Origin of the sequence: Phreatobacter sp., assembly GCF_030691135.1 — a bacterium.
In the GTDB taxonomy this organism is placed as follows: domain Bacteria; phylum Pseudomonadota; class Alphaproteobacteria; order Rhizobiales; family Phreatobacteraceae; genus Phreatobacter.
The window spans coordinates 1-114,003 of sequence record NZ_JAUYFA010000039.1; the positions used below are offsets into that span (position 1 = coordinate 1).

The 114,003-nt window shown below is 67.9% G+C and carries 98 protein-coding genes and 2 tRNA genes (1 of these 100 only partly in view); 45 read left to right on the forward strand and 55 right to left on the reverse strand.

Annotation, left to right across the window (positions count from 1 at the left end):
* Positions 1 to 696: 696 nt before the first annotated feature.
* Positions 697 to 2,634 (forward strand): M23 family metallopeptidase, encoded by a 1,938-nt coding sequence (locus Q8O26_RS06535; protein WP_305574674.1) that lies wholly within the window; start codon positions 697 to 699, stop codon positions 2,632 to 2,634.
* A gap of 32 nt (positions 2,635 to 2,666) precedes the next feature.
* On the opposite strand, the gene trmFO is transcribed toward Q8O26_RS06535, so the two are convergent.
* From trmFO to clpB, 3 genes are all read right to left on the reverse strand, one after another.
* Positions 2,667 to 4,085: a methylenetetrahydrofolate--tRNA-(uracil(54)-C(5))-methyltransferase (FADH(2)-oxidizing) TrmFO gene (gene trmFO / locus Q8O26_RS06540; protein WP_305574676.1), complete on the reverse strand. Its 1,419-nt coding sequence runs from the start codon at positions 4,083 to 4,085 to the stop codon at positions 2,667 to 2,669.
* Positions 4,086 to 4,127: 42 nt separating this feature from the next.
* A complete protein-coding gene (locus Q8O26_RS06545; RefSeq protein ID WP_305574678.1) occupies positions 4,128 to 6,065 on the reverse strand; it encodes a hypothetical protein in 1,938 nt (645 codons plus the stop codon).
* A gap of 96 nt (positions 6,066 to 6,161) precedes the next feature.
* Positions 6,162 to 8,759 (reverse strand): ATP-dependent chaperone ClpB, encoded by a 2,598-nt coding sequence (clpB, locus tag Q8O26_RS06550; RefSeq protein ID WP_371134474.1) that lies wholly within the window; start codon positions 8,757 to 8,759, stop codon positions 6,162 to 6,164.
* Between the two features lie 340 nt (positions 8,760 to 9,099).
* Here clpB and Q8O26_RS06555 point away from each other — a divergent pair, with 340 nt between their 5' ends.
* Positions 9,100 to 9,900: an MOSC domain-containing protein gene (locus Q8O26_RS06555; protein ID WP_305574680.1), complete on the forward strand. Its 801-nt coding sequence runs from the start codon at positions 9,100 to 9,102 to the stop codon at positions 9,898 to 9,900.
* 16 nt (positions 9,901 to 9,916) lie between these two features.
* Here the strand turns inward: Q8O26_RS06555 and Q8O26_RS06560 are convergent, their stop codons facing one another.
* Positions 9,917 to 10,606, reverse strand: a complete 690-nt coding sequence (locus tag Q8O26_RS06560) for a nitroreductase (protein WP_305574682.1) — start codon at positions 10,604 to 10,606, stop codon at positions 9,917 to 9,919.
* Between the two features lie 187 nt (positions 10,607 to 10,793).
* Here Q8O26_RS06560 and Q8O26_RS06565 point away from each other — a divergent pair, with 187 nt between their 5' ends.
* From Q8O26_RS06565 to Q8O26_RS06575, 3 genes are all read left to right on the forward strand, one after another.
* Entirely contained in the window at positions 10,794 to 11,513 is a 720-nt protein-coding gene (locus tag Q8O26_RS06565; protein WP_305574684.1) for a sterol desaturase family protein, read from the forward strand.
* A complete protein-coding gene (locus tag Q8O26_RS06570) occupies positions 11,510 to 12,700 on the forward strand; it encodes an NAD(P)/FAD-dependent oxidoreductase (protein WP_305574686.1) in 1,191 nt (396 codons plus the stop codon). Before Q8O26_RS06565 ends, Q8O26_RS06570 begins: the two co-directional genes overlap by 4 nt.
* Before the next feature lie 112 nt (positions 12,701 to 12,812).
* Entirely contained in the window at positions 12,813 to 15,098 is a 2,286-nt protein-coding gene (locus tag Q8O26_RS06575; protein ID WP_305574688.1) for an NADP-dependent malic enzyme, read from the forward strand.
* Positions 15,099 to 15,107: 9 nt separating this feature from the next.
* On the opposite strand, the gene Q8O26_RS06580 is transcribed toward Q8O26_RS06575, so the two are convergent.
* A complete protein-coding gene (locus Q8O26_RS06580; protein WP_371134475.1) occupies positions 15,108 to 17,387 on the reverse strand; it encodes a putative bifunctional diguanylate cyclase/phosphodiesterase in 2,280 nt (759 codons plus the stop codon).
* Positions 17,388 to 17,931: 544 nt separating this feature from the next.
* Positions 17,932 to 20,343: an EAL domain-containing protein gene (locus Q8O26_RS06585; RefSeq protein ID WP_305574692.1), complete on the reverse strand. Its 2,412-nt coding sequence runs from the start codon at positions 20,341 to 20,343 to the stop codon at positions 17,932 to 17,934.
* Between the two features lie 64 nt (positions 20,344 to 20,407).
* On the opposite strand from Q8O26_RS06585, the gene Q8O26_RS06590 reads away from it, so the two are divergent.
* Entirely contained in the window at positions 20,408 to 21,250 is an 843-nt protein-coding gene (locus tag Q8O26_RS06590) for an HAD family phosphatase (protein WP_305574694.1), read from the forward strand.
* Here the strand turns inward: Q8O26_RS06590 and Q8O26_RS06595 are convergent.
* The 11 genes from Q8O26_RS06595 to rsmI form a co-directional block, all read right to left on the reverse strand.
* On the reverse strand, positions 21,195 to 23,276 hold the full coding sequence (locus Q8O26_RS06595; protein WP_305574696.1) for an ATP-binding protein: 2,082 nt from the start codon (positions 23,274 to 23,276) through the stop codon (positions 21,195 to 21,197). The genes Q8O26_RS06590 and Q8O26_RS06595 overlap by 56 nt on opposite strands.
* Positions 23,277 to 23,623: 347 nt before the next feature.
* A complete protein-coding gene (locus Q8O26_RS06600) occupies positions 23,624 to 25,159 on the reverse strand; it encodes a YifB family Mg chelatase-like AAA ATPase (protein ID WP_305574698.1) in 1,536 nt (511 codons plus the stop codon).
* Between the two features lie 168 nt (positions 25,160 to 25,327).
* Positions 25,328 to 25,711 (reverse strand): Na+/H+ antiporter subunit G, encoded by a 384-nt coding sequence (locus tag Q8O26_RS06605; protein WP_305574838.1) that lies wholly within the window; start codon positions 25,709 to 25,711, stop codon positions 25,328 to 25,330.
* Positions 25,712 to 25,721: 10 nt separating this feature from the next.
* Complete coding sequence (locus tag Q8O26_RS06610; protein ID WP_305574700.1) at positions 25,722 to 25,991, reverse strand: K+/H+ antiporter subunit F; 270 nt, start codon at positions 25,989 to 25,991, stop codon at positions 25,722 to 25,724.
* The gene (locus tag Q8O26_RS06615; RefSeq protein ID WP_305574702.1) at positions 25,988 to 26,479 is read right to left on the reverse strand and encodes a Na+/H+ antiporter subunit E; all 492 of its coding nucleotides are present in this window, start codon (positions 26,477 to 26,479) and stop codon (positions 25,988 to 25,990) included. Before Q8O26_RS06615 ends, Q8O26_RS06610 begins: the two co-directional genes overlap by 4 nt.
* On the reverse strand, positions 26,479 to 28,023 hold the full coding sequence (locus Q8O26_RS06620; protein WP_305574703.1) for a monovalent cation/H+ antiporter subunit D: 1,545 nt from the start codon (positions 28,021 to 28,023) through the stop codon (positions 26,479 to 26,481). Before Q8O26_RS06620 ends, Q8O26_RS06615 begins: the two co-directional genes overlap by 1 nt.
* A complete protein-coding gene (locus Q8O26_RS06625; RefSeq protein WP_305574704.1) occupies positions 28,023 to 28,400 on the reverse strand; it encodes a Na+/H+ antiporter subunit C in 378 nt (125 codons plus the stop codon). The genes Q8O26_RS06620 and Q8O26_RS06625 overlap by 1 nt, the downstream gene beginning before the upstream one ends.
* A 1-nt stretch (position 28,401) precedes the next feature.
* On the reverse strand, positions 28,402 to 31,269 hold the full coding sequence (locus tag Q8O26_RS06630; protein WP_305574706.1) for a monovalent cation/H+ antiporter subunit A: 2,868 nt from the start codon (positions 31,267 to 31,269) through the stop codon (positions 28,402 to 28,404).
* Between the two features lie 227 nt (positions 31,270 to 31,496).
* Complete coding sequence (gene gshB, locus Q8O26_RS06635; protein WP_305574708.1) at positions 31,497 to 32,435, reverse strand: glutathione synthase; 939 nt, start codon at positions 32,433 to 32,435, stop codon at positions 31,497 to 31,499.
* 12 nt (positions 32,436 to 32,447) lie between these two features.
* Complete coding sequence (locus Q8O26_RS06640) at positions 32,448 to 32,825, reverse strand: YraN family protein (protein WP_305574710.1); 378 nt, start codon at positions 32,823 to 32,825, stop codon at positions 32,448 to 32,450.
* Positions 32,822 to 33,733: a 16S rRNA (cytidine(1402)-2'-O)-methyltransferase gene (gene rsmI / locus Q8O26_RS06645; protein WP_305574712.1), complete on the reverse strand. Its 912-nt coding sequence runs from the start codon at positions 33,731 to 33,733 to the stop codon at positions 32,822 to 32,824. The genes Q8O26_RS06640 and rsmI overlap by 4 nt, the downstream gene beginning before the upstream one ends.
* Before the next feature lie 199 nt (positions 33,734 to 33,932).
* On the opposite strand from rsmI, the gene Q8O26_RS06650 reads away from it, so the two are divergent.
* The gene (locus Q8O26_RS06650) at positions 33,933 to 35,126 is read left to right on the forward strand and encodes a penicillin-binding protein activator (protein ID WP_305574714.1); all 1,194 of its coding nucleotides are present in this window, start codon (positions 33,933 to 33,935) and stop codon (positions 35,124 to 35,126) included.
* Between the two features lie 77 nt (positions 35,127 to 35,203).
* Here Q8O26_RS06650 and chrA read toward each other — a convergent pair whose 3' ends face one another.
* Both chrA and Q8O26_RS06660 read right to left on the reverse strand, forming a co-directional pair.
* Positions 35,204 to 36,517, reverse strand: a complete 1,314-nt coding sequence (chrA, locus tag Q8O26_RS06655; RefSeq protein ID WP_305574716.1) for a chromate efflux transporter — start codon at positions 36,515 to 36,517, stop codon at positions 35,204 to 35,206.
* Positions 36,517 to 36,963: a chromate resistance protein ChrB domain-containing protein gene (locus Q8O26_RS06660; RefSeq protein ID WP_305574718.1), complete on the reverse strand. Its 447-nt coding sequence runs from the start codon at positions 36,961 to 36,963 to the stop codon at positions 36,517 to 36,519. The genes chrA and Q8O26_RS06660 overlap by 1 nt, the downstream gene beginning before the upstream one ends.
* Positions 36,964 to 37,017: 54 nt before the next feature.
* Between Q8O26_RS06660 and Q8O26_RS06665 the strand changes: the two genes are divergently transcribed.
* The 9 genes from Q8O26_RS06665 (at position 37,018) to Q8O26_RS06705 (ending at position 45,686) form a co-directional block, all read left to right on the forward strand.
* On the forward strand, positions 37,018 to 37,320 hold the full coding sequence (locus Q8O26_RS06665) for a hypothetical protein (protein ID WP_305574720.1): 303 nt from the start codon (positions 37,018 to 37,020) through the stop codon (positions 37,318 to 37,320).
* Between the two features lie 197 nt (positions 37,321 to 37,517).
* Positions 37,518 to 38,462 (forward strand): DMT family transporter, encoded by a 945-nt coding sequence (locus tag Q8O26_RS06670; protein WP_305574722.1) that lies wholly within the window; start codon positions 37,518 to 37,520, stop codon positions 38,460 to 38,462.
* A gap of 119 nt (positions 38,463 to 38,581) precedes the next feature.
* Entirely contained in the window at positions 38,582 to 39,220 is a 639-nt protein-coding gene (locus Q8O26_RS06675) for a response regulator transcription factor (RefSeq protein WP_305574723.1), read from the forward strand.
* Positions 39,221 to 39,348: 128 nt separating this feature from the next.
* On the forward strand, positions 39,349 to 39,573 hold the full coding sequence (locus tag Q8O26_RS06680) for a hypothetical protein (protein WP_305574724.1): 225 nt from the start codon (positions 39,349 to 39,351) through the stop codon (positions 39,571 to 39,573).
* Between the two features lie 198 nt (positions 39,574 to 39,771).
* Positions 39,772 to 40,884, forward strand: a complete 1,113-nt coding sequence (locus tag Q8O26_RS06685; protein ID WP_305574725.1) for a DUF2336 domain-containing protein — start codon at positions 39,772 to 39,774, stop codon at positions 40,882 to 40,884.
* A 117-nt stretch (positions 40,885 to 41,001) separates the two neighbouring features.
* Positions 41,002 to 42,501 carry a phosphomannomutase/phosphoglucomutase gene (locus Q8O26_RS06690; RefSeq protein WP_305574726.1) on the forward strand — a complete coding sequence of 500 codons (1,500 nt, stop codon included), beginning with the start codon at positions 41,002 to 41,004 and terminating at the stop codon, positions 42,499 to 42,501.
* Positions 42,502 to 42,586: 85 nt separating this feature from the next.
* Positions 42,587 to 42,865 (forward strand): hypothetical protein, encoded by a 279-nt coding sequence (locus Q8O26_RS06695; RefSeq protein WP_305574727.1) that lies wholly within the window; start codon positions 42,587 to 42,589, stop codon positions 42,863 to 42,865.
* 220 nt (positions 42,866 to 43,085) lie between these two features.
* Positions 43,086 to 43,949 (forward strand): GNAT family N-acetyltransferase, encoded by an 864-nt coding sequence (locus Q8O26_RS06700; RefSeq protein ID WP_305574839.1) that lies wholly within the window; start codon positions 43,086 to 43,088, stop codon positions 43,947 to 43,949.
* A gap of 96 nt (positions 43,950 to 44,045) precedes the next feature.
* The gene (locus tag Q8O26_RS06705) at positions 44,046 to 45,686 is read left to right on the forward strand and encodes an acyl-CoA synthetase (protein WP_305574840.1); all 1,641 of its coding nucleotides are present in this window, start codon (positions 44,046 to 44,048) and stop codon (positions 45,684 to 45,686) included.
* A 337-nt stretch (positions 45,687 to 46,023) separates the two neighbouring features.
* Here the strand turns inward: Q8O26_RS06705 and Q8O26_RS06710 are convergent, their stop codons facing one another.
* Entirely contained in the window at positions 46,024 to 47,406 is a 1,383-nt protein-coding gene (locus Q8O26_RS06710; protein WP_305574728.1) for a M17 family metallopeptidase, read from the reverse strand.
* Positions 47,407 to 47,568: 162 nt separating this feature from the next.
* On the opposite strand from Q8O26_RS06710, the gene Q8O26_RS06715 reads away from it, so the two are divergent.
* The gene (locus tag Q8O26_RS06715) at positions 47,569 to 48,162 is read left to right on the forward strand and encodes a cysteine hydrolase family protein (protein WP_305574729.1); all 594 of its coding nucleotides are present in this window, start codon (positions 47,569 to 47,571) and stop codon (positions 48,160 to 48,162) included.
* 303 nt (positions 48,163 to 48,465) lie between these two features.
* Here the strand turns inward: Q8O26_RS06715 and pheT are convergent, their stop codons facing one another.
* The 5 genes from pheT to Q8O26_RS06740 form a co-directional block, all read right to left on the reverse strand.
* The gene (pheT, locus tag Q8O26_RS06720; RefSeq protein ID WP_305574730.1) at positions 48,466 to 50,883 is read right to left on the reverse strand and encodes a phenylalanine--tRNA ligase subunit beta; all 2,418 of its coding nucleotides are present in this window, start codon (positions 50,881 to 50,883) and stop codon (positions 48,466 to 48,468) included.
* Between the two features lie 13 nt (positions 50,884 to 50,896).
* Positions 50,897 to 51,979 carry a phenylalanine--tRNA ligase subunit alpha gene (gene pheS / locus Q8O26_RS06725; protein WP_305574731.1) on the reverse strand — a complete coding sequence of 361 codons (1,083 nt, stop codon included), beginning with the start codon at positions 51,977 to 51,979 and terminating at the stop codon, positions 50,897 to 50,899.
* 134 nt (positions 51,980 to 52,113) lie between these two features.
* Entirely contained in the window at positions 52,114 to 52,479 is a 366-nt protein-coding gene (gene rplT, locus Q8O26_RS06730; RefSeq protein ID WP_305574732.1) for a 50S ribosomal protein L20, read from the reverse strand.
* Positions 52,480 to 52,528: 49 nt separating this feature from the next.
* Positions 52,529 to 52,729: a 50S ribosomal protein L35 gene (rpmI, locus tag Q8O26_RS06735; RefSeq protein ID WP_305574733.1), complete on the reverse strand. Its 201-nt coding sequence runs from the start codon at positions 52,727 to 52,729 to the stop codon at positions 52,529 to 52,531.
* A 191-nt stretch (positions 52,730 to 52,920) separates the two neighbouring features.
* Complete coding sequence (locus Q8O26_RS06740; protein ID WP_305574734.1) at positions 52,921 to 53,223, reverse strand: hypothetical protein; 303 nt, start codon at positions 53,221 to 53,223, stop codon at positions 52,921 to 52,923.
* A 175-nt stretch (positions 53,224 to 53,398) separates the two neighbouring features.
* On the opposite strand from Q8O26_RS06740, the gene Q8O26_RS06745 reads away from it, so the two are divergent.
* Positions 53,399 to 53,704 carry a DUF1330 domain-containing protein gene (locus Q8O26_RS06745; RefSeq protein ID WP_305574735.1) on the forward strand — a complete coding sequence of 102 codons (306 nt, stop codon included), beginning with the start codon at positions 53,399 to 53,401 and terminating at the stop codon, positions 53,702 to 53,704.
* Positions 53,705 to 53,873: 169 nt separating this feature from the next.
* Here the strand turns inward: Q8O26_RS06745 and ccrA are convergent, their stop codons facing one another.
* The gene (gene ccrA / locus Q8O26_RS06750; protein WP_305574736.1) at positions 53,874 to 55,151 is read right to left on the reverse strand and encodes a crotonyl-CoA carboxylase/reductase; all 1,278 of its coding nucleotides are present in this window, start codon (positions 55,149 to 55,151) and stop codon (positions 53,874 to 53,876) included.
* Positions 55,152 to 55,469: 318 nt separating this feature from the next.
* Here ccrA and Q8O26_RS06755 point away from each other — a divergent pair, with 318 nt between their 5' ends.
* From Q8O26_RS06755 to Q8O26_RS06765, 3 genes are all read left to right on the forward strand, one after another.
* Entirely contained in the window at positions 55,470 to 55,724 is a 255-nt protein-coding gene (locus Q8O26_RS06755; RefSeq protein ID WP_305574737.1) for a GlsB/YeaQ/YmgE family stress response membrane protein, read from the forward strand.
* 112 nt (positions 55,725 to 55,836) lie between these two features.
* The gene (locus Q8O26_RS06760; RefSeq protein ID WP_305574738.1) at positions 55,837 to 57,813 is read left to right on the forward strand and encodes a protein meaA; all 1,977 of its coding nucleotides are present in this window, start codon (positions 55,837 to 55,839) and stop codon (positions 57,811 to 57,813) included.
* Between the two features lie 182 nt (positions 57,814 to 57,995).
* Positions 57,996 to 59,612, forward strand: a complete 1,617-nt coding sequence (locus Q8O26_RS06765; RefSeq protein ID WP_305574739.1) for an AMP-binding protein — start codon at positions 57,996 to 57,998, stop codon at positions 59,610 to 59,612.
* Positions 59,613 to 59,615: 3 nt separating this feature from the next.
* On the opposite strand, the gene Q8O26_RS06770 is transcribed toward Q8O26_RS06765, so the two are convergent.
* The 3 genes from Q8O26_RS06770 to Q8O26_RS06780 form a co-directional block, all read right to left on the reverse strand.
* Complete coding sequence (locus Q8O26_RS06770) at positions 59,616 to 60,758, reverse strand: GNAT family N-acetyltransferase (RefSeq protein ID WP_305574740.1); 1,143 nt, start codon at positions 60,756 to 60,758, stop codon at positions 59,616 to 59,618.
* Entirely contained in the window at positions 60,755 to 62,146 is a 1,392-nt protein-coding gene (locus Q8O26_RS06775; RefSeq protein WP_305574841.1) for a lipopolysaccharide biosynthesis protein, read from the reverse strand. Before Q8O26_RS06775 ends, Q8O26_RS06770 begins: the two co-directional genes overlap by 4 nt.
* 176 nt (positions 62,147 to 62,322) lie before the next feature.
* A complete protein-coding gene (locus tag Q8O26_RS06780; RefSeq protein ID WP_305574741.1) occupies positions 62,323 to 63,240 on the reverse strand; it encodes a peptidylprolyl isomerase in 918 nt (305 codons plus the stop codon).
* Between the two features lie 378 nt (positions 63,241 to 63,618).
* Here Q8O26_RS06780 and secA point away from each other — a divergent pair, with 378 nt between their 5' ends.
* From secA to Q8O26_RS06795, 3 genes are all read left to right on the forward strand, one after another.
* Positions 63,619 to 66,411, forward strand: a complete 2,793-nt coding sequence (gene secA, locus Q8O26_RS06785; RefSeq protein ID WP_305574742.1) for a preprotein translocase subunit SecA — start codon at positions 63,619 to 63,621, stop codon at positions 66,409 to 66,411.
* A gap of 119 nt (positions 66,412 to 66,530) precedes the next feature.
* Positions 66,531 to 66,606 (forward strand) — tRNA-Ala (locus Q8O26_RS06790).
* Positions 66,607 to 66,749: 143 nt separating this feature from the next.
* Positions 66,750 to 67,163 (forward strand): DUF2177 family protein, encoded by a 414-nt coding sequence (locus Q8O26_RS06795; protein WP_305574743.1) that lies wholly within the window; start codon positions 66,750 to 66,752, stop codon positions 67,161 to 67,163.
* 21 nt (positions 67,164 to 67,184) lie between these two features.
* Here the strand turns inward: Q8O26_RS06795 and Q8O26_RS06800 are convergent, their stop codons facing one another.
* Genes Q8O26_RS06800 through Q8O26_RS06815 form a run of 4 tightly spaced genes read right to left on the reverse strand, consistent with a single transcriptional unit; the run spans position 67,185 to position 70,189 of the window.
* Positions 67,185 to 68,210: a cyclopropane-fatty-acyl-phospholipid synthase family protein gene (locus Q8O26_RS06800; protein WP_305574744.1), complete on the reverse strand. Its 1,026-nt coding sequence runs from the start codon at positions 68,208 to 68,210 to the stop codon at positions 67,185 to 67,187.
* A 4-nt stretch (positions 68,211 to 68,214) separates the two neighbouring features.
* Complete coding sequence (locus tag Q8O26_RS06805) at positions 68,215 to 69,024, reverse strand: DUF1295 domain-containing protein (protein WP_305574745.1); 810 nt, start codon at positions 69,022 to 69,024, stop codon at positions 68,215 to 68,217.
* Positions 69,021 to 69,653 carry a ChrR family anti-sigma-E factor gene (locus tag Q8O26_RS06810; RefSeq protein WP_305574746.1) on the reverse strand — a complete coding sequence of 211 codons (633 nt, stop codon included), beginning with the start codon at positions 69,651 to 69,653 and terminating at the stop codon, positions 69,021 to 69,023. The genes Q8O26_RS06805 and Q8O26_RS06810 overlap by 4 nt, the downstream gene beginning before the upstream one ends.
* A complete protein-coding gene (locus Q8O26_RS06815) occupies positions 69,650 to 70,189 on the reverse strand; it encodes a sigma-70 family RNA polymerase sigma factor (RefSeq protein WP_305574747.1) in 540 nt (179 codons plus the stop codon). Before Q8O26_RS06815 ends, Q8O26_RS06810 begins: the two co-directional genes overlap by 4 nt.
* Positions 70,190 to 70,407: 218 nt before the next feature.
* Between Q8O26_RS06815 and Q8O26_RS06820 the strand changes: the two genes are divergently transcribed.
* Both Q8O26_RS06820 and Q8O26_RS06825 read left to right on the forward strand, forming a co-directional pair.
* Positions 70,408 to 71,760: an NAD(P)/FAD-dependent oxidoreductase gene (locus Q8O26_RS06820; protein WP_305574748.1), complete on the forward strand. Its 1,353-nt coding sequence runs from the start codon at positions 70,408 to 70,410 to the stop codon at positions 71,758 to 71,760.
* Positions 71,757 to 72,536 carry a DUF1365 domain-containing protein gene (locus Q8O26_RS06825; protein WP_305574749.1) on the forward strand — a complete coding sequence of 260 codons (780 nt, stop codon included), beginning with the start codon at positions 71,757 to 71,759 and terminating at the stop codon, positions 72,534 to 72,536. The genes Q8O26_RS06820 and Q8O26_RS06825 overlap by 4 nt, the downstream gene beginning before the upstream one ends.
* A 5-nt stretch (positions 72,537 to 72,541) precedes the next feature.
* Here the strand turns inward: Q8O26_RS06825 and Q8O26_RS06830 are convergent, their stop codons facing one another.
* The 7 genes from Q8O26_RS06830 to Q8O26_RS06860 all read right to left on the reverse strand — a co-directional run bounded on the left by Q8O26_RS06830 (position 72,542) and on the right by Q8O26_RS06860 (position 79,006).
* The gene (locus Q8O26_RS06830; RefSeq protein WP_305574750.1) at positions 72,542 to 73,405 is read right to left on the reverse strand and encodes an AraC family transcriptional regulator; all 864 of its coding nucleotides are present in this window, start codon (positions 73,403 to 73,405) and stop codon (positions 72,542 to 72,544) included.
* A 195-nt stretch (positions 73,406 to 73,600) separates the two neighbouring features.
* On the reverse strand, positions 73,601 to 74,203 hold the full coding sequence (locus Q8O26_RS06835; RefSeq protein WP_305574751.1) for a GbsR/MarR family transcriptional regulator: 603 nt from the start codon (positions 74,201 to 74,203) through the stop codon (positions 73,601 to 73,603).
* 199 nt (positions 74,204 to 74,402) lie between these two features.
* Positions 74,403 to 74,478 (reverse strand) — tRNA-Lys (locus Q8O26_RS06840).
* Between the two features lie 102 nt (positions 74,479 to 74,580).
* Positions 74,581 to 75,495, reverse strand: a complete 915-nt coding sequence (locus tag Q8O26_RS06845) for an ROK family protein (protein WP_305574752.1) — start codon at positions 75,493 to 75,495, stop codon at positions 74,581 to 74,583.
* A gap of 10 nt (positions 75,496 to 75,505) precedes the next feature.
* A complete protein-coding gene (locus Q8O26_RS06850) occupies positions 75,506 to 77,077 on the reverse strand; it encodes a 2-isopropylmalate synthase (protein WP_305574753.1) in 1,572 nt (523 codons plus the stop codon).
* A 298-nt stretch (positions 77,078 to 77,375) separates the two neighbouring features.
* Complete coding sequence (locus Q8O26_RS06855) at positions 77,376 to 78,035, reverse strand: ParA family protein (RefSeq protein ID WP_305574754.1); 660 nt, start codon at positions 78,033 to 78,035, stop codon at positions 77,376 to 77,378.
* Positions 78,036 to 78,112: 77 nt separating this feature from the next.
* Positions 78,113 to 79,006 (reverse strand): DMT family transporter, encoded by an 894-nt coding sequence (locus Q8O26_RS06860; protein ID WP_305574755.1) that lies wholly within the window; start codon positions 79,004 to 79,006, stop codon positions 78,113 to 78,115.
* 221 nt (positions 79,007 to 79,227) lie between these two features.
* On the opposite strand from Q8O26_RS06860, the gene rpsT reads away from it, so the two are divergent.
* The 3 genes from rpsT to dnaA all read left to right on the forward strand — a co-directional run bounded on the left by rpsT (position 79,228) and on the right by dnaA (position 82,241).
* On the forward strand, positions 79,228 to 79,494 hold the full coding sequence (rpsT, locus tag Q8O26_RS06865; protein WP_305574756.1) for a 30S ribosomal protein S20: 267 nt from the start codon (positions 79,228 to 79,230) through the stop codon (positions 79,492 to 79,494).
* A 767-nt stretch (positions 79,495 to 80,261) separates the two neighbouring features.
* Positions 80,262 to 80,672, forward strand: coding sequence for a rhodanese-like domain-containing protein (locus Q8O26_RS06870; protein WP_305574757.1), 411 nt, complete (start codon positions 80,262 to 80,264; stop codon positions 80,670 to 80,672).
* A 159-nt stretch (positions 80,673 to 80,831) separates the two neighbouring features.
* Complete coding sequence (gene dnaA, locus Q8O26_RS06875) at positions 80,832 to 82,241, forward strand: chromosomal replication initiator protein DnaA (protein ID WP_371134479.1); 1,410 nt, start codon at positions 80,832 to 80,834, stop codon at positions 82,239 to 82,241.
* 45 nt (positions 82,242 to 82,286) lie between these two features.
* Here the strand turns inward: dnaA and Q8O26_RS06880 are convergent, their stop codons facing one another.
* The gene (locus Q8O26_RS06880; protein ID WP_305574758.1) at positions 82,287 to 82,697 is read right to left on the reverse strand and encodes a hypothetical protein; all 411 of its coding nucleotides are present in this window, start codon (positions 82,695 to 82,697) and stop codon (positions 82,287 to 82,289) included.
* Positions 82,698 to 82,974: 277 nt separating this feature from the next.
* Between Q8O26_RS06880 and dnaN the strand changes: the two genes are divergently transcribed.
* From dnaN to Q8O26_RS06905, 5 genes are all read left to right on the forward strand, one after another.
* The gene (gene dnaN / locus Q8O26_RS06885) at positions 82,975 to 84,093 is read left to right on the forward strand and encodes a DNA polymerase III subunit beta (RefSeq protein ID WP_305574759.1); all 1,119 of its coding nucleotides are present in this window, start codon (positions 82,975 to 82,977) and stop codon (positions 84,091 to 84,093) included.
* 5 nt (positions 84,094 to 84,098) lie between these two features.
* On the forward strand, positions 84,099 to 85,007 hold the full coding sequence (gene folD, locus Q8O26_RS06890) for a bifunctional methylenetetrahydrofolate dehydrogenase/methenyltetrahydrofolate cyclohydrolase FolD (RefSeq protein ID WP_305574760.1): 909 nt from the start codon (positions 84,099 to 84,101) through the stop codon (positions 85,005 to 85,007).
* Positions 85,008 to 85,094: 87 nt separating this feature from the next.
* Entirely contained in the window at positions 85,095 to 85,703 is a 609-nt protein-coding gene (gene grpE / locus Q8O26_RS06895; RefSeq protein ID WP_305574761.1) for a nucleotide exchange factor GrpE, read from the forward strand.
* Positions 85,704 to 85,708: 5 nt separating this feature from the next.
* Positions 85,709 to 86,329, forward strand: coding sequence for a trimeric intracellular cation channel family protein (locus Q8O26_RS06900; protein WP_305574762.1), 621 nt, complete (start codon positions 85,709 to 85,711; stop codon positions 86,327 to 86,329).
* Between the two features lie 241 nt (positions 86,330 to 86,570).
* Positions 86,571 to 86,867, forward strand: a complete 297-nt coding sequence (locus Q8O26_RS06905; protein ID WP_305574763.1) for a GIY-YIG nuclease family protein — start codon at positions 86,571 to 86,573, stop codon at positions 86,865 to 86,867.
* Positions 86,868 to 87,017: 150 nt separating this feature from the next.
* Here the strand turns inward: Q8O26_RS06905 and hisS are convergent, their stop codons facing one another.
* From hisS to Q8O26_RS06920, 3 genes are read right to left on the reverse strand one after another with little or no spacing between them, the layout of a single operon-like run.
* A complete protein-coding gene (hisS, locus tag Q8O26_RS06910; RefSeq protein WP_305574764.1) occupies positions 87,018 to 88,625 on the reverse strand; it encodes a histidine--tRNA ligase in 1,608 nt (535 codons plus the stop codon).
* A 33-nt stretch (positions 88,626 to 88,658) separates the two neighbouring features.
* Positions 88,659 to 89,384, reverse strand: coding sequence for a hypothetical protein (locus Q8O26_RS06915; protein ID WP_305574765.1), 726 nt, complete (start codon positions 89,382 to 89,384; stop codon positions 88,659 to 88,661).
* Positions 89,381 to 90,037: a hypothetical protein gene (locus Q8O26_RS06920; protein WP_305574766.1), complete on the reverse strand. Its 657-nt coding sequence runs from the start codon at positions 90,035 to 90,037 to the stop codon at positions 89,381 to 89,383. Before Q8O26_RS06920 ends, Q8O26_RS06915 begins: the two co-directional genes overlap by 4 nt.
* Positions 90,038 to 90,324: 287 nt before the next feature.
* On the opposite strand from Q8O26_RS06920, the gene Q8O26_RS06925 reads away from it, so the two are divergent.
* On the forward strand, positions 90,325 to 91,695 hold the full coding sequence (locus Q8O26_RS06925) for a glutamate--cysteine ligase (protein ID WP_305574767.1): 1,371 nt from the start codon (positions 90,325 to 90,327) through the stop codon (positions 91,693 to 91,695).
* Positions 91,696 to 91,900: 205 nt separating this feature from the next.
* Here the strand turns inward: Q8O26_RS06925 and Q8O26_RS06930 are convergent, their stop codons facing one another.
* Positions 91,901 to 92,782 carry a LysR substrate-binding domain-containing protein gene (locus Q8O26_RS06930; RefSeq protein ID WP_305574768.1) on the reverse strand — a complete coding sequence of 294 codons (882 nt, stop codon included), beginning with the start codon at positions 92,780 to 92,782 and terminating at the stop codon, positions 91,901 to 91,903.
* A gap of 200 nt (positions 92,783 to 92,982) precedes the next feature.
* Here Q8O26_RS06930 and Q8O26_RS06935 point away from each other — a divergent pair, with 200 nt between their 5' ends.
* The 3 genes from Q8O26_RS06935 (at position 92,983) to Q8O26_RS06945 (ending at position 95,178) form a co-directional block, all read left to right on the forward strand.
* Positions 92,983 to 93,324: a DUF1127 domain-containing protein gene (locus Q8O26_RS06935; protein WP_305574769.1), complete on the forward strand. Its 342-nt coding sequence runs from the start codon at positions 92,983 to 92,985 to the stop codon at positions 93,322 to 93,324.
* A 205-nt stretch (positions 93,325 to 93,529) separates the two neighbouring features.
* Entirely contained in the window at positions 93,530 to 94,309 is a 780-nt protein-coding gene (locus Q8O26_RS06940; RefSeq protein ID WP_305574770.1) for a sulfite exporter TauE/SafE family protein, read from the forward strand.
* A complete protein-coding gene (locus Q8O26_RS06945; RefSeq protein WP_305574771.1) occupies positions 94,306 to 95,178 on the forward strand; it encodes a DMT family transporter in 873 nt (290 codons plus the stop codon). Before Q8O26_RS06940 ends, Q8O26_RS06945 begins: the two co-directional genes overlap by 4 nt.
* A 186-nt stretch (positions 95,179 to 95,364) precedes the next feature.
* Here the strand turns inward: Q8O26_RS06945 and Q8O26_RS06950 are convergent, their stop codons facing one another.
* A complete protein-coding gene (locus Q8O26_RS06950) occupies positions 95,365 to 95,871 on the reverse strand; it encodes a PaaI family thioesterase (RefSeq protein ID WP_305574772.1) in 507 nt (168 codons plus the stop codon).
* Positions 95,872 to 95,992: 121 nt separating this feature from the next.
* On the reverse strand, positions 95,993 to 96,511 hold the full coding sequence (locus Q8O26_RS06955; RefSeq protein ID WP_305574773.1) for a MarR family winged helix-turn-helix transcriptional regulator: 519 nt from the start codon (positions 96,509 to 96,511) through the stop codon (positions 95,993 to 95,995).
* Positions 96,512 to 96,729: 218 nt separating this feature from the next.
* Between Q8O26_RS06955 and groES the strand changes: the two genes are divergently transcribed.
* The 5 genes from groES to Q8O26_RS06980 all read left to right on the forward strand — a co-directional run bounded on the left by groES (position 96,730) and on the right by Q8O26_RS06980 (position 102,619).
* The gene (groES, locus tag Q8O26_RS06960) at positions 96,730 to 97,020 is read left to right on the forward strand and encodes a co-chaperone GroES (protein ID WP_106749553.1); all 291 of its coding nucleotides are present in this window, start codon (positions 96,730 to 96,732) and stop codon (positions 97,018 to 97,020) included.
* Between the two features lie 54 nt (positions 97,021 to 97,074).
* Positions 97,075 to 98,718 (forward strand): chaperonin GroEL, encoded by a 1,644-nt coding sequence (gene groL, locus Q8O26_RS06965; protein WP_305574774.1) that lies wholly within the window; start codon positions 97,075 to 97,077, stop codon positions 98,716 to 98,718.
* A 425-nt stretch (positions 98,719 to 99,143) separates the two neighbouring features.
* The gene (locus tag Q8O26_RS06970) at positions 99,144 to 100,268 is read left to right on the forward strand and encodes a TRAP transporter substrate-binding protein (protein WP_305574775.1); all 1,125 of its coding nucleotides are present in this window, start codon (positions 99,144 to 99,146) and stop codon (positions 100,266 to 100,268) included.
* Between the two features lie 93 nt (positions 100,269 to 100,361).
* Complete coding sequence (locus Q8O26_RS06975) at positions 100,362 to 101,048, forward strand: TRAP transporter small permease subunit (protein WP_371134478.1); 687 nt, start codon at positions 100,362 to 100,364, stop codon at positions 101,046 to 101,048.
* Complete coding sequence (locus Q8O26_RS06980; RefSeq protein ID WP_305574776.1) at positions 101,048 to 102,619, forward strand: TRAP transporter large permease subunit; 1,572 nt, start codon at positions 101,048 to 101,050, stop codon at positions 102,617 to 102,619. Before Q8O26_RS06975 ends, Q8O26_RS06980 begins: the two co-directional genes overlap by 1 nt.
* Before the next feature lie 4 nt (positions 102,620 to 102,623).
* Here Q8O26_RS06980 and Q8O26_RS06985 read toward each other — a convergent pair whose 3' ends face one another.
* The 4 genes from Q8O26_RS06985 to Q8O26_RS07000 form a co-directional block, all read right to left on the reverse strand.
* A complete protein-coding gene (locus Q8O26_RS06985; protein WP_305574777.1) occupies positions 102,624 to 103,340 on the reverse strand; it encodes an ABC transporter ATP-binding protein in 717 nt (238 codons plus the stop codon).
* Positions 103,337 to 104,572 (reverse strand): ABC transporter permease, encoded by a 1,236-nt coding sequence (locus Q8O26_RS06990; RefSeq protein ID WP_305574778.1) that lies wholly within the window; start codon positions 104,570 to 104,572, stop codon positions 103,337 to 103,339. Before Q8O26_RS06990 ends, Q8O26_RS06985 begins: the two co-directional genes overlap by 4 nt.
* Positions 104,569 to 105,567 carry an efflux RND transporter periplasmic adaptor subunit gene (locus tag Q8O26_RS06995; protein WP_305574779.1) on the reverse strand — a complete coding sequence of 333 codons (999 nt, stop codon included), beginning with the start codon at positions 105,565 to 105,567 and terminating at the stop codon, positions 104,569 to 104,571. The genes Q8O26_RS06990 and Q8O26_RS06995 overlap by 4 nt, the downstream gene beginning before the upstream one ends.
* 91 nt (positions 105,568 to 105,658) lie before the next feature.
* The gene (locus Q8O26_RS07000) at positions 105,659 to 106,819 is read right to left on the reverse strand and encodes a site-specific DNA-methyltransferase (RefSeq protein WP_305574780.1); all 1,161 of its coding nucleotides are present in this window, start codon (positions 106,817 to 106,819) and stop codon (positions 105,659 to 105,661) included.
* 229 nt (positions 106,820 to 107,048) lie between these two features.
* Here Q8O26_RS07000 and Q8O26_RS07005 point away from each other — a divergent pair, with 229 nt between their 5' ends.
* A complete protein-coding gene (locus Q8O26_RS07005) occupies positions 107,049 to 107,957 on the forward strand; it encodes a neutral zinc metallopeptidase (protein WP_305574781.1) in 909 nt (302 codons plus the stop codon).
* 23 nt (positions 107,958 to 107,980) lie between these two features.
* Here the strand turns inward: Q8O26_RS07005 and Q8O26_RS07010 are convergent, their stop codons facing one another.
* Entirely contained in the window at positions 107,981 to 108,658 is a 678-nt protein-coding gene (locus Q8O26_RS07010; RefSeq protein ID WP_305574782.1) for a response regulator transcription factor, read from the reverse strand.
* Between the two features lie 287 nt (positions 108,659 to 108,945).
* On the opposite strand from Q8O26_RS07010, the gene Q8O26_RS07015 reads away from it, so the two are divergent.
* Positions 108,946 to 109,770, forward strand: a complete 825-nt coding sequence (locus Q8O26_RS07015) for a trypsin-like serine protease (protein WP_305574783.1) — start codon at positions 108,946 to 108,948, stop codon at positions 109,768 to 109,770.
* Positions 109,771 to 109,776: 6 nt separating this feature from the next.
* On the opposite strand, the gene Q8O26_RS07020 is transcribed toward Q8O26_RS07015, so the two are convergent.
* From Q8O26_RS07020 to hydA, 3 genes are all read right to left on the reverse strand, one after another.
* Entirely contained in the window at positions 109,777 to 111,831 is a 2,055-nt protein-coding gene (locus Q8O26_RS07020; protein WP_305574784.1) for a M3 family metallopeptidase, read from the reverse strand.
* Positions 111,832 to 112,096: 265 nt separating this feature from the next.
* On the reverse strand, positions 112,097 to 112,519 hold the full coding sequence (locus Q8O26_RS07025) for an NUDIX hydrolase (RefSeq protein ID WP_305574785.1): 423 nt from the start codon (positions 112,517 to 112,519) through the stop codon (positions 112,097 to 112,099).
* 32 nt (positions 112,520 to 112,551) lie between these two features.
* Positions 112,552 to 114,003, reverse strand: the 3' portion of a protein-coding gene (gene hydA / locus Q8O26_RS07030; RefSeq protein WP_305574786.1) for a dihydropyrimidinase. 30 nt of this gene lie beyond the right edge of the window; 1,452 of the gene's 1,482 nt are visible here — the last part of the coding sequence; the start codon falls outside the window, past its right edge — the gene reads right to left on this strand; the stop codon is at positions 112,552 to 112,554.

Here is a 114,003-nt window from a genome sequence, read left to right on the forward strand (position 1 = left end):
GAACCACAAGGGCTCCCACCCATAAAAGGGCGACTGAAACGCAACCCCCAACCCTAAGGCCGGAAGCGTCATGCACCAGAAGGTGACTGAGAAGCTTCAGAGACGCGAAGCCGGGCCGTTCAAAGCGCGGCGCCGCGTCGATGGGCGGTTTATAGGCCAGCCCCGTTCGGACTGTCAACACGGATCTGGAAAAAAATGACGTCCCGACGACAGTGCCTGCCGCCGGGCCCAGAGCCGATTCACCGTGTACGCCCTCAGGGTATTGATTGAATGGTTCAATCGGCGATTCGACAAGGACTTTTCCACAGGCCGGGCCGACAGCGCGCCGCTGGCCCTACCAGGATTGCGCCGCCTCCCCACCGCCTGGCACGCTCCATCCTGCCCTGTCGGTCCTGTCGCGTGCCCGGTGACGCCGGCTGGTGAACGCCCGTGGCGGCTCAGGGTTCCGACCCGCCGGTGCCGCCGGCACGCCGGAAGCCCGAGCCGACCTGTCCTATTCCTTTCGCGCGCAGCGGTCCCCTCCATATGACCGGCCACCCGCAATGCCTCCCAGGTGCCGGATAGCCCTGAGCGCGCCACATTTTTCGCTCTTCTCTGGCGCTGGCCGTTGCTTGACGGATGCAGGCGGGGCGGGCAACGTCCGCGGCACATCGTCGGCCGGGCACCGCCCGACGCCACCGATCGGAGAATTCGCGTTTGCTTCTTTCTGGCCGATCGTCCTTTTCTCATCACGGCGGTCCCAGCGCGACGCTCGGGGACGAGGCGCCGCTGTCGAGCGACGGCCGCGAACGCCGCGGCATCGAGGCCCGGCGCGTCAACGTGCGCTGGCTGTCGGGGACGGTGCTCACCGGCCTGTGCGGCGCCGGCCTGATGGGCGGAGCGGTCTGGGCGGCACTGGAGAACCCCACCCGGCCCCCCGCACCCGCCGAGATCGTCCGGCCTCTCACCCGCGGCCCCGGATCGGCATCCGACCGTCCCACCAACACCGCCCGCAAGGGAGATCGCCTGACCCCGCTCGCCGATCTGTTCTCGTCGTCCAAACAGACCATCCGCGTGTCGCAGACGTCCCGGGTCGGTGACCGCGAGATCATCCGGGTCAGGCCGCATACCCGCGTGGTCGCCAATCTCGTCCAGACCTCCAGCGGCAATCACGACATTCCCGAGTTCAACCCGCTGCGCCTGCTCGCCGGTGACACGGCCGAACGCGCCGAGGAGCAGGCGCCCGATACCGATGGCGAGGTGACCCTCGTCATGCGCGACATCGCCTCCCTGCCTCCCCAGCAGCGCACCATGCTGACCCTTTCGACCGAGGAGATCCTCGGCCAGATTCGGGAGGCGGCGAACCAGACGGATCTCGCAATCCCCCTCGTGCTCCCGACGGGAGGCCCCCTCGCCCGCCTGTCGCCCGGCAACACGGCGCTCGATCCCGATGATCCCAACGTCGTGCGCGTCGCCAAACGCGCCGCCGAGGCCGCGACCGACGCCGCCCCGCCCGACCGCACAGTCATCGCCAAGACCGGCGACACCATCACCTCGATCCTGCTCGAGCTTGGCGCGGTGCGCGACGATGTCCGCCTCATCGCCGCCGCCTTCACCCGCGGCGGTCGCGAGATCACGCTGCGCGACGGCCAACGCATCCGCGTGCTCTTCGCCCAGGGCCCATCGGGCCGCAGCCAGCCGGTCCGCGTCATCCTGGTCGGCGAGCGCGGCACGCCGGAGGCTGCCGTGGCGCAGACGGACGAGGGTCGTTACGTCGCGGTGGAGGATCCTGCCGAGGCCGTCAACGTCACCGACGAATCGGAGGAAGACGACGAGGGCTCGGGCCTGCGCCTCTACGCGGCGATCTACGAGACCGCGCTGCGCCAGGAGATCCCGCGTCCCATCGTCGACGAACTCATCCGCGTCTTCGGCAACGACGTCGACTTCTCGCGCCGGGCCGGCACCAACGACCTGTTCGAGGTGCTCTATGCGTCCGACGACGAGGGCGAAGCGGGCCGCGGCGACATTCTCTATGCCTCGATCACCACCGCCGGGGAGACCCGCCGCTACTACCGCTTCCATTCGACGGCCGACGGCATCATCGACTATTACGACGAGCAGGGAAAATCGGCCCGCAAGTTCCTCATCCGCAAGCCGATCGCGGGGGGCCAGATGCGCTCCGGCTTCGGTATGCGCCGCCATCCCGTCATGGGCTATTACAAGATGCATTCCGGCGTCGACTGGTCCGACCGGATCGGCACGCCGATCGTCGCCGCCGGCAACGGCGTCATCGCCAAGGCCAGCTGGTCGGGCGGCTACGGACGCCGCATCGAGATCGAGCACCCCAACGGCTATACCTCGACCTATTCGCACCTGTCGGGCTTCGCCCGCGGCATCAGCGAGGGTGCGCGCGTCCGCCAGGGCCAGGTGATCGGCTATCTCGGCAATTCAGGCCTCTCGACCGGCCCCCACCTGCACTACGAAGTGTTGGTCAATGGGCGCTTCGTCGATCCGATGCGTGTCCGCGTGCCGCGCGGCCGCGAGCTCGCCGGCCCGATGCTCGCCGCCTTCCGTGCCGAGCGCGAGCGCATCGACAACCTGATGACGCGCGACCGGGCCGAGACGCGCGTCACCGCGGCGGCACCCTCGCGCTGAGACCTCCGGTCCCGGCGGCCTGGCAGGAGGCGCTATTCCGCCGCGAGGCGCGCCGCACCATCGAGCCAGGCGTCGAAATCAGCGAGCGCCCGCGCACTCAGCACCCTCTTGCGCGCCTGGGTCTTGGCATTGCCGCGCAACCGTTCGCCGTCGGGCCCCTTGTTCGGCGCCGGCTCGGCGAGCGGCGGGAACAGGCCGAAGTTGACGTTCATCGGCTGGAACGAGCGCGGCCCCTCGTCGATGGTCGACACATGGCCGCCCGTGATGTGGTTGATGAGAGCGCCATGCGCCGTCGTCACCGGCGGCAGCGACGGTGCCCGGCCGAGCCGCTCGGCCGCCGCGAACCGGCCGACCATGCCGCCGATGGCGGCGCTCTCCACATAGCCCTCGCATCCCGTGATCTGGCCGGCGAAGCGCAGCCGCGGCTCGACCTTCAGCCGCAGCGTCTCGTCGAGCACCTTCGGCGAGTTGAGATAGGTGTTGCGGTGGATGCCGCCGAGCCTGGCGAACTCGGCCTTCTCGAGCCCGGGGATCATGCGGAAGATTCCAGCCTGCTCGCCATATTTCAGCTTGGTCTGGAACCCCGTCATGTTGAAGAGCGTGCCGAGCTTGTTGTCCTGCCGGAGCTGGGCCACCGCATAGGCCTTCACGGTCGGATTGTGCCTGTTGGTGAGCCCGACCGGCTTCATCGGCCCCCAGCGCAGCGTCTCGCGCCCGCGCTCGGCCATCACCTCGATGGGCAGGCACCCGTCGAAATAGGGCGTGCCCTCCCACTCCTTGAACTCGGTCTTCTCGGCCGCCAGCAGCGCGTCGATGAAGGCCTCGTACTGGGCCTTGTCCATCGGGCAGTTGATGTAGTCGGCGCCCGTCCCGCCAGGACCCGCCTTGTCGTAGCGCGACTGGAACCACGCCTTGTCCATGTCGACGGATTCGAAATGGACGATCGGCGCGATGGCGTCGAAGAAGGCGAGCTCCTTCTCGCCCGTCAGCTGGCCGACAGCGTCGGCGAGCGCCGGCGAGGTCAGCGGTCCGGTGGCGACGATCACGCTGTCCCAGCCCGCCGGCGGCAGCCCCGCCACCTCCTCCCGAACGATCGTGATGCGCGGATGGGCCTCGAGCGCCGCCGTCACGGCCTGCGAGAAGCCGTCACGGTCGACGGCGAGCGCCCCGCCGGCCGGCACCTGATGGGCATCCGCCATGCGCATGATGATGGATCCCATGCGGCGCATCTCGGCATGGAGAAGACCGACCGCATTGGTCTCGGCATCGTCGGAGCGGAAGGAGTTGGAACAGACGAGTTCGGCGAGGCCTTCGGTCTTGTGGGCCTCGGTGCCGCGCGACGGCCGCATCTCGTGCAGCACGACCGGAATGCCGGCCTCGGCGACCTGCCAGGCGGCCTCGGAACCGGCGAGGCCGCCGCCGACGACGTGGATGGGGGAAATCTGTGTCATGCCGATCTTCTACGGCGGAGCGACACGGCCGGCAAGCAAGGCTCAAAGGGCGAGCGTTTCGTCGGTTGCGAGATTCCGCCGCGTCCTGTTCACCTCCCGGCAGGCGTCGACACCGAGGACGGCGAGTTTCAGCGCCCGCAGATGCGGCGTCCCGTCGCCCAGAGGCTCCTCGGCCAGCCAATAATGGGTATGGTTGAAGTAGCCGCCCGAGATCGACGTCTGCTGCGGAATGTTCAGCGTTCCGGGTGAATGCGCGGCGGGGATCGGGCCGCCGATGAAGTCGCCCTTCACCGCGGCACGCTGGGCGAAATAGAGATTGGTCCAGCAGGTCAGCGCGAACATGGCGGAGTGCTGCAGCCGCGGGCGCGCAGGGGCCATGCCCGGATTCGCACTTTTGGGGGCGAAGAGAACGCGGCCATCCTCCCCGGGCGTCAGCCCGGGAGGCGCGACCGGAAACTCGCGCAGCGACACCTTCTCGGCGAGACCCTTCTCCGTCCCCGCCTCGGTCATCAGCAGCGCCGCATGGGCGAGCGGGCTTCCCATCGTGACGAAATCGCTGATGCGCCAGGGCGAAGCGACGATCTCGTTTTTCACGACGGTGATCTGCTCCGTGGTGAAGATCGCGAAGGCCTGCCGGACCTTCTCCTGATACTCGACCGCCGAAGGCGTTTCGCCCGGATCGAGCCGCTGCCAGCCGAGCCCCCCGCCAACCTCCGCCACCGCATAGGTTCCTGTGTCGATCGCGTTCTTCGGCAGTCCGTCGATGTCCGCGAAGGCGGCGATGACCCTGTCGGTCAGCCGTGCCTTGGCCATCTGCTCGACAAAGAAGGCGCGCAGCACGTCATAGGCGATGATCGTGCCGAGGCTGTGCGCGACGACGACGATACGGTCGTAACGGGGCGCGCCGTCGCCGGTGCGCTGGTCATGCAGGTCCTGAAGCACCTGAAGGCCGAGTTTTCGGATGCGGTTGCGGGCCTCGATGTTGTCGGGCGCATCACGCAGGTAGCGGGCGCAGTCCCCGACATAGGGAACGAGGAACACCCAGGCGAGGAAGACGAAGAGCGTCAGGAAGACGAGGAGCCAGAGTGTCGTCGGCGGATGGCCGAGCGTCAGGAGCGCGATGTCGAGAAGCCGGGTGCCTTCGGGCCAGTCCGCATTGCCAATGCCGACAAGCGTCCAGACCGGCCCCCAGAGGGCGACGAAGAGCGACAGGCCAGCCGTGCCGGCGACCCCATAGGCCGTGGCCACGGGTCCGAGGAACATCAAAAGGCTGGCCAGCGCCGGCACCAGGGTCAGCAGTGCCAGCGGGTGCCACGACGCGATCGCGGCGAACACGACGAAGACAGCTGCGATGCCGAGGCCCTGCGCCCAGCCCTTCCGCAGCCCGAAGGTCACGAACCCGCCCACCAGGACGGCGAGGACGAGGAAGGACACCGTCGCCTGTGGCGCTGCAAGGCCGGCACGGGCGGCGACGTCGAGCCATGACAGCCCGATCAGGCCGGTTCCCACGACCCAGACCACGTGAACGGCCGCCAGCAGCGCAGCGGTCAGGATCGTGACCGCCGCATACCAGATCCAGCGCGCATCAGCCGGAAGGCTGGACCGGTCGCGCTTGGCCAGGTCGCACAGCCAAAGCAGCACGGCGACGAAGCGCGTGCCGCTCATCAGATGGGCCCAGTAGAGCTCGTAGAAATCGTAGCGCCGCTTTTCGGTCATGCCGAGCGCTGGTGTCGTCACCGATTTCAGGTCGAAGGAGCCGTCTTTTCCCACATAGGGCTTGATCCAGCGAGGAATTGCACCCTTGCGGCGCGCCGCCTCGCGGTCAATCTCGGGCTTGCCCAGAACGGCATCGACCACGCCAAGCATGGTCTCCATCGGCCGCTGGTCTCCGATACCGTGGAACACGAGGACGGCTGTCCGGGGGGCCGGGGGAGTGACTGTCTTGGCCGCCGCCTTGTCCTGACCTGCGCGTGCTGCCACCGATCCCTCCCCCACAACACCAAAGGCCGCCCGATCGGATACCCGAAAGGACGGCCTGGCAAGAGGGTTGTATTCCCGATGTGTTGCAGCTGAGAGTTATTCGGCCGCCATGGCCGGCGTCGAAGCCTCGAAGACCAGCCGGTCTCCTGCCGCCGCGGCGCTGACGCTGTCGCCGTCCTTGATGGTGCCGCCGAGGATCTTCTCGGCCAGCGGATCCTGGACATATTTCTGGATGACGCGCTTCAGCGGACGCGCGCCATAGGCGGGATCGTAGCCCTTGTCGGCGAGCCAGGCCTTGGCGGCCGGCTCGAGGTCGAGGACGATCTTGCGCTCGTCCAGCAGCTTCTGCAGGCGCCTCAGCTGGATGTCGACGATGGTCGTCATCTGCTCGCGCTTCAGGCGGCCGAACAGGATGATCTCGTCGATCCGGTTGAGGAATTCGGGGCGGAAATGCCCGCGCACGATGGAGAGGACGCCGTCACGCACCGCGTCGACCTCCTCGCCCTCGCCCTGCATGACCAGCAGCTCGGACCCGAGGTTCGAGGTCATGATGATCAGCACGTTGCGGAAATCGACCGTCCGGCCCTGCCCGTCCGTCAGCCGCCCGTCGTCGAGCACCTGGAGGAGGACATTGAACACGTCCGGATGGGCCTTCTCGATCTCGTCGAACAGGACCACCTGGTACGGCCGGCGGCGCACGGCCTCCGTCAGCGCCCCGCCCTCGTCGTAGCCGACATAGCCGGGAGGCGCGCCGATGAGACGCGAGACCGAGTGCTTTTCCATGTATTCGGACATGTCGAGGCGGACCATGGCCGTCTCGTCGTCGAACAGGAACTCCGCCAGCGCCTTGGTCAGCTCGGTCTTGCCGACGCCGGTGGGGCCGAGGAACATGAACGAGCCGATCGGCCGGTTCGGATCCTGCAGTCCTGCGCGGGCGCGCCGCACCGCGGTCGAGACGGCCTTGACAGCCTCGCCCTGGCCGACGACGCGGCGGGCGATCTCGTCCTCCATGCGCAGCAGCTTGTCCTTCTCGCCCTCCAGCATCCGGTCGACCGGCACGCCGGTCCAGCGCGAGACGACCTGGGCGACGTGGTCGGCGGTGACCGCCTCCTCGACCATGGCCTGCTCATTGTGCTCCTCGACGCCGACGAGCTCCTTCTCAAGTGCGGGAAGCGTGCCGTAGGACAGTTCGCCGGCCTTCGCCCAGTCGCCCTTGCGCTGGGCATTGGCCAGGGCGGTGCGCGCCTCGTCGAGCTGCTTCTTGATCTCGGCGGCGCGGCCGAGACTGTCCTTCTCCGCCTTCCAGCGCGCGGTCATCTCGGCGGACTGCGCCTCGAGCGCGGCGAGATCGGTCTCGAGCCGTTTCAGCCGGTCCCTCGACGCGATGTCGCTCTCCTTCTTCAGCGCCTCCTGCTCGATCTTGAGCTGGATGACACGTCGGTCGACCTCGTCGAGTTCCTCCGGCTTGGAATCGACCTGCATCCTCAGCCGCGCCGAGGCCTCGTCGATGAGGTCGATGGCCTTGTCGGGCAAGAAGCGGTCGGTGATGTAGCGGTTCGACAGCGTCGCCGCCGCGACGATCGCCGCATCGGTGATGCGCACCTGGTGATGCTGCTCGTACTTTTCCTTCAGGCCGCGCAGGATCGACACCGTGTCTTCCACCGTCGGCTCGCCGACGAAGATCGGCTGGAAGCGGCGGGCGAGCGCCGCGTCCTTCTCGACATGCTTGCGATACTCGTCGAGCGTCGTCGCGCCGATGCAGTGCAGTTCGCCGCGGGCAAGCGCCGGCTTCAACAGGTTCGAGGCGTCCATCGCCCCGTCCGCCTTGCCGGCACCGACCAGCGTGTGCATCTCGTCGATGAACAGCACGATGGCGCCGTCAGCGGAGGTCACCTCCGACAGCACGGCCTTCAGCCGCTCCTCGAACTCGCCGCGATATTTCGCCCCCGCGATCAGCGACCCCATGTCGAGCGACAGGATCGACTTGTCCTTGAGGCTTTCCGGCACGTCGCCGTCGATGACGCGCAGGGCGAGACCCTCGACGATGGCGGTCTTGCCGACGCCGGGCTCGCCGATGAGGACGGGATTGTTCTTGGTACGGCGCGACAGCACCTGGATGGTGCGGCGGATCTCCTCGTCGCGGCCGATGACCGGGTCGAGCTTGCCGTCACGGGCGGCCTGGGTCAGGTCGCGGGCATATTTCTTCAGCGCGTCATAGGCGTTCTCGGCCGAGGCGGAATCGGCGGTGCGCCCCTTGCGCAGCCCCTCGATGGCCTGGTTCAGTGCCTGCGGGCTGACGGAAGCGGCTGCCAGCGCCATGCCGGCCTCGGTCTCCTTCTCCAGAGCCAGGGCGAGCAACAGCCTCTCGGCGGCGACGAAGCTGTCGCCGGCCTTCTCGGCGGCCTTCTCGGCCGTGTCGAAGACGCGGGCGAGACCCTGGCCGAGATAGACCTGGCCGGCTCCCGAGCCCTGCACCTTCGGAATCTTCTTCAGCGCCTCTTCGGTCTTGGCCAGCGCCAGCTGCGGCTGGCCGCCCGCCTGCCGGATCAGGCCGGCGGCAAGGCCTTCGGTGTCGTCCAGCAGCACCTTCAGCAGGTGCTCGGGCTGGAACTGCTGATGGCCCTCGCGCAGGGCCAGAGACTGTGCCGACTGGATGAAGCCGCGTGAGCGTTCGGTGTATTTCTCGATGTTCATGAGGTCACTCCCTTGCCCGTTCCGCCCGTCTCTCCTGAGCCCGAGATGAAACGTCCGACCGATGGATTGCCGGCCCAGAAGGCACCGGCCCGAGGCGGATATGGGGGTGTCACGCGGCTGTGAGAAGAGACCGCGGCGGACTTTTTGAGGCGCGTCAAACCGGCCGGCGTGCGCCCCTGGTGGAAACACGATTGGACAAGACAACGGCGCCGCCCTTTCACCACTCCCCGGCGGGGAGAGGTCGGCCGAAGGCCGGGTGAGGGGGCGATGCCCTCGCCATCAGCCGCTCTCCCCCTCACCCGGGCTTGACCGTCCCCGCCGCGTCGGGCCACCTCAAGCAATGACCGACACAGCCCCCGCCCGCATCACCGCCCTCTACCGCTATCCCGTGAAGGGGCTCTCCGCCGAGCCGCTGACCGAGGCGCCCCTGAGCAGTGGCGCGCATTTCCCCGGCGACAGGCTCTTCGCCATCGAGAACGGTCCCTCCGGCTTCGACCCTGCCAATCCCGAGCACCAGCCGAAGCAGAAATTCCTCGTCCTCGCCCGCCAGGCGGCGCTGGCGAAGCTGAAGACCAGCTATGACGACGCCAGCCACAGCCTCGCCATCGTCGCCGACGAGGTCGAGGTCGCCCGCGGGGACCTGCGTACACCGGAAGGCCGCGCCGCGATCGAGGACTTCTTCCGCATGTTCCTCGCCAACGACCTCGCCGGCACGCCGAAGGTGCTGGAGGGCCCGCCCGGCTTCCACTTCATGGATTCGCGCTCCGGCTTCGTGTCCATCATCAATCTCGCCACGGTCCGGGCTCTGGAGAAGGAGACCGGCATCGCCATCGACCCGATCCGCTTCCGCGCCAATATCTATATCGACGGCGTACCGGCCTTCTCGGAGTTCGCCTGGGTGGGCAAGCGCATCACCACCGGCGGTGCCGCCCTGCGCGGCCTGAAGCGCACCGAGCGCTGCGCCGCCACGACCGTCAATCCGGCCACTGCCGTCCGCGACCTGATGATCCCCGCCGTGCTGATGCGCAGCTACGGCCACGCCGATTGCGGCATCTATGCCGCGGTGGCGCAGGGCGGGCGGATCGCCGTCGGCGACGCGCTCAGAGTGACCGAGGAGGACGCGTCCAGCGTGGCGTTCTGAGGGGGGCGCTCTGCCCTCAATCCTCCCAGCGCACGACCTCACCGAGCCCCGCGCGCACCGTGCGATAGCCGTTGACCGGCGCCGCCGCATCCGCTCGCCCGAAGGAGATGCCGCAGACGACGCGCTGGTCGTCGGCAATGCCGAAATGGGCGCGGATTGCCCCTGCATGGACGGCGAGGGCTGCCTGGGCGATGGTCGCGACGCCGTGGGCTGTCGCCGCCGTCATGAAATTGCTGACATAGGCGCCGCAATCCAGCGCCCCATAGGCGCCGAGCGCCTCATCCGTGGTGATGATCGCCACATGCGGCGCATCGAACAGCGCGAAGTTGCGCAGGGACTGGCGGGCATAGGCGGCCTTGTCGCCGCGCTGGACCCCCACCGCGTCATAGAGCTGGAAACCGCAGGCCCGCCGCCGCTCCAGAAGCGCCCCCCGATACTCGCGCGGGAAGGGAAAATCGCTCGACGGCTCCGCCCCAGCGGAGGCGAGTTGGAGCATCAGCGCACGGAAGCGCTCGACCGCGCCGCCGCTGGCGATCACCACCTGCCAGGGCTGGGTATTGTTCCAGGAGGCGGTCTTCTGCGCCGTCGTCAGGATCGCCGCGATCGTCGCCCGCGGGATCGGCTCGGGCCGGAAGGCGCGGCAGGAATGGCGCGCGGCCATCAGGCGGTCGAAGGCTTCGGCATCGGTCGGCAGGGGGCTGGTCATCGGTCTCGCCGGATCGTTCGAGGGGCCGCGCCATCGTCTCCGCTCGCCGGCCTTTTCGCCATCCGCCGTTCGGCACGGACGGAGCCTGGATCACGGCGGATTGCCTTCCCCTCGGGCCGGGCAATGGGGTAGATGGGGCCGTCGGGGGTCGCCGCCGCGGCTCCCTTCCCATCCGAGACGCACCCGCATGTCCCTTGCCAAGGAAGTCCGCGCGCTCGCCGGCGACACGCTCGCCGTGCTGCGCCACCCCGACGCCCGCGGCGCCGTCCTGCTCTATGCGGGACTGGCGGCGGTCTTCTTCGTCTATGCCGCGATCACCGCGGGTCTCATGTGGACGCTCGTCGCTGCGGTGATCGGCGTCTGCCTCCTGCCCGCCGTCGAATTCATCACCCACAAATATGTCCTGCACTGGCTCGAACTCGCCAAGACCTCGGCCACCGCGCAGTTCTGGAACCGCGTCCATTACGCCCACCACATGGACCCGAAGGACACCCGGGTGATCCTCGCCCATCCCGCCAGCGTCGTGCTGCTTGTGGCCGTGGTGGCGGGCATCGCCTGGCTCGTCGGTCTCAGGCCGATCGCCCCGGTCGTCGCCATCGCCTTCGCGCTCTTCGCCTTCTACGAGATCGTCCACTTCGCCTGCCACATGGATGGCGACATGCGCTCGCGCTATTTCACCGCGCGGCGGCAGGAACATGCCCTGCACCACTATGTCGACGAGAACCGCAATTTCGGCATCACCACGGCGATCGCCGACCGGCTGCTCGGCACCCGCATCGTCGACAAGAAGGCACTCGTCCGCTCCCCGACCGCCCGCAATCTCGGCTATACTGGCGAATTCGCCGACCGCTATCCCTATCTGAAGCGCGACGATGCGCCGCCGGCCGGGCGGACCCCCGCCGAGTGACCCGTCCGCGCGCCGTCGACGTCCTCGTCATCGGAGCCGGCGCCGCCGGCATGATGTGCGCCATCGAGGCCGGACGGCGCGGCCGCTCGGTGCTCGTCGTCGACCATGCCGAAGCGCCGGGCGAGAAGATCCGCATCTCCGGCGGCGGCCGCTGCAACTTCACCAATCTCGGCACATCGCCGAAGAACTTCCTGTCGCAGAACCCCCGCTTCGCCATTTCGGCGCTCGCCCGCTACACCCAGCGCGACTTCATCGCCCTGGTCGACAGCCACGGCATCGCCTGGCACGAGAAGACGCTGGGCCAGCTCTTCTGCGACGGCTCGGCGCGCCAGATCATCGCCATGCTGACCGATGAGATGGAACGGGCCGGGGTCGAACTCAGGCTCGCCACCGGCGTCGAGGACATCGCCCGGACCGAGGACGGTTTTGCCGTCCGGCTCTCCGACCGTGACATCCGCTGCACGTCGCTGGTCGTCGCCTCCGGCGGCAAGTCCATCCCGAAGATGGGCGCGACCGGTCTCGCCTACGACATCGCCGCCCGGTTCGGCCTCGCCGTCGTCCCGCCGCGTCCGGCCCTCGTGCCCCTGACCTTCTCGGCCGACATGCTGGCGACTCTCACGCCCCTCGCCGGCATCGCCGTGGAGGAGGCGGTGGTCGGCCACGGCAAGACGCGCTTCCCCGAGGCGGTTCTCTTCACCCATCGCGGCCTCTCCGGCCCGGCCGTGCTGCAGATCTCCAGCTACTGGCGCGAGGGCGACGACATCGTCGTCTCGCTCGCCCCCGGCGTGAACGTTCTCGAGGGCCTGAAGGCGGCGCGCGCCCGCAACGGCCGCCAGGCGGTGCAGACGGTTCTCGCCGAGATCCTGCCGCGGCGCCTCGCCCAGGCCGTCGTCACGAGCCAGGCGCCTACCGGCAATCTCGCCGACTGTTCCGACAAGGTGCTCGCCCGCATCGATGCGGCGGTCAACGCCTGGCGCATCCGCCCGAACGGCACCGAGGGCTGGCGCACGGCGGAGGTCACCCTCGGCGGGATCGACACCGCCGGCCTCGACCAGCAGACCATGGCGGCGAAGTCCGTGCCCGGCCTGTTTTTCATCGGCGAGGCCGTCGACGTCACCGGCTGGCTCGGCGGCTACAATTTCCAGTGGGCCTGGTCGTCTGGCTGGGCGGCCGGCAAGGCGGCCTGACAGTCGGCCTGACGGGCCGCAGTCCCTCTCCCTCTCACGGCCCGTTGCCGTCCGGGTGGGCAAACCCTATGGTCCCGGTCCCTTCCGAGGAACGCTGCAAGAAGAACCCGACATGGCGACCGACAACACGACCGGCCGACGCAACCGCCCGACCATCACGGACCAGGAGGCGCTGGCCTTCCACCAGGTCGGCAAGCCCGGCAAGCTTGAGATCGTGCCGACCAAGCCCATGGCGACGCAGCGCGACCTGTCGCTCGCCTATTCCCCGGGCGTTGCGGTTCCCGTCCTCGCCATCGCCGAGGATCCGGCGCGCGCCTTCGACTACACGACGCGCGGCAACATGGTCGCCGTCATCACCAACGGCACCGCCATCCTCGGCCTCGGCAATCTCGGCGCGCTCGCCTCCAAGCCGGTGATGGAAGGCAAGGCGGTGCTGTTCAAGCGCTTCGCCGACGTCGATTCCATCGACCTGGAGATCGATACCGAGGACGCCGACAAGTTCATCGACGCGGTGCGCTATCTCGGCCCCTCGTTCGGCGGCATCAATCTCGAGGACATCAAGGCGCCCGAGTGCTTCATCATCGAGCAGCGCCTGCAGGAGCTCATGGACATCCCGGTGTTCCATGACGACCAGCACGGTACCGCGATCATCGCCGCCGCCGGCCTGATCAACGCCATGGACATTACTGGCCGCGACATCAAGACGACACGGCTCGTCGTCAACGGCGCCGGCGCCGCCGGCATCGCCTGTGTCGAACTCCTGAAGGCGATGGGCTTCACGCCCGACAACGTCACGCTCTGCGACACCAAGGGCACGATCTGGCGCGGCCGCACCGAAGGCATGAACCAGTGGAAGTCCGGCCATGCCGTGGCGACCGATGCGCGCACCCTCGCCGAGGCGGTCAAGGGTGCCGACGTCTTCTTCGGCCTGTCGGTCAAGGGCGCGCTGACGCCCGAGATGGTCATGTCCATGGCGCCGAAGCCGATCATCTTCGCCATGGCCAATCCCGATCCGGAGATCACCCCGGAGGAGGTGCACGCGGTGCGCTCCGACGCCATCGTCGCCACCGGCCGCTCCGACTATCCGAACCAGGTCAACAACGTCCTCGGCTTCCCCTTCCTGTTCCGCGGCGCCCTCGACGTGCGTGCGACGCAGATCAACATGGAAATGAAAATCGCCGCCGCCAATGCGCTCGCCGCCCTCGCGCGCGAAGACGTGCCTGACGACGTCGCTGCGGCCTATGGCGGCGGAAGGCCGAAATACGGCCCCGACTACATCATTCCGGTGCCGTTCGACCCGCGTCTGATGATCGCCGTGCCGACCGCCGTCGCGCAGGCCGCGATGGAGACGGGTGTCGCCCGCCGCCCGATCGTCGACATGGCCGGCTACAAGGCGCAGCTCACCGCCCGCCTCAATCCCGTCGCCGGAGTCCTTGCCCGCATATTCGAGCGCGCACGCCGCACGCCGCGCCGCGTCGTCTTCGCCGAGGGCGAGGAGGAGCAGGTGATCCGCGCCGCCCAGAGCTTCGTCAACCAGGGCCTCGGCACGGCGATCCTCGTCGGCCGCGAGGACCGGGTACGGGCGACAGCCCTCGCTGCGGGCATCGACCTGAAGGACGGCATCGAGATCGCCAATGCGCGGCTTTCCACCCGCAATGCCGACTATGCCAGCCAGCTTTACGAGAGGCTGCAGCGCCACGGCTACCTGTACCGCGACTGCCAGCGCATGGTAAACCAGGACCGCAACATCTTCGGCGCCGCCATGGTGGAGGCCGGCGATGCCGACGGCATGGTTACCGGCGTCACCCGCAACTATTCCTCCGCCCTCGAGGAGGTCCGCCGCGTCATCGACGTGAAGCCGGGCCACCGGCTCATCGGCGTCTCCATCGTGCTCTCGCGCGGGCGCACCGTACTCGTCGCCGACACCGCCATCACCGAAATGCCATCGGCCGCCGATCTCGCCGAGATCGCCGTCGAGGCCGCCCATGCGGCGCGCCGCCTCGGCACCGAGCCGCGGGTCGCGCTCCTCGCCTTCTCCACCTTCGGCCAGCCCAAGGGCGAGCGCTCGGAAAAGGTCATCGAGGCCGTGAAGATCCTCGACGGCCGCCGCGTCGATTTCGAGTATGACGGCGAGATGTCGGCGGACGTCGCCCTCAATCCGGAACTGATGCAGGCCTATCCGTTCTGCCGTCTCACCGGGCCGGCCAACGTGCTGGTCATGCCGGCATTCCACTCGGCCTCGATCGCGACGAAGATGATGCAGGAACTCGGCGGCGCCACCGTCATCGGTCCGCTTCTGGTCGGTCTCGACAAGCCGGTTCAGATCGTCCCGCTCGGCGCCCGCGATTCCGACCTCGTCAACATGGCGGCGCTGGCGGCCTACAATATCGGCGGCTGAGGACCGGGGTCAGCCGAGGGCGGCGATCAACGCCGTCGTCTCGGCGGCGGGGACGAGCCATGGTGCGCGGTTGTCCGGGATCGGTTCGGCCTCGATGGAGGCCGCGACCGCCGTCGCCGCATCGGGCCCGACCGGGCGGGAATAGACGAAACCCTGGACGGTATCGCAGCCGAGTTCGCGCAGCACGTCAAGTTCGGCGCGCTTCTCGGCACCCTCCGCCACGGTGGCGAGTCCGAGGCCACGGGAGAGGGCGATGATGCCGGCGAGGAGCTTGCGCTTGGCCGGATCACCGGCGATGCCGTCGACGAAGGAGCGGTCGACCTTCAGCCGGTGGAAGGGCAGCCGCGTCAGATAGCCGAGCGACGAGTAGCCCGAACCGAAGTCGTCGAGGGCGAGCTTGACCCCGAGCCGCGACAGCGAGCAGAGCGTGCGGCTGACGCGCTCCTCGCTCTGGTCGACGAAGAGGCTCTCGGTCAGTTCGAGGCAGAGCAGCTCCGGTGGCAGGCCGGTCTCGGCCAGCACAGCGGCGACGGCCGTCTCGAAGTCCATGGCCCAGAACTGGGCCGGCGAGGCATTGACCGACATGGTGCGCTGCGGCAGGCCCTGGTCGAGCCAGGCCTTCGCCTGGCGGCAGGCCTCACGGAGGATCCACAGGCCGAGGTCGACGATGATGCCGGAGTTCTCCGCGACGGGGATGAACACCGCCGGCGAGATCGGTCCGCGCTCGCGGTGGGTCCAGCGCAGCAGCGCTTCGAAGCCAATGACCCTGCCCGAGCTTATGCACACCTGCGGCTGGTAGACGGCGTGCAGCTCCTGTTCCTCGATCGCGTGGCGGAGGTCGCGGGCCAGCAGCAGACGCTGCTCTACTGCCGCGGCGAAGGCCGACTCGAACAGCATCGAGCGACCGCGACCCGCTTCCTTGCCCGTGTAGAGGGCGAGGTCGGCATGCCGCATGGCCTGGTCCGTCGAGGTCGCGTGCTCGGGCAGCATCGCCACGCCGACCGTGGCGCCGACGAAGGCCTCGCCGCTCGACAGGTCGATCGGCCCGGACAGCGTATGGATCAGGTTGTCGGCGACGAGCCGGACATCCTCTTGCTGGTGGTCCCGCTCGATCAGCACCGCGAACTCGTCGCCACCCAGTCGCGCGATCAAGGCGGTACCGCCGAACTCCCGGCGCAGGATGGCCGCGACACGACAGAGGAGTTCGTCACCGGCAGCATGGCCGAAGGCGTCGTTGACCTCCTTGAACCGGTCGAGACCAACCAGGTAGAGCGTCGCGAAGCGACCTTCGAGCAGGGCCTTGCCGATGACCTTGGTCAGCGCCTGCTTGAACATGGCGCGATTGGCAAGGCCGGTCAGCGAATCCGCATAGGCGAGTTCCTCGAGCTGCCGCTGCGTCTGCTTGCGTTCTGTGACATCCTGGACGGTACCGACGAAGCCGACCACCTTGCCGCCGACCTCCTCGCCCTTGCAGGTGACGGCGAAGTCGCGGATGCGGCCATCGGCACAGCACAGGCGCACGTCGCAGCTGTGTGCACCACCCTCCTTCAGCACCGCGCGCTGAACGTCCAGAAGCTTCTGCTGGTCCTCCGGCATGAACAGCGCCAGGACCGCCTCGTGGGAGCTGTCGAAGGTCGCGGGGTCGAAGCCGGTGACCGAGAAGAGCTCGTCGCTCCAGGTCAAGCCGGCATCGCCCTGGAGATAGGACCAGGACCCCATGCGGCCGAGACGGTGGGCCTCGGCGAGTGCTGCCGACCGCTTCATCAACAGGCGTTCGGTCTCGCGCAACTCGGTGATGTCGGCGGTCGTGCCGCGGTAGCCGAGGAAGGTGCCGTCTGCATCGAACATCGGCTTGCCGCTGGTGCGGGCCCGACGGGGTCCGATCCGGGTGTTGACGGTATAGTCGAGATTGCGGAACGGCCTGTGGGCCTCCATCTCCCGCTGCACAGCCTCCAGTTCCGGGAGGGAGGAAACCGGGACGTCGAGGTCCCAGCGCCGCTTTCCGATGACCAGTCTGACGTCGATCGATCGTGTCGCGCTGCCCGCCTCGAATCGCTCGAAACGGTGCTCGGCATCGGTCTGCCAACACCAGTCTGTCGCGGTGTCGAGGAAATCCGCCAGCCTCTGTTCCGAGGCGGCGACCTGCTCCAACGCCTGGGTCTCGCTGGTCTCATCGGTGACGATGCCGATGATGCGCACGATGGCACCGGACCCGTCGCGCTCGGCCTCGCCGTGGATTCGAAGCGAGAAGTCGCGCCCGTCGGGGTGGCGGCAGGTGACATCCACCACATAGGGCGTGCCGTCCGAAAGGCAGCGTTGCAGCGTTGCAGCGCTGCGGCGACACGCGCGGCACCGTCGCCATGATAACGCTCGCGAACCGTCGCGATGGTGACGAATCCGGCGGGCACGTCCATGAGGGCAGCGAGTTCCTCCGACATCCAGAAGGTGGTCGGATCGCGCGCCTCGATCACCCAATAGCCCATCCGGGCAATGGCCATGGCACGGCTCGCCAGCATCGCGGGCTGCAGCAGTGGCCCTTCCAGGATTTCCGCAGCGGTCGGTAGCAGATGATGGGGGGCGGCGCTCGACAGAGTCACAATCCCGAACAAGACTGGAAGCACAATTGTTCCACATGACGTAGCGCAAAAGCGCTGAAGAAAAGGTAATCACATGCCAATAATGCCTTTGGCGGGGGCCGCCATTTCGGCAGCCGACATGCCCGTCTACGGCATCGGCCGGGCCGCCTGTGTCGGCGACAGGAAGCGGCGCCTGCACCGCGCCTCGCGAACCATCCGGCGCAAACACCCGAAAATGAGGCGGCTGAAGCCCCGCGTCAGCCCATCAGTGCGGCGACCGCCGGCAGGGTCCGCTCCAGCCGCACGGGGCGGCGTTGCCATTCGACCAGCGGCGAACGCTCGATCGAATCGGCGACGACCGGGGCCATTTCCGGGGCCACAGGACGCGAATAGACATAGCCCTGGACAATGTCGCAGCCGAGTTCGCGGAGGACGTCCACCTCGGCCGGCCGCTCGGCCCCCTCGGCGACGATGGACATGCCGAGGCCGCGCGACAGGGCAATGATGCCGCCGAGGAGCTTGCGCTTTTCGGGTTGCGTCGAGACACCGTCGACGAAGGATCTGTCGACCTTCAGACGGTCGAACGGCAGGCGCGTGAGATAGCCGAGCGAGGAATAGCCGGAGCCGAAATCGTCGAGTGCCAGCCGCACGCCCAGGGCGGAGAGTGCGCCCAGCGTCCGGCTGATCTGGTGCTCGCTCTGGTCGACGAAGAGGCCCTCCGTCAGTTCCAGGCACAGGAGGTTAGGCGGCAGCCGCGTCTCGGCGAGCACGGCGGAGACAGCCGTCTCGAAATCCATGTTCCAGAACTGCGCCGGCGAGACGTTGACCGCGATGGTGCGGGGCGGCAGTCCCTGGTCGAGCCAGTCGCGACCCTGGCGGCAGGCTTCCCGCAGGATCCACAGCCCGAGGTCGACGATGATGCCCGAACTCTCGGCCACCGGGATGAACTCGGCGGGCGAGATCGCCCCACGTTCCCGATGGGTCCAGCGCAGCAGCGCCTCGAAGCCGACAACCCGGCCGGTCGCCAGCTCCACCTGCGGCTGATAGTGCGCGTGCAACTCGTTCTCCGCGATGGCATGACGCAGATCCCGCGCGAGGATCATCCGCTGTTCGACTGCATCCGCATAGGCGGCCTCGAACACCATGCACCGGCCGCGGCCGGATTCCTTGGCCATGCAGAGGGCGAGGTCGGCGTGCCGCATCGCCAGTTCCGTCGTCGCGGCATCCTCGGGCAGCTTCGCGATACCGATCGTGGCACCGATGAAGGCTTCACCGTTGGTGAGGTCGACCGGTCCGGAGATCAGCGCGATGAGCTGGTCGGCCAGCACCTTCATGTCGTCGTGTATCGTCGGACGCTCGATGAGCACGGCGAATTCGTCGCCCCCGAGCCTGGCGATGAAGGCCTCGGCGCCGAGTTCGTGGCGCAGCAGGCCGGCCACGCGACACAGAAGTTCGTCGCCGGCAGCATGGCCGAGGGAATCGTTGACCTCCTTGAACCGGTCGAGGTCGATGAGCAGCAGCGCAGCGAAGCGCTCCTCGAGCAGCGCGCGGCCGACCATGCCGGTCAGGGTCCGCTTGAACTGCGTGCGATTGGCGAGTCCCGTGAGGGGATCCGCAAACGCCAGTTCCTCCAGCTGATGCTGGGCGAGCTTGCGTTCGCTGATGTCCTGCACGAGGCCGACGACGCCGACGATATTCCCGTCCACGACTTCGGCCTTGCAGTTCACGGCAAAATCGCCGACGTGCCCATCGGCACAACGGAACCTGAGGTCGGCATTGGCGGTACCGCCGGACTTCAGCACCTGTTTCTGCATGTCCTCGAGGCGCGCGGCATCCTCGGCGACGAAATGGGAGATGATGTTGGCGTGCGACATTTCGAGCGTCGCCGGATCATAGCCCGTGAGCGCATAGAGCTCCTCGCTCCACGTGACCTCGTCGCTTCCCCGCCGGTAGTGCCAGGACCCCATCCGCCCCAGCCGGTGCGCTTCCGCGAGGGCCGCCGTGCGGCGGGCGAGAAGCTCCTCGGTCGCTTTCCTTTTGGTGACGTCGCTGGCGGTGCCGCGATAGCCCTGGAACGTGCCGTGCTCATCGAAGAAGGGCTTGCCGCTCGTGCGGATCGTCGCCCTGTCGCCGCTGGGGCTGACCAGCGAATAGGTGAAGGACCGAAACGGGCGATGCTCTTCCATATCGGCGCGATGGCGCGCCATGGCGTCGCGATTCTCCGGAACGTAGGGCAGCTCCCACCGGGTGATGTGGCCTTCGGCGATGATCTGGATCGCCGTATTGACCTCGGCCGGGAGCAAATTGGGCAGTAGGCGGTGGTTCGCGTCCGTCTGCCAGCACCAGTCCGAGGCTGTGCTGATGAAATCGGCGAGGCGCTGCTCGCTCGCTGCAAAGGACCGCAGGACGGCCTGTTCCTCGGAAATGTCACGGACGATTCCGGAAACGGCTGTGACGCGTCCTTTTGCGTCACGTTCAGCCTCGCCATGGATGGAAAAGTCGATGATCCGCCCGTCGGGATGGCGGTACTGACCCTGGACGCGGTACGGTAGCCCTTCGCTCCAGCACAGGAGGTGACCGCGATTCAGGTCGTCCGCGGCGATGCCGAGATAGCGGGCGCGCACGTCGGCGACGGAGATGATGCCGTCCACGGTGGTGACCCCGTACATGGCCGCGAGCTCTGGCGATATCCAAAGCGTCTTGCTGCGAGGTCCTGAAGACTGCCAATAGCCCATGCTCGCGATGCCCATGGCGCGCCTGAGCAGGCCGGCCTCGCGTGCCGAAGATACGGAAGCCGGCGTCGTGCCGCCGTTCCGTACTGTCTTCTTGGTGCCAGCCATGTTGCGTGGACCTAACGTCATGTTGCGCGGATTGTCCATTCATGGCGTTATCAGTTCGTTACGATTTACCACTATTGCGCGATCTGTCCGTTACATGACTGTCGAATTCGCGCGAGACCCCCCCATGAGTACAACTTCCACGATACCTGTCTTCGATATCGGGCAGGTTCTGCTGCGCTGGGAGCCGCAGGCGGCGCTCGAGCCGCATTTCGACGACCCGGCCGCGCTCGACGCGTTCATGGAAGAGGTCGGCTTCATGGACTGGCATGCACGCCAGGATGCCGGGCGGGCGGTGGCCGAGGCGGTGGCCGACCATGCGGCCCGCTTTCCTCGCCATGCGTCGGTCTTCGCCGCCTTCTACGACAACTGGCTTGATGCGGTACCGGGGGAAGTGCCCGGCACCCGCGCGATCTTCGAGGGACTTGCGGCACGTGGTCCGGTATATGGCATCTCGAACTTCTCGCGGGAGCTGTTCGACAGGACCCGGCCGGTCCACCCCTTCCTCGATGCCTTCTCCGGGCTGATCCTGTCGGCCGATGTCGGCATCAACAAGCCAGACCCGCGGATCTATGCCATCCTGTGCGAGCGCCATGCCCTGGCGCCGGAGGCCTGCCTGTTCATCGACGACTCCCCGCGCAACGTGGAGGCGGCACTGGCCTTCGGCATGGACGCGGTCCACTTCACCGACGCACCTTCGCTTTCCGCCGCGTTGCGCGCGCGGGGCCTGGCTTGGTGACCTTCCCGTAGAGGTCTATCGCCTCGGCGAGCCGATCGCGATCGAGCGGCTTGGTCAGGAAGGAATCCATTCCGGCGGCGATCGCCGCGGCCCGGTCCTCCGCGAAGGCATTGGCGGTCAGGGCGATGATCGGCAATCGCCGGCCGTCCCCCTCTCCCGCCCGGATCATCTTGGCGGCGGAAAGCCCGTCGCATTCGGGCATCTGCATGTCCATCAGGACGAGGTCGATGCTGGCTGCCGGGTCGAGGGCGGTGGTCGCGGCGGCGCGGCCGTCCTTCACCCAGACCGGCCGGTGGCCGAGCTTCTCGACGAGCTTGCGACAGAGCAGGGCATTGATGTCGTTGTCCTCGGCGATCAGCACCGTGAGCGCCGGACCAGCCGAGACGAGGGGCTGATCGGCGCTGCCCTCACCCTCGGCCGCGCGTTCGGCCGGGCCGGGCCCCTCCCCCCGCATCTGCATGAGGAGCGAAGCCTCGCGCACCGGCGACACGAGCCAGCCCCCGATGCCCTTCTGCCGCCAGGCGGAGACCGCCGAGCGCTCGGCCGGCCGCACCAGGAGCACCGTGCGCTGGACCCGCTCGGACAACACAGCAAGGACCGCGGCGACGCTCTCCTCGCCGAGCCGGTAGTCGAGGATCGCCGTGTCGAACAGGCCCGGCGGAATGTCCAAAAGACCGTCACAGGCGGTGGCGTCGGCGCCGCGGGCCGTCAGCCGGCGGACCAGCGCAGCCCGCTCGATCGGCGACGGCGAGACGATCAGCACCGCGAGATCAGCAAGGCGTTCGTCCGGCGTGCCGGCCGTCGCCGCGATCGTCATCGGCAGCCTTACGGTGAAGGTCGCGCCCTCGCCGAGCGCCGTGGCAACGGTGAGCGTGCCGCCCATGAGGGCGACGATGCGCCGCGAGATAGCAAGGCCGAGGCCGGTGCCCGAATGGCGGCGGGAAAAGGTGGTCTCGCCCTGCTCGAACTCGCCGAAGATGCGTTCGACATCGGCGGTGGCGATGCCCGGGCCGGTATCCGCGACGGTGAGGATGAGATGATCCTCGTCGCGTGTCGCCGCGATGGTGACGCCGCCAGTTTCGGTGAACTTCACCGCATTGCCGGCGAGATTGAGCAGCACCTGCCGCAGCCGCGTCGCATCGCCCGTCAACCGCGCCGGCACGTCGGGCGCGATCGAGGTCGCGACGTCGAGCCCCTTGGCCTGGGCCCGCGGGCCGAGCAGTTCCGCTGCGCCTTCGATGATCGGCAGGAGGTCGAAGGGCGCGAGGTCGAGATCGAGCCGGCCAGCCTCGATCTTCGAGAAATCGAGGATCTCGTCGATCAGCGTCAGCAACGCTTCGCCCGACCCCTTGACCGCATCGGCATAGGTCTTCTGGTCCGGCGACAGCCGGGTGTCGAGCAGCAGGTCAGCCATCCCGAGGATCCCGTTCAGCGGAGTGCGGATCTCGTGGCTGACGGTGGCGAGGAAGCGTGACTTCGCCTCGTTGGCGCTCTCGGCCCGGGCCGTCGACAGCGCCAGCGCCGCCTCCGCAGCCTTGCGGTCGGTGATGTCGCGGCCGACCGACTGCATTTCCTCGCAACGCCCCTCGCCGTCACGGATGGGGTGATGGCGCCAGGCGATCCAGCGATGCCCCGTCGGGGTGGCGATCATCTCGTCGGCACTGCATGACCCGTCCGCCTCGCGGCGCTCTTCCGAGCGGTCGATCACCACCGGGCCGCGATCGAGACCGACCAGTTCCGCTGCGGAAACGCCGACGAGGTCGCCGAAGGCCCGGTTGGCGAAGGTGATGGTGCCCTGGCGGTCGCGTCGCACGATGAGGTCGCCCTGCGCATCGATCAAGCCGCGGTGACGCTCCTCGCTCTCGGCCAGTTCGAAGACCCGGTCGGTGAGGACCTCGACCGTGTCCTCCAGCGCCGCCGCCTTGCGCAGAAGCGCCCGCCGCCCGTGAACAAGATGGAAAACGGCCGCGACCGAGGCCACTGCGAAGGCTGCCGCACCACCCGCGACCAGGGCGAAAGCATCCACGGCAACTCTCCACGCAACCCGGAACGATGCTGACAACGTAAACAGACAGGGTTGACGGTGCGTTACCAGGACGCGGCCGGAGACGGACATGCGGCCCACGGCTGCGCGCCGCCTGGCGGGGTGGCGGCAATCCCGCTTCCGGCGTGAGGCGGCCGGCGGCGGCATCACCGAACCCGAGCCCAGGCGGTCGACCGCAGCCGACGGCGCGACCGGGGCGGCCGCCCCCCCTCGGCGTGAGTGAGCAGGCGGCAGGCGGCCCGCCTATGTCGCCGGACCGCAACCCACCTCCTTCGTCAGCCGACACGCTCCGCGCTTCGGTCGTCCAGCGGCACCCTCCAGGCCTGGCGTCAGGCCGCGACCCGCACCCGATCCGTCGCACCGCGATAGCTGGTGGCCTCGGCGAGATGCACGCGCCTGACGGTGGCCGCCCCGTCGAGATCGGCAATGGTCCTGGCGAGCTTCAGCACCCGGTGATAGCCCCGCGCCGTCAGCCGCAGGGCCTCGGCCGCGTCGCGCAGCAAGGTGAGGCCAGCCGCATCCGGGGCGGCGACCTCGTCGAGAATGGAGGGCGGCGCATGGGCATTCAGCCTGACGGGCAGCCCGCGCCCGCCATAGCGCGCCTGCTGCAGCGCCCGCGCCGCGGCGACCCGCAGCCCGATCTCGTGGCTCCCTTCGGCAGGCGCGGGAAGGATCAGATCGGCGGCGGAGACCGCCGGCACCTCGATCACCATGTCCATCCGGTCGATCAGCGGGCCGGAGATCTTCGCCTGGTAATCCGCCATGCAGCGGGGATTGGGCATACGCGGACAGGCAAACCCCGGCTCGGTCGCCTTCCCGCACCGGCAGGGGTTCATGGCGGCCACGAGCTGGAACCGCGCGGGAAAGCTGACGCGCTGGTTGGCCCGGGCGATGACGGCCTCGCCGGATTCGATCGGCTGCCTCAGCCCGTCCAGAACATGGGGCTGGAATTCGGGCAGTTCGTCGAGGAACAGCACTCCGTGATGGGCGAGCGACACCTCGCCGGGCCGGACGCGCAGCCCTCCGCCGATCAGCGCCGCCATGGACGCGGAATGGTGCGGGTTGCGGAACGGGCGGCGCGTCGTCAACTGCCCTCCTTCCAGCTCCCCCGCAACCGAGTGGATCATCGAGACCTCCAGCAGTTCGGCCGGCATCAGCGGCGGCAGGATGGAGGGCATCCGGCTCGCCAGCATCGACTTGCCGGAGCCCGGCGGACCGTTCATCAAAAGCGCATGTCCGCCCGCCGCGGCGATCTCCAGCGCCCGCTTGGCACTCTCCTGACCCTTGATGTCGCGCAGGTCGGCGAGCGGCGCATCGACGGTGCGGATTCCCGGCTTCGGGCGCGACAAGACCTGGGTGCCGCGGAAATGGTTGGCGAGCTGCACCAGATTGTCGGGCGCCAGCACCTCCACATCCTCGCCCGCCCAGGCGGCCTCCGGGCCGCAGGCCGCCGGGCAGATGATGCCGAGCCCCAGCGCATTGGCCGCCATGGCCGCCGGCAGCACCCCGGCGACGGGGGTGATCCGCCCGTCGAGGGCGAGTTCGCCGAGCACGACGAAGCCGCCGAGGGCGTCGGCGGGAATGGCCCCGATCGCCGCCATCAGGCCCAGCGCGATCGGCAGGTCGAAGTGCGAGCCTTCCTTGGGCAGGTCGGCCGGCGCGAGGTTGACCGTGATACGCCTGCCCGGCAAGGCCAGACCCGAGGCGACCAGCGCCGAACGGACGCGCTCGCGCGCCTCGCTCACAGCCTTGTCGGGAAGCCCGACGATGTTGAACACGATCTGCCCGGCGAGCACATGCACCTGCACGTCGACCGGCTTGGCCTCGATCCCTTCGAATGCGACCGTCGCGACCCGCTGCACCATGGTCCACCCCCGGGCACCATCATGCAGCAGACCGACATCAGAACAATCCGGGAACATACGGATGTTCCATTTTTGTTCACGTCGATGAAGGATGGTTGCGAGGGCGTTCGGCCGTCCCTCTCCGATGAACTGGTCAGCGGGCGAGACGAGGCGCGCCGGCCCTCTGCGTCAGGCCTCGTGCCGCTGTGTGTCCTGCGGAGACGTTCCGAGGGTCGCCCAGCCGCCGCTCGCCTGAACGTCGGGCAGGTCTTTGCGCAACTCGGGGTGGCGCAGGAGATGGGCCTTGGACACCAGGTGGGCAGTGACGGGCGCCGTGATGAACAGGAACAGCGTGATCAGCAGTTCGTGGAAGGAGGGCAGCCCGAGAACGATGAGGAAATAGAGCATCGAGGCGATGAGCAGCGCACCGATGCCGAGCGTCGTCGCCTTGGTCGGCGCATGCAGCCGCCGCATCATGTCGGGCAGCTTGGCGAGCCCGAAGGAGCCGACCAGCAGGAAGAAGGCACCGACGATCAGCAGGCCGGCGATCAGAAGCTCCGCAATCCAAGCCATCATCTCGGCCTCACTCGATCACGTTGCCGCGCAGCAGATATTTGCAGAAGGCGACCGTCGACAGGAAGCCGACCATGGCGAAGAGCAGGGCCGCCTCGAAGAGGATCGTGACGCCGAACCAGATGCCCAGCACCACGATCAGCGCGATGGCATTGATCGTCATGGTGTCGAGCGCGAGCACGCGATCGAGCGCGTGCGGGCCGATGGCCAGGCGATAGAGGTTGAGGAGGAGGGAGACGGAAATCGCCACGAAGGCGATCACGCAGGCTGCGGCGATCATGCGAAGATCTCCATGAGGCGCCGCTCGTAGCGCTCCTTGATGGCATTGACAGTGCCCTCGGGATCGTCGGTCTCGAGGCAATGAACGAGGATCGAGGTGCCGTCGGCCGAGAGGTCGGCGCTGATCGTGCCCGGCGTCATGGTGATGGTGCCGGCCAGAATGGTGATGGCCTCCGCATTGGTCAGCGCCAGCGGAACCCGCACGAACTGGGAGCGCAGGCTGTCACCGCGGCGGAACAGGATGAGCTGGGCCACCTGGATATTGGACAGCACGATGTCCCAGAGCACCACCAGAGTGAAATCGACGATCCGCCAGGGGTTCTTGAAGCGCGGGCGATCGGGCCAGTAGGCCTGGGTCACCAGCGGGATGAGGACGCCGAGGATCAGCCCCAGCACGGCATTGCCGAGGGAGATGTCGTTGGCAAGCGCCATCCACACGCCGGCGATGACGAGGGTCAGGATCGGCTGGGGAAGGTAACGGGTCCGCATCACGGCCTCCCCGCACTGGCAAGCGGGGCGGGCCCGAGAACCGCCCGCACATAGGCACCGGTATCCAGGATCTGCGCCGCCGTCAGCCCCATTTCGCGGCGCACCGGCCCGGCGAAGGCGGTGAGGGCGACGGTGGCGCCGAGGAGGGCCGCAAAGACCGCGACCGGCAGCGGCTTGAGCGACGGCATTGCGGCGGCGGGCTCGGCGTGGGGCGTCGCCGGCTTCCAGAACAGCACGCTCCCGGCGCGGGCGAAGGCGAGGATCGCCACCAGGCTGGTGGCCAGCAGCATGGCCCAGATCCAGGTGACTGCGGCGCTGCCGCGGCTCGCCTCCATGATCATCAGCTTGCCGAGGAAGCCCGACAGCGGCGGCAGGCCGGCCATGGCGATGGCGGCGGCGAAGAACAGCCCGGACAGCAGCACCGGATGGCCGACGGCTGCGGGAACGAGACGGTCCTCCGCCCCGCCGCGTTGCGGCACGAGAATGTCGACGAGGAGAAACAGCGTCGCGCCGGCCATGGTGGAATGCAGGACGTAATAGAGCCCGGCCCCGATGCCGCCCGCATCGAACAGGCCGAAGGCGACGAGCAGCGACCCCATCGACCAGACCACAGCGAAACAGGCGAGGCTGAGAAGGCTGCGCGCCGCGAGCATGCCCAGGGCCCCGACGACGAGGGTCGCCAGCGCGGCCGGCAGCATCCAGGGCGTGACGATCCCGGCGACGGCGCCCGCATCGGCACCGAAGATCAGCGTGTAGACGCGCAGGATCGTGTAGGCGCCGACCTTGGTCATGATCATGAACAGCGCCGCCGACAGACCCGGGGCGGCCGCATAGGCGGACGGCAGCCAGCCATGCAGCGGCGCCACCGAGGCCTTCAGCGCGAAGACGATGAAGAGAAGCACCGCGCCGACGCCGAGCAGCGCCGTGTCGCCCGCCCCCACCGCCGCCACCTTGCGCGCCAGGTCGGCCATGTTGAGCGTCCCGGTCACCGCATAGATGGTCCCGACAGCGAACAGGAAGAGCGTCGAACCGATCAGGTTGATCGTCACATATTGGAAGCCCGCCTTGAGGCGCTGCGCCCCGCCGCCATGCAGCATCAGACCGTAGGAGGCGATCAGCATGACCTCGAAGAAGACGAAGAGGTTGAACACGTCGCCGGTCAGGAAGGCGCCGTTGACGCCGAGAAGCTGGAACTGGAACAGCGGATGGAAGTGCCGCCCGCGCGTGTCCCAGCCGGCGGTGGCGTAGAGCACGATGGCCAGGGCCAGCACGGCGAAGAGCAGCACCATGGTGGCCGACAGCCGGTCGAGGATCAGCACGATGCCATAGGGCGCCGGCCAGGCGCCGACGAGATAGGGCCGTACGGTGCCGTCCTGTGCCAGGCCGTAGAGGCCGATCGCCACCGCCAGAAGCGCAAGAGTCGCGGCGATGGAGACGACCCGCTGGGCCGCCAGATTGTGGCGCGAAGCCAGGATCAGGATCGGCGCGACGATGCCGGGCAACACCAGCGGGGCGATGATCCAGTGGTTGATGGCTGTCTGCATCACGGCCGCGCCTGATCGGTTGTCACCTGTGTCGCTTCGGCCTCGTCGGCCGAGGCCGGGCTGTTCTCGACGGAATCGGAACCCGTCTCCAGGAAGCTGCGGAGCGCCAGGACGATGACCAGGGCGGTCATGCCGAAGGAGATGACGATGGAAGTGAGCACGAGCGCCTGCGGCAGCGGGTCGACATAGCCGGCCGCGCCGGCGGCATAGATCGGAGGGCGATTGACCGTCAGTCGCCCCGTGGCGAAGAGGAAGAGATTGACGGCATAGGAGAGAAAGACGGTGCCGATGACGACCGGAAAGGTCTGCCGCCGCAGCACGAGATAGACCCCGACAGCGGTCAGGAGGCCGATGGCCGACGCGACGAGCATCTCCATGTCAGCCCTCCCTCGGCACGGGTCGCCCCGCTTCCGGCGCAGCCGGGGGAAGCTTGATGTCGGATGGCCCCTCGGGAATCGGGATGCGCTCGGCGCGCGCCTCGATCCGCGAGATCTGCGCCAGCGCCAGCAGCACCGTCCCGACCACCGTCAGGAACACCCCGGTGTCGAAGGCCATGGCCGTGGCGAGCTCGATCTGGCCGATCAGCGGAATGTCGAAATAGCCGAAGGAACTGGTCAGGAACGGCCGGCCGAACACGAAGGAGCCGAGACCCGTCAAACCCGCGATCACGACGCCGGCGCCCACCAGCGTATGGCCGTCGAAGCGCGCCTTCTGGTGGCTCCAGGAATAGCCGCTCGCCATGTACTGCATGATATAGGCGATGGCGACGACCAGGCCGGCGATGAAGCCGCCACCCGGCAGGTTGTGACCGCGCAGGAAGATAAACACGCCCACCGTGAAGACGAGCGGCAGCATGGCGCGCGTGGTGACCACCAGGATCAGCGGATGGGCCTCGGCCGATTCGAGCCCCTGCCGCATGGCCGCGAGCCGGCGGGCGGCCGGCCCGCGCAGGCTCGTGTCGAGCAGCGCGAAGATGGCGAGGGCGGCGATACCCAGCACGATGATCTCACCGAACGTATCGAAGCCGCGGAAGTCGACGAGGATGACGTTGACGATATTGGTGCCGCCGCCACCGGGCTTGGACTGGGCGACGTAGTAATCCGAGATCGTGGAGAAGTCGCGCGTCAGGATGGCAAAGGCCAGAGCCGCCACGCCGAGGCCGGCAGCCACGGCGATGGCGCCGTCCCTGACTTTCCGCCCGGCCTGTGGTTCGGCAGGCGTCGTCTTCGGCAGCAGGTTGAGCGCCAGCAGGAGGAGGATGGTGGAGACCACCTCGACCGAGATCTGCGTCAGCGCGAGGTCGGGCGCCGAGAAATAGATGAAGGCCAGCGAGACGATGAGCCCGACCACGCTGGTGACGATCAGCGTCAGCAGGCGGTTGCCGTGCTTCATGACCACCACCCCGGTCGCGGCCATCAGCGCGCCCCAGGCGACGACCGCCGCGAAATTCACCGGCAGCATGGGGCGAGCGCCGGCCCCGTGCGGGAAATGCGTGAAGGCCCACAGGCCGATGACCAGCACCGAAATGGCGATGATGGCGATGGACCGGGGCAGCGATTCCACATTGGCCTGCCGGGTGAACCAGCGCGCCGCGGCGACGCTCACCGTCACGGCGGTTTCGAACATCGCCTTCGCCTCGGGGCGCGGCCAGGCGCTGCGCAGCCGCGCCAGGCCGCCATGGGCCCGGAACGCCAGAACGCCGCCGATGACGGCCGCGATGCTCATGAACAGGGCCGGCGTGAAGCCGTGCCACAGCGACAGGGAATAATAGGGCAGCGGCGCGCTGCCGATGACCGCCTGGGCTGTGCGCGCGATAATCGGCCCGGCGATCAGCGCCGGCAGCAGGCCGATGGCGACGACCAGCGCCACAAGCAGCGCGACCGGCAGCCACATGCCGATGCCGGGATCGTGCGGATGATGCGGATAGTCGTGGCGCTCGTGCCCGGCGAAGGTGCCGATGGCGAGCCTCACCGAATAGGCGACCGAGACGAGGGCGGCGAGGGTCGCCCCGACAGGAATGAGCCAGCCGAGACCGGCGAGCGAGCCGGAGGCCGACGCTTCCAGCATCATCTCCTTCGACAGGAAGCCGTTCAGCGGCGGCAGGCCCGCCATCGAGGCCGATGCGATGCCGGCCAGAACGGCGGTCACCGGCATCAGCTTGGCGAGGCCGCCGAGCCGGCGGATGTCGCGCGTCCCGGCCTCATGGTCGACGATGCCGGCGGACATGAAGAGGGCGGCCTTGAAGGTCGCGTGGTTGAGGATGTGGAAGACGCAGGCGACCGCGGCATAGGGCGTGCCCAGGCCGAGCAGCATCACCATCAGGCCGAGATGGCTGACGGTGGAATAGGCGAGGATGGCCTTCAGGTCGTCCTTGAACAGGGCGATCCAGGCGCCCACCAGCATGGTCACCAGGCCGACCGGGACGACGATCGCGAACCACAGGTCTGTGCCGGCGAGAACCGGCCACAGCCGCGCCAGCAGGAAGACGCCCGCCTTCACCATGGTCGCCGAATGCAGATAGGCCGAGACCGGGGTCGGCGCCGCCATGGCATGCGGCAGCCAGAAATGGAACGGGAACTGCGCTGACTTGGTGAAGGCGCCGGCAAGAACCAGCACGAGGATCACCGGATAGAGCGGCGACGCCTTGATCACGTCGCCCTTGGTCAGCAGGACGCTGAGCTCATAGGACCCGCCGACATGGCCCAGCAGCAGCATGCCCGCGGTGAGCAGCAGGCCGCCGCCGCCGGTGACCACCAGCGCCATCCGGGCGCCCTGGCGGCCGGCGGCCGCGTGGCTCCAGAAACCGATGAGCAGGAAGGACGAGAGGCTCGTCAGCTCCCAGAAGATCAGCATCAGGATGATGTTGTCCGACAGGACGATACCGACCATCGCCCCCTGGAACAGCAGCAGATAGGCGTAGAAGCGACCGATCGAATCCTGCCGGCTGAGATAGTAGCGCGCATAGATGATGATCAGCGCGCCGATGGCGAGGATCATGGTCGCAAAGAACAGGCCGAGCCCGTCGGCGAAGAAGCGGAACGACAGGCCGATCTCGGGGACCCAGGCCGTACCGGCGAGAACCGTCTCGCCGCGATAGACGGCCGGCGCATCGACCAGCAGCAGGGCGAGGCTCGTGAGCGTGACCGCCAGGGTCACGAGCATCGTCGTGTCGCGGCCGGATCGCGCGAACAGTGGCGGCAGCAGCGCCCCGAACAGGGGAATGAGCGGCACGAGAATGAGGTTCATCGGGTGCACGGTCCCATGGCGGCAGCGGCCCCGAAATCGTTGTGTTCAGCCCCCATCCGGCCCGCAGCTCCCCTCGCTTTCCCGATCCGCGATCTCGCTCCGGACTTAGGCGTTGCCGACTCACCGTCGTCAACCCCCGATCGCATGCCGCGACAGGATTGCCACAGAGTTTCGTCGGCCAGGATGGTGGCAATTGGCTGCATGAGGGATAGGCAGTGGCGGCGCCGTCAGCGACGGCTCTCGATGGCCTCCCAGACGGTGGCGGCGATGTCCGGCCCGCCGAGCCGGCGAATGGCGCGGATGCCGGTCGGTGCGGTGACATTGATCTCGGTCAGGTTGCCGCCGATCACGTCGATTCCGGCGAGGATGATGCCGCGCGCCTTCAGGTCGGGACCGATGGTTTCGCAGATCTCGCGCTCGCGCGCGCTGATCTGGGTGGTCTCCGCCGCACCGCCGCGCACCATGTTGGAGCGCAGGTCGTCAGCCGCCGGCACCCGGTTGACCGCACCGGCGAAGACGCCGTCGACCAGAATGATGCGCTTGTCGCCGTCGCGCACCGCCGGCAGATAGTGCTGGATCACCCACGGCTCGCGCGTCAGCGCCGCGAACGTGTCGAGGAACGAGCCGAAATTCTCGTCGCCCTCGCGAATGCGGAACACGCCGGCGCCGCCATGCCCGTAGAGCGGCTTCATGACGATGTCGCCCAACTCCTTGCGGAAGGCGCGTATCTCGTCGAAGTCGCGGGTCACCAGGGTCTTCGGCATAAGCTGCGGGAACTGGGTGACGAAGATCTTCTCCGGCGCATTGCGCACGCTGGCCGGGTCGTTCACCACCAGCGTCTTCGGGTGAACGCGCTCGAGGAAATGCGTCGCGGTGATGTAGTGCAGGTCGAAGGGCGGATCCTGCCGCATGAGGATCACGTCGAACGTGTCGAGCCGCACGCGGGACCCTGTACCGAGCGTGAAATGGTCGCCCTCGACGTCGCGCACGGTGAGCGGATGAGCGAGCGCCGAGGGCTCGCCGTCGCGCAGCGCTAGGCTGTCGGGGTGGTAATAGAAGACTTCATGCCCGCGCCGCTGTGCCTCGAGCATCAGCGCAAAGCCGGAATCGCCCTTGATCTTGATCGATTCCATGGGGTCGGTCTGGACAGCGACCTTGAGGCTCATCGGGCATTCCTTTCAGACGTCGGCGTCGAACGCGCCCTGTATATGGCGCGGCCAGCCGCCGTGCGATACCAGGATCATGTCGTAGCGCCTATCGCCGCCCGCATGGCGGGGATGGCGGGCGAGGAAGGCCTCGGCCGCGCGAGTGATGCGCCGCCGCTGCGCCGCCGTCAGGGCGAGCTCGGCGAGGTCCACCGATCCGCGCGCCTTGACCTCGACGAAGACCACCGTGCCGCCGCGCCGCGCGACGATGTCGATCTCGGCGCCGGGCGTGCGCCAGCGCCGGGCGAGGATGCGATAGCCCTTGGCGACGAGCAGGATGAGGGCGGCCGTCTCGGCGATCCGTCCGCGCCCCCAGGCGGCGGAGCGCTTCGGGTCGGCCTCGCGCCTCACCCCGGCTCCCGCGCGAGCAGCAGCGCCCGCTGATAGAGATCGCGCTTGGCGAGGCCCGTCACGGTCGCCACAGCCGCCGCCGCGTCCTTCACTGATCCGCCGGCCAGCGCGGCGCGCAGCATGGCCTCGATATCCGTCTCCGCCGGCGGCGGTGCCTCGCCGGGCGGCGCGACAACCACGACGATCTCGCCCTTGGGGTCGGGCGCGGCGGCATAGTCCGCGGCGAGCGCCGCCAGCGAGCCCCGCCGCACCTCCTCGTGCAGCTTGGTGAGTTCGCGGCAGACCGCCGCCTGGCGGTCGCCGAGCTCCGCGGCGAGGTCGGAGAGAGAGGCGGCAAGGCGCGGGCCGGTCTCAAAGAAGACCAGGGATCCCGGCACCGCCGCCAGCGCCCGCGCCCGGCTGCGCCGCCCGGCCGTCTTCGGCGGCAGGAACCCGGCGAAGAAGAACGCGTCGGTCGGCAGGCCTGCCGCCACCAGCGCCGCCATCACCGCCGAGGGACCCGGCACCGGGATGACGCGATGACCCGCCTCGCGGGCCGCCTCCACCAGCTTGAAACCGGGATCGGAGACGAGCGGCGTCCCGGCATCGGAGACGAGGGCGACCGATTCGCCGGCCGCGAGCCGCGCCAGGAGTTTCGGGCGCATCTCCGAGGCATTGTGCTCGTGATAGGGGACGAGTTTCACCGACAGGGCGAAGTGATCGACGAGGCGGCGGGTGACACGGCTGTCCTCGCAGGCGACGAGCGACGCGGCCGCCATGGTCTCCACGGCGCGCAGCGTCATGTCACGCAGATTGCCGATGGGGGTTGCCACCACATGCAGCCCGGGCTCCAGCGAGCGAGCGAGAAAGCGTTCCCCGCCAATGACATAGTGCCTGTCTGGCAGCTTCGGCGCGGGAAGTTCGGTCATGATCGGTTCTCTTTCGGCGACATTAGGCGCTGCAGGTGCCCGGCGTCCATGCCCGCCGGACAGCCTCAAACATGCTCCTCGCAGCATCCTGTTGCCCCAGGGCCACGCAAAAACCTCCCTTGCGGTTTGACCTTGCCCCTCGCTCGCGGCTATTCCGGTGCACAGGGCAGGGCGTCAGGGCATGTGGAGGCTATCGGACATGGCGGAAACGGCGAAACGGCGCGGTGGCACCGCGAACGGAACGACCCTGCGCGGCCTTCTGATCGGAGCGGCCGCCATAGCGCTGGCCGCCTGTTCGGGCGCCAATGTGCAGGGACCCGGCCCGACGGCGGGTCCGGGGCCGGTGACCGCCGCGCCGCCGGGTTCCACCATCGGCACCGGTTCGGTCAAGATCGCGCTGCTGCTTCCCCTGTCGGCGGGCGGCGCCGCCGGCAACACCGCGGCCGTTCTGCGCAACGCCGCCGAAATGGCGGTGGCCGAGTTCCAGGGGCCCGACATCACCATTCTCGTCAAGGACGACGGCGGCACCGCCGCGGGCGCCCAGGCCGCGGCCCAGGCGGCCATCCAGGAGGGCGCCGAGCTCGTTCTCGGACCGCTCCTGGCGGAATCCGTGCGCGGCGCGGCGGCCGTGGCGCGGCCGGCAGGGCGTCCGATGATCGCCTATTCCACCGATACCAGCGTCGCCACGCGCGGCGTCTATCTGATGAGCTTCACGCCGCAGAATACGGTCGACCGCATCGTCCAGCACGCCACCCAGGCCGGCAAGCGGTCCTATGCCGCCTTCATCCCCGACTCGGCCTTCGGCCAGGTGGTGCAGGGCGCCTTCCAGGAGGCAGTGAGCAGGTCCGGCGGCCGCGTCGTCGCCATCGAGAAGTTCCCGCTCGACCCCAGCGGCGTCACCGCCGCCGCCGCGCGCCTTTCCGGCATCGCCGGCCAGATCGATGCGATCTTCGTCCCCGACCCCTATGACGGCGCCGCGATCCAGGCGCTCTCCACTGCCGGTATCGACACCCGCAGCGTCCAGGTTCTCGGTGTCGGTCCCTGGGTCGGCAATACCGCCGCCGCCCGGGCCGCCCCGACCGCCCTCTATGCGGCACCCGACGAGGCCGGCTTCCGCAGCTTCTCCGAGCGCTACCGGGCCCGTTTCGGCCAGGACCCGGCGCGCATCGCCTCGCTGACCTACGATTCGGTCTCGCTGATCGCCGCCCTGGTGCGTACCCAGGGCTCGCAGCGCTTTTCCGAGACGATCCTGACCAATTCCTCCGGCTTCAACGGCGTCGACGGCCTGTTCCGCTTCCGGGCCGACGGCACGCCGCAGCGCGGGCTCGCCGTGCTGCAGGCCGGCGGGCGGGTCGTCAGCCCGGCGCCGCGCACCTTCACCGGCGGGTCGTAGAACCCGGCAGGCCGTCACTCCGATCGGACACCCGAAAGGCCGGCAGCATGCCGGCCTTTCTCGTATCCGGCTGCCCCTCAGCCCAGCGTCAGCTTCACGGCCACACCGAGCCCGGCCATCACGGCGATCAGCGGGATGAGGCCGAGCTTGATCCGGAAAGCCAGCACGAAGGCGATGACGGCGAGGCCGGCGGCCTTCCAGTCCAGTGCCAGCGGATCGACGGTCGGCAGGCGCACCGGCCCGACGGCGACGCTCCCCACGGCGCCGAAGAAGACGTGCAGTGCAAACCAGATGGCGAGGTAGAGAATGACCCCCACCACCGCCGCGGTGATGCCCTTGAGTGCCCCGGCGAGCAGGCGGTTGTGCCGGAGGTCCTCGACGAAGGGCGCTCCGGCGAAGATGAACAGGAAGGACGGCGCGAAGGTCACCCAGGTGGTCATGGCAGCCCCGATGATCGCCGCCGTCATCGGCGAGAACGGGTCCGGCGCGCGGAAGGCCGCGAGAAAGCCGACGAACTGCGTGACGAGGATCGTCGGGCCTGGCTTGGTCTCCGCAAGGCCGAGCCCGTCGACCATTTCGGCGGCCGTGACCCAGCCCTTCTGCTCTACAGCCGCCTGGGCCAGCCAGACGAGCAGCGCATAGGCGCCGCCGAAGGTGATGACCGCGAGTTGCGAGAAGAAGATGCCGATCTGGGTGATGATATGGCCGGGACCGAGCAGCAGCGCCGCGACCGCCACCGGCGTCAGCCAGACTGCGCCCCAGACCAGCGTGCTGATCAGGAGCGTGGCATAGCGGCCGGGGCTGGACCGACTGGCGGGGGCGGCCTCGGTCGGCTTTGGCAGAAGGAAGGCGCCGCAGGCCGCGGCGGCGATGACGATCAGCGGATAGGGCACCTGAAACAGCAGGATGGCCAGGAGGGATGCGGCCATGACCGCCTTCAGGACAGCGGCATCGCCCACCCGCTTCGCCATCTTGATGACCGCCTGCACCACGATCACCAGCACCGCCGCCTTGATGCCGAAGAAGATGCCGTCGATGATGGGAACGCCGCGGGCGGTGACATAGAGCATCGACATGGCGAGCACGATGAGCGCACCCGGAACCACGAACAGCAAACCCGCCGTCAGTCCGCCGCGCACGCCGTGCAGAAGCCAGCCGATATAGGTGGCGAGCTGTTGCGCCTCCGGCCCCGGCAACAGCGTGCAGTAGCTGAGCGCATGCAGGAAGCGCTTCTCGTCGAGCCACTTCTTCTCCTCGACGATGATGGTGTGCAGCATGGCGATCTGGCCTGCCGCGCCGCCGAAGGAGAGAAAGCCGACCCGGATCCAGACGGCCAGCGCCTCGGAGAACGGCACGGCGGGTTCTGTTCGGGAATTTGCGGTGGGGGTCATCAGCGATAGGTCCAATTGTGGGTCTCGGTGAGAGCCCGGGTCTGCCAAGCGTAGAGCCCATCCAACACGACGGTTCCGTGACAGAGCACTGCGGCATCATCGTCGCCAGACAGCGCCGACAGGCCGAGGCATATGGCCAGGAACCCGGCGGCCTGCGGGCTGGAACCGAGGTCGCCGGTATCGGCAGCGCGGATGATCTTCGCCAATGCCTGCAAAGGCTGGAAGCCGGCAAGTCCCATCGCCGCGAGCAGTGTATCGAAGGAACAGCGAGGACCATCATGCTCGATCGGCGCGCCGGGCGTGTCGAAGGCGAGACCAGCGGCGTCCTTCGCTACCGCCAGCACCTGGTCCGGTTCGACGAAGAGAAAGGCGGCGCCGGGATCGATGAAGCGGCGGATCAGCCACGGGCAGGCGACCCGATCGATCTTCGGCCGACGGCGTGTCACCCAGGTGCGCCCGGGGCCTCCCCATGCGTCGGCGGCCTCCCGAGGCACCATGGGATGACCCGCCGCAGCGAAGGCGATCGATCCACCCTCGAGGACCCGGGCGGCGATACCCATTGCCCGAAGTTCTGCGGCGGCGCGTTGGCTCCGGTTGTGGCCGGCCTTGCAGGCAACGACGACCGGGAGCGACGGATCGACCAGTTGGGCCACGGCGGCACCCGAGGGATCGGCCGACCAGCGCGACGCCGGCATATCGGGCTGTACGGCACGAACATCGGCAGCCCGTACGTCGATCACCTGCGGCCAATCGGGACTGCCGAGAGTTGCCGCAAGGATATCGGGCGTGATGAAGAACGATGATGAATTCACAGCAGAACCTCCCACCACAAACGCGGTCTGGAGGCGGTGCTTGGGCCACCGTAGCAGCCTGCCGGGGCGACCGCCGTCGGCCCCACACGGCCTGTCTAGAGCGGAGGGGCATGTCGCGCAAGCCCCCGCACGGCTCCCATGCGGGTGGACCGGGACGACGCCCGGCCAAATCGGCTAGTGCTCGTCGGATGGCAAGAGATGGGCACGAGGCGCCGCAGACGGGCGCGGGCGACGACGGCGCCGCCGAGATCCGGGCCGCCGCCGGCCGGGCGCGCCTCAAGGGCATCGGCCTGATGTGCGCGGCGCTCGCCTGCTTCGCCTGCCTCGACGCTCTCGCCAAATGGCTCGGCACGCATATGGACCCGATGCAGGTGGTGTGGGCCCGCTATACCGCGGCGCTCTGCATGATCCTCATCATCTTCAATCCCGTCCGCAATCCCGGGGTCTTCGTCACCCGCCGTCCCTGGATCCAGACGATCCGGTCGGCGCTGCTGTTCGGATCGACGGCCGTCAACTTCATCGCCCTGCAATATCTGCAACTCGACCAGACGGTCGCCATCATGTTCGCGACGCCCTTCATCGTCGCCATCCTGTCCGGGCCCATTCTCGGTGAATGGATCGGCATGCGCCGGTGGATCGCGGTCGTCGTCGGCTTCCTCGGTGTGTTGGTCGTCACCCAGCCGTGGAGCGGCACGCTGCATTGGGCCATGCTGCTCACCTTCGCCGGGACGTGCGTCTATGCGCTCTACAACATCCTGACCCGCATGCTGGCGGGTCATGATTCCGCCGCGACGACCTCGATCTATTCCGTGGCCTTCGGTGCCGCGGTCGCGACCATCCTCGTGCCCTTCATCTGGACGGCGCCGCCGACCCTCGCCGTCGTCGTCGGCATGATCGCCATCGGCGCCTTCGGTGCCTTCGGTCACTGGCTGCTCATCGTCGCCCACGGCTATGCCCCGCCGGGCATCCTGGCACCCTTCATCTACACCCAGATCATCTGGATGACGGCGCTCGGCTGGCTCGTCTTCGCCCAGGTCCCGGCAGCGAATACGCTGGCCGGCGCAGCCATCGTCATCGCCTCCGGCCTCTATCTCCTCTACCGCGAGCGGGTGGTCGCCCGTGGCGGGCGGTGACACCAGAATGCGACAATCCGTCGCATAGGGGGTTACCGGCCGGCAACCGACACTTCTCCTGACGTTGGGTCCGGTCGGACTGGCGGACAAGGTCGAGGCAGCCGCGGGGGATAGCGGTCATGCGGACGGAAACGGACAGGGGTGGAGATCTCTTCATCGTCGATGACGACGCGGCGGTGCGTGACGGTCTCTGCATTGTCTTCGAGCAGGCCGGCTACCGCGTCGCGTCCTTCGCCGACGCGCCCTCGCTCCTGGTCGCTCTGCAACAGCGCCATCCCGACGCCATTCTCCTCGATGTCTGCCTGCCGGGCGCCAGCGGCGTCGAAGTGCTGCGCCAGATTTCCCAGCGCCGTTTCGAGGGGCCGGTGGTGATGATGTCCGGGCGCGCCGACATCCCCATGGCGGTCGCCGTCATCCAGGGCGGTGCCGCCGATCTCATGGAAAAGCCGCTGGACGGGCAGCGCGTCGTCCATCAGGTCGGACAGGCCCTTGCCGGCCATGCCCGCCGGGCGGCCGAGCGGGCCGACCCCGTCTCGGCGCTCGGACCCGGTGGGGCGAGCCTGTTGACACCGCGCGAGCGGGACGTGTTGCAGGAACTCGTGCGCGGCGCCTCCAACAAGGAGGCGGGCCGCAGTCTCGGGATCAGCCCGCGCACCATCGAGGTGCACCGGGCCCGCATCATGGAAAAGCTCGGCGCCAGGAATGCCGCCGATCTCGTGCGCGTCATCTACGACGAGCGTCGCCACGACGCCCGGTGAACGGCCAGACAGGCGCGAGGTCCTTTCGCCGCCTGGCCACAAGTGCCTGACCCCCTTAACTGGTGCGACCGCCTTCACCCGGGCCCTCCGGGAGGGACGGGACAGCCCTGCTCCGCAAGTGGCCAGCCATGGCGCAAGAGCCCATAATCTACGCCCGCCTCCAGGGCGACGTGCTGGAGGTCGCGACCGACCGGCTGACCCTCAGGACGGAAACGGGAGCCCTGGTCGCCATCGAGGACCATGTGCGCCAGCTTTTCGCGCGCGTCGCTGAAATCCGGATCATGACCCTCGACGAGGCGCCCTGGACATTGTCGCGGCACGTCATCGCCCCGCCCTTGCAACGGGTGGCCTGACGCCGCAGCTCGCCGAATATTGCAACTTTTACGTGGTGTAAGCCGATTCCGCGTCGCTCATGAAGGTATTTGGTTACACTTGTCGGCCTATGGTGCGGCCAACGAAAAGACCATGGTCGATGGCCCCCTGGACCGAGCACGGAACGCCTGCCGTCGCGAATCCCCCGGCGCGACAGACGTCACCGAGAGAGAGCGTTCATGTCTGCCCAGACTGCCCAGGATACCCATGCCTTCGTCGAACAGCTCGGACGGCTCGGCATCGAAAAGGACAGTGAGAAACGCCTCGCCCTGCTGCGCGGGGTCGCCGACCTCTATCTCTCCCGAACCGTCAGCCCGACCCTGGCGGAAGAATATCTGTTCTCAGAAATCGCGACCTCCGTCCTGCGCAAGCTGCAGCCCCATCAGCGGCCGCAGGTCAGCATGGCGCTGAGCGACAGCGAGCGGGTTCCCCACAGTCTGGCACTGGAGCTCGCTTCCGACGCGGACATCGCCGTCGCCAGTCCGATCCTGTCCAGGTCGCCCTTGCTGACCGAAAGCGACATCGTCGCCCTCGCCCAGGCGAGCAGCGACGAACATCTGCAGGCCATCGCCGCGCGCCCCACCCTGACGTCGCGCATCACCGACGTGCTCATCGACCGCGGCAGCAACACGGTGCTGCGCACCGTTTCGGGCAATGCCGGCGCCGAGATCTCCGAGAAGGGTATGCTCAGCCTCGTCACGCGGGCGAAGGACGACAACGAGCTGACCCTCGCCCTCGCCGACCGCGGCGACCTGTCGCCAGCCATGCAGGACCAGTTGAACACGCTGATCTGCGACCGGGTCTCGGCCCAGACCGACGACGATGCCGACCCCACGGTGGCCAACCTGCGGTCGCGCGCCCAGGCGCTGATCGCCGACGAACTGCGCAAGCGCAAGGCCAACATCAGCAGCACGGATCGGGTCATCGCGGCCGTCGAAGCCGGCAGCATGTCGCTCGACGACGGCCTCGGCACCCTCTTCGCCGGCGGCCGGCTGCTCGACGTCTCCCAGGTCCTGGCGCATTTCCTGCGCTTCGACCGCAACTTCGTCTTTCAGCAGATGGCGACCGGCGAGATCAACACCGTCGTTCTCGTCTTCAGGGCACTCGACATCGCCTATGCCCATCTGGAAACGACGCTGGCGCTGCGCGCCCGCAAGCGGCGTGGCTCCGGCGACGTCGAAACCGTGTCACGCGCCGACTATGAAGCGGTCAGCCAGGCGGATGCCCAGCGCGCCATGCGCTTCCTCAAGGTCCGGATGACCGCCGGCAAGAGCAGCCCGGCCGCCGCTTGACAGCTCCGGTCATCCGCGGCGCAGCGACGGCGCCATGGTCAGGGCGAAAGGTTCAGCTTAAAGAAGGGCCGGCGGATGACGCCGCCGCCATCCGTGTCGACGAAGGCAACCTCCCGCATGTTTCCCAAGCCGCTCGCCAGCCTGAAACCCAATACGGCCGCCTATGAATCCCTGCCCATGGTGAAGCCGACCGGCTTCCGGGAATACGACGCGCGCTGGTTCTTCGGCGAAGAGCTGAACCTGATGGGCGTCCAGGCCGTCGGCATGGGCCTCGGCACCCTGATCGGCCGCATGGGCGTTCCCCGCGAGATCGTCGTCGGCCATGATTTCCGCGGCTATTCCGCCTCCATCAAGATGGCGCTCGTCACCGGCCTGATGGCGGCGGGCTGCAAGGTGCATGACATCGGCCTCGCCATGTCGCCCATGGCCTATTTCGCCCAGTTCGAGCTCGACGTGCCCTGCGTCGCCATGGTCACCGCCAGCCACAACGACAACGGCTGGACCGGCGTCAAGATGGGCGCCCAGCGCCCCGTGACCTTCGGCCCCGATGAGATGTCGGCCCTGAAGACCATCGTGCTCGACGCCGATTTCGACCTCGTCGGTGGCGGCTCCTATCGCTTCGTCGAGGATTTCGCCGCACGCTACATCCGCGACCTCACGGACCGCCCGAAGGTCACCCGCAAGCTCAAGGTCATCGCCGCCTGCGGCAACGGCACCGCGGGCGCCTTTGCCCCGCAGATCCTTGAGGCGCTCGGCGTCGAGGTCATCCCGCTCGATGCCGAACTCGACCATTCCTTCCCGCGTTACAACCCGAACCCCGAAGACATGAAGATGCTCCACGCCATGGCGGTGGCGGTGAAGGAGCACGGCGCCGATGTCGCGCTCGGCTTCGACGGTGACGGCGACCGCTGCGGCGTCGTCGACAATCATGGCGAGGAGATCTTCGCCGACAAGATCGGGGTGATGCTCGCCCGCGACCTGTGCAAGGTCTACGGCCCCTCCCAGTTCGTCGTCGACGTGAAGTCGACCGGCCTCTTCGCGGCCGATCCCGAGCTCAAGCGCCTCGGCGCGACGACCGACTACTGGAAGACCGGCCATTCCTACATCAAGCGCCGGGTCCGCGATCTGGGCGCGCTCGCCGGCTTCGAGAAGTCAGGACACTTCTTCTTCAATGCCCCTGTCGGCCGCGGCTATGACGACGGCCTCGTCACCGCCATCGCGGTGATCGAGATGCTCGACCGCAATCCGGGCAAGTCGATGGCAGATCTCTATGCCGCGCTGCCGAAGACCTGGGGCTCGCCCACCATGTCGCCGAAATGCGCCGACGAGGTGAAATATGGCGTTGTCGACCGCGTCGTGCAACGCTTTCAGGACATGCAGGAACAGGGCGGCCTCGTCGCCGGCCATCCCATATCCAGCCTCGTCACCGTCAACGGCGTCCGCATCACGACGCCGGACGGCACCTGGGGCCTGGTGCGCGCCTCCTCCAACAAGCCCGAGCTCGTCGTCGTGGTCGAGAGCCCGGTGTCGGAGGCGCGGATGCGCGAGATGTTCCATGCCGTCGACGCCGTGCTGCGCGAGAACCCCGAAGTCGGCGCCTATAACCAGACGATCTGAGGGTCAGAGCGGTCAGGCGGCCGAAATTTTCACCGCTCGTTAACCATGGCGTGACAGCTTCACGGCGAGAGCGAGGGAGCCGTCCGTGAAGCTTGTGTCCGTCAGTCAGAACATGCCGCGCCCGAACGGGCTCTCGGAGCTCGAGATCCTCAGGAGCGTCACCACCGGTTTTGCCGCCTTCGGCAACGCGGTGCGGGCCAGCGCCATTTCCGACGCGCAGAAATCGAAGGTCCTGGCTGAACTCGCGGATGCCTCCAACCGGATGATGGACGCCACCAACGCCTATCTCTTCGCGCTGGGCGAGGCCCACAAGGCCATGGACGCCAAGGCGACGAGCACGCCGCAGTTGAAGATCGCCGACTGACCTCGCAACCGCGCCCCGTCACCTTTTCGTCGCAGCGACGTCATGGCGCTGTAGGGGAGATGCGGCACGTGGTCTTCTGACGTGATGCTTGGCGATTCGGCTGGGGCGTCGCGTCCGGGGGCCCATCATGGTCGATCAGGTCACGCACAGCGCCAATCCCTTCGCACGTCACTTCAACCCCGCGCTGTGGGCCGACCAGGGCCGTAAGATCATTCCCATCATGCGGGCCTATGGCGGCATCCGGCCGCGCGACGCACGGGCGGCCCTGCCACAGACGCTCGGCCGCATCGGCACGCTGGAAGTGCGCCTCGCGGCCAATGCCGCCGAGGTCCGCAGCGCCCAGAAGCTGCGCTGGCGCGTCTTCTACGAAGAAATGAAGGCGATCGCCGACGGCCCCTCGCGCCTCGCGCGCCGTGACATCGACGCCTTCGACGCCATCTGCGACCACCTCGTGGTCATCGATCACGCCGTCCTCGAGCGCCAGCCCTTCGGCCAGCCGCGCCCGGCCATCGTCGGCACCTATCGCCTGCTGCGCCAGGAAATCGCCGACCGGCACGGCGGCTTCTATACGGCGGGCGAGTTCGACGTCTCCGGCCTGCTGCAGCGCCATGCCGGCAAGCGCTTCCTCGAACTCGGCCGGTCCTGCGTGCTGCCGGCCTATCGCAACAAGCGGACGGTCGAACTGCTCTGGCACGGCATCTGGTCCTATGTCCTGACACACCGCATCGACGTCATGTTCGGATGCGCCAGTCTCGAGGGCACCGATCCGCGCGCCGTGTCGCGCGAACTGTCCTTCCTCCATCACAACGCCCGCCCGCCGGCCGAATGGGCCGCCGCCGCCCTGCCCTCCCGCCGGGTCGAGATGGGCCGCCTTTCGCGGGACGCCATCGACATGAAGAAGGCGCTCCATGCCCTGCCGCCCCTTATCAAGGGTTATCTGCGCCTCGGCGCCTATATCGGCGACGGCGCCGTGGTGGACCGTCAGTTCAACACGATCGACGTGCTGATCGTTCTCCCCGTTGCCGCCATTCACCCGCGCTACATCGATCATTTCGGCCCGACGGCTGAGCGTCACGCGGCCTGATGCAGGCGACCCCTGCCGTCCGGGGGGACTGAACGGCGCGCGTGCGGGTGCTATCGTCCGGTTCAAGAGAAACCGGAAGCGCCCGCCATGCCCGACATGCCTGCCCTCGGCCCCCGTCTCGCCGACGACGGCACGATGATCCCTGCGCCGATGTCCCGGCGCGTCATGAATCTCGCCGACCTCCTGCACGGCACCGCACGGCGGCTGCCGGACAGGCCGGGTCTGGTCTGGCGCGACAAGACCTGGACCTGGGGCGAGATGGCGGCACGGGTGAGCGCGGCGGCCGTCGCGCTGCGCGCGCGCGGCATCGGCAAGGGCGACCGCGTCGTCTGCCAGTCGCGCAACAGCAACGCCATGTTCGAGGCCATGTTCGCGGTCTGGACGATCGGCGCCATCTGGGTTCCGACCAACTTCCGCAACACCCAGCAGGAGGTCGCCTATATCGCCGGGGCCGCACGCGCCAAGGCGATGATCTGCGAAACGATCTTCGAGGGCCATGTGGCGGCGGTGAAGGAGAGCGACCCCGACCTCGCCCTGACCATCTCCATCGGCGCGGCCCCCTTCGCCGCCATCGACTGGGAAGGGCTCGTCGCCGAAGGCCTCCAGCATGGCTCCCCCGGGAGCATCGCCGCCGTCGACCACGACGACCCCTGCTGGTTCTTCTTCACCTCCGGCACCACGGGACGCCCGAAGGCCGCCGTCCTGACCCACGGCCAGATGGGCTTCGTCGTCACCAACCACCTCGCCGACCTCGTGCCCGGAACGGGCGAGCACGACGCCTCGCTCGTCGTCGCCCCGCTTTCCCACGGCGCCGGCATCCACCAGTTGACGCAGGTCGCCCGCGGCGCGCGGACGATCCTCCTCGCCTCCGAGCGGCTCGATTGCGAGGAGGCCTTCCGCCTCATCGAGGAACACCGCGTCACCAACATGTTCACGGTGCCGACCATCCTGACCATGCTGGCCGGCCACGCGGCCGCCGACCGCCACGACCACACGTCGCTGAAGCACGTCATCTATGCGGGATCGCCCATGTACCGGGCCGACCAGCAGATGGCACTGACCCGCCTCGGCAAATGCATCGTCCAGTATTTCGGCCTCGGCGAGGTGACCGGCAACATCACCGTCTTTCCCACCCGCGAGCACGACATCGACGACGCCGTCCAGGGCCGCATCGGCACCTGCGGCTTCCCGCGCACCGCCATGGACGTGCGCATCTTCGACGATGCGGGCCTCGAACTCGCGCCCTTCGCGACCGGCGAGATCTGCGTCGCCGGCCCCGCCGTCTTCGCCGGTTACTTCGACAATCCGGAGGCCAATGCGAAATCCTTCCGCAACGGCTTCTTCCGCACCGGCGATCTCGGTCACAAGGATCAGGAGGGCTACGTCTACATCACCGGCCGGGCCTCCGACATGTACATCTCCGGCGGCTCCAACGTCTATCCGCGCGAGATCGAGGAGATGATCCTCACCCATCCCGGGGTCGCCGAGGTGGCGGTTCTCGGAGTACCGGACCGGCGCTGGGGCGAGGCCGGCGTCGCGGTGCTCGTCGCACGGCCTGGCGCGAAGGTTGAAGAGGGCGACATCCTCATACATCTCGACGGCAAGCTTTCCCGCTACAAGATGCCCCGCCAGGTCTTCGTGTGGGAGGAGCTGCCGAAGTCGGGCTACGGCAAGGTGCCGAAGAAGCTGATCCGCGAGATGCTGATCGCGCAGGGCGAGGTCAGCGCGGAGGGGTGAGGAACAGAACTGACGTTCCGCTCGGCTGAAGGCACTTCCCTCTCCGTCAGGGCCGGGCTTGTCCCGGCCATCCACGACTTGGATGCGACCGGTGAAGGAATTCGTGGATGCCCGGCACGAGGCCGGGCATGACGGGCGAGAAGGTCGAGAAGGTCTCCCCGCGAAAATGCCCCACCCTCACCCTCCCCGCTACGCGGAGAGGGGGACTTCCGCGTTCCGCCGATGAGCTGCGGTGGAGCCAGGCGCGACCGGAACGATCACACGCGCGGCCGTAGTCTCCCTCTCCGCGCAGCGGGGAGGGTGAGGGTGGGGCCTACCTGCCCTCCCGCCGCCGCCCTTATCCGAACCTTGCCTGCAGCACCGCGAACAGCGCCCGCGCCGCCTGCATCTCGCCGCCGGCGGGGCGGCCGGGCTTCTCGGCCGGCGTCCAGCCGTAGACGTCCGCATGCAGCCAGCTCTGCGCCTTCTCCACGAAGCGGTCGAGATAGAGCGCCGCGGTGATCGACCCGGCGAAGCCCCCCGTCGTGACGTTGTTGAGGTCGGCGATCTTGCTGTCGAGCCCGCCCGCATAGGGCATCCATAGCGGCAGCCGCCAGACCGGATCGCCGACGGCGAGACCGGCGGCCGTCAGTTCCGCCGCCAGCGCGTCGTCGTGGGTGTAGACCGGCGGCAGGTCCGGCCCCAGCGCCACGCGCGCCGCTCCGGTCAGCGTGGCAAAGTCGGCGAGGAGCACCGGCGCCTCCTCGTCGGCCAGCGCCAGCGCGTCGCAGAGCACGAGCCGCCCCTCGGCATCGGTATTGCCAATCTCGACGCTAAGCCCCTTGCGGGTCGGGAACACGTCGCCCGGCCGGAAGGCGGCCCCCGAGACGGCATTCTCCACCGCCGGCACGAGCAGGCGCAGGCGCACGGGCAGTTTCGCCGCCATTACCATATGGGCGAGGCCGATGGCCGCCGCCGCACCGCCCATGTCCTTCTTCATCAAGAGCATGGCCGACGAGGGCTTGAGGTCGAGGCCGCCGGTGTCGAAACAGACGCCCTTGCCGACCAGCGTAACCTTCGGATGTTTCTCGTTGCCCCAGACGAGGTCGACGAGCCGCGGCTCGCGCGGCGAGGCGGCGCCCACCGCGTGGATCATCGGGAAGTTCTGCTTCAGCAGCGCCTCGCCGACGACGGAGGTGACCTTGGCGCGATGGCGCTTGCCGAGGTCGCGGATCGCCGCCTCGAGCTCGGCGGGACCCAGATCGTTGGCCGGCGTATTGATGAGGTCGCGCGCCAGCGCCGTGGCCTCCGCCGCCTGGCTGACCGTCTCGCCGTCGACGCCGTCCGGTACGACCAGCAGGGCGGGTTTGGCCGCTGCGGCCTTGTAGCGGCTGAACCGGTACTGCCCGATGATCCAGGCGAGCGCCGCGCGCTCTCCGTCGCCCGGATCATTGGCGAAGCGATAGAGGCCGGGCGGGATCTGGCCGGGCAGCTTGCCGGCCAGCAGCGGATCGCGATGGGCAGCGTCCTCGGCCTCGATGCCGAAGAGGACCGCGGCGATAGCGCCCTTGGCGTCCGGGACGGCCACCGCCCTCCCGGGCTTCGGCTCGAAGCCCACGGCGTCGAGATAGGCCTGTTGCGGTCCCTTCAGCTTCGCTTTGACCTCCGGATAGGTCTTGGCTGTCACGAAGGTGATGGGCGTGGCGCCCGTGGTGCCGGCCGGTCGGAGAAGCGGGTGCATGGGAATCCTGAGCCACAGCGTGGCTGGCAGGCTAGAGCCGCGCGATACCACCTGTCACCCCCCGCGCGCCCCGCGCATGGAGGGGGCGCGCGCGTCATGGTTTACGGCGAAGGGGCGAGCGCCTTTAGTGCCGCCCCCGAACACGCCGACCCGAGGACGCCCATGACCACCCAGCCCAAGACCCTCTTGGAACTCGCCGGCCGCAAGCCGGTGCCGCCGAAGCTCGGCGAGAGCATTCTCGTCCTCATCGACATCCAGAACGAGTATTGCGACGGCCCCATCGCCCTGCCCGGGGCGCCCGCGGCGGTGGCGAAGGCGGCGGACCTTCTCGCCCGTGCCCGCAAGGCCGGGGCGAAGATCGTCCACGTGGCCCACAAGGGCGGCAAGGGCTCGCTCTTCGACCGCGAGGCCCACCGCGGCGCCATCGTCGACGCTGTGGCGCCTGTGGCCGGAGAGGCGGTGGTGGAGAAGCCGCGGCCGAACGCCTTTTCAGGCACGAACCTCGCCGAGATCGTCGGCGCGCCCGCAGCGCCGCTGGTCCTGGTCGGTTTCATGACGCACATGTGCGTCTCCTCGACCGCCCGTGCCGCCCTCGACCTCGGCTATCAGACGGCGATCGCGGCGGACGCCTGCGCGACGCGCGACCTGCCGAAGCCGACCGGCGGCGTGATCGACGCGGCGAGCCTGCACGAGGCGGAACTGGCGGCCCTCGCCGACCGCTTCGCCGGCGTGTTCACGGCGGACGAGATCGTGTGAGGCACGGAGACGGGCCGGCGGACGGCGGATCGGTTCAAGGCCCCACCCGCATCCTCCCCGCGCTCCGCGCGGAGAAGCGGACTACGGCGCCGCATCCACCTCCAGCGGTCGCGCCTGGCCCGACCGTTCAAAACGGCGCACATCGTCGAAGTCCCCCTCTCCGCGCGGAGCGCGGGGAGGGTGCGGGTGGGGCGTTCAACAGCGTGCGGCCTGAAGACGTTTCCCTCTGCGGCACACGCGCATGGCCCGGTGTCGAAGGCCCGACGCGGGACGGGCAGGCCAGTGGCCTGCCCCCGCGCCACCTCACGCCCTGAGGGCTCCGCCGGTCTTCTTCGTCACTTCGGCAACGATCTTCGCCGCCACGGCGTCGATCTCGGCGTCGGTGAGCGTCTTGTCCCGCGGCTGCAGCGTCACGGCGATGCCGACCGACTTCTTCGTCGCATCGATCCCCTTGCCCTCATAGACGTCGAAGACCTGGACGCTGGTGATGAGCTGCTTGTCGACGCCCTGCGCCGCCTTGACGAGATCGCCCGCCTTCACCGCCTGGTCGACGAGGAAGGCGAAGTCACGCTCGACCGGCTGGAACGAGGAGAGCATCAACTGCGGCTTGGTGCGTGTCGGACGCACCTTCGGTGGCGGCAGCTTGTCGAGCAGGATCTCGAAGGCGAGCACCGGCCCCTTGACGTCGAGCGCCTCGAGCACGCGGGGATGCAGCTCGCCGAAGGAGCCGAACACGGTCTGCGGGCCCATCTGGAACGTGCCGGAGCGGCCGGGGTGGAACCAGGCGGGACCGCCCTGCACCACCTGGATGCCGGCCATCGGGGCGCCGACGGCAGCGAGAACCGCCATCGCATCGCCCTTGATGTCGTAGATGTCGGCCGCGGCCGTGCCCTGCCAGTGGCGCCCCGCGCCGGCCGGCCTCGCCAGGCCGCGGCGGATGCCGGTGGCAGCCATGAACTGGTCGTCGGGCTTGTCGCCCCGGAACACCTGCCCCACCTCGAACAGGGCCAGGTCGCCGTAGCCGCGGTCGGCATTGCGCTGGGCGGCAGTGGCCAGCCCGACGAGCAGCGTCGGCCGCATGTCGGAGAGGTCGGAGGCGATGGGGTTGGCGAGAGCCAGTGCCGGCTGGCCACCGCCGAAGAGCTCGGCCTGTCCCTTCGAGATGAAGCTCCAGGTCACGGCCTCCACCATGCCGCGCCCGGCGAGGGTGCGCTTGGCCATGCGCGTGCGCTTCTGGATGAGGGTGAGCACCGGCTTCGGCACGGTGCCGCCGCGGTCAAGCGGCGTCGAGGGCACGCGGTCGACACCGGCGATGCGCATGACCTCCTCGGTCAGGTCCGCCTTGCCGTGGATGTCGGGGCGCCAGGAGGGCGGCGACACCTTCACCATCGGCCCGTTGCCGGAGACGGAGAAGCCGAGCGCCTCGAGGATGCGCTTCTGCTCGCGGTCGGAGACTTCGAGGCCGGTGAGGCGCTTGGTCTCGGACAGCGGGAAGTTGATGATGAAGCCGGTATCGGGAACCGAACCTGCGACCGTCACGTCGGAAGGCTCGCCGCCGCACATGTCCATGACCAGCTTGGTCGCCAGTTCCACGCCGGGCAGCATGAAGTTCGGATCGACGCCGCGCTCGAAACGGTAGCGCGCATCGGTGACGATGCCGAGATTGCGCCCCGTGCGGGCGATGTCCATCGGGTCCCACAGCGCCGATTCGATCAGGACGTCCGTCGTCGCCTCGTCGCAGCCCGAATGCTCGCCGCCCATGACGCCGGCGATGGACTCGACGCCGTTGTCGTCGGCGATCACCGTCTCGTTGCCGGTGAAGCCATAGACCCGGCCGTCGAGGCCGAGCACGGTCTCACCCGCCGTCGAGCGGCGCACGACGAGCGCGCCGGCGACCTTCTTCGCGTCGAAGACGTGCAGCGGTCGTCCCCTGTCGAAGGTCACGTAATTGGTGATGTCGACCAGCGCGTTGATCGGGCGAAGGCCGATGGCCTTCAGCCGCCGCTGCATCCAGTCCGGCGAGGGCCCGTTCTTGACGCCGCGCACCAGGCGCAGCGCGAAGGCCGGGCAGAGCTTCTCCTCGCCCCGGGCGAGGGCCAGCGTCACCTTCTGCGGGTTCGGGAAGGCGCCCTTCACCTGCGGCACCACGTCGGATTTCAGCTTGCCGAGACCGGCGGCGGCGAGATCGCGGGCGATGCCGTGGATCGAGGTGCAGTCCGGCCGGTTCGGCGTCAGGTTGATCTCGATGACCGGGTCGGAGAGCTGCGCCCAGTCGGCATAGCGGGCGCCGAGGGGGGCGTCGGCCGGCAGGTCGATTATGCCGTCATGATCCTCGGAGATTTCCAGTTCAGCCGCCGAGCAGAGCATGCCGCGGCTCTCGACGCCGCGGATCGTGCCGACCCCGAGCGTGATGCCCTTGCCCGGAATGAACGTGCCGGGCGGCGAGAAGACCGACTTCATGCCGGTCCGGGCGTTCGGTGCGCCGCAGACCACCTGAACCGGTTCGCCGCTGCCCGTGTCGACCATGCAGACCCTGAGACGGTCGGCATTGGGGTGCTGCTCGGCCGAGATGACATGGGCGATGGTGAAGGCGGCAAGCTTCGCGCCGGGATCGTCCAGCCCCTCGACCTCGAGGCCGATGCGGGTGAGCGTCTCGGTGATCTCGGCGAGGGAGGCCTCGGTGTCGAGATGGTCCTTGAGCCAGGAGAGGGTGAGTTTCATCGGATGTCTCCCCTCAGCTCGACAGGCCGCCGGCCAGCGACGGCAGGTCGAGCGGGCGGAAGCCGTAATGCGACAGCCAGCGCACATCGGCCTCGAAGAACTGCCGGAGGTCGTTGATGCCGTATTTCAGCATGGCGATGCGATCGATCCCCATGCCCCAGGCGAAGCCCTGGTAGATGTCGGGATCGAGGCCGCAATTGCGGATGACGTTCGGATGGACCATGCCGCAGCCGAGGATTTCCAGCCAGTCCTCGCCCTCGCCGAAGCGCACCTCGCCGCCCTGGCGGTTGCACTGGATGTCGACCTCCATGGAGGGCTCGGTGAAGGGGAAGAACGAGGGGCGGAAGCGCATCTTCACGCTGTCGACCTCGAAGAAGGCCTTGCAGAACTCCTCGAGGATCCACTTGAGGTGGCCGATATGGCTGCCCTTGTCGATGACGAGACCCTCGACCTGGTGGAACATCGGCGTGTGCGTCTGGTCGCTGTCGCAGCGATAGGTGCGACCGGGACAAATGACGCGGATCGGCGGCTTGCTCGTCAGCATGGTGCGCACCTGCACCGGCGAGGTATGCGTGCGCAGCAGCATCCGCTCGCCGTTCTCCTTCGGGTTGAAGAAGAACGTGTCGTGCATCTCGCGGGCCGGATGGCCCTCGGGGAAGTTCAACCGCGTGAAATTGTAATCGTCGGTCTCGATGTCCGGCCCTTCGGCGATGGCGAAGCCCATATCGGCGAAGATGGCGGTGAGCTCGTCCATCACCTGGCTGATCGGGTGGATGCGGCCGGTTTCGGTCGGGCTTTCGCGCACCGGGAGCGTGACGTCGACGGTTTCGGCGGCGAGGCGGGCGTCGAGTGCGGCGCTCTTCAGCACCTCGCGGCGCTGGCCGAGAGCCTCGGTGACGCGATCCTTCACCTGGTTGATCGCCGCGCCCGCCGTCTTGCGCTCCTCCGGCGCCATCTGGCCGAGGGTGGCGAGGAGGGCGGAGAGCGAGCCCTTCTTGCCGAGGGCGGCGACCCGCACCGCCTCCAGCGTCGCCTCGTCGGCGGCCGCGGCGATCTGCGCCGTCAGGTCTGTTTCGAGCGTTGCAAGATCGGTCATGGTGAGATCACGCGTGATGAGGGCTGGGATCGTGTGGCGGCTGGCGCCCGGCGCGTCAAGCCACGAACGAAAAAGCCCGCGCCACCCTCGGGGAGGGTCGCGCGGGCCGAATTATCGTGATCCTGCGAGAAGGATCAGGCGTTCGCCGGCAGCGATCCCTTGGCCTTTTCGACCAGGGCCGCAAAACCGTCCGGCGCCGTGATGGCGAGGTCGGACAGGACCTTGCGGTCGACGGCGATACCGGCGGCGATGAGGCCGGCGATGAAGCGCGAATAGGTCAGGCCCTGCTCGCGGACGGCAGCGTTGATGCGCTGGATCCATAGGGCGCGGAAGTTGCGCTTCTTGTTGCGACGGTCGCGCGTCGCGTACTGCATCGACTTGTCGACGGCAGCCTTTGCGGCGCGGATGGTGTTCTTGCGGCGGCCCCGGAAGCCGGCGGCGGCCTTGAGGACTTTCTTATGCTTGGCGTGGGACGTAACGCCCCTTTTGACGCGGGCCATGGCTGATCTCTCTTACAATTTCGTTGGGGTGCTTCTCGAACCAGGCCGATCAGCCGTTCGGGAGGAAGTACCGCTTGACGTTGTAGGCATCGGTCTCGAACATCGCAGTGGTGCCGCGATGCTCGCGGATCTGCTTGTTTGACCGCTTGATCATGCCGTGGCGCTTGCCGGACTGGGCGTACATCACCTTGCCGGTCGCCGAGATTTTGAAGCGCTTTTTGGCGCCCGATTTCGTCTTCATCTTGGGCATTTGGCTCTCTTCATTCGTTGCGAGGCGCCCGTCTGCCGGTCCGAAGACCAGCGGGGCTCCTCTGAAGGCTCGCGATTGAGCTTTCGGGATCGCCACGGCAGCCCTAATCAGCCGGTCGATCCGAAGGAACGGGCGTATACAGGAGATGCGCGCAGCCGGCAAGAGCCTGGCGCCGCCGCTCCCGTGCCGCCTCAGCGACGGACCCGCACCCGGGCATAGGCCGGCGTCAGCTCGGCGGGAAGGCGACGGCCGCCGCGCGGTCCGGCGCCATCGTCCTTCGGCAGCATCATCACCGCGATGCCCATCTGGGCGCTGGCGAAGGTCAGGCCGAGAAAGAAGGTCAGCACCGAGACGGCCATGGGGGCGACGTCGGAGCGCGCCGTCAGCGTGGCGAAGCCGCCGACGTCGAGGGCGATCAGCGCCGCGACGAAGACCCCGGCGACGCCGAAACCGATGACGGCGTTGACGAGAAGGAATTGCAGGAGCTTCGGCATGGCGGCCTCCGGATCGCGGCGTGTTCACGCGCCTTGATCATTGACGACGGAACGGGGGAAGCGGATCACAGTTCCCACTGATGAAGCCTTTCGGCAAGTCCCTTGTCCGATGGCGCTCTTGCATCAAGGCGCCCCCGGCCCGATGGTCCCGCTCCCAGCAACAGAAGAGACGGCCATGCCCAAGGGATACTGGATCGCCCGCGTCGATGTTCACGACACCGAGGCCTACAAGAATTACGTCGCCAAGAACGGCATCGCCTTCGCCAAGTTCGGCGGGCGCTTTGTCATCCGCGGCGGCAGGTTCGAGACGCTGGTCGGCAGCAGCCGCTCGCGCAACGTCGTCATCGAGTTTCCGAGCTACGATCAGGCCCTCGCCTGCTGGCATTCGCCCGAATACCAGGCCGCCCGCGCCGAGCAGAAGGGCGGCGCCGAGATGGATGCCATCGTCATCGAGGGCTACGACGGCCCTCAGCCGGGCTGAGCGTCGGTTCGCATCCCTTGTCCGTCATGGCCGGGCATCGGCGGCCCAGGGGCCGCCGGTCGTGGCTTGTGACCGCCGGCCATCCATGACTTGAACACCGCCGTCTGAAGGAAGTCGTGGATGCCCGGCACTAGGCCGGGCATGACGACGAAGTCCGACTCGGCAGGCCTCAGCCGCCCGTCGCCTCGATGACGTCGTCCAACGTGCGCAGGCCGGGGCGGGGCGAATTCACCAGCACCGCCATGTTGCCCGGAGCATGCTTGTTGGCCTGCATCAGCGCATGCGCCGCCGGGATCTTGTCCCAGGGGAAGAGCTCGCTCATGCAGGGGTCGACCCGCCGGTCGAGCACGAACTGGTTGGCTGCGGCGGCCTGTTTCAGATGGGCGAAATGCGAGCCCTGGATGCGCTTCTGCCGCATCCAGACATAGCGGGCGTCGAAGGTGATGTTGAAGCCGGAGGTGCCGGCGCAGAACACCACCATGCCGCCGCGCTTGGCGACGAGGCAGGAGACGGGGAAGGTCGCCTCGCCCGGATGCTCGAAGACGATGTCGACGTCCTTCTTGCCGGTGATGTCCCAGATCGCCTTGCCGAACTTGCGCGCCTCCTTGTTCCAGGCGGCATATTCCTCGGAATTCACCGTGGGCATCTGGCCCCAGCAGTTGAAATCCTTGCGGTTGATGACGCCCTTCGCGCCGAGCTGCATGACATAGTCGCGCTTGGTCTCGTCGGAGATGATGCCGATGGCATTGGCGCCGGCGGCAGCGACGAGTTGCACCGCGAAGACCCCGAGACCGCCCGAGGCTCCCCAGACGAGCACGTTGTCGCCGGGCTTCAGCGTGTGCGGCGGGTGACCGAACAGCATGCGGTAGGCGGTGGCCAGCGTCAGCGTGTAGCAGGCGGCCTCCTCCCAGGGCAGGTGCTTCGGCTTCTCCATCAGCTGGCGCGACTGGACCCGGCAGAACTGCGCGAAGGCCCCGTCCGGGGTCTCGTAGCCCCAGATGCGCTGGGAGGTCGAGAACATCGGGTCGCCGCCATTGCATTCCTCGTCGTCGCCGTCGTCCTGGTTGCAATGGACGATGACCTCGTCGCCGACCTTCCACCGCTTCACCTTCGAACCCACCGCCCAGACGATGCCCGAGGCATCGGAGCCGGCGATGTGGAAGGGATGCTTGTGCCCATCGAAGGGTGAGATTGGCTGGCCAAGGCCAGCCCAGACGCCGTTGTAATTGACGCCGCCGGCCATCACGTAGATCAGCACCTCGTCCTCGCCCAGCGTCCAGGTCGGCACGACCTCGACCTTGAACGACTGCTCCGGCGGACCGTGGCGATCCCGGCGGATGGCCCAGGCATACATGTTCGCCGGAACGTGCCCGAGCGGGGGGACCTCGCCGAACTCGTAGAGATCCTTGAGGGGGCGCGACTGAGGGGTGGGAGCAACGGCTGCCATTGGGTTACCTCGGGTGTCAGGCGCCTTCTCAACGGGGCGCTTCGGCGTCGAGTATGTGCAGTGCAACATGGATGTGCAAGCGCGAATTGGCTCGCGCGAATGCGACATTCTAAGCCCTTTGGCTGATCCGGAGCCGCCTGGACGCAACAAAAAGGCCTCGTTGCCGTTTCCTCCCAGCGGTATTTTTTCTGAAGCAGGGACCCACGCGACATTCGACGCGTTATGGCTTGGAGGTTGCGGCGCCTGTCGCCATCCGTGTGATGTCTTGCGCCCGGAGCCGGCTCATCCGGCGATGCGCGTCCTGAGGAGAACTACGTCATGTCCGTCGAAAGCCTGTTGGTTCTCGTCCTTATCGGCGCCATCGCCGGTTGGCTCGCCGGCCTCATCGTCAAGGGGTTCGGTTTCGGGCTCATCGGCAACATCGTCATCGGCATTCTCGGCGCGCTGATCGCCACCTGGCTGTTTCCCCGCCTCGGCGTCTCGCTGGGGGCCGGAATCATCTCGTCCATCGTCAGTGCCACGCTCGGTGCCGTCATCCTGCTCGTGATCGTCGGGTTGATCCGAAGGGTCTGAGGCCGCGGCCCGGCGCCCCCGGGGGCTGCCGGGCGCATTCCCCTTTCGCTGCATTGCAATAAGTCGCATGCCGTCCCAGAATGTTCGCCAATAACCCGCTCGGGAGGCGACATTGCGCAGCAAAGAGACGCGCGACAAGCCCTGGCTGATCCGCACCTATGCGGGTCATTCCACGGCTGCGAAATCCAACGCGCTCTATCGCGCCAATCTCGCCAAGGGCCAGACGGGCCTCTCGGTCGCCTTCGACCTCCCCACCCAGACCGGTTACGACGCCGATCACGTCCTCGCCCGCGGCGAGGTCGGCAAGGTCGGCGTTCCCGTGTCCCATCTCGGCGACATGCGGACTCTCTTCGACGGCATCCCGCTCGACGAGATGAACACGTCGATGACGATCAACGCCTGTGCCGCATGGCTGCTGGCGCTCTATGTGGCGGTGGCCGACGAGACCGGTGTGCCGCGTGCGCGGCTGTCCGGCACGACGCAGAACGACATCCTCAAGGAATATCTGTCGCGCGGAACCTATGTGTTCCCGCCCGAGCCCTCGCTCAGGCTGACCAAGGACACGATCCTGTTCACGACGGCCGAGATGCCGAAGTGGAACCCGATGAATGTCTGCTCCTACCACCTGCAGGAGGCCGGCGCGACGCCGGTGCAGGAACTCGCCTTCGCGCTCGCCAACGCCATCGCCATCCTCGACACGGTCAAGGCCTCGGGCGAAGTGCCCGACAGCGAGTTCGGCGAGGTGGTCGGCCACATCTCCTTCTTCGTCAATGCCGGCATGCGGTTCGTCACCGAGATGTGCAAGATGCGCGCCTTCGTCGACCTCTGGGAGGAGATCGTCGAGACGCGCTACGGCGTCACCGACCCCAAGCACAAGCTGTTCCGCTACGGCGTGCAGGTGAACTCGCTCGGCCTCACCGAGCAGCAGCCTGAGAACAACGTCTACCGCATCCTCATCGAGGCGCTGGCGGTGACCATCTCCAAGAAGGCGCGCTGCCGCGCCCTCCAGCTTCCCGCCTGGAACGAGGCGCTCGGCCTGCCGCGCGCCTGGGACCAGCAATGGTCGCTGCGCCTCCAGCAAATCCTCGCCTACGAGACCGACCTTCTTGAATTCGGCGACCTCTTCGACGGCAATCCCGTGGTGGCCGCCAAGGTCGAGGCGCTGAAGGCCGAGGCTACCGCCGAGATGAGGCTGATCGAAGAGATGGGCGGGGCCATCGCCGCGGTCCCCTACATGAAATCCAAGCTCGTCGAGAGCAACACGCGCCGCCTCGAGGCCATCGAAAGCGGCGAGCAGGTGGTCATCGGCGTCAACCGCTTCACCGAGACCGAAATGTCGCCGCTCACCACCGGCGAGGGTTCGATCATGGTGGTCGATCCCGCCGTGGAGGCCCAGCAGGTCGCGAGCCTCAAGGCCTGGCGCCAGACCCGCGATGCGAAGGCCGCCGACAAGGCGCTGGCGGAGCTGCGCGCCGCCGCCAAAGAAGGCCGCAACATCATGGAATCCTCCATCGCCGCCGCCAAGGCTGGCGTCACCACCGGCGAATGGGGCCAGGTGCTGCGCGAGGTCTTCGGCGAATATCGCGCGCCGACCGGCGTCGGCCGGACCGCCCGGGCCGAGACCGGCGAACTCGCCCCCATCCGCGAGGAGGTGGAGAAGGTCTCGCGCCGGCTCGGCCGCCGCATCAAGTTCCTCGTCGGCAAGCCCGGCCTCGACGGCCATTCCAACGGCGCCGAGCAGATCGCCGTCCGCGCCCGCGATTGCGGCATGGAGGTCGTCTATGAGGGCATCCGCCTGACCCCCGCCGAGATCGTCAATGCGGCGCTGGAAGAGGGCGTCCACGTCGTCGGCCTGTCAATTCTCTCCGGCAGCCACATTCCCCTCGTCACCGAGGTGATGGAGCGGATGCGCGCCGAGGGGCTCGACGACATTCCCGTGATCGTCGGCGGGATCATTCCTCCCGAGGACGAAGCGGTTTTGCGGCAGGCCGGCGTCGCGGCGGTCTATACGCCGAAGGATTTCCAGCTCAACACGATCATGGCCGACATCGTCCGCATCGTCGGCGAAGGTGCGAAACAGGCGGCTTGAGCCAGCCTCGTTCTGCCCTTCACGCGACCCTGTTCACGAAGGCGGAAAAGAACATGCCGCCCTTCACTCTTCTTCCGTGGGACACGACGGCTGACGGCCACCCCGGGTGTGTCTTCCCCCGTCCCTGATGACCTCGGCGGCGATCTGTGCCAGCTTCGCCGCCCCCTGTGAGACCGCCTGCCATGCTCTCTCCCAACAGCGACTACGCCGCCCTCACCCGCGACTTCCGCTGGCGGGTCCCCGCCCGCTACAATATCGGCACCGATGTCTGCACCCGCTGGGCGCTCGCCGAGCCCGACCGTGTCGCCATTCTCTGGAAGAAACCGGACGGCCGGGTCGAGCCCGTCACCTATGGCCGACTCGAAGAGGCCTCCAACCGCCTCGCCAACGTGCTGCTGGCCAAGGGCGTCAGGCGCGGCGACCGCGTCGCGCTCGTGCTGGCCCAGGGCGCGGCGGCCGCCATCGCCCATATCGCCATCTACAAGATGGGCGCCATCGCCGTGCCGCTGGCGGCGCTCTTCGGCATCGATGCCCTCGCCTTCCGCATCGGCAATTCCGGTGCGCGCGCCCTTATCACGAATGCCGAAGGCGTCGGCAAGCTCGCCCAGATCCGCGACGGGCTCGGCGACCTCTCCGTCGTCCTGTCGGTCGATGGCGCCAGCGACGGCGTCGACAGTTTCTATGGGTCGCTGGAGAAGGCCTCGGGTGCCTTCACCGCGGTGGACACCGCCGCCGACGACCCCGCCATGATGATCTACACCTCGGGCACCACCGGCCAGCCCAAGGGTGCGCTGCATGGTCACCGCGTCCTGCTCGGCCACCTCCCGGGCGTCGAGATGCCGCACGAGTTCTTCCCGCAAGCCGGCGATCGCATGTGGACGCCGGCCGACTGGGCCTGGGCCGGCGGGCTCCTCAATGTGCTACTGCCCTCGCTGCATTTCGGCGTGCCGGTGATCGCCCACAAGTTCGAGAAGTTCGACGCGGACGAGGCCTTCGCGCTGATGGCCGAGCTCGAGGTCCGCAATTCCTTCGTGCCGCCCACCGCCCTGCGCATGCTGCGCTCGATCGACGATCCCCGCTCCCGGCACAAGCTTGTGCTGCGCACCCTCGCCTCGGGGGGCGAGGCGCTGGGCACGCCGACCTACGACTGGGGCAGAGCCGCCCTCGGCCTGACCATCAACGAGTTCTACGGCCAGACCGAGTGCAACCTGGTCCTGTCCTCCTGCGCTGCCATCGGCGTGTCCAAGTCCGGCGCCATCGGCAAGCCCGTGCCCGGCCATACGGTCGGGATCATCCGCGACGACGGCACGATCTGCGCGGTCGGGGAGCGCGGCCAGATCGCCGTACAGAGGCCGGACCCGGTCATGTTCCTCGAATATTGGGGGCGACCGGCGGCGACGCGCGACAAGTTCATCGGCGACTGGATGACCACCGGCGACCAGGGCCTCCGTGACGAGGAGGGCTATGTCCACTTCTTCGGCCGCGACGACGACGTCATCACCTCGGCCGGCTACCGCATCGGTCCGGGCGAGATCGAGGACACGCTGCTGAAACATCCCGCCGTCTCGCTGGCGGCTGCCGTCGGCAAGCCCGACGCGTTGCGCACCGAGATCGTCAAGGCCTTCATCGTGCTGAAGAGCGGTGTCGAGCCCTCGCCGGAGCTCGCCGACCACATCCGCGACTTCGTGAAGACGCGGATGTCGGCGCATTCCTATCCGCGCGAGGTCGAGTTCATCGACGAACTGCCGATGACGACGACGGGCAAGATCATCCGGCGCCTGCTGCGCGACCGCCCCTGAGCCTCAGCCCCTGAGCAGGCGCTTCGCCATCGCCTTGCCCCCGGAAAAGGCGCGGCGGCAGGCGAGCGCCGCATGGTAGCGCCAGCCGGGGCGGCCGGCCCGGATGGCGACGAATCGCGTCGAAAGCGCCATGCGCCCCGGCCAGATGCGCTCGATCATCGAATGGCCGGGGATCGCACAGGAATCGACCAGTTCCACGCCGGGAATGGAGATTGCGGCCTTGCCGATCGCATGGGACAGGAGAACGCCGGGGGAATATCGCGCGAAGGCCTCGTCATAAGTGGTCTTCAGGTACCAGGCCCGATCGCCGGCGGACAGGACCAGCCCGGCTGCGATCGGCCTGCCGTCGAGCAACAGCATGTCGATGCGCACGCGGCCCTTCTCCGCAAGGCCGCCGACCGCATCCTCGAAGAACACCTGCGTCGCCGGATCGGTCGCCAGCGCCGTGCCGCGGCGGCCCTTCCAGCCCTCTGCCTCGAGGGCGAGGAAGGCGGCGATGGCTGCGCCCGGATCATGCCCCGTCGCCGTCGAGACGGCCGCCAGGCAGCCGCGTTCGCCGAGGCGACGCGACAGGCGGCGATGCTCCTTGGACAGCGGCGGCGGAGCCTCCGTCAGTACCGCGCGGCGATGCGCATCGACGACCTGCATCCTGTGCGCGGTGGCCCGCGCATCGAGCGCCGCCGCGAAAGGCCCGGCATCGAGCAGCGGCGCGTCGAGGGCAGCGATGCCCTCTTGCGCCAGAAAGGCGAACAGTGCCTCGGCGACCACCGCGGCTTCGCCCGGCCGCACCAGCGGCACGCCATAGGGCGCATAATCGTGGGTCCAGAGCGTAAAGACCGTGCGGGCGAACCCGAGCCGACCGGCGACCAGGCCGATGGGCTCGCCGTCACGCGATATCAGCAGGGCCCCGAGCCCGCGCGGCGATGAGATGCCACGGGCCGCCAGGGCGAAAGCCGGGGCGAGGAACACGTTGGGCCCGGCGGCGGCAGCGAGATCTTCCCATTCCGGCCGGATGGACGCCCAGTCCATGGCGGGCACCCAGGAGGTGCTGACGGCGCCCATGCCGGCGGAGCCGAGTTCCGGCTGCAGCGGCGCCTCGACGGACGCGACGGCGGGAACCGTGAGGGTGTCGGACGACGCCGTCATGCGACAGCCGGCTTGGACCAGAACCGGGCGGAGAGACCCAGGCGCGCGGTGGTAACCCAGATCAGCAGCACCGATTCGAGCGTCAGCGCCACGGCGGTGGCGATGGCAGCGCCCATCATGCCGAGGGGCGGGATCAGCAGGAGGCACAGGATCACGGCCACGGCGAAGGCGATGCCATAGATGAGGGCGCAGGCCGTCTGGTGGCCGGACATGGTGAGGAGGCGTTCCACCGGGCCGACCGCCGCGCGCGCGAGCAGGCCGATGGAGACCACGAACATCGCCGGATAGCCCTGCACATAGTCCGGACCGAACATCATCAGGAACGGCTTGCCCAGCGCCAGGATCAGGATCGTCGCCGCGAGCGAGGGGAAGAAGGTCCAGCGGATGGAGGCACGCAGGAAATCGGCGAGCTTCTGCCGGTCGCCGGCGACGTGATATTCGCTGAACCGGTGCGCCGCCGCGGCGGCAACGGCGAAATAGACGAAGGCGACCAGCGCCAGGGTCTTCACCGCTGCCCAGTAGACGGCGACCTCCTCGGGGCCGCGCAGGTACTTCAGCAGAATGACGTCGGTATAGGTCAGGGCGAGATAAAAGGTCTCGACCAGGAAGATCGGCAGGCTGGTCTTCAGCCAGAACATCGGCTCGGTCCGGCCCGGTCCGGCCGCGACTTTCACGGCGAGGCGCCGGTTGAGCAGGACGAACTGAATCATCGCGGCGATCCAGGTCGCAATCACCGCGCAGGCCATGGCCGTGACCGCGGTGCTGGCGAAGCCGGCGAAATGGCCGCCGGCCATGCAGCCGAGCAGGATGACGGGGCGGATGAGATAGGGCGGCCCGAGGGCGAGGTCGGTCCAGTTCCAGGACCGGGCGATGCCGTCCTGGATGTCGGTGAGGACGAACATGGGCAGGCAGAGCGCCGCCAGCGCCAGCGGCATGACCATCGCACCGGTGAGGAGATGCCCGAACTGCCAGAGGATGGCGAGGCCGATGACGGCCACCGCGGTCGCGATGACCACACCGAGGCGGCGACCGCCACCGAGGAAGCCCCGGAGGCCGTCCTGGTCGCCGCGTTCGACATATTCGGGCACGAAGCGCTGGGCGGCGGAGGCGAAGCCGGCATTGGCCAGATGGCCGATGAGCAGCACCCAGACCCAGACCGAGACATAGGTGCCGAACTCCGATCCGCCCATCCAGCGCGCCATCAGCACCTGGCTGACATAGGCGATGCCGGCGCTGAAGACGCGGATCAGGAAGGCGGCGCCGGCCATGCGCTGGGCGATGGATTCGTCGGAGCGGTCGACGAGGAACGAGCGGACGCGCGCGGTGATCCCGGCGGGCGACAGCAGCGTCTTGGCGCCGCGCCCCATCTGCGCTTCTTCCGAACCCATCACCGACAAGGCGGATGTCCCTGATGACGTGTCGGCACGATGATCCGATCACGGTCTTCGAGGCATAAGGGATCGGCGCTTAAGAAACGGTTCGACCGGCGCCACCGCTAGCAATGGCGGACGAAAAAGGCCGGCCACGGTGCGGCCGGCCTGTTCGCATCATGCGCGGAGGACGATCAGGGACGCGGCGTCGCCGGCACGCCGGGGACCGCGGGCCGCGTCGGCGCGGGGACGAAACGCTCGACCTGCGCTTCCGACCTCAGGCGCTGGACGAGATCAGCCTGCACGCGGCGGGTCAGGAAGTCCTCGATCTGGCCGCGCACCTGCTCGAAATTCGGGATCGGCCGCTGGCGGCGCTCCTCGACCTTGATGATGTGCCAGCCGAACTGCGACTTGACCGGCGCCGCGGACAGCTGGCCGGCCTGCATGGCGAAGGCGGCGTCGGCGAATTCCGGCACCATCTGGCCTTTGGTGAAGAAGCCGAGGTCACCGCCGTTGCGCGCGCCGCCCGGGTCCTTCGACTTTTCCTTGGCGATCGCCTCGAAATCGCCGCCGCCGCGAATCTGGGCGATCAGCGCCTTGGCCTCCTCCTCGGTCTCCACCAGGATATGGCGGGCGCGGACCTCTTCCTCGGGCGTGATGCGGGCGCGCTGCTCGTCATAGATCTTGCGCATCTCCTCTTCCGTGACGCGGGCGCGCGTCTCGGTGTTGAGCAGGCTCTCGACCAGCAGCTTGTTGCGGTAATAGGTCATCTTCCGCGCAAAATCCTGGCTATCCTGGACGTTGCGCTGCTCGGCCGCCTTGGCGGCGAGGGTCAAATCGATCACGAAGCTGAGAAGATAATCGCGCTTCTGCTCGGGATTCATCTGGGCGGTCGTCTGCCCGCCGATATCCTCCTCGGCCGCATCGAGATCGGCCTGGCGGATCTCGACGCCCTGGACGCGGGCGAGAACGCCGTCGGCGGGCGTCTGCAGCGCCGGCGGTGTCGCCGGCTGGGCCGGAGCGGGCGTGGTGGCCGGCGGCGTCTGGGCGGCCAGCGGTCCGGCGAGCGCCGCGGTCATGGCGGCGATGGACAGGAGCATGCGGACGGTCATGGCAGGATCGAGCCTTTTGTCACGGGAATGCGTGCTTGACGGGCACGTGTGGCGCTTTGCAGGACGGCGGTGCGACGGCACCGGGCGGTAGACGCGTGCACAACTCCTGACGGGTCCCGCCTGTTGTCGCAGCAATGCCCGTTTCGGCTTGAATTGACAACCCTTGGTACCGTCCATATCTGTCGCCAGTTGCCGGCCCGCTGCGGAATTCCGCGCGTCCGTCGACCATATCCCACCGGGATCAGAGGATGGGGCGCACGGGGCGCTCCGCCCCCCCGCCTAGTGGGGCTGAAGGACTGGCGTGAACCATCGGAACGGTTGGTGCGACCAACGGTTTCGATGTCTCTCTCCTCCCCCGCCCCAAGTGAAGGAACGCACATGCTCGGCGCGCTCGCCCGCAGGATCTTCGGAAACGGCAACGATCGCCGCATCAAGGGATACCGACCGCGGATCGATGCCATCAACGCGCTCGAACCCGAGTTGGCCGCGCTGTCGGACGAGGCGCTGCGCGCCCGCACCGACATGCTCAAGGCCCAGCTGGCCGCCGGCAAGTCCCTCGACGACCTCCTCGTCCCCGCCTTCGCCACCGTGCGGGAGGCGGCCAAGCGCGTGCTCGGCCAGCGTCATTACGACGTCCAGATGATCGGCGGCATCGTGCTTCACGAAGGCGCGATCGCCGAGATGAAGACCGGCGAGGGCAAGACCCTCGTCGCCACCCTCGCCGTCTATCTCAATGCGCTCGCCGGCAAGGGCGTGCATGTCGTCACCGTCAACGACTATCTCGCCAAGCGCGACGCCGAGTGGATGGGCAAGGTCTACGGCTTCCTCGGCATGACCACCGGCACCATCGTCCACGGCATGGACGACCGGCAGCGGCACGACGCCTATGCCTGCGACATCACCTATGGCACCAACAACGAGTACGGCTTCGACTATCTGCGCGACAACATGAAGTACTCGGTCGAGGAGATGGTCCAGCGCGGCCATTTCTACGCCATCGTCGACGAGGTCGATTCCATCCTGGTCGACGAGGCGCGGACGCCGCTGATCATTTCCGGCCCGCTGGACGACCGCTCGGATTTCTACGCCACCATCGACCGCTTCATCCCGGTCCTCGCCAAGGAGGACTACGAGGTCGACGAGAAGCAGCGCACCGCCTCCCTCACCGAGAGCGGCAACGAGAAGATGGAGAAGGCCCTCGTCGAGGCCGGCTACGTCAAGGGCGACCTCTACGACGTCGAGAACGTCTCGACCGTCCACCATGTCAGCCAGGCGCTGAAGGCGCACAAGCTGTTCCAGCGCGACAAGGACTACATCGTCCGCAACGGCGAGGTGGTCATCATCGACGAGTTCACCGGCCGCATGATGCCGGGCCGCCGCTATTCCGAGGGCCTGCACCAGGCGCTCGAGGCCAAGGAGCGGGTCCAGGTCCAGCCGGAGAACCAGACGCTGGCCTCCATCACCTTCCAGAACTATTTCCGCATGTACGGCAAGCTCGCCGGCATGACCGGCACGGCGCTCACCGAAGCCGACGAATTCATGGACATCTACCGGCTGAAGGTGGTCGAGATCCCGACCAACCGCGGCATCGCCCGCCTCGACGAGGACGACGAGGTCTACAAGACCGTCCAGGACAAGTATCAGGCGATCATCGCCGAGGTGGAGGCCGCACGCACCAAGGGCCAGCCGGTGCTGGTCGGCACCACCTCCATCGAAAAGTCCGAGACCCTGGCGGAGATGCTGAAGCAGGCCGGTTTCAAGCAGGTCGACCTCGAGGATCCCGCAGCCTTCGCCCCCCTCTATGACGGCGACCAGGGCACGGCGGTCGAGCGCGTCTTCGCCGTGCTCAACGCCCGCTACCACGAGCAGGAAGCCTTCATCGTCTCCCAGGCGGGCGTTCCCGGCGCCATCACCATCGCCACCAACATGGCCGGCCGCGGCACCGACATCCAGCTCGGCGGCAATGCCGACATGCGCATCTCGGTCGAGCTCGCCGACCTCGAGGACGGGCCGGACAGGCAGGAGAAGGCCGAGGCCATCCGCCGCCAGGTCGGCGATCTCAAGCAGCGCGCCCTGAAGGCCGGCGGCCTCTACATCATGGGTACCGAACGCCACGAGAGCCGGCGCATCGACAACCAGCTGCGCGGCCGCTCCGGCCGCCAGGGCGATCCCGGCCGCTCGAAATTCTACCTGTCCCTGCAGGACGACCTGATGCGCATCTTCGGGTCGGACCGCATGGAGGGCATGCTGACCAAGCTCGGCCTCAAGGAGGGCGAGGCCATCGTCCATCCCTGGATCAACCGGGCACTGGAAAAGGCGCAGCAGAAGGTCGAGGCCCGCAACTTCGACCTGCGCAAGAACGTCCTCAAGTATGACGACGTCGCCAACGACCAGCGCAAGGTCATCTTCGAGCAGCGTATCGAACTGATGAGCCAGGAGGATCTCTCCGACATGACGCGCGACATGCGCCATGGCGTGATCGAGACCCTCGTCCACACCTATATCCCGCCGGACGCCTATGCCGAGCAGTGGAACACCGCCACGCTCAAGGAGGAGATCTACCGCGTCCTCAACCTCGACCTGCCGATCCCGGACTGGGCGAAGGAAGAGGGCATCGCCGACGAGGAGGTGATCGAGCGCATCACCAAGGCGGCCGACGAGATGATGGCCTCCAAGGCCGCCCGCTTCGGCCCCGACGTCATGCGCCAGATCGAGAAGGCGGTGGTGATGCAGGTGCTCGACCATCTGTGGCGCGAGCACATCGTGCAGCTCGACCACCTGCGCCAGGTCGTCGGCCTGCGCGGCTATGCCCAGCGCGATCCGCTGAACGAGTTCAAGTCGGAGGCCTTCCAGCTCTTCGAGGGCCTGATGGCCAAGCTGCGCGAGATGACGACGCAGCAATTGGCGCTCGTCGAACTGCAGGAGCCGCCGCCGATGCCGGAACTGCCGCCGATGACGGCGCACCATATCGACCCGATGACGGGCATGGACGAGTTCGCGCAGATGGGGGCGGCCTCCGGCGGCTCGTTCCAGGCGTCGGCCGGCGGCGGCGCGCAGGTCGCCGAGCGCAACCCGAACGATCCCACCACCTGGGGCAAGGTCGGCCGCAACGACCCCTGCCCCTGCGGTTCGGGCAAGAAGTTCAAGCATTGCCACGGGCAATATGTGTGAGACGGGAGGGCGCCGTCCGCGGCGCTCTTCTCCCGGGGCGACCGGCCTGAAAGCCGCCTTGCGGCACGACGGACGCCTTGACCGAAATGGCGGCACGCCCTAAAAGCGCGCTCGCGGGCGGGGCTGTAGCTCAGATGGGAGAGCGCTGCAATCGCACTGCAGAGGTCGGGGGTTCGAATCCCCCTAGCTCCACCAGCCCGCTTTGTGAACGTCCTTGACGCCCTTCCCGAGCCCACCGGGCCGCGTTCCGGCGACCATCGCACCTCCCGCCGCGCCGCAGCATGAACCGGAAGGCGCCTGCCGTTCGTATCCCTTCATATTCATCGGGGATTTGAACCATGACGTTCCTTTCGGGCTATGTCGCCGCGCTGATCGTCTTCGGCATCCTCGACGCCATCTGGCTGTCGATCATGGCGCGGGTGCTCTACCGCCCGACGCTCGGCAGCCTGCTCCTCGACAACATGCGCTGGGCGCCGGCCGTCATCTTCTATTTCCTCTTTCCCCTCGGCGTGGTGCATTTCGCCGTCATGCCGGCCTATGCCGCGGGGTCGCTGACCATGGCGCTCGTCAACGGCGCCTTCATCGGGCTCCTGGCCTACGCGACCTATGACCTGACGAACTATGCCACGCTGCGCGTCTGGACCCTGACCATGACCGTGGTGGACATCGCCTACGGGACGGTCGCCATCGCCCTCGTGTCGGGTGGAGCCTACGGAGCGCTGCGGATGCTGGCCTCGGCCGGCTGGCTGTAGACGCCAGCTTCAGCGAACCGACTAGCGAACCGGCTTCAGACGGTAGTGGCTGACGCCCCAGCTGGCGCCGCCGGCATGGCCGAACAGTCCGCTGGTGGCGAGGAAGAACAGCCGCCAGCGCCGGCGCCACAACGCCAGCTGCGCCGGCCCGTAGACGGAGCTGAGGACGGGGTCGACCTCGTCGATCCGCGCGTCGAACAGGGCGAGCCAGTCATCGGCCGTGCGGCGGTAGTGCTCGCCGCTCCAGCGCCATTCCTCCTCGACGGTGAAGAGATCGCCGAACTGGCGGATCAGACCGTGGCCCGGCATCAGCCCGCCGGTGAAGAAATGTTGGGCGATCCAGTCGGTCTTGTCCGCCGCGTCGAAGCGGTAGGATCCCGTCCGGTGGGTGAAGACGTGGATGAAGAGGCGCCCGTCCGGCTCCAGCCAGGAGGCTGCGCGCGTCAGGAGTTCGCGCCAATTGGCCATGTGCTCGAACATCTCCACCGAGACGATGCGGTCGAAGCGCCCCTCGGCTGAGAAGACGTTCATGTCGGCGGTCACGACGGTGAGATTGGCGATCCCCTGCCGGGCGGCCTCGGCCTCGATGAACTGGCGCTGGCCGTTGGAATTCGACACCGCGGTGATCGTCGCACCGGGAAAGCGGCGAGCCATGGCGAGCGACAGGGATCCCCAGCCGCAGCCCAGCTCGAGGATGCGCTGGCCGTCGGCGAGGCCGGCATGGTCGATGGTCAGGTCGAGCGCCCGCGTCTCCGCCTCGGCCAGGGTCGTCTGCGGCCCGTCATAGAAGCAGGACGAATACTTTCGCTGCGGGCCGAGCACCCTGACGAAAAAGTCGGCCGGCAGCTCGTAATGCTGCTCGTTGGCGGCATCCGTATGCATCGCCACGGGGAAATCGGCCATCGCCGCGGCGAAGGCCGCCTCGTCGGACGCGCTGTGGCCGGCAAGCCGGTTATCCGTCCGGCCGACGAGCCAGGCGATGGCGGCGCGGGTGAGGGCATCGGGAACGGGGGTCCGTTCCCCCCAGGCAATCAGGGCAGCGATCACGGTGTCAGGCTCCGGTCCGGCCGGGCGGCCAGGGAATGAAGGCGCTGGTCCGCGCCTGATAGGCGGCGAAGACTGCCCCGTGCTTGCGCAACATGTGGTCCTCGAGGGGCGGGATGCCGGAGATGCGGGTCAGCAGCAGCGTCATGAAGGCCGGCGCAAGCAGGGCGAACCAGCCGAAGGGATAGCCGCTCCAGGCGAGGGCCATGACCGCAAAGGAGGCCCAGAGCACGCATTCGAAGAAATAGTTGGGATGGCGGGAATAGCGCCACAGACCGACGTCGCAGATGGGGCCACGCTTGGCCTTGTCGGCGACGAAGGCGGCGAGCTGGCGGTCAGCGATGGCACCGCCGGCCCAGCCCGCGATGAAGACGAGAAAGCCGAGCATGTCCTGCCAGCCGAGCGGCTCGGGCCGATGGGCGGCGAGCACGATGCCGAGGGCGAGCGGCACGCTGGCCGCCGCCTGGATCTGCAGGAAGCGGAACATCTGCCAGGACGCATCCGCGCCCCAGTCCTGCCGCAGCTTGGCATAGCGCGCGTCGTCGGTGATGCCACGGGTACGGCCAGCGATATGCAGCCCGAGCCGCAGCGCCCAGGCGAGCGCCATGGCGGCGACGACGAGGCGCCGCTCAAGCGGCCCCTGGCCGAACGGCAGGAGAGCGGCGGCGACGGCGGTGGCGCCGACGCCGAAGGTCCAGGTGACGTCGATCCAGCCGGAATTGCCCGTCCGCTTCTCGATGAGCCAGGCCACCGCCATGATGATGCTCATGGCGGCGACGATGAAGACCAGGGCCGCGAGGAAGCTCAGGACTGTCACAGGCGGACGAAAGGTTGCAGCAGACGGCCGACAATGCCTTCGAAGCGGACATTGCCGGTCAGCGCCACGATGCAGGTGCAACCCTCGATCGGGTCCACCATCGGCGTATGGGCGTGGCGATCGTCGGCCTCGTCGAAATCGCCCGCGGCATAGCGACCGTACTCATGCTGGTAGGCACCGGCGACGATGGTCGTCCATTCGGCGCCCGTATGACGGTGCGCCGGAAGCCGTGTACCAGGCTGGGCGCGCAGCATGAACACCCGAGCGTCGGAGCCCGGCACGTCGACGCGCCGCAGCGCGACGCCGCGGCCGACGCTCTTCCAGCGACCGAGCGTGTAGGGCGCGATCACATGGAGCCCGGCAGCATCCGGCGGCGCGACGGGCCGCGGCGGCAGCTCGATGTTCCGGTGCGGCAGCGCCACCGACAGCGTCCGCGCATCGGCTGCCATCGGCTCCGGCTCGATCGTGTCGAGAAGGGCGCCGCTGAGCGCCTCGATCTCGGCGAGGTCGCGGCGGGACTCGAGATTGACCTCGACATGGGCGGCGACGACGAGGGCGAGACCCTCGTCGAGGCGACCGGCGGCAAAGGCTGCCAGCGTTTCTTGGGACGGACGATGGGACGCGCTCATCGAAGATCCTCCAGGGAGCCGCGCATGCGCGCCATGGCGAGGCGCAGGCGCGACTTGACGGTGCCAAGTGGGATGGACAGGCGTTTGGCCACGTCCTGGTGACTGAGACCTTCCATGAAAGCCAAATGGACGACTCGCAATTGATCAGGGGACAGGGAGGTGAGAGCGGCTCTCACACGGGAGTCGCGTTCGCTCCCGTCGAGGACCTGGTCTGGCTGCTCCGGCTCTTCGCCCTGAAGAATGTCGAACACATCCGGCAGACGGGACCGCTTTTCACGGCGGGCCGCGTCGATCCTGAGATTGCGGGCGATCGCCGCGATCCAGGTCGAGGCCCCCGCACGTGCGGGATCGAACAGCGACGCCTTGCGCCAGACCATCAGCAACGTTTCCTGCGCCAGTTCCTCGGCGAGGTCCGCCGGGGTGCCTTGGCGCATCAGCAGGCCTTTCACCCGCGGCGCGAAATGGTCGAAAAGTTTGACGAACGCTTGCCTGTCGGACGATTGGGCAATCGACTGGATCAGGGCATTTGCATCCATCAGGGCGGCACCGGCACGTCTGCGCGGCCCGCAGGGAGGCGGGGCCGACATTTCAGAATGTATCGCAAGAGCAACCATCATGTCGCCCTTTACGCCGGTCCTGCGGCACTGGATCAGTTGCAGCGGCACCTGGAAAAGCGGAGGCTCGAATGGCGCTGAACCGTCGAGCCCGAGCCAGCGTAAAGCACCCATACGAGAAACGAAGTCAAGGAACCGGCATGCAAGAGGGTGGTCAACGGCGGCAACGGATCGCTGTGGTGGGGAGTGGCGTTTCCGGTCTGTCGGCGGCATGGCTCCTGGCGCAGGCACATGATGTCACCCTTTACGAGAAGGACGACAGGCTCGGCGGCCACGCCCATACCGTCACGGTCCCTGGCGCCCGGGGCCAGGATGTGGCGGTCGATACCGGGTTCATCGTCTTCAACGAGGCGACCTATCCCAATTTCTGCGCCCTGCTCGAGCATCTCGACGTGCCCTCGCTCGCGACCGAGATGTCCTTCGCCGTCTCGCTCGACGGCGGCCGCCTGGAATATGCCGGGACGGGCCTCGCCGGCCTGTTCGCCCAGCGCCGCAACATCGTCAGCCCTCGCTTCTGGTCGATGCTGCAGGATCTGCTGCGGTTCTATCGCAGCGCGACGCGCGACGCGGCCGAACTGGAGAACGATCCCATCTCGCTCGGCGACTACCTGAAGGCGGGTCGCTACGGCCAGGCCTTCCGCGACGACCATCTGCTCCCCATGGCGGGGGCCATCTGGTCGGCCCCCTGCGCCGAGATCCTGTCCTATCCCGCCAGCGCCTTCATCCGCTTCCACGACAACCACGGCCTGCTGAAGCTTTCCGGGCGACCGGCCTGGCGCACGGTGACGGGCGGCAGCCGCGCCTATGTCGCCAAGCTGCTCGCCGACTTCCCCGGGGAGATCTGCCAGAACCAGCCGATCGGCCGCATCCGGCGCACCGCCGAGGGCGTCATCCTCGACGGCGAGGCCGGCTGGTCCCGCCCCTTCGACCAGGTGGTGGTGGCGACCCATGCGAAAGAGGCGCTCGCCATGCTGGCGGACCCGACGGCAGAGGAGCGCGCGCTGCTCGGCGCCTTCCGCTACAGCCGCAACCTCGCCGTGCTCCACACCGACGAGGCGCTGATGCCCCGCCGCCGCGCCGCCTGGTCGAGCTGGAACCACATCGGCGACAGGCGCGTGCCGGACGAGCCCTGCGCGGTGACCTACTGGATGAACCGGCTGCAGCACCTGCCGATGGACAAGCAGTTCTTCGTCACCCTCAACCCGCCGCGCCCGCCGCGCGAGGAGACCGTGCTGCGCACCGACGTCTACGAGCATCCGCTCTTCGACAATGCCGCCATCGCGGCGCAGTCGCGCCTTTGGTCGCTGCAGGGACAGCGCCACACCTGGTATTGCGGCGCCCATTTCGGCGCCGGCTTCCACGAGGACGGCCTGCAGGCGGGCCTCGCCGTCGCGGAAGAGGCCGGCGGGGTGCGCCGGCCCTGGACGGTGCCCGACGATTCCGGACGGATCGTGCGCCACGCCCCGGCCCGGCCCATGACGGAGGTGGCGTGAACGCGCCCGCCTCCGCGCTCTATGTGGGGCGGGTGGACCATAACCGCGTCCGCCCGCGCGCCCATGCCCTGGCCTACCGCGTCTTCTGGATGCTCCTCGACCTCGACGAACTCGAAGACCTCGGCAAGTCCCTGCGCGTCTTCTCCTGCGACCGCGCCAATATCTTCTCCTTCCGCACCGCCGACTATGGCGACCGCTCGGGCGCCCCCCTGCGCCCGCAGGTCGAGGCGCGTCTGGCCGAGGCGGGGATCGTGACGGATGGCGGGCCGATCAGGCTTCTGACCATGCCGCGGATCCTCGGCTACGGCTTCAACCCGATCAGCGTCTTCTTCTGCTACCGGCCCGACGGCACACTCGCCGCCTCGCTCTATGAAGTTCACAACACGTTCGGCGAAATTCATTCCTACGTGGCGGCGGCGGAAGGCGCGGCGCGGCCCATCGTCCAGGACAGCGACAAGGCCTTCCACGTCTCGCCCTTCCTGACGCTCGGCCTCGACTACCGCTTTCGCCTCGTGCCGCCCGACGAAAAGGTCGCCCTGCACATCGCCGTCAGCGACGGCGAGGGACCGATGCTCTTCGCCTCGCTCGCCGGCGACCGGCGGCCGCTGACCGACCGCAACCTGATGCAGTTGCTCGTGACCCATCCACTGCTGACCCTGAAGGTCACGGCGGCCATCCACTGGCACGCCCTTCTGCTCCTGGCCAAGCGCATCAAGCTGGTCCGCCACCCGGGACCACCGCCCGGCGACGTGACCATCGGACGGCAGTCGGGCTGACCCGGTCAGCGCTGGCGGACGCTGCCGGGCGTGACGCCCTCCATGGCGCGGAACATCTTCACGAACTGCGTGCTGTTCGAAAAGCCCACCTGCTTGGCGACCTGTGCCACCGGCATGGTTGTGGAGGTCAGCAGGCGCTTGGCCTCGTTCATCCGCAGCCGCAGGAAATACTGATAGGGCGTCGCCCCGAAGGCGTCGCGGAACGAGCGGATGAGGTGGAAGCGCGACAGTCCGACGAGCTGCGCCAGATCCTCGATGGAGACGGGAGTGCCGATATTGGCGCGCAGATAGTCGTCAAGAACGGCCATCCGCGACCGGGTGCCGAAGGCGTTCTTCTCGGGTGACGCGTCGAGGCGCGACAGTTCGAGGACCCGCGCCGCGATGAACAGCCCGATGGACTCGGCCTGGAGGTCGTCCAGGCCCTCCCCATCCGTCAGCACCCTGTCCAGCCGCGTCATGGCGGCGATGAGATCGATGTCCTCGAAAAAGAGCCGCGGCCTGACCGGGGACGTCGCATGGAGCCGGCCGAGATCCGGAGCGAGTTTGCCCGGATCGAAGAACATCATGGTCACGTGGCCCGCATTCGAAGGGCCGATCGTCCAGGCCTCGGCGCCGCAGCCGGCGGGGATCTGCGTGAGCTTGCCCCTGAGATCGCAGAGAGCCGAGCGGGGCACGCCGTCGATACGCGTTTCACCGTCGCGCCGCGTAAAATGGTGCAGGGCGAGATAGGTTTCCGACGGATGGCTCGCATAGCTGATGCTGTAGTCCGTCAGCCGGCGGCTCGTCTTCGCGACAAGACCGGACCAGGACGCAGCGAAGCAATGTTCGAGCCTGCCGCCGCTGGCGGGGTCCAACGGCTTCAGAAGCATGGGCAATACGTTCCTTGAGAATCAATCAACGCGTGGACGATTCGCAGGTGCAGCGAAGGCCTGATCTTGCACGAATTTGTTGCGCATAGGAACCGTTACGTCATGCTTTCCCAAACGTCGGGCTTGCCATGGTGATCGCCGGCCGGCGGCTAGGCGACAGAAGCCGCCACGAGGCAGGCGATCGGCCGGCAGCCGTCAGGAGCGCTCGGGTCCCGCATCGCCCTCGCCGGACGTCTTCGACTTGCCGCGTCCGCCCTTGGCGACGAACAGCTTGTCCTTCCAGTCGAGTGCCTTGACGATTTTCGCGCCGAGGCTGAGCAGTTGCACGAGCCTCTCCGTCTCCAGCCGCTCGATATCGTCATACCATCCGGTCAGGAGTTCGATGACGCCGTGCATCTCTTGCATCCGCTCCTGGGCGAAGCGCTCCTCCTCCGAGGCCGGGCTCTGCATCAGCAACTCGCGCAGCACGGTGAGCGTCGGGTCGATCTCGCGGCGCTTGCGCTGCTCGACCAGCTTGCGGACGATGGCCCAGATGTCGTCGAGCGTGACGTAGAAGTCGCGGCGCTCGCCCGCCACATGCTTGAGGCGGATCAGTTCCCAGCTTTGCAACTCCTTCAACGCCATGGCGACGTTGGAGCGCGCCACGCCGACAGCATCGACGAGGTCGTCGGCACAGACCGGCCGGTTGGCGAGGAAGATGACGGCATAGACCTGGCCCACGGTCCTGTTGATGCCCCAGCGCGAGCCCATCTCGCCGAAATGCAGCACGAAGGCCTGGATGAGCGGCGGCAGGTTCATGGACGGACCGTCTGGATTTTCAGAATTTTCTGAAATAACAGGGCCTTCCACGGGGGTCAATGAGTGTGGGTGCAAGAGAAGACACCCGCCGTCTGAGGGGTTCGATCGAGCTCGCTGCGCTCTGCGCGATCGCACGTCCGGACCCGCAGCGAACTGCTCGAGACGAAACCTGATGTCGATTTTCGGAAAGGAGAAGAAATGGTGGGTGATGAAGGATTCGAACCTTCGACCCGCTGATTAAGAGTCAGCTGCTCTACCAACTGAGCTAATCACCCACGCCCGGAACGGCCATGGGCCGCGCGGGAGCCGGGTGACTACCAGACGTGATGCGCCCTGTCCAGAACGCCAGCGGTTTTTTTGACGCGCGGGCGTCGGCGTCAGGCGGCAGGGTTACCGGGCGGCCAGAGCCAGGCGGCACCGCGCACGCCGGAGGAATCGCCATGGGCCGCCTGGACGACGGGCGTCGTGCAGGCGTCGGAGAAGACATAGGGCCGCATGGCGGGCAGCAGGTCGGCACAGAGCGTGGGGACGTTGCTCATGCCGCCGCCGAGCACGATGACGTCGGGGTCGAGGAGATTGACGACCTGGGCGAGACCGCGGGCGAGGCGCGACACATAGCGCCCGTAGGAAGCCTCGGCATCCCCGTCGCCCGCCGCGGCCCGGGCAACGATCTCCGGGGCGGGCACCGCCGCTCCGGTCACGCGCCGGTGGTCTTCGGCAAAGCCGGTGCCCGAGACCCAGGTCTCCAGGCAGCCCTTCTGTCCGCAATAGCAGGCGGGCGCATCGACCACCTCGGCGACGGCGGGCCAGGGCAGCGGGTTGTGCCCGAACTCGCCGCCGATGAGATGGCGTCCGCGCAGAACCTTGCCGTCGATGACGATGCCGGCCCCCGCCCCCGTCCCGATGATCAGCCCGAACACCACGCCGGCCCCTGCCGCAGCGCCGTCCGCCGCCTCCGACAGGGCGAAGCAATTGGCGTCGTTCTCAAGTCTGACCTCGCGGCCGAGCGCCGCCGCGAGATCCTGGTCGAGGGGATGGCCGATCAGCTCGGTAGTATTGGCGTTCTTGACGAGGCCGGTGGCCGGCGACACCGCGCCAGGAATGCCGACCCCCACCGTTCCGGTCCGGCCGAGATCGGCCTCCGCGCCGAGGACGAGGCCGGACATGGCCGCGATGATGGCGCGGTAGTCGTGGCGCGGCGTCGGCACCCGGCGGCGCAGCAGCTCCCGGCCCTGGTCGTCCAGGGCCAGGATCTCGATCTTGGTGCCGCCGAGATCGATGCCGATGCGCATGACCCGCTGCCTACTCCGCCGCGACGGTGCCGTGCTGGGGGTGCAGGCGCTCGCGCTTGGCGATGAGCTTGTTCAGCGCCGACAGATAGGCCTTGGCCGAGGACACCAGCGTGTCGGGATCAGCCCCCTTGCCGGTGAAGGTGTTGCCGTCCGCCTGCAGGCGCACCGAGACCTCCGCCTGGGCATCGGTTCCCTGGGTGACGGCATGGACCTGGTAGAGTTCCAGCACCGCCTCGTGCGGGACGATCGCCTTGATGGCGTTGAAGACGGCATCGACCGGACCATTGCCGGAGGCCTGCACGGTCTTGTGCACGCCGTCGAGATCGAGCGTCAGGGTCGCCGCCTGCGGCCCCATCGTGCCGGCCACGACCAGGAGCGACATGACCTTCATGCGGTCCTGGCTATGGGCGATCTTCTCGTCCACCAGCGCCTCGATATCCTCGTCGTAGATCACCTTCTTGCGGTCGGCGAGCTCCTTGAACCGGACGAAAGCGTCTTCCAGCTGGTTGTCGGACAGCTGGTAGCCGAGGTTCTTCAGCTTGTCCTTGAAGGCGTTGCGGCCGGAATGCTTGCCCATCACCAGCGACGTCGACTTCACGCCGACGGAGTCGGGCGTCATGATCTCGTAGGTCTGGGTGTTCTTCAGCATGCCGTCCTGGTGGATGCCGCTCTCGTGGGCGAAGGCGTTCCGGCCGACGATCGCCTTGTTGTACTGGACGGGGAACGAGGTCACCGTCGAGACGAGCTTGGAGGCCCGCGTCAGCATCTTCGTGTCGATGCCGGTCTCATAGGGGAAGATGTCGTTGCGGGTCCTGATCGCCATGACGATCTCCTCCAGCGCCGCATTGCCGGCGCGCTCGCCGATGCCGTTGATCGTGCATTCGATCTGCCGGGCGCCGCCCTGGACGCCGGCGATGGTGTTGGCCACCGCCATGCCGAGGTCGTTGTGGCAATGAACGGAGAACACCGCCTTGTCGGCGTTCGGCACGCGGGCCCGCACCATCTCGAACAGCGCCTTGTATTCGTCCGGCGCCGTGTAGCCGACCGTATCGGGGATGTTGATGGTGGTGGCGCCGGCCTTGATTGCCGCCTCGACGCAGCGGCAGAGGAAATCATGCTCGGTGCGGGTGCCGTCCTCGGCCGACCATTCCACGTCCTCGACCAGGTTGCGGGCGCGCGCGACCGAGGCGACGACCATGGCGAGGACGTCGTCGGGGGATTTCTGCAGCTTGTGCTTCATGTGCACGGGCGAGGTCGACAGGAAGGTGTGGATGCGCGGGCGCCGGGCATGGCGCACCGCCTCGCCGGCGCGGTCGATGTCGTTCATGCCGGCGCGGGCGAGGCCGGCGACGACGGCGTTCTTCACCCGCTTGGCCACGGCGACGACGGCCTCGAAATCGCCGATCGACGCGATGGGGAAGCCGGCCTCGATGATGTCGACGCCCATCTCGTCGAGGAGATCGGCGACCTGGAGCTTCTCCTCCAGCGTCATGGTGGCGCCGGGGCACTGCTCGCCGTCGCGCAGGGTGGTGTCGAAGATGACGACGCGGTCCTTCGACGATGCGTGGGTGCTGGTGGTCATGGTCTCTGTCCTTGCTGCGGGCCGCGGCGGCGATAGCGCCTCACTTCGCATGCCCCTCGTTGCGGGTTGCGGTGGTGTGATCCCCTGAGCGCCAAGGCCACATGGCCCTGCCGGTGCTCAGGGGCGGATAAGCAGAAGGAGGGACAGCGAGGGCGTGGCGCTGAAAGCGCGCAGGCTGATCGGTGCGGGTGCACGGACGATCGGCACGGACGATCCTCGGATAGGCGCGGCCAAGGCCGCCGTTGATAACTGCCTAGCCGATCCGGGGGTCTCGGCGCAAGGCCCTGATGGAGGGAGGTCAGGGCGGTGTCGTGCGCGCGCCGATGCGCCCGATCCGCTCGAACAGGGCCGTCTCCATCGCTTCGGCGATGATCTTGAGGTGGGGGCTCGGGGCTTCCCGCCCTGCCCGTCCGATGTCGAGGTCCGTCTGGAAGCCGTCGCGCAGCGGCCAATGGGCCGGCAAGAGGTCGAAGCCGCTGTCTTCGATGGCCGTGGTGGCCGTCGCCAGTTGGCGTTCCGATCGGCCGATTTTCGACAGGACGATGACGATGCGCCCCTCGGCACCATGGCGCGCCAGCTTTCGCGCCAGGGCGAGAGTGGGTCGCAGGTCGTCCTGCGACGTGCCGGTGGGAAGGACCACCAGATCGCTTTCCTGGGCGATGTCGCGGGTGAGGTCGTCGGCTAGCCCGCGCGTATCGGCAATGACCAACTGGAAATCGTCGTCGGCCTTGCGCAGCTTTTTCAGGCTCTTCATCGGCCGGGCGTCGAGTTCGGGCTGGATGCCATGGCGCAGGCGCGCCGCGTTCCATTCGACCGAGGTCAGCTGCTCCAGATCGAAATCGGCGATCAGCGTCCGCAGGCCCCGATGGGCGGCGCCCACCGCCAGTAATCGGACGAGAGCGCTCTTGCCGACCCCGCCCTTCTGCCCGACAAAACTCACGAGATAACGATCGTCCATCGCCTTGCCCATTGCCACGACCGCTCTGCTGTTGCACCTGCGTTGTTGCGGTTTGGTGACAGCGACGCCGCGCGCTCTCACGTGCGCGGGCGCGATTCCGCGTAGACGTTGATGAGCACCCCCGACACGACGATGGCGGCGCCGAGGAGCACCGCGGGCTCCGGCTGCTCGGCATAGACCAGCCAGCCGATGACGCCGATCAGCGGCACCCGCAGGAAATCGATCGGCGTCACCACGATCGCGTCGCCGTGCCGGAAGGCGTTGGTCAGGCAGTAGTGGGCGGTGAAGCCGCAGACGCCGATACCGAGCAGCGGCAGCCATTGCGCGACGTCGAGCTTGCCGGCGAACCAGGCCGGCTCGCCCATGACCACATTGGCGGCCAGATTGAGCGGCAGCTGGACCACGTTCATCCACAGCATGATGGTCCAGGTCGAGTTGCTCGTCGTCAGGAACTTGGTCGTCGTCTGCTGGACGCCGAAGCAGATGGCAGCCGCAGCAACCGCCAGAGCCTCGGGCCGGAAACTGTCGAAGCCGGGCCGCAGGATGACGAGGACGCCGAGGAAGCCGAACACCAGCGCCGCGACGCGCGAACGCGTCATGCGCTCACCGAGAAACAGGACGGCGAAGATCGCGACCCATGTCGGCGTGGTGAACTCGATGGCGAAGACCGTGGCGAGCGGCAGGACCGTCAACCCATAGGCCCAGAGCGCCTGACCGCCGAAATGGATGGTGTTGCGCATCGCGTGGACGAAGGGCTTGGCCGGCCGGATGCGCTGGCTCGGGTCGGGCGCGAGCACCATCATCGCGGCAAGGATGATCAGCCCGCCGACGTTGCGCAGAGCCAGGATCTCGAACACGGTCAGGGCGCCGTGCAGGGCCCTGATCGACAGCGCGATGGCGGAGAAAGACAGAAGCGTTCCGGCCATCCAGAACACGACGAGGAGGAGGTTGCGCTGCGGCGTGGATGACATCGGGCCTCGGGAACCGCACGGGCGAACGCCGCGATAAGGTAGGGTTCACCTTCTAATGTGCCCTGCATCGACGGACCCGTGCGAATTTCGCAGATGGGCTCGTTGCGCGGTTGACTGACTGAAATCACGCGACTATACACGCCGATCCGTGGCGGCCCCGTGTCGCCGCCCTCGTTTTCCTGTACCCCGACCACCCGGGGCCAGCCGCCGGGACAAGACCCATGGCCAATACGGCATCTGCAAAAAAGGCCGCCCGCGTCATCGCGCGGCGCACCTCCGTCAACCAGGCCCGTCGCTCGCGCATGCGCACCTTCCTGCGCAAGCTGGAAGACGCCATCGCCTCCGGCGACAAGACCGCCGCCTCGGCAGCCCTCCAGGCGGCCCAGCCGGAGATCATGCGCGCCGCGCAGAAGGGCGTGCTCCACAAGAACACCGCCTCCCGCAAGGTCTCGCGCCTCGCCACCCGGGTCGCCAAGATCGGCGCCTGATCGCCGCCTCGGCGCCTTGGCGCCACTGCAACCTTCTCGGGAGCCCGGCCTTGCGCCGGGCTTTTTCGTTGTGCGGGCCGCCCGCTGTGGGGTGACGTCGGGGAGCCGTTGCGATTCGGCAACAGATGGACGTCAACCACCTTTTTTTATCACCCTCCCTTCCGTGCCAGGGAGGCCGACCGTGATCCGGCTAAAGGCACGTCAGGAAAACAACTCCAATTTCAGTTGGTTAGCCGGGGGACGGGTCGTTACGGCGCCGAAATGCGGCCGACCGGTACCTCGCCTGCCCCCCTGCAACACCCCGCTCCACCCTGCGGGAACCCAGCGTGCCGGCAAAGGGAATTTGAAATTTGCCGATTCATCAGGGGGTTGAAAGTCCGGCCTCCGGAAACCGAAATCGGAAGGGGAGTCAAGCGCGAGGCCTTAACCATTTATTAATGGAAATCCGTTGCCCGGTCCGGAGCCCCTGTGTATCAATCTGATCACTCGGGGGGGGGCCACCTCGGGCTTCATGGAAGAGCTGACGCGTGCAGCCCGCAACATCGGGTCTGGGAAAGTTTTGTCCCTTAAGAGACATGATTTCCCGCTAGGCGACGTCAGTATTCGGACTGGAGCCGGGGGTGAGGATTTCGGGCTGCTGTCGTCTGACTGCAGCAGGGGGCACGCTTTCGAGCTGAACAACTTTGGCACAACTGAGGCGCGCGGCCACAATGTGGGCGCGTGGGCGGACAATGTCGCATGCGCAAGAGGCCGGTTACGCCGGTGACATGATACCCGAAGACAGCCTTGCAGGCCTGATGCAGGACTCGACCGCCCAGTTGGTGGACGTCCGCACCACCGCGGAATGGGCCTATATCGGAGCGCCCGACCTGAAGGCCGCCGGCCGCGAGGCCCTCCGTGTCGAATGGCAGGTTTTCCCGGCCATGGGCGTCAACCCGGACTTCGTCGCCAGCCTCGCCGCCAAGCTCGCAGAGCGCGGCACGCCGAAGGACGCCCCTCTCTATTTCCTGTGTCGCTCGGGCGTCAGGTCCAAGGCGGCGGCCATCGCGATGACGGCGGCCGGCTACACCAGTTGCTTCAACGTCACCGGCGGCTTCGAGGGCCCCCATGACACGGAGGGACATCGCGGCACGAAGGCCGGATGGAAGGCTGCCGGCCTTCCCTGGGTCCAGCCCTGAGACGCTGCCTTACGCCCGGCTGCCGATCTTGAGTGATCACTGCGTACCCACCCCCCCATTTCATTCCCCGGACTTTTTTGATTGGAGACCTTCGTGTTTGCCACTTCTGAACGCGTCCGCGAAACGACCGAAGGCAAGACCGATACGATGAGCGATTCCATGCGAGCAGGCGCCATCTGGGAACGTGTCGGCCGGCGACTGCGCGCCGAACTCGGCGAGGATGTTTTCTCCAGCTGGTTCAAGAGCATCGAGATCGATCTGGCCGAGAACGACGCGGTGCGCCTGTCGGTGCCGACACGGTTTCTCAAGAGCTGGATCGACCACCATTACAAGGACCGCATCATCACCCGCTGGACCGAAGAGGCCGAGCGGGCGGTGACCATCGACGTCGTCGTGCGCACGGCGGCGAGCGCCCGCAGCGTCACCCGCGCGAGGCCCGTCGACGAGGCGGCGCGTCCGGTGTCGCCCGTCACCGTTCCCCAGCGCGCCCATGACGGCCACCATCTCTCGGCGGCGCAGAACACCCTGGGCGGTTCGCCGCTCGACCCGCGCCTGACCTTCGACACCTTCGTCCAGGGCCGTTCCAACACGCTGGCCCGCGCCGCTGCCCTCCAGGTCGCGCAGTCGCGGCCGACCGACGCGGTGCTGTTCAACCCGCTCTACATTCATGCCGGCGTCGGCCTCGGCAAGACGCACCTGCTGCAGGCCGTGGCCGGCACGGCCCAGGCCGGTGGTCGTCGCGTGCTCTATCTGACGGCGGAGAAATTCACCTTCGGCTTCGTCGCCGCCCTGAAGAACCAGACGGCCATCGCCTTCAAGGAGGCGCTGCGCAACATCGACCTGCTGATCATTGACGACCTGCAGTTCCTGCAGGGCAAGCAGACCCAGGCCGAATTCTGCCACACGCTGAACGCCCTGATCGATGCCGGCCGGCAGATCGTCGTCGCCGGCGACCGCCCGCCGTCCGATCTCGAGAACCTCGACGAGCGGGTCCGTTCGCGTCTCGCCGGCGGGCTCACCGTCGAGGTCGGCGCCCTCGACGAGAACCTGCGCTTCGACATCCTGAAGCAGAAACTGGTCCACGCCCGCGCCCAGCATCCCGGCTTTGACGTGCCCGCGGCGGTCATGACCTATGTCGCCAAGAACGTGACGCAGAACGGCCGCGACCTCGACGGCGCCTTCAACCGGCTGATCGCCACCAACCGCCTGACCAACCAGCCGGTGACGGTCGAGATGGCCGAGCGCTCCATCCGCGATCTCGTCCGCATCGCCGAGCCGAAGCGCGTCAAGATCGAGGACATCCAGAAGATCGTGGCGCAGCACTACAATGTCAGCCGTTCCGACATCCTGTCGTCGCGGCGCACCGCGACCGTCGTCCGGCCGCGGCAGATCGCCATGTATCTCGCCAAGACCATGACGCTGCGCTCGCTTCCCGAAATCGGCCGGCGTTTCGGCGGCCGTGATCACACGACCGTGCTGCACGCCGTGCGCAAGATCGAGGGCCTGGTCGGCCAGGATCCGGCCCTGAGCGAGGAAGTCGAAGCCCTGAAGCGTCGCCTCAACGATTGAGGCGCGGGGCAGGTCACGGGCCAGACGGTCAGGCCGCGGCGGTGCTCAGCACTCGCCGGGGCCGCGACGGTAGGGCCGCGCGTCCAGCCGGGCCGCCGTCAGGGCTGCGACGGCGTCGTCCTGGGTACGGGAACTCGAAAAGGCGTTCTCGTAGGCGGTGACACCGAGCGAGGTCATCGGCCCGGAATCGAAGCCGATCCGGAACAGGCGCTGGTTGAGGCGGGGATCGTAGCCCACCGCCTCGACTGCCCGGACGCAGAAATTTCCGACCGTCACGACCCGCACCGACACTGTCAGGCGGTTGTTGCGGGAATCGGTGTCGCCGCGACCGGCATGGCCGCCGCCGCCGTTGAACTGGGCATGGGCGGGCGGGGGCGATGCCCCGACGAGGGCGGCGCCGAGCGTGAGTGCGGCGGCCGAAAGGGCAACGCCGAGGGTGATGCTGGTCTTCGCCATGGCAGGTCTCCGTCTCGCCCCCGCGAGGTTTGTCGTCAGGGTCGCACTCTCGTCAGATCGTGTATCCACCCGTCGACGGCAAGGGCGGGACATGGTTTCAGGCGGTCCGCCGGGCGCCGCGATGGTCGGAAGCCCCTGCCCCGACGAAAAGCACGTGGATAGGGTCGTCCCGGCTGGCCTTGCCCTTGCATCATGTTGCGCCGCGGGGTTGACTGGCGCCCCTTGTTTTGGAGGTGCCGGATCGCCGGGGCCTCCTGAGTCGTTTGGAGCAGCATTGATGAAGGTCACCGTCGAGCGGGCCCAGCTCCTGAAATCCCTCGGCCACGTGCATCGCGTCGTCGAACGCCGCAACACGATCCCCGTCCTGTCGAACGTGCTGATGAAGGCCGAGGGCGCCTCGCTCCGCCTCAAGGCGACCGATCTCGACATCGAGGTGGTCGAGACGCTCCCCGCCGAGGTCGCCACCGCAGGCGGCACCACCGTGCCGGCCCACATGATCTACGACATCGTCCGCAAGCTGCCCGACGGCTCGCAGATCCAGCTCGAGATGATCGGCGACAAGGGCACCCTCGCCGTCAAGGCCGGCCGCTCCCGCTTCACCCTGCAGACCATCCCCGAGAGCGATTTCCCCGATATCGCCGCCGGCGAGATGTCCCACAGCTTCCAGTTGCCCGCCGGCCACCTCAAGCGCCTCATCGACAAGACGCAGTTCGCCATCTCCACCGAGGAGACGCGCTACTATCTCAACGGCATCTTCCTGCATGTCGTGGAGAAGGGTGGCCAGAGCCTGATCCGCGCCGTCGCGACCGATGGTCACCGCCTCGCCCAGGTCGAGTTCGAGGCGCCCGCCGGCGCCGCCGGCATGCCGGGCGTCATCGTGCCGCGCAAGACCGTGGCCGAGGTCCAGCGCCTCGCCGACTCGCCGGATGCCAGCGTCACGGTCGAACTCTCCACCGCCAAGGTGCGTTTCCGCTTCGGCGAGACCGTGCTGACCTCGAAGCTGATCGACGGCACCTTCCCGGACTATGCCCGCGTCATTCCGCTGGCCAACGACAAGATCCTCACCGTCGAGAAGGGCGAGTTCGCCGCCGCCGTCGACCGTGTCTCCACCGTCTCCTCGGAGCGCGGCCGTGCCGTGAAACTGTCGGCGAGCGAGGGCAAGCTGACCCTCTCGGTGACCAATCCGGATTCCGGCAGCGCGACGGAGGAGCTCGAAGTCTCCTACGAGGCCGACGGCATCGATATCGGCTTCAACTCGCGCTATCTGCTCGACATCACCGGCCAGGTCGACGGCGACACGATCGAGCTGAAACTCGCCGATCCCGGTTCACCGACCCTGATCCATGATCCGGCCGGCCCGGGCGCCCTCTACGTGCTCATGCCGATGCGGGTCTGACCGCGGTGTCCGCGACACGTATCGACGGCAAGGCCGTTGCCGCCCGCGTTCTCGATCAGGTCCGGGACCGCGCCGCGGCCTTCACCGCTGCGAAGGGGCGCCCCCCGGGCCTCGCCGTCGTGCTGGTCGGCGAGGATCCGGCGAGCCAGGTCTATGTCCGCAACAAGGGCCGCGAGGCGGACGCCGCGGGCTTCCGCTCCGAGCAGCACACCCTGCCGCTGTCGACCAGTCAGGCCGAGCTTCTCGCCATTGTCGCCCGGCTCAATGCCGATCCCGGCATCGACGGCATTCTGGTGCAGCTGCCGCTGCCGAAAGGCATCGACACGGAAACCGTGCTGCTCGCCATCGACCCCGCCAAGGACGTCGACGGTTTCCACCCGATCAATGTCGGCCTTCTCGGCACCGGCGCCGCGGACAAGGCCCTGGTGCCCTGCACCCCGGCCGGCTCGGTGATCCTCGTCGAAAGCGTCCTCGGTCCCTCCCTCGCCGGCAAGCACGCCGTCGTCGTCGGCCGCTCCAACATCGTCGGCAAGCCGGTCGCCCAGCTCCTGCTGCAGCGCGACGCGACGGTCACCATCGCCCATTCCCGCACCGCTGACCTGCCGGCGATCTGCCGCATGGCGGATGTCCTGGTGGCGGCGGTCGGCCGGCCCGAAATGATCCGCGGCGACTGGGTGAAGCCCGGCGCCGTCGTCATCGACGTCGGCATCAACCGCATTGCCGCTCCCGAGAAGGGCGAGGGCAAGACGCGCCTCGTCGGCGACGTCGCGACCGAGGAGGCGGCGGTCCACGCCGCGGCCATCACGCCGGTGCCCGGCGGCGTCGGTCCGATGACCATCGCGCTGCTCATGGCCAATACGGTGGCTGCCGCCCATCTGCGGGAAGGCCTGCCGCGGCCGCATTTCGGCGCCTGAAACGGGCAGCGGCCTCACGCAACCTTGATTTTGCGCGCCGGAGGCTCGATATCCGGGCCACCCCTTTTCCATCACAGGCGAGACGCCATGACCAACCCGAAGAACGGGCACGACGAAGTGCCGATCGAGGCGGCGGACGAGACGGCCGAGGCCGCCGCGACCGAAGCGACCCTGGCCGATGCCGGCCCCGCCCTGCTCGCCGCCGCCCAGGCCGAGGCGCGCGACCTGAAGGACCGCATGCTGCGCACCCTGGCGGAGATGGAGAACCTCAGGAAACGCACCGAGCGCGAGGTGGTCGACGCCCGCACCTATGGCGTCACCGCCTTTGCCCGCGACATGCTGAACGTCGCCGACAACATGCGCCGCGCCTTCGAGACGCTGCCCGACGAGGCGCGGCCCACCGACGGCCCGCTCAAGGCCTTCGTCGAGGGCATCGACCTGACCGAGCGCGAACTCCTCAAGACGCTGGAGAAGCACGGCGTCAAGAAGATCGCCCCCGACGGGCAGAAGTTCGATCCGAACCTGCATCAGGCCATGTTCGAGATCCCCAATGCCGACCTGCCCAAGGGCACCGTCGTGCAGACTGTGCAGGCCGGCTTCGTCATCGGCGAGCGCGTCCTGCGCCCCGCCCTCGTCGGGGTCTCCACCGGGGGACCGAAAGCCGCCCCCCAGGCCGCTTCCGCCGACGACGCCTGATCGCCATGACCGGGCTCCTGCCCTGGCTCGAATGGGCAGGCGTCGCGGTCTTCGCCCTGACCGGCGCCCTGGTGGCGGCGCGCAAGCAGATGGACCCCTTCGGCTTCGTCCTGCTCGGCACCGTCACCGGCATCGGCGGCGGCACGCTGCGCGACATCCTGCTCGGCGTCAGGCCGGTGCCCTGGATCCTCGATCCCGCGGTGGTGATCATCTGCGCCGCGGTGTCGCTCGCCGCCTTCGTCTCCGCCCACCATTTCGAGCGGGAGGGCCGCACCCGCGTCATTCTCTGGGCCGACGCCCTCGGCCTCGCCCTGTTCACGGTGACCGGCACGGCCAAGGCCCTGGAAGCCGGGGCGCCGGCCATTTCCGCCGTGCTGCTCGGCGTCGTCACCGCGACCTTCGGCGGCATCATCCGCGACATCCTGGCCGGCGACGTGCCCCTCGCCTTGCGCCGCGACGTCTATGTCACCGCCTCGCTGGCCGGGGCTGTCGCCTTTGCCCTCGCCAACCGCTTCGTCTCGCCGGATATCGACGATCTCTGCGGCTTCGTGGTGGTCTTCGCCATCCGCGGTCTCGCCATCCGCCACGGCTGGTCCCTGCCGACCTACGGCAAGCGGGACGGATAGTCCTATTCATAGGATTTTCGTCCTTGACAGCGCAACGCTGATCGGCTAGGTTGCAGGCACTTTCGGGAATTGCGCCCCGCTCCTGCGGCCTGAAGTCGTGGATGCCCGGGACGAGCCCGGGCATGACGCGGAGGGGGCGGAGGCCTTCAGGAAAGCGCGGTGGAACCTCAGTCCGTCATGCCCGGGCTCGTCCCGGGTATCCACGACTTGCTTCACCGGCCTCCCATTCATGGAGACGACCATGGAAAGACCCTTCGGCGGCTGGGTCTATCTCATGACAAATCGCCGCGACGGCGTGCTCTACACCGGCGTCACCAACGACATCGCCCGCCGCGCCTTCGAGCATCGCACCGGCGCCTATCCCGGCTTCACCCGCCGCTATGGCCTGAAGCTCCTGGTCTGGATGGAGCGCTATGAGGATATCCGGGACGCCATCCAGCGCGAGAAGGCGATCAAGCACTGGCCGAGAGGGCGGAAGGTCCGGCTGATCCACGAAACGAACCCGGACTGGCGCGATCTCTACGAGGATCTGGCGTAACCCTCGGCTCCTCGATCGAAGAAAGTCGTGGATGCCCGGGACAAGCCCGGGCATGACGGACTGAGGTTCCGAAGCCAGCACGGTTGGGGTCTGTCGCCACCCGCTCCGCGTCATGCCCGGGCTTGTCCCGGGCATCCACGACTTGGCCCCTCACCGCCCGGCGAGCAGTTCGCGGATCTTCTCCACCAACTCGCCGCGCTTCGCCGCGAACTGCGCCGGGCGCGCGGCACGCCATTCGGCATTGTCGGTGATGGTCTTGGCGGCCTCGGCACCGGCGACGAGGTCCTTGATCATCACCTCGCCCGCCTCGCGCTCGTTGGAGCCCTGGATGATCACGGCCGGGGCGTTGCGGCGGTCGGCATATTTCATCTGCGCCTTCATGCCGGACGAGCCGAGATACATCTCGGCGCGGATGCCGGCGGCGCGGAGTTCCGACACCATCTTCTGGTATTCGGCGACCTGGTCGCGGTCCATGACGAGGACGACGACGGGACCGACGGGCTTTTCGGCGCCGAGCTTGCCGAGGGATTTCAGGGCCGCCGCGAGGCGCGAGACGCCGATGGAGAAACCGGTGGCCGGCACCTCCTCGCCGCGGAAGCGGGCGACGAGCCCGTCATAGCGACCACCGCCGGCGACCGAGCCGAAGCGCACCACCAGGCCGTCCTCGTTGGTGACGGGGAAGGTCAGTTCAACCTCGTAAACCGGGCCGGTGTAATATTCCAGGCCGCGGACGACAGAGGGGTCGATGCGAATACGCTTAGAACCATAACCGGACGCCCGTACTAGAGACACAATTTCGTTCAATTCATGAACGGCGGCGGTCCCTACTGGTGAGTCTTGCAAAAGATGGCCCCAACGGCCCAGCAATCCAAGACTGTCGTAGTACGCTCTCACGTCACCTTTAAAAAGATCCCTAAGCAGCGGAATCTCTTTAACTTCTACATCTGCATCATCATCAATGAGCCTAGTTTGATCGCCGACGGGTACGCTATAATAATAGTTCTCAGAAGGACTAACAAACAGTAGCAATTTTTCAATCTGCGCCTCATCCAGCCCGGCGCCCTTGGTGAAATCCCCGCTCTCGTCCTTGCGGCCTGCCCCCAGCAGCAGCTTCACGCCCTCCGGGCCGAACTTGTCGAGCTTGTCGATGGCGCGCAGCACCGTCAGCCGCCGGCCGGCATTCTCGTCCCCGCCGAGGCCGATGGCTTCCATCACCCCGTCGAGCACCTTGCGGTTGTTGACGCGCACCACATAGTCGCCGCGGGCGATGCCGAGCTCTTCCATGGTGTCAGCGGCCATCATGCAGATCTCGGCATCCGCCGCCGGCGAGGCGGAGCCCACCGTATCGGCGTCGAACTGCATGAACTGGCGGAAGCGGCCAGGGCCCGGCTTCTCGTTGCGGAAGACATAGCCGGAACGGTAGCTGCGATAGGGCTTGGGCAGGGCGTCGAAATGTTCGGCGACATAGCGGGCGAGCGGCGCGGTGAGGTCGTAGCGCAGCGACAGCCACTGCTCGTCATCGTCCTGGAAGGAGAAGACGCCCTCGTTGGGCCGGTCCTGATCGGGCAGGAACTTGCCGAGCGCATCGGTGAACTCGATGGCCGGGGTCTCCACCGCCTCGAAGCCGTAGAGCTCGTAGACCCCGCGGATCGTCTCGAGCATGGCATTGACGCCGGCGATCTCGGCGGCGTCGCGGTCGACGAAGCCGCGCGGCAGGCGGGCGAGCGTGCCGGGCTTCTTCTTCGGGGTCTCGGACATGGCGGTCTTCCGGCGGACAAGGGAGGCGGCTTGCTAGCGCACCCTCAGGTCGATGTCGACCGCGCCCCGGTCGGCATCGCGCCGGACATGGGCGAAATAGACCACTTGCACCGGCGTCCGGGCGCCGAGCCGGGCGGTCCAGGACGAGACCGGCGCCCGCGACAGGCCGTAGACCAGCCGCACCGGCGCCCCGGCCGCGGCATTGGCCCCGGCGCGCTGGACGAGGCGCTGGCCGTTGACCCAGAGCACCAGGCGGCCGTCGGCGCCGGCCGACCAGCGCTGGTCGACGAGGACATCGTGCCAGCGCTGGGTCAGCAGCGTCGGCGGCACCACCACCACCTCGCCGCCCAGCGCCGGTCCCGAGGCGACGAGGCCCGCCTCGCGCCATTCCAGCGTCAGGAGCAGGCGCTCGCCCTGGACGAGCCGGGCGAGCGTCACGGTGAGCCCGGGCGTCGCCGTGGTGCCGCGGGGAATGAAGACGGAGAGGGTGGTGAAGGCCTCCGTGCCGGGGGAAAGGCCCGGCCCCGCCTCGGCCCGCTCCACCCGCTCCGTATCGGCCGGACAGGGCGCGCCGCACTCGCCGGGGCGGAGCTCGAAGCGGGTGGTGACGATACCCGGCAGCCGCACGGGATGGGGCTGCGCCACCTCCATCACCGGATGGCCGCCGCTCGCCGCCTGCCGCGTGAAACCGGGAAAGTCCTGCGCAAGGGCCGGCGCGGCGGCGATCAGCCCGGCGAGGACCAGCGCCGCCCGCCTCACCGGCGGACCGCGAAGGTCAGGTCGAAGGCGGTCTGCTTGTTGCCGGCACGGTCGCGCACCGTGGTGCGCACGACATAGTCGCCGGGTTCGAGGCCGGAGAAGGAATAGGTCACATAGAGGAAGAACTCGCGGTTGCGGCGCCGGCTCGCCGTGGCGATGGTGTTGAAGGACTGCTGGGCGACCAGCGACTGGCCGTCGGCGCGGCGCAGCTCGAAATCGAGCACCAGATCGGTGCGGAAAATGTCGCCGGAGCGCCGCCAGCCCTGGCCCGCCAGCTCGGCATAGACGAGCAGCGGCTGGCCGATCTCGAAACTGGTGGAATCCCGCGGGTTGAACACGCCAAAGCCCTGCGGCTCCTCGGCGACGAAGGTGGCGCGCCGGATCGTCAGCGGCATCTTCTCGGAAATGGCGATGGCGGCCTCGTCCAGCGCGTCCAGCGCCTCGACGGCGCGGCCGGCGGCGGCGGCCTCCTGCGCCCGGCGCACCTCGGCGGAAATGTCGGTCGGCGGCGGGCCGATCGGGGCGGGCGCGACCCTGTCGGGCGCCTGCTGGGTGGGCGTCACCTGCTGGGTCTGGGCCTCAGCCGGCGGGACCGCGAACAGCAGGGCGAGCACGAGCGAGGCCGGGATCGAAACGGGCGAACGCATGGGCACGAGGCACCTCCGGACGAATCGACCGACAGGATAGCATGGCCGCCCGGCGATGCTGGCGGGACCGGTCGAAGCTAGGTCAAATCACGCATAAGCTATTGATAACGAGCGTTTTTTGTCGAAGATGCTGGCGTCGTGGCATGGCGGCAATGTGTCGGCAGCGGGGCGTAACGGTGGCCCCGCCTCTTCCGTAACCGCCTCGCGAGCGCTATCTCCCCCGACTATGCCGGGTCGGGACATCGTGCTTTGCTCCCGGCCCCTCGCCTTCGCATCCGCATCAGGATCCCTGCATGGCCCGCGATACAGTCGACCTGACGCCCATCGAATCCCGCGACGAACTGGTCGCCTGGATCGAGAAGGGCAACAAACCGAAGGACCGCTTCCGGGTCGGGACGGAGCACGAGAAGTTCGGATTCTACCGCAACGACCTGACCCCGGTTCCCTATGAGGGGCCGCGCGGCATCCGCGCCATCCTCGAGGGGATGGAGGGCCTTCTCGGCTGGGAGCCGATCCTCGACGGCGACAACATCATCGGGCTCGCCGACGTCACCGGCGGCGGCGCCATCTCGCTGGAGCCGGGCGGCCAGTTCGAGCTCTCCGGCGCGCCCTTCGAGACCCTGCACCAGACCTGGATGGAGACGCACGCCCATTTCGCCCAGGTGCGCGAGATCGCCGACCCCATGGGCATTGGCTTCCTCGGGCTCGGCATGAGCCCGAAATGGACGCGGGCGGAGACGCCGGTCATGCCGAAGTCGCGCTATCAGATCATGACGCGCTACATGCCGAAGGTCGGCAGCCTCGGCCTCGACATGATGTACCGGACCTCGACCGTGCAGGCGAACCTCGACTTTGCGTCGGAAGCCGACATGGTCAAGAAGCTCCGGGTGTCGCTCGCCTGGCAGCCGGTCGCCACTGCCATCTTCGCCAATTCACCCTTCACGGAAGGGCGGCTCAACGGCTACCAGTCGTTCCGCTCGGCCGTCTGGATGGACACCGACAACAACCGCGCCGGCATGCTGCCCTTCGCCTTCGAGGACGGCATGGGCTTCGAGCGCTATGTCGACTACGCCCTCGACGTGCCGATGTATTTCATCAAGCGCGGCGACACCTATATCGACGTCGCCGGTTCGTCCTTCCGCGACCTGCTGGCGGGGAAGAACCCGGCCGCCCCCGGCGAGCGCGCCGTGCTCTCCGACTGGGTCAACCATGTCGGCACCATCTTCCCTGAGGTGCGGCTGAAGCGCTACCTGGAGATGCGCGGCGCCGATTCAGGGCCCCTGTCGCGCATCGTCGCGCTCCCCGCGCTATTCGTCGGCCTGCTCTATGACGACGGCGTGCTCGATGCCGCCTGGGACCTGGTCAAGGACTGGACGGCGGAGGAGCGGCAGAAGCTGCGCGACGACGTGCCGAGGCTCGGCTTCAAGGCGGAGATCCGCGGCCTCACCGTCGGCGAACTCGCCCGCGAGATGCTGACCCTCGCCCGCACCGGCCTGCGCCGCCGCGACCGGCTCGACATGAACGGCTGCGACGAGACGCGCTATCTCGACCCGATCCAGGCCATCGTCGACGACGGCCGCACGGCGGCCGAGGCGCTGATCGAGAAATATCTTGGCCCCTGGCAGGGCCAGATCGACCGGGTCTTCGAGGAACAGGCCTATTGAGGTTGGGGGCAGCAGACCTGCCGCGTCAGGCGGCCGAGCCTCCCCACGCAATCAGGAACCTCCGCCCGTCATGCCCGGCCTTGTACCGGGCATCCACGAATTCCCCTCAGACGGCGGTGTTCAAGTCGTGGATGCCCGGGACAGGCCCGGGCATGACGCGGATAGGGTGGTGTCAAGTGGCCGCACCGGACACAGCACCGCCCCCTCACTCCGCCGCCTGGGCGTGCTCCGACAGGTTGTCGAGGCTGGAGACGACGTGGTCGGCCAGGGCCTCGGCGAGCTGGGACATCTCATGCGGGTTGCGCAGCAGCGCGACGCTGACCGAGGGCAGAGCCGGGAATCCGTCGGAGGGCTGCAGCACCCGCATGCCCGGCCTGAGCGCCGATTCCGGCAGCACCGAGACGGCAAGGCCCGCCATGACCGCCGCACCGACGGCGGCAGCGTTCCAGCTGGCATAGAGGATGCGGTAGGAGCGCCCCGCCCCTTCCAGCCGCTCGGTCGCGGCGCGGCGCCAGTCGCAGGTCGGCCGCCCGACGGCCAGCGGCACCGGTTCGTCGCAATGGACCGAGGAGCGCGCCGACGACACCCAGAGGAGCTGTTCGCGGCGGAAGACCAGGGCCGGGCCCTTCTGCGGCGTATGGGTGATGATGGCAATGTCGAGCTCGTTCGACTGGATGCGCTCGGCGAGCATCGAGGACGGCTCGCAGATGACGGTCACCTCGGCGCGCGGATTGGAGCGCGAAAAGCGCGCCAGGATCTCCGGCAGGTAGCGGTCGGCATAGTCGTCGGGAACACCGAGGCGCACGCGGCCCGTCAGTTCGGCGGTGGCGAAGGCGGAGACCGCCTCGAGGTTCAGCTTGACGATGCGGCGGGCATAGTCGAGCAGCCGCTCGCCGTCCTCGGTGAGGCGCGAGGCACGGCCGTCGCGCTCGAACAGCGATTTGCCGATCCGCTCCTCCAGCCGCTTCATCTGCATGGAGACGGCCGACTGGGTCTTGAACACCACGTCGGCAGCGCGGGTGAAGCTGCCGGTGTCGGCGATGGCCATGAAGGTGCGCAGCTGGTCGATATCGAGAAGAATGGCCATCGGTGCGCCTCCCGGACGTCACATCATCAATGCTGATGATAGAGATTAAAAACATTCGCTTCAATGATCAATGGGCCTGTGGCATCGTGTCTTCATCGGCACATGCCCCCGTGGACCGGGTGACACACCCGGACGTTTGCGTCACCCGACGCCGGCGAGGGGACAGGCGTGCCGACGTCCGACCCGCCAGGAGAGCCCCCATGCCGATGTTCGTCGCCACCCTTTCGTCCGCCATCATCTCGGTGGGCTCCGTCGTGCGCCGTCAGGTCGAGGCCTTCCGCAATTGGCGCGAGGCGCACCGGAGCTACGCCGCCCTCTGCGAGATGGACGCCCGCACGCTGGCCGATCTTGGCCTGACGCGGAGCGATCTTCGAGACGCCACGGCGGCCGGCTGTTTCGGAGATCCTACCGCAGTGATCGCCGCCCGCGCCGGCGAGCGCCAGGGCCACCGTCCCGCCGCCTCGACGCCCCGCCATCTGAGCGGCCCGTCGCTGGTGCCCGATGTCGCCGCGGCGCTGCCGCGGACCGTACCCTCCATGTGACCCCGTTGTGCGGGCGCCGCCCCGCGCCTCCTACAGCCTGTCCGGCAACAAGCCGTCCCCTCGTCTCGCTTGCCGGACAACCTCGAGCCGCCGCGCCCCCCGCGGCGGCTCTTTTTTCATCGCGCCCTGCTGCCATGGCAGGCGTGCCCCGCCCTATGCGGCGCGCGGCAGGACGGCTAGAGCAGGGCTCCCCGAGCGCGGTACCATGACCCTGGCAGGCCTTCCCGCAGACTGGACCTTCTACGCCGTCGGCGGCGCCGCGACCTTTCTGATGGGGCTCGGCAAGGGCGCCTTCGGCGGCGGCCTCGCCATTCTCGGCATTCCGCTGCTGGCCCTTGTCATGGACCCGATCGAGGCGGCCATCGTCACCGCGCTGCTCGTCGCCTTCATGGATTTCTTCGCCCTGGCCTCCTTCCCGCGGTCGGCCTGGTCGAAGCCCGATCTCGCCTGGGTCATGCCCGGTTTCCTCGGCGGCCTGGCCCTCGGCTTCATCGTCTTCGAATGGGTCGACCGGCACTGGGTGGCCTTCGCCATCGCGCTCATCACGCTGGCCTATACCCTCGACTATTTCCTGCGCAGCCGCGCCGCAGTGAAGGTCATTCCAGTGTCGCCGGTTCTGGCCAATGCCGCCGGGGCGGCGGCCGGCTTCACCACCTACATCGCCCATGCCGGCGGCCCGCCCATGGCCATGTATCTCCTGAGGCGGGGCCTGACGAAGACGGAATATGCCGCCACCACCGTGGCGATCTTCACCGTCGGCAATCTTCTCAAGCTGCCAGGCTACGTCTATTCCGGCCTCGACGCCCCCGGCGTCTTCCTCAAGGCGCTCGTCCTCGCGCCCGTGGTGCCTGTCGGCGTCCTCGTCGGCCGCTGGCTGCACGATGCCCTGCCGCAGCAGCGCCTCTTCACGCTTTGCTATGTCCTCGTGGGCCTGGCCGGCACCAAGCTCCTCGTCGACGCCGCGCGCGCCCTCTGGTTCCCATGACCCCCTCGACCTTCGCCGCCCACCGCTACGCGCCCTTTCTGGTCGCCGCCCTCGGCATCTTTCTGTTGTCGGTCATGGACGCGCTGATCAAGGGCGTCGCCAATGCCCATCCGACGGCGCAGATCGTCTTCATGCGCTACGCCTGCGGCATGCCCTGGGCGATCGCCTTCTTCCTCTGGACGCGGCCGCCGGCACCGAGCGGCGAGATGGTGCGCGCCCATCTCCTGCGCGGCGTGCTCGTCACCATCACCGCCTTCCTGTTCTTCTACGCGCTCGCCACCCTGCCGCTGGCCGAAGCAATCACCCTGTCCTTCCTGTCGCCGCTCTTCCTGGCGGCTCTCGCCTCGCTCATCCTCAAGGAGCCGATCCAGAAGCCGGTGCTGATCGCCATTCTCGTCGGCTTCGTCGGCATGGCGATCATAGTCGCCGGCAAGATCGGCGGCGGCCAGTTCGACATCGTCCGCGTGCTCGGCATCGCCGCCGCGGTCTCTTCGGCGCTCGCCTATGCGGCCAATCTCGTCCTGCTGCGCAAACGGGCACAGACCGATCCTTTCGGCCTCATCATCCTGTTCCAGAACCTGTTTCCGCTCCTCATCATCGCCCCCTTCGCCTGGATGGTATGGGAGGTTCCCGAGGCGCGGTCGTGGTGGATATTCCTCGGCATCGGCGCCTTCGGCCTCGCCGGTCACCTCTGCATGGCCTGGGCCTTCAAATATGCGGCGGCCGGCCCGCTCGGCGTCATCGAATATACCGCCCTCGTCTGGAGCGCCGGCCTCGGCTACCTCGCCTTTTCCGAAGTGCCGGCCTGGACGACCTGGGCGGGCGCCGCCCTCATCATCCTCGCCTGCCTCACCGCCATGCGGCGGTAGGGGTCCTGAAGAACGCCCCACCCGCCCCCTCCCCGCGCCCGGCGCGGAGAGGGGGACTTCGACGCCGTGATCGGCCATTCGGAGTTGAGCCAGGCACAGCCCACGAAAGAAGCGCGCGACGCGGTCGTCCCCTCTCCGCGCAGCGGGGAGGGTGTGGGTGGGGCTTTCAGGCTTTCGCGCCGGCCCTCAGGACGCCGCCGGAACCCGCGCGTCGAAGATCAGGCAGGTCTCGGTGGCATGGGCGATGAGCCGGCCCTTGCCGTCGACGAGCCGCGCCTCGGCAGTGGCAATGCGCGATCCCGCATGGACGACCTTGCCCTCGCAGCGCACCAGGCCGGTTTCCGGCATCAGCGCCCGGACATAGTTCACCTTCATCTCGACCGTCGTGTAGCCTTGGCCGGCCTTGACGAGCGTGTGGACGCAGCAGCCGAGCGCCGAGTCGAGGATCGTCGCGGTCCAGCCGCCATGGATCGTGCCGAGCGGGTTGAAGAAGTCGGCCGTCGGCGTCCCCTCGAACACCGCGAAGCCCGGCGCCACCTCGGTCAGGTTGAAGCCCATGGCCCGGGCGATGGGCGGCGCCGGATAGCGCCGCTCCAGCATGCCCCGCAGCAGGTCGATGCCGTCGTGGCCGCTGGCCACGGCCATGTCGACGACACCGTAATGTATGGCGGGCAAGGAGGCAGCTTCGGTCATGCTCGGTCTCCGGAAATCCCTGTCGTGTAGTTGCACGATAGGATTCAGGAACGGGAGGGTCAACAGGTTCTGGCCAGACCTGGATGAGGCGAACCTGGGCCGGACGGCCGCGTCCAGCCGATCACGCGCCGCAGCGACCATCCTTGACCGAGCGGCGGATCGCCCTCAGTCCGTCGCGCGTGCGTCCCCAGACATCCGCGCCGACGGCTTCTTCCATCTTGACGTGCTCGGCCTCCCACAGCGGGATCGCTGCCGAGAGGAGCGCGGCGCCCTCCTGCGTCAGGGCCGGGCGGACCGCCCTGCCCTGGCCAGTGGAGACGCTGACGAGACCGGCCAGGCCGAGACGCTTGAGGTTGCGCGTCATCGTCGTGCGGTCGAGGGCGAGGGCCTCCGACAGCGCAGTGACCGAATTGGTCTTGGCGACCGCGAGGGCCGCGAGAATGTTGAACTGGGTGACTTCCAGGCCGAGCGGGGCGAGGACGCGGTTGTAGGCGCGTGTGACCGCATGGGCCGTCATGCGCGTCTGGTAGCAGATGCAGGACCGGGCGATGCGCGTCACGGTCGCCTCGTCCGGAACCCCCGCGATGACCGGCGTTGCCGAAGGAATGGGCGGATGTATCTGGCTGGTCACCGTCGTCATGGTGTCACGATCCGGCGCGAGAGGTCGCGCGTCAAGATGATGTGGGGTCCGCCGCCCGGTTTAACCATAGACCGGTTCGTCCTTGACTCCACGGAACACCCGCACTATCTCCTCGGCGGGCGTTAGCAGTCACCAGATGTGAGTGCTAACAGCCCCGGCCGACGGGCCGGCAAACATTTCCGCGGCCTTGGGCCGCTCATGTCAGGGACACCAGATCCATGAAGTTCCGTCCGCTGCACGACCGCGTGGTCGTCCGCCGCCTCGAGGGCGAAGAGAAGACCAAGGGTGGCATCATCATCCCGGATACCGCCAAGGAGAAGCCGCAGGAAGGCGAGATCCTGGCCGTTGGCCCGGGTGGCCGCGACGAAGCCGGCAAGCTCGTCCCGCTCGACGTCAAGAAGGGCGACAAGGTGCTGTTCGGCAAGTGGTCCGGCACCGAAGTGAAGATCGACGGTGTCGACCTCCTCATCATGAAGGAGAGCGACATCATGGGCGTGATCGCGAAGTAAGTCGCGAACCGCTCTCTCCATCCCATTCATTCATTCCGACAGGAGTAAGCCACAATGGCTGCCAAGGACGTGAAATTCGGCCAGGACGCGCGCGAGAAGATGCTGCGCGGCGTCGACATCCTCGCTGAGGCCGTGAAGGTCACGCTCGGCCCGAAGGGTCGCAACGTCGTCATCGAGAAGAGCTTCGGCGCCCCGCGCATCACCAAGGACGGCGTCACCGTCGCCAAGGAGATCGAGCTCGCCGACCGTTTCGAGAACATGGGCGCCCAGATGGTGCGCGAAGTGGCCTCGAAGACCAATGATCTCGGCGGCGACGGCACCACCACCGCCACCGTGCTCGCCCAGGCCATCGTGAAGGAAGGCGCCAAGTTCGTCGCCGCCGGCATGAACCCGATGGACCTGAAGCGCGGCGTCGACATCGCCGTTCTCGAAGTCGTCAAGGCGCTCGAGAAGTCGGCCAAGAAGGTCAAGTCCTCGGCCGAAGTGGCCCAGGTCGGCACCATCTCCGCCAACGGCGACGCGCTGATCGGCGAGATGATCGCCAACGCCATGCAGAAGGTCGGCAACGAGGGTGTCATCACCGTCGAGGAAGCCAAGTCGCTGGACACCGAGGTGGACATCGTCGAGGGCATGCAGTTCGACCGCGGCTACCTCTCGCCCTACTTCATCACCAACGCCGACAAGATGGTGGCCGACCTCGAGGACGCCTACATCCTCATCCACGAGAAGAAGCTTGCTGGTCTCCAGGCCATGCTGCCGGTTCTCGAGGCCGTCGTACAGACCGGCAAGCCGCTGATCATCGTCGCCGAGGACGTCGAGGGTGAGGCTCTCGCCACCCTCGTGGTCAACAAGCTGCGTGGTGGCCTGAAGGTCGCCGCCGTGAAGGCGCCCGGCTTCGGTGACCGCCGCAAGGCCATGCTGGAGGACATCGCGATCCTCACCGGCGGCCAGGTCATCTCCGAAGACATCGGCATCAAGCTGGAGAACGTCACCCTCGCCATGCTCGGTCGCGCCAAGAAGGTGCTGATCGAGAAGGAGAAGACGACGATCGTCGACGGCGCCGGCAAGAAGAAGGACATCGAGGCCCGCATCGGCCAGATCAAGGCGCAGATCGAGGAGACCACCTCGGACTACGACCGTGAGAAGCTGCAGGAGCGTCTGGCCAAGCTCGCCGGCGGTGTTGCGGTGATCAAGGTCGGCGGCTCGACCGAGATCGAGGTCAAGGAGAAGAAGGACCGCGTTGACGACGCCCTCAACGCGACCCGCGCGGCCGTGCTCGAAGGCATCGTCCCCGGCGGCGGCATCGCTCTGCTGCGCGCCAAGTCGGCGGTTGCCAAGCTGAAGTCGGAGAACGCCGACGTTCAGGCCGGCATCAACATCGTGCTCAAGGCCATCGAGGCTCCGATCCGCCAGATCGCCGAGAACGCCGGTGTCGAGGGCTCGATCGTCGTCGGCAAGGTGCTCGAGAACAAGTCGCCCACCTTCGGCTTCAATGCCCAGACCGAAGAGTATGTCGACATGTTCGAGGCCGGCATCGTCGACCCGATGAAGGTCGTGCGCACCGCGCTGCAGAACGCCGCGTCGGTGTCCTCGCTGCTCATCACCACCGGTGCGATGATCGCCGAGTCCCCGAAGAAGGACTCCGGTGCTCCCGCGATGCCGGGCGGCGGCGGCGGCATGGGCGGCATGGACTTCTGATCCACGCCATCCAGGCTCACTTTCGGAAGGGGCGCCGCCAGGCGCCCCTTTTCGTTGGTGCCGCCCATCACGGGACGTGGCGCGAGCCGGGCAAGCCCGGCGCGCGCGGGCGCATGGACTTCTGATCCGCGCCATCCAGGCTCAGCTACGGAAGGGGCGCCACGAGGCGCCCCTTGTTCTTTGGTAGCGCCCGATGTCAGACCGCCGGTCAATTCCCGCCCGGACACCGTGATTCCTGGCGAAACAGGCCCCGCCGGGCGTCTTTCTTGTCGGATCGGACGAAGGTCCTGTTCCCTGGCGGCACGAGATCGCAGCAGGTGCGGCGAAGCTTGCACTTGACCTTTTGACGCAGTGCATCAGTGTCTGTTCCCAGCGACACGAATGAGCCCGTCACAAAGGCCGAAAGTCGCAAGAGGAGACGCCCCATGACTGATACCCCTGCTTCGGCGCCGCCGAAGTCCGATCGCCGTCGCTTTCTTGCCCTCGCAGGTGCGACCGCCGCGGCCACCGTTGCCGCCCCCAATGTGTCGAACGCCCAGACCGTTTCGCTCCGCTTCCAGTCGACCTGGCCACAGCGCGACATCTTCCACGAGTTCTGCAACGACTACGCCGCCCGCGTGAACGCGATTTCCGGCGGACGTCTGCGGATCGAGGTGCTGGCTGCCGGCGCCGTCGTTCCCGCCTTCCAGCTCCAGGATGCCGTCCATGCCGGCATCCTCGACGGTGGCCACGGCGTGACCGCCTACTGGTTCGGCAAGAACAAGGCCTATTCGCTGTTCGGCACCCCGCCCGCCTATGGCTGGGACGCGCACAACTTCCTCGCCTGGATGAACTATGGCGGCGGCTACGACCTCTACAACGAGCTCGTGACCCAGATCACGCGCGTCAACGTCGTCGGCTTCCTCACCGGGCCGATGCCCTGCCAGCCGCTCGGCTGGTTCAAGCGCCAGCTGACCCAGGCGAGCGATCTGCGCGGCCTCAAGTACCGCACCGTCGGCCTCGCCGCCGACCTTTTCAATGAACTCGGCTCGGCCGTCACCATCCTCGCCGGCGGCGAGATCGTTCCCGCCCTCGAGCGCGGCCTCATCGACGGCGCCGAGTTCAACAACCCGACGTCGGACACCATCCTCGGCTTCCCGGACGTGTCGAAGGTCTACATGTTGCAGAGCTATCACCAGTCGGCCGAGGCCTTCGAGGTGATCTTCAACAAGACCAAGTTCGACGCCATGAGCGCAGAGCAGAAGGCGATCCTCAAGTTCTCGGCCGAATCCGCCTCCTCCGACATGTACTGGAAGGCGCTCGACCGCTACTCGAAGGACCTCGCTGCCCTCAGCGGCCGCGGCGTCAGCGTCACCAAGACGCCGGACGCGATCCTCAAGGCCCAGCTCGAGGCCTGGGACAAGGTGGTCGCCCGTCTGTCGGCCGAGAACCCCTTCTTCAAGAGGGTGATCGACAGCCAGCGCGCCTGGGCCCAGCGGACGGTCGGCTACGAGCGCGCCAACACGCCGTCGCGCGACATGTCCTACACCCACTTCTTCGGCGGCTCCTGATCCGTAGCGAGCGAAGGCGGCGGAGACCCCGCCGCCTTCCTGCCGCCGGCGGCATCGGCCGTCGCCCCGTCTGATACGTGCCTGGAAGTCCCGATGGCGCCCAATCCCTATTTTCTGTCCATGCTGCTCGGCAGCTGGGCGCTCACCTGCGCAGCGATCCTTTGGGTGATGTTCCGTCGCACCGGAACCGATCGCCTGATGGCCCTTCTCCTGGCCGTCGACGACGTCTCGACCGCCATCGGCAAGGCCGGGGCCTGGTCGATCGTCGCGCTCACATTGGCCATCTGCTACGAGGTCTTCGCCCGCTACGTCCTGCAGGCGCCGACCATGTGGGCCTTCGACGTCAGCTACATGCTCTACGGCATCCTCTTCATGCTGGCCGGCCCCTATGCGCTCGCCCGCAACGGCCATGTGCGCGGCGACTTCCTCTACCGCGAGTGGCACCCGGTGACCCAGGCGCGGCTCGATCTTCTCCTCTATTTCGTCTTCTTCTTCCCCGGCATCCTCGCCCTTTGCTATGCCGGCTTCACCTTCGCCAATTTCTCGTGGTTCATCTTCGAGCGTTCGGCCAATTCGCCGAATGGCCCCTATGTCTTCCCCTTCAAGTCGCTGATTCCGGTCGTCGGCGGCCTCATGGTCATCCAGGGCCTCGCCGAAGTGGTGCGCTGCGTCCTGTGCATCCGCACCGGCCAGTGGCCGCCGCGGCTCCATGACGTGGAAGAGACCGAAAAGATCATTCTCGAACAGGCCGAGGCGGCCAGGACGAAAGGGGCCGCCTGATGTTCGGCATCACCATCGGCAATCCTGAACTGGGCGTGCTCATGCTCGTCCTGTTCGTCATCTTCATCATGCTCGGCTTCCCCATCGCCTTCACGCTGATGGCGCTGGGCGTGATGTTCGGCTACGCGGCGCAGGGCGACATCGTCTTCGCCCTGGTGGTGCAGCGCACCTATTCGGTGATGACCAACGACGTTCTCGTCGCCATCCCGCTCTTCATCTTCATGGGCTACGTCATCGAACGGGCGAACATCCTCGACCGGCTGTTCAACTCCGTGCAGCTCGCGCTCGGCGGCGTGCCCGGTTCGCTGGCGGTGACGACCCTCATCACCTGCACCATCTTCGCCACCGCCACCGGCATCGTCGGCGCCGTGGTCACGCTGATGGGCCTCCTCGCCTTCCCGGCCATGCTGCGCGCCGGCTACGATGAACGGCTGTCGGCCGGCGTCGTCTGCGCCGGCGGCTGTCTCGGCATCCTCATCCCGCCGAGCGTCATGCTCATCCTCTACGGCGCCACGGCCGGCGTCTCCGTGCCGAAGCTCTATGCCGGCGCGTTCCTGCCCGGCCTGCTGCTGGCCAGCCTCTACATGCTCTACGTCATCATCCGCTGCATGCTGAACCCGGCACTGGCGCCGAAACTGCCCAAGGAGCAGCGCATGCCGCTCGGCTTCGACTTCGCCAAGGACAAGATGTCCCTGGTCAAGTACGTGGTCGTCGTCGCCCTGACCCTGCCCGTCGCCTATGCGACGATCTACGGCCTGGAATGGCTGCTGAACATGTTCCGGGTGCTGACGACGCCCGCCGGCATGACGCCGCGCGAGATCGACTATTCCGTGCCGGCGTTGCTGCCCCATGTCATCCTCGGCGCCGGCTCCATCGGCCTCGTGCTGCTGCTCATTCTCGGCAAGCCGGTGTTCAAGGAACTCGCACGCAGCTTCTTCCCCCTGACCGTGCTGATCCTCTCGGTGCTCGGCGCCATCTTTTTTGGTGTCGCCACGCCGACCGAAGCCGCTGCCGTCGGCGCTCTCGGATCGGTTCTGCTCGCCGCGGCCTATCGCTCCATCAGCTTCGAAAAACTGAAGGAATCGACTTACCTCACCGCCCGCACCTCGGCCATGGTCTGCTGGCTCTTCGTCGGCTCCTTCATCTTCTCGTCGATCTTCGCCATCCTCGGCGGTCACGAGCCGATCAAGTCCTTCGTGGCGATGCTGAACCTGTCGCCGACGATGTTCCTGATCCTCGCCCAGGCCATCATCTTCGTCCTCGGCTGGCCGCTGGAATGGACCGAGATCATCGTCATCTTCGTGCCGATCTTCCTGCCGCTGCTGGAGACGTTCAAGATCGATCCGCTGTTCTTCGGCATCCTGATCGCGCTGAACATCCAGACGTCGTTCCTGTCGCCGCCGGTGGCGATGGCGCCCTTCTATCTGAAGGGCGTCGCGCCGGCGCACGTCACCATCAACCAGATCTTCTCCGGGGTGATGCCGTTCATCTTCATCGTCGTCGGCTGCATGGTGATCGTCTACACCTTCCCCGGCATCGCGATGTGGCTGCCCGGCGTGCTCTATCGCTGACGGATCAGGCCGGCTCGCCAAGCGCGACGCTGGCCTGCATCTCGTCGGAGACGATGCGCCCGTCCACCAGGTGGACGCGGCGGTCCATCCGCCCTGCGAGGTCGATGGCATGGGTGACCGCGACGACCGATCGTCCGTCCCGGTCGACGAGATCGCGCAGGATCTGGAACACCTGCTCCGAGGACTTTGAATCGAGGCTGCCGGTCGGCTCGTCGGCGAGGATCACCGGCGGATCGTTGGCGAGCGCCCTCGCCACCGCGACGCGCTGGCGCTGCCCGCCGGACAGCTGGTCGGGACGCTTGGCGAGATGGTCCTCGAGACCGAGCGACGACAGCAGGCCCTCGGCCCGCTCCTTCATCTGCCCCGGCGTGAGTTTTCCGAGCGCCCGCATCGGCAGCATGACGTTCTGGGTCGTCGTGAATTCCGGCAGCAGGAAGTGGAACTGGAAGATGAACCCGAGGGTCGCCAGCCGGATCTCGGCCCGCTCGTCATCGACCAGCGTGCTGGTGTCGCGGCCCCTGATCAGCACCTCGCCGGTCGTGGGAACGTCGAGCAGGCCGAGGAGATAGAGCAGTGACGACTTGCCCGAGCCGGAAGGGCCCGTGATCGCCACGAACTGCTTTTCGTGGATGAGGAGGTCGATGTCGGCGACCAGCGTCACCGGCACGATGCCCGGCAGGATCCGGGTCGCCTTGCGGGTCTCGATCAGCGGCACGCTCATGTCGCGCCCCGGATGATCTCGACGGGATGGACGCGGGCGGCCTTGCGCGCCGGAAAGTACCCGGCGATGGCGGAGGAGGCGAGCGCGATGCCGCCGGCGATCACATAGTGCAGCGGCGCGACGATCAGCGGCAGGCGCGTGGCGTCGGTGAAGCCGGTGCGGATCTCGATGGAGAGCATCACCTGCGTCAGCACGAAGCCGAGAACCGAGCCGGCCAGCGCCCCGGCGAGCCCGATCACCAGACCTTCGAGAATGAAGATGCGCCTGACGGTCGCCTGGGTCAGGCCCAGCGACTTCAGAATGGCGATGTCGCGGCTCTTCTCGAAGGTGATGGTGGAAATGATGTTGTAGGTGCCGAAGGAGGCCACCAGCAGGATCGCGCCGACCACCGTGTACATGATGACGTTGCGGACGACGAAGGCGGACATCAGGTCCTCGTTCGCTTCCTGCCAGGAAATGGTCTTGAGCCCCGTATCGGCGATGATCCGGTCGGCCACCGCCCTGGCGCTCATCGGGTCGTTGAGACGGATGCGGATCTCGTTGATGAGGCCGGTCTGCTCGGCCAGGACCTGCGCCGTCCTGATCAGGACATAGGACGTCCCCTCGTCCACCGCGCGCACGCCGGACCGGAAGATGCCGACGACCTGGCCGGTCATCACCTTGCCGGTCCCCGCCGACATCGCGATGTTCGAGCCGAGGCGGGCGCCGAGCTTTTCAGCCAGCCGATCGCCGAGAATGATGGCGTTGGTGGCGCGGAACAGGGCGGGGAGCGAGCCCTGCTTGAGGTGATTGACGAGTTGCGACACCCGCGGCTCGCGTGCCGGATCAATGCCGACGATGACGGAGGTCACGTCCTTGCCGCCATAGCGCAGGATGCCGCGCGCCTGCACCGAAGGGGTCACCGAGCCCGGCACCCAGCTCTCCAGCGCCGCGATGGTGGCGATCGGATTGTTGATGCCGCGCCGCCGTGTGGCCGGCGTCAACCCGCGGATCTGCGCCGCGTCGAAGGCCTCCTCCGCCGGCTGGCGCGGCGCCTCGCGGCGCTCGTCATTGATGGCGACATGCGGCATGGCGTTGACCAGGGTGCGGACGAAATCGTCCTGCGACCCCTGCATCAGGGCCGCCATCATGATGGAGAAGCCGACGCCGATGGCGACGCCGAGCACGGCGACGACCGTCTGGCGGAAGCGGGCCGCGATATGGGTCCAGGCGATGTCGACGACGAGATTCATGGCGTGGCCCGCGCCCGCTCTCCGCCGCGCCAGCGCGCCTCGGCCGGCACCGCGATCCGGTCGCCCTCCGCGATCCCCGAACGGATCTCCGTCAGCCGCGTGCCGCGGATGCCGGCCTCGACCGGTCGCCGCACGACGCGTCCCGACGCGACCGTGAAGACGGCGCCGCCGATGATCGCCTCGTTCGGTACGAGCAGGACGTCCTTGGCCTCGCGGGTGATGATATTGGCCTCCACCGACATGCCGAAGAGAAGCGGCGTCTCGTCGGGCAGGGCGATGCGGATGCGGAACGTCTTGGTCGCCGTGTCGCCCATCGGGGTGATCTCGCGGACCGAACCCTCCAGCGGGCGGTCTTTGAAGGCGTCGGTGCGCAGCAGCACGGCCTGCCCGACCGTGACCCGTGGAATGTCCTCCTCCGCCACGTCGGCCGTCACCTGCAGGGGACGCGGATCGCCGACACGGAACAGGATCTGGCCGATATCGGCGATCTCGCCGACCTCGCCGTCCTGACGCAGAACGACGCCGTCGCGCGGCGCGAGGATCTGGTAATTGCCGAGCCGCTCGTTGGTGGCGGCGACCAGCGCGCGCATCTGGGCGAGGTCGGCGATCGCCTTGTCATAGGCCTGCTGGGTCGACACGCCGCGCTGCATGAGCTGGCTGACGCGGTCGACGTCGCGCTGGGCAAGGGCGAGGCGCGCCTGCTGCTCGGCGAGATTGGCGCGCACCTCGCGATCGTCGAGGCGGGCGAGCATGTCGCCCTCCTTCACCCGCTGCCCCTCGCAGGCGCAATGGGCGACGATGCGCTCGCGCGCCATCGAGGCCATCTTGGCCCAGCGCACCGGCTCGACGACACCGGTGGCATAGACGATTTCCGCCGCCGTGCCGCGCCCGACCGCCTGCAGCTGGATTTCGGCCCCGCGACCGTAGCGCCACCAGACGCCGCCGCCGATGGCGGCTGCAACCAGCAGCAGGATCAACCAGGATCGCAGTTTCATCGCCAGCCTTCCCGACCATCCAGGACGCTGAACTTGCAGGAACCTTCACGGTTCCGCATTGATCGGCGTCATGTCGGTCCGGCAAGGCCGATCAGGAGGCGCCCATCTCCTCGCGGATGCGGGCGCGCAGGGCATCGATCGGCGACAGGCGGCCGTTGTCGGTGACGTGCCAGAAGGTCCAGCCGTTGCAGGCCTGGGCGCCCTGGACCAGCGCGCCGATCTTGTGGATGGAGCCGACCTGGGGACCCGCCATCAGCGAGCCGTCCGGACGCACCACCGCCTGAAAGCGCTGCTTCTCGTCGGTCAGCACCGTGCCGGGGGCCACCATGCCGCGCTCCACCAGCGAGGCGAAGGCGACGCGCGGCGCCTCACGCGCGGTGGTGAAGGCCGCGAGCGAGGCCTCCGCCAGCGGTTCCACGGATAGAATGCGCGCCTCGGCCGCTCTCGCATAGGCGGGATCACGTTCGATCCCGATGAACCGGCGGCCGAGGCGCTTGGCAACGGCCCCGGTGGTCCCGGAGCCGAAGAACGGATCGAGGACAACGTCCCCGGGCTTGGACGAGGCGAGCAGGACCCGGGCGATCAGCGCCTCGGGCTTCTGCGTCGGATGGACCTTGCGGCCCGCCTGATCCTTGAGACGCTCCTCGCCGGTGCAGAGCGGGATGAACCAGTCCGAACGGACCTGGACGTCCTCGTTGCCGGCCTTCAGCGCCTCATAGTTGAAGGTGTAGCGGGCCTTGGCATCGCGCGAGGCCCAGATCAGCGTCTCGTGGGCATTGGTGAACCGGCGGCCGCGGAAGTTCGGCATCGGGTTGGCCTTGCGCCAGATGACGTCGTTGAGCACCCAGAAGCCGAGATCCTGGAGCGCCGTGCCGACGCGGAAGATGTTGTGGTAGGAACCGATCACCCAGAGCGAGCCGTTCGGCTTCAGGACGCGGCGCGCCGCCGCAAGCCAGGCACGCGTGAAGGCATCATAGGCGGCGAAGCTGTCGAACTGGTCCCAGGAATCGGTCACCGCATCGACGAGGCTGTCGTCGGGGCGGTGCAACTCGCCCTGCAGCTGGAGATTGTAGGGCGGATCGGCGAAGACCATGTCGACACTGTTCGCCGGCAAGGCATCCAGTGCGGCGATGCAATCGCCGAGAATGATGCGCCCCGAGAGGCCGAGCCCCGGGTCGGGGGCGAGCGAAGGCGAACGGACCGCCCGTACGCGGTCACCTGATCGGGCAGTTCCGTTCGACGTCAACAGCATCAGGCGGCACTCGGTACGCAAAACAATCGTGTCGCAACGCCACGCGACATTGGCCCGGTAGAGTAAAGGGACACTTAAATCCCTGGCAGGACTACCGATTTATTCTGTCACCGAATGGTAAACATGCCGTCCCGCGAAGGGTGAACACGGTATGAAAGCGGTGTTCCGTTCGGGAGTTGCGCCTCCCGGATCGCGGCGGCATGATCGCCCGACGTGAGGAGTTGAAGTCATGCGTTGGGAAGATCTGCGCCGTTCCGAGAACATCGACGATCGCCGTGGTGGCGGCGGCGGCGGTGGCGGCGTGCCCGGGGGGCCCGCCGGCATCGGCATCGGCGGCATGATCGTCGTCGGCCTCATCTCCTACATCACCGGCATCAACCCGGCCGTCCTCGTCGGCGGCTATGAGGCGGTGACCCGCGGCAGCCAGCGTCAGGTCGAGCAGCAGGCTCCCGCGCGCCAGGCCGGCCGGCCCACCGACCAGATGGGCGATTTCGTCGCCGCCATCCTCGGCTCTACCGAGGATGCCTGGCAGAAGATCTTCCAGGAGGCGGGCCGTCGCTACCAGGCGCCCGGCCTCGTCATGTTCCAGCGCGCCACGCGCTCGGGCTGCGGCGCCGCCCAGTCGCAGATGGGGCCCTTCTATTGCCCCGGCGACAACAAGATCTATCTCGACACCAGCTTCTTCCAGGAACTGGCGACGAAGTTCCGCGGCTGCTCCGGCGGCGACACCGCCTGCCGTTTCGCCTATGCCTATGTCGTTGCCCATGAGGTCGGCCACCACGTGCAGAACCAGATGGGCGTGCTGACCCGCGTGCAGCAGGCCCAGCGCGCCGCCGGCAGCGAGCGCGACAGCAATGCCCTGCAGGTCCGCGTCGAACTGCAGGCCGACTGTTTCGCCGGTGTCTGGGCCTATCACACCCAGCAGCAATACCGCTTCATCGACGATGCCGACGTGCGCCAGGCCATGCAGGCCGCCGCCGCCATCGGCGACGATATGCTGCAGCGCCGCGCCCAGGGCTATGTCGTGCCCGACAGCTTCACCCACGGCTCCTCGGCCCAGCGCCAGCGCTGGTTCATGACGGGGCTGAGGAGCGGGCAGGTGTCGAGCTGCAACACGTTCCAGGCGCGGGAGCTGTGAGGGCGGCTGACCGCCGTCCGCCCCTACCCGTTCAGCGCCTGCCCCGGCCATCCCTCGGCGGCGATCTTCGCGGCGGCGATCACCGCCTGCGTCCGGCTGTCGACGCCGAGCTTGGTGAGGATGGCGGAGACATGGGCCTTCACGGTCGCCTCGGACACCGTGAGCTCATAGGCGATCTGCTTGTTGAGCAGTCCCTCCGACAGCATCATCAGCACCCGCACCTGCTGCGGCGTCAGGCTGGCGAGCCGGGCAGCGAGCTTGGCGCTGTCCGAATCGCGGCTCTTCGACAGGTCGACGTCGGGCGGAACGAAGCTTCCGCCGTCGAGGACCACCTGCACCGCCTGGCGCATCTCCTCCGTGCCGAGCGTCTTGCGGATGAAGCCGGAGGCGCCGAATTCGAAGCAGCGGCGGATCACCTCCGCGTCCTCGGTGGCCGAGACGATCACCACCGGCACCCCGGGATGCTGGGCGCGCAGGTACATCAGGCCGGAAAAGCCCTTCACGCCGGGCATGGCGAGGTCGAGAAGCACGAGATCGACCTCGGGATCGGCACCGACGATCTCCTGCATCTCGGCGAAGGAGCCGGCCTCGGCGATGGCGAGCTGGCGCGGCAGGCCTGAGACGGCCTCGCGCAGGGCGCCGCGGAACAGCGGGTGATCGTCGGCGATGACGATGCGATAGGTCGACGTTGTGCTGTCCACGCCGCTCACCCCGGGTTCCCTCGATCTGCAGCTTTCTGGCGCGCCGCTTCGGGGGAATTGTCGCGCCTTGCCCGTCACAACACAAGGCCGCCGTCGCCTGGGGGACGTTTTTCGGGATAAGGCTTCAGCAGGGGGCAGCGCCAAGCCCGCGGTGAACGCCCCGCGCCAGGCGGGAAAAGAGCAGCCGCGGGCCGCCGCGGGAATTGACAGGAGGCCTGACGCAGGGGTCTGTTAAGGTCATGCAGACCGGCGGAGGGGCCGGGGGGCGCGACCTGAAGAGGTGTTTCATGGTGCGGCTCGACATCTTCAAGTCCGTATGGGCCCGCAGCGCCCTCTGCGGCCTGGCGGCGGCGACCCTTCTCGCGAGCAGCGGCGACGCCTTCGCCGTCATGCGCGGCGAGCCGGCGCGCGACCCCAACGGCACCCGCCGCTCGACGGTCCTGATCGAAACTCCCGAGGGTATCTGCACCGGCGCCATCGTCGGCGCCGATCTCGTCCTCACCGCCGCCCATTGCGTCTCGGCCAGCGGACGCTACCGGGTGCGCTATCTCGACCGCTCCTTCCGCCGCGTCGCCGTCGCGGTGAAGCGGACCGCCGCCCATCCCGGCTTCGACCCCCGCCATGGCTTTGCCTCCGACGATGTCGGGCTGATCCAGGTGGCGCGGCCCTTCGGCGCCGATGCGCGGCCGGCGGCCCTGCCGTCGGGTGGCTGGGGCGTCGCCTGGTTCGGCGGCGGGCGGACGGGCGAGGAACTGATCATCGCCGGCTTCGGTTCGACCGAGCGGACCCGCGGACGCGACGGCGTCCTGCGCGAGGCCCTCATGCGCACCTCCCAGCCGAGCGTTCCGGGACGTGGATTCGCCGGCCTCACCGGCGACGACAGCGCGCAGCGTCCGGGCATGTGCGTCGGCGATTCCGGCGGGCCGGTCTACCGGCGCACAGGAGCGACCTTCATGGTCGTCGGCGTGCTCAAGGGCGGCACGACGGATCCGGGGCGCGAATGCACCTCGACGCCGATCTTCGTGCCGGTCCGCGACTATATTTCCTGGATCCGCCAGACCGCCGAGGGCTGGAACACCCCGGTCGGCGGGGCGGTCGAGATGCGCCAGTAGACCCGCTCAGGCCGCGGTCGCCGTCGCCAGGCCGCGCTTGACGAGCAGCGCCTCCGGGTCCGGCTCGCGGCCGCGGAAGGCGACATAGGCCTCCATCGGATCGCGGCTGTTGCCGGCCGCATAGACATATTCGCCGAGCCGCCGCGCCAGATTCGGATCGAAGGGGTCGCCCGTCTCCTCGAAGGCGGAGAACCCGTCGGCGTCGAGCACCTCCGACCACATGTAGCTGTAATAGCCGGCCGAATAGCCGTCGCCCGAGAAGATGTGTGCGAAGTGCGGCGTGCGGTGACGCATCACCAGCCCCTCCGGCATGCCGATGCGCCGGAGTTCCGCCGTTTCGAAGGCGACGGGGTCGATCCCGTCCGCCGCATCGAGCGAGTGGAAGGCGAGGTCGACGAGGGCCGAGGAGACATATTCCACCGTCGCGCAGCCCTGGTTGAAGGTGCGGGCGGCGATCAGCTTGTCGATCAAGGCCTGCGGCATGGCCTCGCCGGTCTCGGCATGGACGGCGAACTCGGAAAGCACCTCGCGGCGCTCCAGCCAATGTTCGTAGAGCTGGGAGGGGAATTCGACGAAGTCGCGCGCCACCGACGTGCCGGAGAGCAGCGGATAGGTGACGTCAGAGAGAAGCCCGTGCAGGCCATGGCCGAATTCGTGGAACAGGGTGCGCGCATCGTCGAAGGACAGCAGCGCCGGCTGGCCCTCCGGCGGCTTGGCGAAGTTCATCACATTGACGATGATCGGCCGCACCGGCCCCGACAGGTTTTCCTGGCTGCGGAAGGCGCTCATCCAGGCGCCCGAGCGCTTGGTCGGCCGGGCGAAATAGTCGCCGAGGAACAGGCCGACATGTTCGCCGTTGCGCAGCACCTCATAGGCGCGCACGTCGGGATGATAGACCGGCACATCGTCGCGGCGGCGGAAGGTGACGCCGAACAGCTTCGTCGCCACGGCGAAGGCGGCCTCGATCATCCGGTCGAGCTGGAAATAGGGCTTCAGCGCGGCTTCATCGATGGCGAAGCGCTTCTGCCGCACCTTCTCGGCGTAGAAGCGCCAGTCCCAGGGCTCGATGGCCTCGTTCATGCCCTCCTCGCGCGCCAGGGCGCCGAGATCCGCGCGCTCCTCGCCTGCCCGCACGACGGCCCGGCTCCACACCCGCTGGAGCAGGTCGCGCACAGCATCCGGCGTCTTGGCCATGGTCTCGTCGAGCTTGAAGGCCGCGAAGGTCGGATAGCCCAGGAGCTTCGCCCGCTCGATGCGCAGCTTCACCGTCTCGGCGACGATGGCGAGGTTGTCGCTCTCTCCACCCATCTCGCCGCGCTTCACCCAGGCCTTGAAGATGGTCTCGCGCAGGTCGCGGCGCGGCGACAGTGTCAGGAACGGCTCGACCATCGACCGCCCCAGCGTCATCACATAGCCGTCGCGGCCGCGGTCCTTGGCGGCCTGCGCCAGCGCGGCCTTGAGGAAGTCCGGCAGGCCCGCGACATCGGCCTCGCTGAGATCGAGCGACCAGGACGATTCGTCCTTCAGCACGTTCTGGCCGAAGGACGTGCCCAGCGTCGCGAGCCGTTCGGTCACCGCGCGCATGCGCTCCTTGGCCGGCGGATCGAGGGCGGCGCCGCCGCGGACGAAATTCTTGTAGGTCTTCTCCAGCACCCGCATCTGCTCGGTGCTGAGATGCAGCCGGTCGCGGCGCGCATGCAGGTTGGCGATGCGTGCGAACAGCCGCGCGTCAAGGGTGATGGCGTTGGAATGCTGCGCCAGCAGCGGCGCCATCTCGCGCTGGATCTTCTGGATGGCTTCGGTCGCATCGGAGCCCGCCAGATTGAAGAAGACGCCGCACAGCCGATCGAGGGCATGGCCCCCCGTCTCCAGCGCGTCGATCGTGTTGGCGAAGGTCGGTGCGTCGGGATTGGTGGCGATCGCCTCGACCTCGACCCGGTGGCCCACCAGCGCCCGCTCGAAGGCGGGACGATAATCGTCGATCCCGATCTCGGTGAAGGGGGCGATCCCGAACGGCGTGGTCCAGGGGCGGAAGAAGGGATTGTCGGTGCTCTGGGTCATGAGGCCAATGTGGCGGCGGAGCGCGGGGTCGGCAAGGCCGGGATGCGTGACGCCGCGTCGGGGTAGGGCGGACCAACTGCTTCATGGGGGGCTCGTCCCGGGCAACGGCGGGACGGCGCACCCGTCTCGTCATGCCCGGGCTCGTCCCGGGCATCCACGACTTCCTTCGGTCGTCGTGTTCAAGTCGTGGATGCCCGGCACAAGGCCGGGCATGACGGTCAGTGGCGCGGGGCAGGGCGCGACGCCTTGAGGTTTGCCGCCTCTCTCACGTCAACTCGGCGCGCAGAATCTCGGCGAGGCCCACCGGATAGAGCGCCCAGCCACGGGCCGCGAGGTCGGGCAGACTGTACCAACCGGCATGGCAGGCCTCGCCGGTCGATTCGGTGAAGCTGAACCGCCCCTCCGCGTGCAGTGCCTCGTCCAGAAGGTCGACCGCGGCCACAAAGACGATCTCGTGGCCGGTCGCCCCTTCATGCGCGAACAGGTTCTCCAGCGCATGCCATGGCCCGCGGATGGCGATGGCGCAGCCGAGTTCCTCGCGGAATTCGCGATGCAAAGCCTCCTCGCGGGTCTCGCCGAAATCGATGGAGCCGCCGAGCGGCCGCACGCCCTTGACCGCGCCATCCGACCCGATGACCTCGGCCACCAGCAGGCGCTCGCCCCGGCGGGCGAGCCCCAGGACCTTCACGCTGATCCGCTGCGGCGGCGTCCAGACCGCGCTCACAGCACCTTGGCGCCGAAGTTCCGCGCCGGGTCCATGTCGGCGGTGAGCCTGCCGGTCGGCGCGGCCGCCCAGCCGCAGGTGCGCTTCATCCAGCGCCCGAAACCGGGCTTGCCGGCGAGCGCGCCCTGCGAGACCACCTCGCGCCCGCGCACCAGCACCGTCTCCGGCCAGCCCTTCACGGTGCGGCCGGCGAAGGGCGTGTATCCGGTCAGGTCGTGCATGAGCTCGTCGGTGATGGTGACCGTCTTTTCCGGGTCCCAGATGGCGATGTCGGCGTCAAAGCCCGGGGCGATCTGGCCCTTGCCCGGCAGGTTGTAGATGGAGGCCGGCTGGGTCGCTGTCAGGTTCACGAAGGCCTCGAGACCGCGCCCCGAAAATTCCGGCCGGCCCTGCGACACCATCGCATCGAACATCAGCGGCAGGCGCACCTCGAGCCCCGGCAGGCCGTTGGCGATGGCCTTGAAATTGGCGTTCGGCCCGGCCGAGAGCTTGCCCGTCTCGTCGAAACGATAAGGCGCGTGGTCGGAGGTCACGGTCTGCAGGTCGCCCAGCGCCAGGGCCTGCCACAGCGCATCCTGGTCCTCCTTTTCGCGCGGCGGCGGCGAGCACATCCACTTGGCGCCCTCCATCCCCGGCTTGTCGAGATCATGGCGGGTCATGAACAGATATTGCGGGCAGGTCTCGGCGAAGACCTTGAGCCCTTGCGCCCGTGCGTCGCGAACGGCCTGCGCCCCCTCGGCGGTGGAGATGTGGAAGATCATGATCGGCTGGTCGACCAGCGCCGACAGCGCGATGAGCCGCGTGACAGCCTCCACCTCCGAGCCGCGCGGATGACTGATGGCGTGGTATTTCGGCGCGACATAGCCCTTCTTGACGAGACGCTTGCCCATCCAGGAGATCATGCCGTGGTTCTCGGCATGGACGCAGACCAGGGCGCCGTTCTCGCGCGCCGTCAGCAGCACGTCGAGGAGGGGCTCGTCATCGACCTTGATGAGATCGTAGGTCATGAAGATCTTCACCGAGGCATGGCCCTCGCCGATCAGCTCGGGCAGGTCCCTGGTGATGGTCTTCTCGTCGGGATTGGCGACGATCAGGTGGAAGGCATAGTCGATCAGCGAACCCCGCGCCGCCAGCACCGCATAGTCGTCGACCACCTTGCGCAGGTCCTTGCCGCGGTGCTGGGCGGCGAAGGAGATCACCGAGGTATTGCCGCCGAAGGCTGCGGAGGTCGTGGCGCTCTCGAACGTGTCGGCATTGAGCAGCCCGCCCGCCGAGACCTGCTCGATATGGGTATGGGTGTCGATGCCGCCCGGCAGCACCAGCTTGCCCGTCGCGTCGATCTCGCGGATGCCGGCATCGAGGCCGAGGCCGATGGCCGCGACCTTGCCGTCGCGGATGCCGACATCGGCGGCATAGCGCCCGCTGGCGGCCCCCACGGTTCCGCCGCG

Bases quoted from the DNA above. Each gene is read 5' to 3' on its own strand.
- Q8O26_RS06630 (WP_305574706.1), bottom strand. From the start codon at position 31,269: ATGAACCTCATTCTCGTGCCGCTCATTCCCCTGTTCGGGGCGCTGCTG.
- Q8O26_RS06780 (WP_305574741.1), bottom strand. From the start codon at position 63,240: ATGACCGTCCGCATGCTCCTGTCCATCGCCGCCATGACCGCGGCGCTC.
- rplT (WP_305574732.1), bottom strand. From the start codon at position 52,479: ATGGCCCGCGTCAAAAGGGGCGTTACGTCCCACGCCAAGCATAAGAAA.
- Q8O26_RS06955 (WP_305574773.1), bottom strand. From the start codon at position 96,511: ATGACGACGGTGACCAGCCAGATACATCCGCCCATTCCTTCGGCAACG.
- pheS (WP_305574731.1), bottom strand. From the start codon at position 51,979: ATGACCGATCTTGCAACGCTCGAAACAGACCTGACGGCGCAGATCGCC.
- Q8O26_RS06745 (WP_305574735.1), top strand. From the start codon at position 53,399: ATGCCCAAGGGATACTGGATCGCCCGCGTCGATGTTCACGACACCGAG.
- Q8O26_RS06585 (WP_305574692.1), bottom strand. From the start codon at position 20,343: ATGTACGGGGTCACCACCGTGGACGGCATCATCTCCGTCGCCGACGTG.
- Q8O26_RS06705 (WP_305574840.1), top strand. From the start codon at position 44,046: ATGCCTGCCCTCGGCCCCCGTCTCGCCGACGACGGCACGATGATCCCT.
- Q8O26_RS06900 (WP_305574762.1), top strand. From the start codon at position 85,709: ATGACCGGGCTCCTGCCCTGGCTCGAATGGGCAGGCGTCGCGGTCTTC.
- Q8O26_RS06690 (WP_305574726.1), top strand. From the start codon at position 41,002: ATGTTTCCCAAGCCGCTCGCCAGCCTGAAACCCAATACGGCCGCCTAT.
- groL (WP_305574774.1), top strand. From the start codon at position 97,075: ATGGCTGCCAAGGACGTGAAATTCGGCCAGGACGCGCGCGAGAAGATG.
- Q8O26_RS06560 (WP_305574682.1), bottom strand. From the start codon at position 10,606: ATGACCAGCCCCCTGCCGACCGATGCCGAAGCCTTCGACCGCCTGATG.
- Q8O26_RS06590 (WP_305574694.1), top strand. From the start codon at position 20,408: ATGCTCGCGATGCCCATGGCGCGCCTGAGCAGGCCGGCCTCGCGTGCC.
- chrA (WP_305574716.1), bottom strand. From the start codon at position 36,517: ATGACCCCCACCGCAAATTCCCGAACAGAACCCGCCGTGCCGTTCTCC.
- Q8O26_RS06650 (WP_305574714.1), top strand. From the start codon at position 33,933: ATGGCGGAAACGGCGAAACGGCGCGGTGGCACCGCGAACGGAACGACC.
- Q8O26_RS06835 (WP_305574751.1), bottom strand. From the start codon at position 74,203: ATGAACCTGCCGCCGCTCATCCAGGCCTTCGTGCTGCATTTCGGCGAG.
- Q8O26_RS07020 (WP_305574784.1), bottom strand. From the start codon at position 111,831: ATGACCCAGAGCACCGACAATCCCTTCTTCCGCCCCTGGACCACGCCG.
- Q8O26_RS06905 (WP_305574763.1), top strand. From the start codon at position 86,571: ATGGAAAGACCCTTCGGCGGCTGGGTCTATCTCATGACAAATCGCCGC.
- Q8O26_RS06565 (WP_305574684.1), top strand. From the start codon at position 10,794: ATGTCCCTTGCCAAGGAAGTCCGCGCGCTCGCCGGCGACACGCTCGCC.
- Q8O26_RS06775 (WP_305574841.1), bottom strand. From the start codon at position 62,146: ATGGGTTCGGAAGAAGCGCAGATGGGGCGCGGCGCCAAGACGCTGCTG.
- trmFO (WP_305574676.1), bottom strand. From the start codon at position 4,085: ATGACACAGATTTCCCCCATCCACGTCGTCGGCGGCGGCCTCGCCGGT.
- Q8O26_RS06625 (WP_305574704.1), bottom strand. From the start codon at position 28,400: ATGGAGATGCTCGTCGCGTCGGCCATCGGCCTCCTGACCGCTGTCGGG.
- Q8O26_RS06575 (WP_305574688.1), top strand. From the start codon at position 12,813: ATGGCGACCGACAACACGACCGGCCGACGCAACCGCCCGACCATCACG.
- Q8O26_RS06610 (WP_305574700.1), bottom strand. From the start codon at position 25,991: ATGATCGCCGCAGCCTGCGTGATCGCCTTCGTGGCGATTTCCGTCTCC.
- Q8O26_RS06985 (WP_305574777.1), bottom strand. From the start codon at position 103,340: ATGAGCGTGCCGCTGATCGAGACCCGCAAGGCGACCCGGATCCTGCCG.
- ccrA (WP_305574736.1), bottom strand. From the start codon at position 55,151: ATGGCAGCCGTTGCTCCCACCCCTCAGTCGCGCCCCCTCAAGGATCTC.
- dnaA (WP_371134479.1), top strand. From the start codon at position 80,832: ATGCGAGCAGGCGCCATCTGGGAACGTGTCGGCCGGCGACTGCGCGCC.
- Q8O26_RS06830 (WP_305574750.1), bottom strand. From the start codon at position 73,405: ATGCTTCTGAAGCCGTTGGACCCCGCCAGCGGCGGCAGGCTCGAACAT.
- Q8O26_RS06685 (WP_305574725.1), top strand. From the start codon at position 39,772: ATGTCTGCCCAGACTGCCCAGGATACCCATGCCTTCGTCGAACAGCTC.
- secA (WP_305574742.1), top strand. From the start codon at position 63,619: ATGCTCGGCGCGCTCGCCCGCAGGATCTTCGGAAACGGCAACGATCGC.
- Q8O26_RS06675 (WP_305574723.1), top strand. From the start codon at position 38,582: ATGCGGACGGAAACGGACAGGGGTGGAGATCTCTTCATCGTCGATGAC.
- Q8O26_RS06795 (WP_305574743.1), top strand. From the start codon at position 66,750: ATGACGTTCCTTTCGGGCTATGTCGCCGCGCTGATCGTCTTCGGCATC.
- groES (WP_106749553.1), top strand. From the start codon at position 96,730: ATGAAGTTCCGTCCGCTGCACGACCGCGTGGTCGTCCGCCGCCTCGAG.
- Q8O26_RS06615 (WP_305574702.1), bottom strand. From the start codon at position 26,479: ATGCGGACCCGTTACCTTCCCCAGCCGATCCTGACCCTCGTCATCGCC.
- dnaN (WP_305574759.1), top strand. From the start codon at position 82,975: ATGAAGGTCACCGTCGAGCGGGCCCAGCTCCTGAAATCCCTCGGCCAC.
- Q8O26_RS06850 (WP_305574753.1), bottom strand. From the start codon at position 77,077: ATGACCACCAGCACCCACGCATCGTCGAAGGACCGCGTCGTCATCTTC.
- rpsT (WP_305574756.1), top strand. From the start codon at position 79,228: ATGGCCAATACGGCATCTGCAAAAAAGGCCGCCCGCGTCATCGCGCGG.
- rpmI (WP_305574733.1), bottom strand. From the start codon at position 52,729: ATGCCCAAGATGAAGACGAAATCGGGCGCCAAAAAGCGCTTCAAAATC.
- Q8O26_RS06975 (WP_371134478.1), top strand. From the start codon at position 100,362: ATGGCGCCCAATCCCTATTTTCTGTCCATGCTGCTCGGCAGCTGGGCG.
- Q8O26_RS06935 (WP_305574769.1), top strand. From the start codon at position 92,983: ATGCCGATGTTCGTCGCCACCCTTTCGTCCGCCATCATCTCGGTGGGC.
- hisS (WP_305574764.1), bottom strand. From the start codon at position 88,625: ATGTCCGAGACCCCGAAGAAGAAGCCCGGCACGCTCGCCCGCCTGCCG.
- Q8O26_RS06995 (WP_305574779.1), bottom strand. From the start codon at position 105,567: ATGAAACTGCGATCCTGGTTGATCCTGCTGCTGGTTGCAGCCGCCATC.
- Q8O26_RS06605 (WP_305574838.1), bottom strand. From the start codon at position 25,711: ATGGCTTGGATTGCGGAGCTTCTGATCGCCGGCCTGCTGATCGTCGGT.
- rsmI (WP_305574712.1), bottom strand. From the start codon at position 33,733: ATGACCGAACTTCCCGCGCCGAAGCTGCCAGACAGGCACTATGTCATT.
- Q8O26_RS06980 (WP_305574776.1), top strand. From the start codon at position 101,048: ATGTTCGGCATCACCATCGGCAATCCTGAACTGGGCGTGCTCATGCTC.
- Q8O26_RS07015 (WP_305574783.1), top strand. From the start codon at position 108,946: ATGGTGCGGCTCGACATCTTCAAGTCCGTATGGGCCCGCAGCGCCCTC.
- Q8O26_RS06555 (WP_305574680.1), top strand. From the start codon at position 9,100: ATGACCGACACAGCCCCCGCCCGCATCACCGCCCTCTACCGCTATCCC.
- grpE (WP_305574761.1), top strand. From the start codon at position 85,095: ATGACCAACCCGAAGAACGGGCACGACGAAGTGCCGATCGAGGCGGCG.
- Q8O26_RS06950 (WP_305574772.1), bottom strand. From the start codon at position 95,871: ATGACCGAAGCTGCCTCCTTGCCCGCCATACATTACGGTGTCGTCGAC.
- Q8O26_RS06925 (WP_305574767.1), top strand. From the start codon at position 90,325: ATGGCCCGCGATACAGTCGACCTGACGCCCATCGAATCCCGCGACGAA.
- Q8O26_RS06600 (WP_305574698.1), bottom strand. From the start codon at position 25,159: ATGGTGCAGCGGGTCGCGACGGTCGCATTCGAAGGGATCGAGGCCAAG.
- Q8O26_RS06940 (WP_305574770.1), top strand. From the start codon at position 93,530: ATGACCCTGGCAGGCCTTCCCGCAGACTGGACCTTCTACGCCGTCGGC.
- pheT (WP_305574730.1), bottom strand. From the start codon at position 50,883: ATGAAACTCACCCTCTCCTGGCTCAAGGACCATCTCGACACCGAGGCC.
- Q8O26_RS06710 (WP_305574728.1), bottom strand. From the start codon at position 47,406: ATGCACCCGCTTCTCCGACCGGCCGGCACCACGGGCGCCACGCCCATC.
- Q8O26_RS06665 (WP_305574720.1), top strand. From the start codon at position 37,018: ATGACCCGCCGCAGCGAAGGCGATCGATCCACCCTCGAGGACCCGGGC.
- Q8O26_RS06930 (WP_305574768.1), bottom strand. From the start codon at position 92,782: ATGGCCATTCTTCTCGATATCGACCAGCTGCGCACCTTCATGGCCATC.
- Q8O26_RS06970 (WP_305574775.1), top strand. From the start codon at position 99,144: ATGACTGATACCCCTGCTTCGGCGCCGCCGAAGTCCGATCGCCGTCGC.
- Q8O26_RS06740 (WP_305574734.1), bottom strand. From the start codon at position 53,223: ATGCCGAAGCTCCTGCAATTCCTTCTCGTCAACGCCGTCATCGGTTTC.
- Q8O26_RS06680 (WP_305574724.1), top strand. From the start codon at position 39,349: ATGGCGCAAGAGCCCATAATCTACGCCCGCCTCCAGGGCGACGTGCTG.
- Q8O26_RS06715 (WP_305574729.1), top strand. From the start codon at position 47,569: ATGACCACCCAGCCCAAGACCCTCTTGGAACTCGCCGGCCGCAAGCCG.
- Q8O26_RS06845 (WP_305574752.1), bottom strand. From the start codon at position 75,495: ATGCGCATCGGCATCGATCTCGGCGGCACCAAGATCGAGATCCTGGCC.
- Q8O26_RS06855 (WP_305574754.1), bottom strand. From the start codon at position 78,035: ATGGACGATCGTTATCTCGTGAGTTTTGTCGGGCAGAAGGGCGGGGTC.
- Q8O26_RS06700 (WP_305574839.1), top strand. From the start codon at position 43,086: ATGCGGGCCTATGGCGGCATCCGGCCGCGCGACGCACGGGCGGCCCTG.
- Q8O26_RS06945 (WP_305574771.1), top strand. From the start codon at position 94,306: ATGACCCCCTCGACCTTCGCCGCCCACCGCTACGCGCCCTTTCTGGTC.
- Q8O26_RS06770 (WP_305574740.1), bottom strand. From the start codon at position 60,758: ATGACGGCGTCGTCCGACACCCTCACGGTTCCCGCCGTCGCGTCCGTC.
- clpB (WP_371134474.1), bottom strand. From the start codon at position 8,759: ATGAACATCGAGAAATACACCGAACGCTCACGCGGCTTCATCCAGTCG.
- Q8O26_RS06815 (WP_305574747.1), bottom strand. From the start codon at position 70,189: ATGGATGCAAATGCCCTGATCCAGTCGATTGCCCAATCGTCCGACAGG.
- Q8O26_RS06670 (WP_305574722.1), top strand. From the start codon at position 37,518: ATGGCAAGAGATGGGCACGAGGCGCCGCAGACGGGCGCGGGCGACGAC.
- Q8O26_RS06870 (WP_305574757.1), top strand. From the start codon at position 80,262: ATGATACCCGAAGACAGCCTTGCAGGCCTGATGCAGGACTCGACCGCC.
- Q8O26_RS06765 (WP_305574739.1), top strand. From the start codon at position 57,996: ATGCTCTCTCCCAACAGCGACTACGCCGCCCTCACCCGCGACTTCCGC.
- Q8O26_RS06755 (WP_305574737.1), top strand. From the start codon at position 55,470: ATGTCCGTCGAAAGCCTGTTGGTTCTCGTCCTTATCGGCGCCATCGCC.
- Q8O26_RS06990 (WP_305574778.1), bottom strand. From the start codon at position 104,572: ATGAATCTCGTCGTCGACATCGCCTGGACCCATATCGCGGCCCGCTTC.
- Q8O26_RS06880 (WP_305574758.1), bottom strand. From the start codon at position 82,697: ATGGCGAAGACCAGCATCACCCTCGGCGTTGCCCTTTCGGCCGCCGCA.
- gshB (WP_305574708.1), bottom strand. From the start codon at position 32,435: ATGAGCCTCAAGGTCGCTGTCCAGACCGACCCCATGGAATCGATCAAG.
- Q8O26_RS06860 (WP_305574755.1), bottom strand. From the start codon at position 79,006: ATGTCATCCACGCCGCAGCGCAACCTCCTCCTCGTCGTGTTCTGGATG.
- Q8O26_RS06620 (WP_305574703.1), bottom strand. From the start codon at position 28,023: ATGCAGACAGCCATCAACCACTGGATCATCGCCCCGCTGGTGTTGCCC.
- Q8O26_RS07000 (WP_305574780.1), bottom strand. From the start codon at position 106,819: ATGCTGTTGACGTCGAACGGAACTGCCCGATCAGGTGACCGCGTACGG.
- Q8O26_RS06820 (WP_305574748.1), top strand. From the start codon at position 70,408: ATGCAAGAGGGTGGTCAACGGCGGCAACGGATCGCTGTGGTGGGGAGT.
- Q8O26_RS07005 (WP_305574781.1), top strand. From the start codon at position 107,049: ATGCGTTGGGAAGATCTGCGCCGTTCCGAGAACATCGACGATCGCCGT.
- Q8O26_RS06810 (WP_305574746.1), bottom strand. From the start codon at position 69,653: ATGAGCGCGTCCCATCGTCCGTCCCAAGAAACGCTGGCAGCCTTTGCC.